At 59.5% G+C, this 113,706-nt stretch carries 106 protein-coding genes and 1 other RNA gene (2 of these 107 only partly in view); 72 read left to right on the top strand and 35 right to left on the bottom strand.

The features are described 5' to 3' along the window. Nucleotides 1-305 carry the 3' end of a ferritin-like domain-containing protein gene (locus tag IEX57_RS05875; protein ID WP_188703267.1) on the top strand. 478 nt of this gene lie to the left of the window's left edge, so the window shows 305 of its 783 coding nt (coding positions 479-783); its start codon lies off the left edge, out of view; its stop codon occupies nt 303-305. Between the two features lie 9 nt (nt 306-314). On the opposite strand, the gene IEX57_RS05870 is transcribed toward IEX57_RS05875, so the two are convergent. From IEX57_RS05870 to IEX57_RS05860, 3 genes are read right to left on the bottom strand one after another with little or no spacing between them, the layout of a single operon-like run. Continuing rightward, a complete protein-coding gene (locus IEX57_RS05870) occupies nt 315-599 on the bottom strand; it encodes a barstar family protein (protein WP_188703265.1) in 285 nt (94 codons plus the stop codon). Next, nucleotides 590-1,024, bottom strand: coding sequence for a ribonuclease domain-containing protein (locus tag IEX57_RS05865; RefSeq protein ID WP_229708773.1), 435 nt, complete (start codon nt 1,022-1,024; stop codon nt 590-592). The genes IEX57_RS05870 and IEX57_RS05865 overlap by 10 nt, the downstream gene beginning before the upstream one ends. A gap of 58 nt (nt 1,025-1,082) precedes the next feature. Then, nucleotides 1,083-1,868 carry a helix-turn-helix transcriptional regulator gene (locus IEX57_RS05860; protein WP_188703263.1) on the bottom strand — a complete coding sequence of 262 codons (786 nt, stop codon included), beginning with the start codon at nt 1,866-1,868 and terminating at the stop codon, nt 1,083-1,085. A gap of 181 nt (nt 1,869-2,049) precedes the next feature. Between IEX57_RS05860 and leuC the strand changes: the two genes are divergently transcribed. The 7 genes from leuC to IEX57_RS05825 all read left to right on the top strand — a co-directional run bounded on the left by leuC (nt 2,050) and on the right by IEX57_RS05825 (nt 10,248). Next, complete coding sequence (gene leuC, locus IEX57_RS05855) at nt 2,050-3,456, top strand: 3-isopropylmalate dehydratase large subunit (protein WP_188703261.1); 1,407 nt, start codon at nt 2,050-2,052, stop codon at nt 3,454-3,456. Between the two features lie 51 nt (nt 3,457-3,507). Next, nucleotides 3,508-3,627 (top strand): entericidin A/B family lipoprotein, encoded by a 120-nt coding sequence (locus IEX57_RS05850; RefSeq protein WP_188703259.1) that lies wholly within the window; start codon nt 3,508-3,510, stop codon nt 3,625-3,627. 72 nt (nt 3,628-3,699) lie between these two features. Then, on the top strand, nt 3,700-4,341 hold the full coding sequence (gene leuD / locus IEX57_RS05845; protein ID WP_188703257.1) for a 3-isopropylmalate dehydratase small subunit: 642 nt from the start codon (nt 3,700-3,702) through the stop codon (nt 4,339-4,341). A 221-nt stretch (nt 4,342-4,562) separates the two neighbouring features. Then, a complete protein-coding gene (gene nagB / locus IEX57_RS05840; protein WP_188703255.1) occupies nt 4,563-5,297 on the top strand; it encodes a glucosamine-6-phosphate deaminase in 735 nt (244 codons plus the stop codon). Nucleotides 5,298-5,389: 92 nt separating this feature from the next. Continuing rightward, on the top strand, nt 5,390-6,457 hold the full coding sequence (leuB, locus tag IEX57_RS05835; RefSeq protein WP_188703253.1) for a 3-isopropylmalate dehydrogenase: 1,068 nt from the start codon (nt 5,390-5,392) through the stop codon (nt 6,455-6,457). Nucleotides 6,458-6,642: 185 nt separating this feature from the next. Then, the gene (locus tag IEX57_RS05830; protein ID WP_188703251.1) at nt 6,643-7,515 is read left to right on the top strand and encodes an Asd/ArgC dimerization domain-containing protein; all 873 of its coding nucleotides are present in this window, start codon (nt 6,643-6,645) and stop codon (nt 7,513-7,515) included. Nucleotides 7,516-7,932: 417 nt separating this feature from the next. Next, on the top strand, nt 7,933-10,248 hold the full coding sequence (locus tag IEX57_RS05825) for a Tex family protein (RefSeq protein WP_229708769.1): 2,316 nt from the start codon (nt 7,933-7,935) through the stop codon (nt 10,246-10,248). A gap of 53 nt (nt 10,249-10,301) precedes the next feature. Here the strand turns inward: IEX57_RS05825 and IEX57_RS05820 are convergent, their stop codons facing one another. After that, nucleotides 10,302-10,535, bottom strand: coding sequence for a hypothetical protein (locus IEX57_RS05820; RefSeq protein WP_188703249.1), 234 nt, complete (start codon nt 10,533-10,535; stop codon nt 10,302-10,304). A 66-nt stretch (nt 10,536-10,601) separates the two neighbouring features. Beyond that, on the bottom strand, nt 10,602-11,918 hold the full coding sequence (locus tag IEX57_RS05815) for an anaerobic C4-dicarboxylate transporter family protein (RefSeq protein WP_188703247.1): 1,317 nt from the start codon (nt 11,916-11,918) through the stop codon (nt 10,602-10,604). A 264-nt stretch (nt 11,919-12,182) separates the two neighbouring features. Between IEX57_RS05815 and IEX57_RS05810 the strand changes: the two genes are divergently transcribed. Together IEX57_RS05810 and IEX57_RS05805 are read left to right on the top strand one after the other, a co-directional pair. Next, entirely contained in the window at nt 12,183-14,420 is a 2,238-nt protein-coding gene (locus tag IEX57_RS05810; RefSeq protein WP_188703245.1) for a patatin-like phospholipase family protein, read from the top strand. 162 nt (nt 14,421-14,582) lie between these two features. Next, complete coding sequence (locus IEX57_RS05805) at nt 14,583-14,885, top strand: PsiF family protein (protein WP_188703243.1); 303 nt, start codon at nt 14,583-14,585, stop codon at nt 14,883-14,885. A gap of 68 nt (nt 14,886-14,953) precedes the next feature. On the opposite strand, the gene IEX57_RS05800 is transcribed toward IEX57_RS05805, so the two are convergent. Further along, the gene (locus IEX57_RS05800) at nt 14,954-16,237 is read right to left on the bottom strand and encodes a ClcB-like voltage-gated chloride channel protein (protein WP_188703241.1); all 1,284 of its coding nucleotides are present in this window, start codon (nt 16,235-16,237) and stop codon (nt 14,954-14,956) included. Nucleotides 16,238-16,343: 106 nt separating this feature from the next. Here IEX57_RS05800 and IEX57_RS05795 point away from each other — a divergent pair, with 106 nt between their 5' ends. The 3 genes from IEX57_RS05795 to IEX57_RS05785 all read left to right on the top strand — a co-directional run bounded on the left by IEX57_RS05795 (nt 16,344) and on the right by IEX57_RS05785 (nt 19,897). After that, entirely contained in the window at nt 16,344-17,009 is a 666-nt protein-coding gene (locus IEX57_RS05795) for a response regulator (protein ID WP_188703239.1), read from the top strand. Further along, entirely contained in the window at nt 17,006-18,325 is a 1,320-nt protein-coding gene (locus tag IEX57_RS05790) for an ATP-binding protein (protein WP_188703237.1), read from the top strand. Before IEX57_RS05795 ends, IEX57_RS05790 begins: the two co-directional genes overlap by 4 nt. 93 nt (nt 18,326-18,418) lie before the next feature. Continuing rightward, nucleotides 18,419-19,897: a DegQ family serine endoprotease gene (locus IEX57_RS05785; protein WP_188703235.1), complete on the top strand. Its 1,479-nt coding sequence runs from the start codon at nt 18,419-18,421 to the stop codon at nt 19,895-19,897. A gap of 182 nt (nt 19,898-20,079) precedes the next feature. Here IEX57_RS05785 and IEX57_RS05780 read toward each other — a convergent pair whose 3' ends face one another. Continuing rightward, nucleotides 20,080-21,276: a class I SAM-dependent methyltransferase gene (locus IEX57_RS05780; RefSeq protein ID WP_188703233.1), complete on the bottom strand. Its 1,197-nt coding sequence runs from the start codon at nt 21,274-21,276 to the stop codon at nt 20,080-20,082. Nucleotides 21,277-21,532: 256 nt separating this feature from the next. Between IEX57_RS05780 and IEX57_RS05775 the strand changes: the two genes are divergently transcribed. Next, nucleotides 21,533-22,030, top strand: coding sequence for a C40 family peptidase (locus IEX57_RS05775; RefSeq protein ID WP_229708767.1), 498 nt, complete (start codon nt 21,533-21,535; stop codon nt 22,028-22,030). 71 nt (nt 22,031-22,101) lie between these two features. Here the strand turns inward: IEX57_RS05775 and IEX57_RS05770 are convergent, their stop codons facing one another. Both IEX57_RS05770 and flgM read right to left on the bottom strand, forming a co-directional pair. Beyond that, nucleotides 22,102-22,572 carry a flagella synthesis protein FlgN gene (locus IEX57_RS05770; RefSeq protein WP_188703229.1) on the bottom strand — a complete coding sequence of 157 codons (471 nt, stop codon included), beginning with the start codon at nt 22,570-22,572 and terminating at the stop codon, nt 22,102-22,104. A 95-nt stretch (nt 22,573-22,667) separates the two neighbouring features. After that, nucleotides 22,668-22,979 carry a flagellar biosynthesis anti-sigma factor FlgM gene (flgM, locus tag IEX57_RS05765; RefSeq protein ID WP_188703228.1) on the bottom strand — a complete coding sequence of 104 codons (312 nt, stop codon included), beginning with the start codon at nt 22,977-22,979 and terminating at the stop codon, nt 22,668-22,670. Nucleotides 22,980-23,483: 504 nt separating this feature from the next. On the opposite strand from flgM, the gene IEX57_RS05760 reads away from it, so the two are divergent. After that, nucleotides 23,484-24,452 (top strand): acetyl-CoA carboxylase carboxyltransferase subunit alpha, encoded by a 969-nt coding sequence (locus tag IEX57_RS05760; RefSeq protein WP_188703226.1) that lies wholly within the window; start codon nt 23,484-23,486, stop codon nt 24,450-24,452. Continuing rightward, nucleotides 24,421-25,770, top strand: coding sequence for a tRNA lysidine(34) synthetase TilS (tilS, locus tag IEX57_RS05755; RefSeq protein ID WP_268238308.1), 1,350 nt, complete (start codon nt 24,421-24,423; stop codon nt 25,768-25,770). Before IEX57_RS05760 ends, tilS begins: the two co-directional genes overlap by 32 nt. Nucleotides 25,771-25,789: 19 nt before the next feature. Here the strand turns inward: tilS and IEX57_RS05750 are convergent, their stop codons facing one another. Together IEX57_RS05750 and adh are read right to left on the bottom strand one after the other, a co-directional pair. Next, nucleotides 25,790-26,176, bottom strand: a complete 387-nt coding sequence (locus tag IEX57_RS05750; protein ID WP_188703216.1) for a DUF779 domain-containing protein — start codon at nt 26,174-26,176, stop codon at nt 25,790-25,792. A gap of 55 nt (nt 26,177-26,231) precedes the next feature. Beyond that, nucleotides 26,232-27,752: an aldehyde dehydrogenase gene (adh, locus tag IEX57_RS05745; protein ID WP_188703214.1), complete on the bottom strand. Its 1,521-nt coding sequence runs from the start codon at nt 27,750-27,752 to the stop codon at nt 26,232-26,234. Nucleotides 27,753-28,036: 284 nt separating this feature from the next. Between adh and IEX57_RS05740 the strand changes: the two genes are divergently transcribed. Continuing rightward, nucleotides 28,037-29,899, top strand: coding sequence for a sigma-54-dependent Fis family transcriptional regulator (locus IEX57_RS05740; RefSeq protein WP_229708765.1), 1,863 nt, complete (start codon nt 28,037-28,039; stop codon nt 29,897-29,899). 77 nt (nt 29,900-29,976) lie between these two features. Here the strand turns inward: IEX57_RS05740 and dapE are convergent, their stop codons facing one another. The 4 genes from dapE to fadD all read right to left on the bottom strand — a co-directional run bounded on the left by dapE (nt 29,977) and on the right by fadD (nt 34,443). Next, complete coding sequence (gene dapE / locus IEX57_RS05735; RefSeq protein ID WP_188703212.1) at nt 29,977-31,107, bottom strand: succinyl-diaminopimelate desuccinylase; 1,131 nt, start codon at nt 31,105-31,107, stop codon at nt 29,977-29,979. 58 nt (nt 31,108-31,165) lie between these two features. Further along, complete coding sequence (locus tag IEX57_RS05730) at nt 31,166-31,528, bottom strand: ArsC family reductase (protein ID WP_229708762.1); 363 nt, start codon at nt 31,526-31,528, stop codon at nt 31,166-31,168. Nucleotides 31,529-31,608: 80 nt separating this feature from the next. Continuing rightward, nucleotides 31,609-32,751 carry a PilT/PilU family type 4a pilus ATPase gene (locus IEX57_RS05725; RefSeq protein WP_188703210.1) on the bottom strand — a complete coding sequence of 381 codons (1,143 nt, stop codon included), beginning with the start codon at nt 32,749-32,751 and terminating at the stop codon, nt 31,609-31,611. A gap of 30 nt (nt 32,752-32,781) precedes the next feature. Next, nucleotides 32,782-34,443, bottom strand: a complete 1,662-nt coding sequence (fadD, locus tag IEX57_RS05720; RefSeq protein WP_188703208.1) for a long-chain-fatty-acid--CoA ligase FadD — start codon at nt 34,441-34,443, stop codon at nt 32,782-32,784. A 278-nt stretch (nt 34,444-34,721) separates the two neighbouring features. Between fadD and rimP the strand changes: the two genes are divergently transcribed. From rimP to IEX57_RS05675, 9 genes are all read left to right on the top strand, one after another. After that, nucleotides 34,722-35,150: a ribosome maturation factor RimP gene (gene rimP / locus IEX57_RS05715; protein WP_188696900.1), complete on the top strand. Its 429-nt coding sequence runs from the start codon at nt 34,722-34,724 to the stop codon at nt 35,148-35,150. A gap of 62 nt (nt 35,151-35,212) precedes the next feature. Then, nucleotides 35,213-36,685 (top strand): transcription termination factor NusA, encoded by a 1,473-nt coding sequence (gene nusA, locus IEX57_RS05710; protein WP_188703206.1) that lies wholly within the window; start codon nt 35,213-35,215, stop codon nt 36,683-36,685. A gap of 15 nt (nt 36,686-36,700) precedes the next feature. Beyond that, nucleotides 36,701-39,499: a translation initiation factor IF-2 gene (gene infB / locus IEX57_RS05705; protein ID WP_188703204.1), complete on the top strand. Its 2,799-nt coding sequence runs from the start codon at nt 36,701-36,703 to the stop codon at nt 39,497-39,499. Nucleotides 39,500-39,641: 142 nt separating this feature from the next. After that, on the top strand, nt 39,642-40,031 hold the full coding sequence (gene rbfA / locus IEX57_RS05700) for a 30S ribosome-binding factor RbfA (RefSeq protein ID WP_188703202.1): 390 nt from the start codon (nt 39,642-39,644) through the stop codon (nt 40,029-40,031). A gap of 9 nt (nt 40,032-40,040) precedes the next feature. Further along, on the top strand, nt 40,041-40,952 hold the full coding sequence (gene truB, locus IEX57_RS05695; RefSeq protein WP_188703200.1) for a tRNA pseudouridine(55) synthase TruB: 912 nt from the start codon (nt 40,041-40,043) through the stop codon (nt 40,950-40,952). Between the two features lie 108 nt (nt 40,953-41,060). Next, on the top strand, nt 41,061-41,330 hold the full coding sequence (gene rpsO, locus IEX57_RS05690) for a 30S ribosomal protein S15 (protein ID WP_188696546.1): 270 nt from the start codon (nt 41,061-41,063) through the stop codon (nt 41,328-41,330). A 459-nt stretch (nt 41,331-41,789) separates the two neighbouring features. After that, entirely contained in the window at nt 41,790-43,919 is a 2,130-nt protein-coding gene (gene pnp, locus IEX57_RS05685) for a polyribonucleotide nucleotidyltransferase (RefSeq protein WP_188703198.1), read from the top strand. 180 nt (nt 43,920-44,099) lie between these two features. Next, nucleotides 44,100-45,080, top strand: a complete 981-nt coding sequence (locus tag IEX57_RS05680) for an NAD(P)H-quinone oxidoreductase (RefSeq protein WP_188703195.1) — start codon at nt 44,100-44,102, stop codon at nt 45,078-45,080. A 172-nt stretch (nt 45,081-45,252) separates the two neighbouring features. Then, on the top strand, nt 45,253-45,576 hold the full coding sequence (locus tag IEX57_RS05675; RefSeq protein WP_188703193.1) for a DUF2325 domain-containing protein: 324 nt from the start codon (nt 45,253-45,255) through the stop codon (nt 45,574-45,576). Nucleotides 45,577-45,618: 42 nt separating this feature from the next. Here IEX57_RS05675 and IEX57_RS05670 read toward each other — a convergent pair whose 3' ends face one another. Both IEX57_RS05670 and IEX57_RS05665 read right to left on the bottom strand, forming a co-directional pair. Continuing rightward, nucleotides 45,619-47,943, bottom strand: coding sequence for a sensor domain-containing diguanylate cyclase (locus IEX57_RS05670; RefSeq protein WP_188703191.1), 2,325 nt, complete (start codon nt 47,941-47,943; stop codon nt 45,619-45,621). 193 nt (nt 47,944-48,136) lie between these two features. Next, a complete protein-coding gene (locus IEX57_RS05665; RefSeq protein ID WP_188703183.1) occupies nt 48,137-49,021 on the bottom strand; it encodes a LysR family transcriptional regulator in 885 nt (294 codons plus the stop codon). A gap of 129 nt (nt 49,022-49,150) precedes the next feature. On the opposite strand from IEX57_RS05665, the gene IEX57_RS05660 reads away from it, so the two are divergent. Then, complete coding sequence (locus IEX57_RS05660; RefSeq protein WP_188703180.1) at nt 49,151-49,441, top strand: YciI family protein; 291 nt, start codon at nt 49,151-49,153, stop codon at nt 49,439-49,441. 61 nt (nt 49,442-49,502) lie between these two features. Here IEX57_RS05660 and IEX57_RS05655 read toward each other — a convergent pair whose 3' ends face one another. The 4 genes from IEX57_RS05655 to IEX57_RS05640 form a co-directional block, all read right to left on the bottom strand. Next, nucleotides 49,503-50,171, bottom strand: a complete 669-nt coding sequence (locus IEX57_RS05655; protein WP_184098289.1) for a Crp/Fnr family transcriptional regulator — start codon at nt 50,169-50,171, stop codon at nt 49,503-49,505. A gap of 20 nt (nt 50,172-50,191) precedes the next feature. Next, on the bottom strand, nt 50,192-50,545 hold the full coding sequence (locus IEX57_RS05650; protein ID WP_188703179.1) for a hypothetical protein: 354 nt from the start codon (nt 50,543-50,545) through the stop codon (nt 50,192-50,194). 251 nt (nt 50,546-50,796) lie between these two features. Continuing rightward, nucleotides 50,797-51,654, bottom strand: a complete 858-nt coding sequence (locus IEX57_RS05645) for a Tim44 domain-containing protein (protein ID WP_188703176.1) — start codon at nt 51,652-51,654, stop codon at nt 50,797-50,799. Nucleotides 51,655-52,105: 451 nt separating this feature from the next. Further along, nucleotides 52,106-52,462, bottom strand: a complete 357-nt coding sequence (locus tag IEX57_RS05640) for a dihydroneopterin aldolase (protein ID WP_188703174.1) — start codon at nt 52,460-52,462, stop codon at nt 52,106-52,108. An 84-nt stretch (nt 52,463-52,546) separates the two neighbouring features. Between IEX57_RS05640 and plsY the strand changes: the two genes are divergently transcribed. Next, nucleotides 52,547-53,167, top strand: coding sequence for a glycerol-3-phosphate 1-O-acyltransferase PlsY (plsY, locus tag IEX57_RS05635; RefSeq protein WP_188703172.1), 621 nt, complete (start codon nt 52,547-52,549; stop codon nt 53,165-53,167). Between the two features lie 82 nt (nt 53,168-53,249). Here the strand turns inward: plsY and smpB are convergent, their stop codons facing one another. Then, entirely contained in the window at nt 53,250-53,705 is a 456-nt protein-coding gene (gene smpB, locus IEX57_RS05630; protein ID WP_188703170.1) for an SsrA-binding protein SmpB, read from the bottom strand. 68 nt (nt 53,706-53,773) lie between these two features. On the opposite strand from smpB, the gene IEX57_RS05625 reads away from it, so the two are divergent. The 6 genes from IEX57_RS05625 (at nt 53,774) to IEX57_RS05600 (ending at nt 57,372) form a co-directional block, all read left to right on the top strand. Next, nucleotides 53,774-54,760 (top strand): asparaginase, encoded by a 987-nt coding sequence (locus IEX57_RS05625; RefSeq protein WP_188703160.1) that lies wholly within the window; start codon nt 53,774-53,776, stop codon nt 54,758-54,760. Nucleotides 54,761-54,820: 60 nt separating this feature from the next. Continuing rightward, an RNA gene (gene ffs / locus IEX57_RS05620) (signal recognition particle sRNA small type) lies at nt 54,821-54,918 on the top strand. A gap of 141 nt (nt 54,919-55,059) precedes the next feature. After that, nucleotides 55,060-55,932, top strand: a complete 873-nt coding sequence (locus IEX57_RS05615; RefSeq protein ID WP_229708759.1) for a septation protein A — start codon at nt 55,060-55,062, stop codon at nt 55,930-55,932. 5 nt (nt 55,933-55,937) lie between these two features. Then, nucleotides 55,938-56,237, top strand: coding sequence for a YciI family protein (locus tag IEX57_RS05610; RefSeq protein ID WP_188703158.1), 300 nt, complete (start codon nt 55,938-55,940; stop codon nt 56,235-56,237). A gap of 8 nt (nt 56,238-56,245) precedes the next feature. Beyond that, nucleotides 56,246-56,512, top strand: coding sequence for a BolA family protein (locus IEX57_RS05605; RefSeq protein WP_229708756.1), 267 nt, complete (start codon nt 56,246-56,248; stop codon nt 56,510-56,512). A gap of 74 nt (nt 56,513-56,586) precedes the next feature. After that, nucleotides 56,587-57,372, top strand: coding sequence for a peptidylprolyl isomerase (locus tag IEX57_RS05600; RefSeq protein WP_188703156.1), 786 nt, complete (start codon nt 56,587-56,589; stop codon nt 57,370-57,372). Between the two features lie 100 nt (nt 57,373-57,472). Here the strand turns inward: IEX57_RS05600 and IEX57_RS05595 are convergent, their stop codons facing one another. The 3 genes from IEX57_RS05595 to IEX57_RS05585 are packed head-to-tail and all read right to left on the bottom strand — an operon-like array spanning nt 57,473 to nt 59,961. After that, nucleotides 57,473-58,414, bottom strand: coding sequence for an electron transfer flavoprotein subunit alpha/FixB family protein (locus IEX57_RS05595; protein ID WP_188703154.1), 942 nt, complete (start codon nt 58,412-58,414; stop codon nt 57,473-57,475). Next, complete coding sequence (locus IEX57_RS05590) at nt 58,411-59,163, bottom strand: electron transfer flavoprotein subunit beta/FixA family protein (RefSeq protein WP_188703152.1); 753 nt, start codon at nt 59,161-59,163, stop codon at nt 58,411-58,413. Before IEX57_RS05590 ends, IEX57_RS05595 begins: the two co-directional genes overlap by 4 nt. A 27-nt stretch (nt 59,164-59,190) precedes the next feature. Beyond that, nucleotides 59,191-59,961, bottom strand: coding sequence for a ferredoxin--NADP reductase (locus tag IEX57_RS05585; RefSeq protein ID WP_188703150.1), 771 nt, complete (start codon nt 59,959-59,961; stop codon nt 59,191-59,193). Between the two features lie 99 nt (nt 59,962-60,060). Between IEX57_RS05585 and IEX57_RS05580 the strand changes: the two genes are divergently transcribed. The 4 genes from IEX57_RS05580 to IEX57_RS05565 all read left to right on the top strand — a co-directional run bounded on the left by IEX57_RS05580 (nt 60,061) and on the right by IEX57_RS05565 (nt 67,873). Continuing rightward, a complete protein-coding gene (locus tag IEX57_RS05580) occupies nt 60,061-61,008 on the top strand; it encodes a LysR family transcriptional regulator (protein ID WP_188703148.1) in 948 nt (315 codons plus the stop codon). Nucleotides 61,009-61,053: 45 nt separating this feature from the next. After that, nucleotides 61,054-62,703: an electron transfer flavoprotein-ubiquinone oxidoreductase gene (locus IEX57_RS05575; RefSeq protein ID WP_188703146.1), complete on the top strand. Its 1,650-nt coding sequence runs from the start codon at nt 61,054-61,056 to the stop codon at nt 62,701-62,703. Between the two features lie 233 nt (nt 62,704-62,936). Continuing rightward, entirely contained in the window at nt 62,937-65,351 is a 2,415-nt protein-coding gene (locus IEX57_RS05570; RefSeq protein ID WP_188703143.1) for an EAL domain-containing protein, read from the top strand. Between the two features lie 194 nt (nt 65,352-65,545). Further along, nucleotides 65,546-67,873, top strand: coding sequence for an extracellular solute-binding protein (locus IEX57_RS05565; protein ID WP_188703142.1), 2,328 nt, complete (start codon nt 65,546-65,548; stop codon nt 67,871-67,873). A gap of 110 nt (nt 67,874-67,983) precedes the next feature. On the opposite strand, the gene guaB is transcribed toward IEX57_RS05565, so the two are convergent. Further along, a complete protein-coding gene (gene guaB, locus IEX57_RS05560) occupies nt 67,984-69,450 on the bottom strand; it encodes an IMP dehydrogenase (protein ID WP_188703140.1) in 1,467 nt (488 codons plus the stop codon). A gap of 273 nt (nt 69,451-69,723) precedes the next feature. Here guaB and IEX57_RS05555 point away from each other — a divergent pair, with 273 nt between their 5' ends. From IEX57_RS05555 to IEX57_RS05545, 3 genes are all read left to right on the top strand, one after another. Beyond that, nucleotides 69,724-70,890, top strand: coding sequence for a patatin-like phospholipase family protein (locus IEX57_RS05555; RefSeq protein ID WP_188703139.1), 1,167 nt, complete (start codon nt 69,724-69,726; stop codon nt 70,888-70,890). Nucleotides 70,891-71,130: 240 nt separating this feature from the next. Further along, complete coding sequence (locus IEX57_RS05550) at nt 71,131-72,078, top strand: hydrogen peroxide-inducible genes activator (RefSeq protein ID WP_188703137.1); 948 nt, start codon at nt 71,131-71,133, stop codon at nt 72,076-72,078. Between the two features lie 145 nt (nt 72,079-72,223). Beyond that, complete coding sequence (locus tag IEX57_RS05545) at nt 72,224-73,375, top strand: NAD(P)/FAD-dependent oxidoreductase (protein WP_188703135.1); 1,152 nt, start codon at nt 72,224-72,226, stop codon at nt 73,373-73,375. 149 nt (nt 73,376-73,524) lie between these two features. Here IEX57_RS05545 and IEX57_RS21290 read toward each other — a convergent pair whose 3' ends face one another. Continuing rightward, nucleotides 73,525-74,292 (bottom strand): SPOR domain-containing protein, encoded by a 768-nt coding sequence (locus tag IEX57_RS21290; protein ID WP_188703133.1) that lies wholly within the window; start codon nt 74,290-74,292, stop codon nt 73,525-73,527. A gap of 164 nt (nt 74,293-74,456) precedes the next feature. Here IEX57_RS21290 and ndk point away from each other — a divergent pair, with 164 nt between their 5' ends. The 16 genes from ndk (at nt 74,457) to IEX57_RS05460 (ending at nt 90,389) form a co-directional block, all read left to right on the top strand. After that, nucleotides 74,457-74,882, top strand: a complete 426-nt coding sequence (ndk, locus tag IEX57_RS05535) for a nucleoside-diphosphate kinase (RefSeq protein WP_188703131.1) — start codon at nt 74,457-74,459, stop codon at nt 74,880-74,882. A gap of 26 nt (nt 74,883-74,908) precedes the next feature. Next, nucleotides 74,909-76,033, top strand: a complete 1,125-nt coding sequence (gene rlmN / locus IEX57_RS05530) for a dual-specificity RNA methyltransferase RlmN (protein ID WP_188703129.1) — start codon at nt 74,909-74,911, stop codon at nt 76,031-76,033. Nucleotides 76,034-76,096: 63 nt separating this feature from the next. Continuing rightward, complete coding sequence (pilW, locus tag IEX57_RS05525; protein WP_188703127.1) at nt 76,097-76,825, top strand: type IV pilus biogenesis/stability protein PilW; 729 nt, start codon at nt 76,097-76,099, stop codon at nt 76,823-76,825. 64 nt (nt 76,826-76,889) lie between these two features. Beyond that, nucleotides 76,890-77,795 carry a RodZ domain-containing protein gene (locus tag IEX57_RS05520; RefSeq protein ID WP_188703126.1) on the top strand — a complete coding sequence of 302 codons (906 nt, stop codon included), beginning with the start codon at nt 76,890-76,892 and terminating at the stop codon, nt 77,793-77,795. A gap of 57 nt (nt 77,796-77,852) precedes the next feature. Continuing rightward, nucleotides 77,853-79,133 (top strand): flavodoxin-dependent (E)-4-hydroxy-3-methylbut-2-enyl-diphosphate synthase, encoded by a 1,281-nt coding sequence (gene ispG, locus IEX57_RS05515; protein WP_188703124.1) that lies wholly within the window; start codon nt 77,853-77,855, stop codon nt 79,131-79,133. Nucleotides 79,134-79,191: 58 nt separating this feature from the next. Further along, on the top strand, nt 79,192-80,478 hold the full coding sequence (hisS, locus tag IEX57_RS05510; RefSeq protein WP_188703122.1) for a histidine--tRNA ligase: 1,287 nt from the start codon (nt 79,192-79,194) through the stop codon (nt 80,476-80,478). Between the two features lie 89 nt (nt 80,479-80,567). Next, a complete protein-coding gene (locus tag IEX57_RS05505) occupies nt 80,568-81,203 on the top strand; it encodes a YfgM family protein (protein WP_188703120.1) in 636 nt (211 codons plus the stop codon). Between the two features lies 1 nt (nt 81,204). After that, on the top strand, nt 81,205-82,347 hold the full coding sequence (gene bamB, locus IEX57_RS05500) for an outer membrane protein assembly factor BamB (protein ID WP_188703118.1): 1,143 nt from the start codon (nt 81,205-81,207) through the stop codon (nt 82,345-82,347). A gap of 5 nt (nt 82,348-82,352) precedes the next feature. Continuing rightward, entirely contained in the window at nt 82,353-83,789 is a 1,437-nt protein-coding gene (gene der / locus IEX57_RS05495) for a ribosome biogenesis GTPase Der (protein ID WP_188703116.1), read from the top strand. A gap of 144 nt (nt 83,790-83,933) precedes the next feature. Further along, nucleotides 83,934-84,200 carry an RNA chaperone Hfq gene (hfq, locus tag IEX57_RS05490; protein ID WP_184098342.1) on the top strand — a complete coding sequence of 89 codons (267 nt, stop codon included), beginning with the start codon at nt 83,934-83,936 and terminating at the stop codon, nt 84,198-84,200. 147 nt (nt 84,201-84,347) lie between these two features. Continuing rightward, nucleotides 84,348-85,448, top strand: a complete 1,101-nt coding sequence (hflX, locus tag IEX57_RS05485; protein WP_188703113.1) for a GTPase HflX — start codon at nt 84,348-84,350, stop codon at nt 85,446-85,448. A 9-nt stretch (nt 85,449-85,457) separates the two neighbouring features. Beyond that, nucleotides 85,458-86,642 (top strand): FtsH protease activity modulator HflK, encoded by a 1,185-nt coding sequence (gene hflK / locus IEX57_RS05480; protein ID WP_188703111.1) that lies wholly within the window; start codon nt 85,458-85,460, stop codon nt 86,640-86,642. 12 nt (nt 86,643-86,654) lie between these two features. Further along, on the top strand, nt 86,655-87,545 hold the full coding sequence (hflC, locus tag IEX57_RS05475; RefSeq protein ID WP_188703109.1) for a protease modulator HflC: 891 nt from the start codon (nt 86,655-86,657) through the stop codon (nt 87,543-87,545). Further along, nucleotides 87,546-87,731 carry a DUF2065 domain-containing protein gene (locus tag IEX57_RS05470; protein WP_268238306.1) on the top strand — a complete coding sequence of 62 codons (186 nt, stop codon included), beginning with the start codon at nt 87,546-87,548 and terminating at the stop codon, nt 87,729-87,731. A 129-nt stretch (nt 87,732-87,860) separates the two neighbouring features. Then, entirely contained in the window at nt 87,861-89,006 is a 1,146-nt protein-coding gene (locus IEX57_RS05465) for an ATP phosphoribosyltransferase regulatory subunit (RefSeq protein ID WP_188703105.1), read from the top strand. An 87-nt stretch (nt 89,007-89,093) separates the two neighbouring features. Beyond that, nucleotides 89,094-90,389, top strand: a complete 1,296-nt coding sequence (locus IEX57_RS05460) for an adenylosuccinate synthase (protein WP_188703103.1) — start codon at nt 89,094-89,096, stop codon at nt 90,387-90,389. 67 nt (nt 90,390-90,456) lie between these two features. Here the strand turns inward: IEX57_RS05460 and IEX57_RS05455 are convergent, their stop codons facing one another. Continuing rightward, complete coding sequence (locus tag IEX57_RS05455; RefSeq protein WP_188703101.1) at nt 90,457-94,572, bottom strand: response regulator; 4,116 nt, start codon at nt 94,570-94,572, stop codon at nt 90,457-90,459. A gap of 241 nt (nt 94,573-94,813) precedes the next feature. On the opposite strand from IEX57_RS05455, the gene IEX57_RS05450 reads away from it, so the two are divergent. Then, nucleotides 94,814-97,297, top strand: coding sequence for a two-component system response regulator (locus IEX57_RS05450; RefSeq protein WP_229708753.1), 2,484 nt, complete (start codon nt 94,814-94,816; stop codon nt 97,295-97,297). A gap of 134 nt (nt 97,298-97,431) precedes the next feature. Continuing rightward, the gene (locus tag IEX57_RS05445; protein ID WP_188703099.1) at nt 97,432-97,641 is read left to right on the top strand and encodes a (2Fe-2S)-binding protein; all 210 of its coding nucleotides are present in this window, start codon (nt 97,432-97,434) and stop codon (nt 97,639-97,641) included. A gap of 92 nt (nt 97,642-97,733) precedes the next feature. On the opposite strand, the gene bfr (IEX57_RS05440) is transcribed toward IEX57_RS05445, so the two are convergent. Next, a complete protein-coding gene (gene bfr, locus IEX57_RS05440; protein ID WP_188703097.1) occupies nt 97,734-98,219 on the bottom strand; it encodes a bacterioferritin in 486 nt (161 codons plus the stop codon). Nucleotides 98,220-98,230: 11 nt separating this feature from the next. Continuing rightward, nucleotides 98,231-98,701, bottom strand: a complete 471-nt coding sequence (bfr, locus tag IEX57_RS05435; RefSeq protein ID WP_188703095.1) for a bacterioferritin — start codon at nt 98,699-98,701, stop codon at nt 98,231-98,233. A 190-nt stretch (nt 98,702-98,891) separates the two neighbouring features. Between bfr (IEX57_RS05435) and IEX57_RS05430 the strand changes: the two genes are divergently transcribed. The 4 genes from IEX57_RS05430 (at nt 98,892) to IEX57_RS05415 (ending at nt 101,677) form a co-directional block, all read left to right on the top strand. Continuing rightward, nucleotides 98,892-99,680 carry an inositol monophosphatase family protein gene (locus IEX57_RS05430; RefSeq protein ID WP_188703093.1) on the top strand — a complete coding sequence of 263 codons (789 nt, stop codon included), beginning with the start codon at nt 98,892-98,894 and terminating at the stop codon, nt 99,678-99,680. 40 nt (nt 99,681-99,720) lie between these two features. Continuing rightward, on the top strand, nt 99,721-99,918 hold the full coding sequence (locus IEX57_RS05425) for a DUF3460 family protein (RefSeq protein ID WP_188703091.1): 198 nt from the start codon (nt 99,721-99,723) through the stop codon (nt 99,916-99,918). A 170-nt stretch (nt 99,919-100,088) separates the two neighbouring features. Then, entirely contained in the window at nt 100,089-101,285 is a 1,197-nt protein-coding gene (gene purT / locus IEX57_RS05420) for a formate-dependent phosphoribosylglycinamide formyltransferase (RefSeq protein ID WP_188703089.1), read from the top strand. Nucleotides 101,286-101,287: 2 nt separating this feature from the next. Beyond that, nucleotides 101,288-101,677 (top strand): group II truncated hemoglobin, encoded by a 390-nt coding sequence (locus IEX57_RS05415; protein WP_229708750.1) that lies wholly within the window; start codon nt 101,288-101,290, stop codon nt 101,675-101,677. Between the two features lie 624 nt (nt 101,678-102,301). On the opposite strand, the gene trmL is transcribed toward IEX57_RS05415, so the two are convergent. Further along, nucleotides 102,302-102,769, bottom strand: a complete 468-nt coding sequence (gene trmL, locus IEX57_RS05410) for a tRNA (uridine(34)/cytosine(34)/5-carboxymethylaminomethyluridine(34)-2'-O)-methyltransferase TrmL (RefSeq protein WP_188703086.1) — start codon at nt 102,767-102,769, stop codon at nt 102,302-102,304. Nucleotides 102,770-102,911: 142 nt separating this feature from the next. Between trmL and purU the strand changes: the two genes are divergently transcribed. From purU to gspK, 8 genes are read left to right on the top strand one after another with little or no spacing between them, the layout of a single operon-like run. Then, nucleotides 102,912-103,763: a formyltetrahydrofolate deformylase gene (gene purU / locus IEX57_RS05405; RefSeq protein WP_188703084.1), complete on the top strand. Its 852-nt coding sequence runs from the start codon at nt 102,912-102,914 to the stop codon at nt 103,761-103,763. A gap of 12 nt (nt 103,764-103,775) precedes the next feature. Further along, nucleotides 103,776-104,345 (top strand): hypothetical protein, encoded by a 570-nt coding sequence (locus tag IEX57_RS05400; protein ID WP_188703082.1) that lies wholly within the window; start codon nt 103,776-103,778, stop codon nt 104,343-104,345. After that, a complete protein-coding gene (gene gspF, locus IEX57_RS05395; protein ID WP_188703080.1) occupies nt 104,342-105,544 on the top strand; it encodes a type II secretion system inner membrane protein GspF in 1,203 nt (400 codons plus the stop codon). The genes IEX57_RS05400 and gspF overlap by 4 nt, the downstream gene beginning before the upstream one ends. A gap of 8 nt (nt 105,545-105,552) precedes the next feature. Then, nucleotides 105,553-106,005: a type II secretion system major pseudopilin GspG gene (gene gspG, locus IEX57_RS05390; RefSeq protein WP_188703078.1), complete on the top strand. Its 453-nt coding sequence runs from the start codon at nt 105,553-105,555 to the stop codon at nt 106,003-106,005. A gap of 18 nt (nt 106,006-106,023) precedes the next feature. Further along, nucleotides 106,024-106,518, top strand: coding sequence for a type II secretion system minor pseudopilin GspH (gspH, locus tag IEX57_RS05385; RefSeq protein WP_188703076.1), 495 nt, complete (start codon nt 106,024-106,026; stop codon nt 106,516-106,518). Further along, on the top strand, nt 106,511-106,882 hold the full coding sequence (gene gspI / locus IEX57_RS05380; protein WP_188703074.1) for a type II secretion system minor pseudopilin GspI: 372 nt from the start codon (nt 106,511-106,513) through the stop codon (nt 106,880-106,882). The genes gspH and gspI overlap by 8 nt, the downstream gene beginning before the upstream one ends. After that, nucleotides 106,866-107,471: a type II secretion system minor pseudopilin GspJ gene (gene gspJ / locus IEX57_RS05375; RefSeq protein ID WP_188703071.1), complete on the top strand. Its 606-nt coding sequence runs from the start codon at nt 106,866-106,868 to the stop codon at nt 107,469-107,471. The genes gspI and gspJ overlap by 17 nt, the downstream gene beginning before the upstream one ends. Then, entirely contained in the window at nt 107,468-108,412 is a 945-nt protein-coding gene (gene gspK, locus IEX57_RS05370; RefSeq protein WP_188703069.1) for a type II secretion system minor pseudopilin GspK, read from the top strand. The genes gspJ and gspK overlap by 4 nt, the downstream gene beginning before the upstream one ends. 44 nt (nt 108,413-108,456) lie before the next feature. On the opposite strand, the gene IEX57_RS05365 is transcribed toward gspK, so the two are convergent. The 3 genes from IEX57_RS05365 to hemH form a co-directional block, all read right to left on the bottom strand. Further along, a complete protein-coding gene (locus IEX57_RS05365; protein WP_188703067.1) occupies nt 108,457-109,848 on the bottom strand; it encodes a sensor histidine kinase in 1,392 nt (463 codons plus the stop codon). Further along, nucleotides 109,838-110,536: a response regulator transcription factor gene (locus IEX57_RS05360; RefSeq protein WP_188696724.1), complete on the bottom strand. Its 699-nt coding sequence runs from the start codon at nt 110,534-110,536 to the stop codon at nt 109,838-109,840. Before IEX57_RS05360 ends, IEX57_RS05365 begins: the two co-directional genes overlap by 11 nt. A gap of 82 nt (nt 110,537-110,618) precedes the next feature. Next, nucleotides 110,619-111,737 (bottom strand): ferrochelatase, encoded by a 1,119-nt coding sequence (gene hemH, locus IEX57_RS05355; RefSeq protein ID WP_188703065.1) that lies wholly within the window; start codon nt 111,735-111,737, stop codon nt 110,619-110,621. Nucleotides 111,738-111,936: 199 nt separating this feature from the next. Here hemH and IEX57_RS05350 point away from each other — a divergent pair, with 199 nt between their 5' ends. Beyond that, the gene (locus tag IEX57_RS05350; protein WP_188703064.1) at nt 111,937-112,506 is read left to right on the top strand and encodes a GNAT family N-acetyltransferase; all 570 of its coding nucleotides are present in this window, start codon (nt 111,937-111,939) and stop codon (nt 112,504-112,506) included. Here the strand turns inward: IEX57_RS05350 and IEX57_RS05345 are convergent. Further along, nucleotides 112,503-113,706, bottom strand: the 3' portion of a protein-coding gene (locus IEX57_RS05345) for a transglutaminase TgpA family protein (RefSeq protein ID WP_188703062.1). The gene runs 761 nt beyond the window's last position; 1,204 of the gene's 1,965 nt are visible here — the last part of the coding sequence; the start codon falls outside the window, past its right edge; it ends in the stop codon at nt 112,503-112,505. The genes IEX57_RS05350 and IEX57_RS05345 overlap by 4 nt on opposite strands.

Raw genomic sequence — 113,706 nt, 5'->3', positions numbered from 1 at the left:
GCGTACTGGAAGCGCGCGGGCTGGATGTCACGCCGGGGATTCAGGCACGCCTGAAAGAGGTGGGCGATACGCGCGCCATGGAGATCCTCGCCATTATCCTGCGCGATGAAATCGGTCATGTGCAGATCGGCAATCGCTGGTATCGCTGGTGCTGTGAGCAACGCGGGATCGACCCCGTGCCCCATTTCATTACCCTGTACCGCGAGTACGTGACGCCGTTTGGTGGCCCGATGAACCACGACGCACGCCTGGCCGCCGGGTTCACGCAGGAAGAACTGGACTTGCTGGCGACGCTGAACACCTGAGCGGCGGGCTCAGGCAATCACGACTTCCAGATCGTCGCGTTCCTCGCCGACATCATTGAATACCTCAAGCACCGCGGCGTAGTGCTTTTTACCCATGGCGCTGGCGGCGGCGCCGGCGTCTTGCCAGACTATCTTCAAGGGGCCCTGAACCTCTGCGCTCAGTACGTCATACAGTGCATCCAGATTGCGGCCAAAGTAATCAGGCAGGGCGAGCTGGGCGGCAAACTGGTCGTACACGTCATCCAGGCTCTGGACGTGGCTCAGCGTGACTTGCCGGGCTTTTTTCACTGGCATGGCGGCACCTCGGTAAAGGTTTGATAGTGATCGACGGTGACATAGCGGTGGCCATCCGTGCCAAAAATCAGCCGCTTGGCACCGCGCTTGCCGCCACGGTAATCCAGATCGGCTTCCTTGTACTGGCCTTTGGGCAAACGATTCTCATAATTGCCAAAACGATCGCCGCCAATGGATTTACCCGGGAGCGTGCGCCAAAGATCCTGGCCGGGCTCCCAGCCTGCGTTCTGGGCGCTGCGCTTGGTCAGGTAACTATCCGGTAGCCGCCCGGTCTGGTTAAGGCTGGTCAAGGTCTGCGCCAGTTGGGTGGCATCGACCTGGGGTTTGATGCGCTGGTTCAGTTCCTGCGCGACTTGCTTGCAGGCCGGGGCGGCCAGTGCGGGCAGGGCGACAATACCAAGACAAAGCATGACAAGGCAGCGCATGGGCATATCCACAGGGGAGACGTGCTGATTATGTGCATGCAACGCGCGCCGGTCAAAATCAAGCGGAGGCGGTGGTGCGGGTAAGCAGCACCAGTTTGAGATCGGCCTGGTCGACCAGCTGGAAAGTCACCTGACTCAGATTCATATGTCCGTGTCTGGGGTGGTTAAAGCCGCGCAAGCCACCGTGTCGTTCCAGCACGTCATAGCGTTTCCAGAACGCAGCAAATTCCGGGCTGGATTGATGCAGGCTGTCCACCAGTTGTATCAGCGCCGGGTCATCCACCTGGTCCCGGCTATCGGCGCGGAACTCGGCCACAATGCGCTGGGCCCGGGTTTCCCAGTCTTCTACCAGGGTGCGCGCATACGGATCAGCAAACACAAAACGCAGCATGTTGGGCGTTGTGTCCGTGGCTAACCAGTCGCCAAACAGGTCTGCCGCAGCGGTATTCCAGGCCAGCACGTCCCAGTAACGGCCCATGACATAGGCGGGCATGGCGAAATCATCGACAATCTGCTGTAAAAAGGGCGGGGCGATTTCCTGCTCTGGCGCGACGGGTTGCAGGTCCCGCTGGCCTGCCAGTTCAAACAGATAGGCGCGCTGGGTTTTGTCCAGCCGCAGCGCCACGGCCAGGCGGTGCAGCGCCTTGCCAGACACGCTGATTTCGCGGCCTTGTTCAATCCAGGTGTACCAGGTGGGGCTGATGTCGGCCAGCTGGGCGACTTCTTCGCGGCGCAGGCCTTGCGTGCGGCGGCGTTGTCCAACCGGAAAACCGAATGCGGCGGGTTCGCATTTCTGGCGCAGCGCGGAGAGAAACTCGCCCAGTTCCTTGCGGCGGATAGACATGGCTGATCCTGTTACCAGTTAGTATTTATACCAGTATAAACGCCTGCCTTGTTAGTACAAAATCTTGCGCATAAGCTGTACCCCGTAAACCAGTTAAAGCGGCAACGGGCCTGACTCTGCGGCCCCTTGCCACAACCAGCCACACCGGCAAAAACGGTGTGATCCAACCGGGATGAAACACATGGCACAGACGCTTTACGACAAACTCTGGCAGTCCCACGTGGTGCATGAGTCAGAAGACGGCACCTGTCTGATCTATATCGACCGCCATCTGGTGCATGAAGTCACCAGCCCGCAGGCCTTTGAAGGCCTGAATCTGGCCGGTCGCAAGCCCTGGCGCGTGGATTCGGTGGTGGCCACGGCCGACCACAATACGCCGACAGATCATTGGGATGAGGGCATCAAGGACCCGATCTCGCGCCTGCAGGTAGAGACGCTGGATGCCAACATCAAGCATTTTGGCGCGCTGGCGTATTTCCCGTTCAAGGATCTGCGTCAAGGCATCGTGCACGTGGTGGGCCCGGAAAACGGTGCCACGCTGCCCGGCATGACCGTGGTATGCGGCGATAGCCATACCTCTACCCACGGCGCGTTTGGCGCGCTGGCGCATGGTATCGGCACGTCTGAAGTTGAACACGTACTTGCCACCCAGACGCTCACCGCCAAGAAATCCAGAGCCATGCTGGTCAAGGTGGAAGGCGAACTGGGCCGTGGCGTGACCGGCAAGGACGTCGCGCTGGCCATCATCGGCAAGATCGGTACTGCCGGCGGTACTGGTTATGCCGTGGAATTTGGCGGCTCGGCCATCCGTAGCCTGTCGATGGAAGGCCGCATGACGCTGTGCAATATGGCGATCGAAGCAGGCGCCCGCGCCGGTATGGTTGCGGTCGACCAGAAAACCGTTGATTACCTCAAGGGCCGCACCTATGCGCCCAAGGGTGAGCAATGGCAGCAGGCCGTTGATTACTGGAAGACGCTGGTGTCCGATGAAGGCGCGCAGTTTGACAAGGTGGTTGAACTGAACGCCGCCGAGATCGAACCGCAAGTGACCTGGGGTACTTCGCCCGAGCAAGTTACCAACGTGCGCGGCGCCGTGCCCAACCCGGCCAACGAAGCTGATCCGGTCAAGCGCGGCAGCCTGGAACGGGCGCTGCATTACATGGGCCTGCAAGCCGATACCCCGATCGAGCAAATCCAGATCGACAAGGTGTTTATTGGCTCCTGTACCAATTCGCGCATCGAAGATTTGCGCGCCGCTGCCGCTGTGGCCCGAGGCCACAAAAAGGCCGCGAATGTGAAGCTCGCTATGGTCGTGCCAGGCTCTGGTCTGGTAAAACAACAGGCGGAAGCCGAAGGCCTCGACAAGATTTTCATCGAGGCAGGCTTTGAATGGCGTGAACCAGGTTGCTCCATGTGCCTGGCAATGAACGCGGATCGTCTGGAACCGGGTGAGCGTTGTGCCTCTACCTCTAACCGCAACTTTGAAGGGCGGCAGGGGCAGGGTGGCCGTACTCACCTCGTGAGCCCCGAAATGGCAGCTGCGGCCGCCATTGCCGGACATTTTGTCGACATCCGCAACTTTGCCTGAGCCCTGCGCCTGGCTTGTTGAATTTATGAAACTTGCGGAGTCTTTGAACCCATGAAATCACTGTTTGCCTTGTTGATGATGCTGTCCGTATTGATGCTGGCCGGTTGCAATACCGTGCACGGCTTTGGTCAGGATGTGCAAAAAGTGGGTGAAAAGATTCAGGGCAAGTAATGAATTGCCGGACAAGCCCTGCTGCCGTGCAGCCGGACTTGCTGGCGGTTCTGGTCTTTTAAAGGACACGCCATGAAAGCTTTTACGCAATTGAATGGCCTCGTTTGCCCGCTTGATCGGGCCAACGTGGATACCGACGCCATTATTCCGAAGCAATTCCTCAAGTCGATCAAGCGTTCCGGCTTTGGCCCGAACCTGTTTGACGAGTGGCGCTATCTGGATCACGGCGAACCGGGCATGGATAACAGCACCCGTCCGGTGAACCCGGAGTTCGTGCTGAATTTCCCGCGCTATGCCGGCGCGCAAGTGCTGCTGGCACGCGATAACTTCGGTTGCGGCTCCTCCCGCGAGCATGCGCCGTGGGCGCTGGACGACTACGGTTTCCGAGCCGTGATCGCCCCCAGCTTTGCCGATATTTTCTTTAACAACTGCTACAAGAACGGCGTATTGCCGATCGTGTTGCCGGCCGAAGTAGTCGAAGAGTTGTTCAAGGAAACCGAGGCGACAGAAGGCTACCGCCTGAACGTTGATCTGGCCGCGCAAACCGTGACCACGCCGTCGGGCAAGTCGTACAGCTTTGATATCACCGGCCACCGCAAGCATTGCCTGCTTGAAGGGCTGGATGAAATCGGCCTGACGCTGCAGCACGCCGACGATATCAAGGCGTTTGAAGCGCGCCATCGCCGGACCCAGCCCTGGCTGTTTGCCGACTGACTGGCGCAGTAGCGGTAAAAATTGCGTTTCCCCAGGACAATCCGGGCAAGGAAATTTACCCGGGTTGTCCCAAACGCTATATGGCGGCTTGTTGTGGCCGCCGTATAACGCAGAATGGCGGTATTATTGGGCCGACCGCAGCACCACGCGCTGGTAGTTGCTATAGTTCGTGCTTCAGGTCTTACATTCTGATTAAAAAATAAGTACGGGGAAACGAAATCATGATTCTTCACAAGTTCAAGAACCAGGCTGAGCTCGATCGCGTTGCAGCTGATTTGATGATGTCCGTTGTCCGTGGCCGCCCGAATGCGGTGCTGGGCATGGCTACCGGTGGTTCGCCGGTGGGCCTGTATCAGGAGATGGTCAAGAGCTACAAGCAAGGCCTGATCAGTTTCAAGGAAGTGCGCACGTTTAACCTGGATGAATACGTCGGCCTGCCGGTGACGCATCCGGAGTCTTACCGCAGTTTCATGCAGCGCAACCTGTTCGACCATATTGATATCGACCCGAAAAACACGCATGTGCCCAACGGCAATGCGGCCGATATCGAAGCCGAATGCCGTCGTTACGACGAAGCGCTGTATCAGCAAGGCCCGGTGGATATGCAACTGCTGGGTATTGGCCACAACGGCCACATTGGTTTTAACGAGCCGGATACCACGCTTTCGCGCTTTACCCACAAGGTAACGCTCAAGGAAGACACCCGCGAAGCCAACAAGCGCTTCTTTAACTCGATTGACGAAGTACCGACACACGCCGTGACCATGGGTATGGGTTCCATCCTGCATGCCAAGTCCATCTTGCTGGTGGTCAAGGGGCAGGAAAAGGCCGAGATCCTCGATCGCACCGTCAATGGTCCGATCACGACGCAAGTGCCGGCAACGTTGCTGCAAACCCATCCGCGCGTGATTGTGCTGACGGATTGCGATGTGAACTACAAGCTCTCGCACAGCTGAGATTTTTCAAAATCGAGCCCGGCGTGAGCGCGACAGGTCAGGACATGACCGGTCGGGCAGCCGGGCTTTTTTATTTCTGGTGAAAACAAAGCATGAAGAAGATCCTGATTCTGCCCGGTGATGGCATTGGTCCTGAAATCGTCGCCCAGGCGAAACGTGTGCTCGACGTACTGCGCAACGATGGCCTGGCAGTCGAAACCGCCGAAGCCCCGCTGGGTGGTGCCGCGTATGACCAGTACGGCTCGCCGTATCCGGAATTCACCCAGAAGCTGGCGCGCGAAGCGGATGCCGTGCTGCTGGGCGCCGTGGGCGGCCCGCAATACGACACGCTGGATCGCCCGCTGCGCCCGGAGCGCGGTCTGCTGGCCATCCGCAAGGATCTGAATCTGTTTGCCAACCTGCGTCCGGCCATTCTGTACCCGGAACTGGCCAATGCCTCCACGCTCAAGCCTGAAGTGGTTTCCGGTCTGGATATCCTGATCGTGCGTGAACTGACCGGCGACATCTATTTTGGTCAGCCGCGCGGCGTGCACGTGAACGAAGCCGGCGAGCGCGAAGGCTTCAACACCATGCGTTATGCCGAGAGCGAAATCCGCCGGATCGCCCACGTGGCTTTCCAGGCTGCGCAAAAGCGCAACAAGAAGCTGTGCTCGGTCGACAAGGCCAACGTGCTGGAAACCACCGAGTTCTGGAAAGAAATCGTCACCGATGTGGCGAAGGAATATCCGGATGTGCAGTTGAGCCACATGTACGTGGATAACGCGGCCATGCAACTGGTGCGCAACCCCAAGCAGTTTGACGTGATGGTGACCGGCAATATCTTCGGTGACATCCTGTCTGACGAAGCCTCGATGCTGACGGGTTCCATCGGCATGCTGCCGTCGGCCTCGCTGGACCAGAACAACAAGGGCCTGTACGAGCCCAGCCATGGTTCGGCACCGGATATCGCCGGCAAGAACCTGGCCAACCCGCTGGCAACGATTCTCTCGCTGGCCATGTTGCTGCGTTACAGCCTGGCGAACGAAGCCGCGGCAGTGCGCGTGGAAAACGCCGTGAAGAAGGTGCTGGCCGATGGTCTGCGCACGGCGGATATCTACGAAGAAGGCACGCGCAAAGTGTCTTGCTCTGAAATGGGCGACGCCGTGGTTGGCGCGTTGTAAAATACGCGATTGCTCGCACAAACAGGGCGCCTTGGCGTCCTGTTTTGTTTTGTGCTGGCGCGTTCTACATATTCATCTATTGGCAGACACAGTACTGCCCGGGCCACACGGAAAGGGCGTGTAGTCTGGTCGAAGTGTCTTTATGCACCGCTCGTGTGTCTGCCTGCCGCCCTGGAGAAATCATCATGTCCGCACCGTTGTCGATTGCCATTCTTGGCGCTCATGGCCCTTTTGGTACCACCTTGCTGGAAGTGCTGGCAGAAAGCACTGTGCCGGTGAAAGAACTGTATGCCCTGGCCGTGGCCGACGAAGGCTCGCTGGTGTCGTTTCGCGGCGAAGATTATCCGGTGCTGGAAGTCGAAGAGTTTGACTGGTCCGTTGCGCAAGTGGCCGTGTTCGCCGGCAGCCGCGAAGAACTGAAGAAATATGCCCCGGCTGCCAAAGCAGCCGGTTGCCGCCTGCTGGATGCCACGGCACCGCTGGCGGCATTTGCCGTGCTGTCGCGCCCGCTCTCGGCGCTGACCGGCCTGTCGATTGCCCGTGCCCACGCCACGCTGCTGGAATCGGCCTCTGCACAGGGCCAGACCGGCGTGGAAACGCTCTCGAAACAGACCCGCGCGCTGTACGCCAATGAAGAGATTGAAAACGGCGCTTTCCCCAAGCGTCTGGCATTCAACCTGTTCCCGCTGCCGCACGCGCAGTCTGAAAGCATCCGCAACGTGGTGAACCAGCAACTGGGCGCGCCGTTGCTCGATAGCGTGCAACGCGTGCAGGCGCCGTTGTTCTTTGGCCATGGCGCCACGTTGTCGATCCGTCTGATCCAGGATACCACCCGTGAAGCCGTGATTGCCGCATTGCGCGCCAGCGCCGGCCTGTTTGTGCTGGACGTGGAAGGCCCGAGCGGCGTGGCGACGCCGCAGGACGTGATCGGTGCCGATCTGGTGTGGGTCAGCAATATTGATGTGAGCGAAGACGGCAAGACGGTGACGCTGTGGGCGGTGGTGGATAACGCTCGTCTGGGCGCACTGGCAGTCGTCGCAGAGTTGTTGTCGGCGTAAAATCGTCTGTTTGGCCGGTGTCGTTTGGTGTGCTGGCATCATTGCTGATGTTAGCGCCCTGCGATAGCGCCCACTGCGTGGGTTCCCTGCGCTTCTCATGAAGTCCGGCTGGCTCCGGGGAACTCGGCTTTGGGCCTCAAACACCCCTGCGCCGAAACTCCGGACTCTGCTGCGATGCCCGGCGCTGCCGATGGGGAAGCAAGTCAAAGACAACGGCAACCCCAACGACGCTGCGTCGGTGGGCAAAAATGAATTGTTATCGCTTCACTGCTGCGTCATTCCCGCGAAGGCGGGAATCCAGTGCGGCCGCCACAGGCGGCCTTGGCCGGCAAGAATGGCCTGCTGCGATGAACAGGTCTGTTACAACCAGCCCTATGAACCAGTTTTCCACTCAACGTATTCAGGATTCCCCGCTGCATGCTGCCCAGTATTCATTCCCGCCTTGCAACTGAACTTGTCTGCCGCGAGGCGCAAGTGGCGTCTGCCGTCCAGTTGCTGGATGAAGGCGCGACCGTGCCGTTTATTGCCCGTTATCGTAAAGAAGTGACAGGGGGTCTGGATGACACCCAGTTGCGTAATCTGGAAGTACGCCTGCGCTATCTGCGTGAACTGGAAGAGCGCCGCGGTGCGGTGATTGCCAGTGTGGATGAACAAGGCAAACTGACGCCGGAACTGAAAGCGCAATTGCTGGATGCCGATAACAAACAGCGGCTGGAAGACTTGTACCTGCCGTACAAGCCCAAGCGCCGCACACGGGCGCAGATTGCCAAAGAGGCAGGGCTGGAGCCGCTCGCGCAGGGCTTGCTGGGTGATCCGGCGCAAGATCCGGAAAGCGTCGCCGCCGGGTTTGTCGATGCAGACAAGGGCGTGGCGGATACCAAAGCGGCACTCGATGGCGCACGCGCGATCCTGATGGAGCAATTTGCCGAAGACCCGGAGCTGGTGGGTCAATTGCGTGAACACGTTGCAGGCAAGGCGCATATCAAAACCCGCATTGTCGAAGGCAAGGAAGAAGAGGGCGCCAAGTTCTCTGATTACTTTGAATACGATGAACCGTGGCGTGATGTGCCGTCGCACCGGGCGCTGGCGGTGCTGCGCGGCCGTAACGAAGGCATTCTGACGCTGGCGTTGCCGCTGCCCGAAGAACTGGATGAAACCGCCAAACCGGCAGGCCCCGGCGTGTGCGAGCTGAAAATTGCCCGCCGTTATGGCATCGAGAACCTGGGGCGCCCGGCAGACAAATGGCTGCAAGACACCGTGCGCCTGACCTGGCGCGCCCGGATTGCGCTGAATCTGGAATCAGAACTGATCAACCAGTTGCGCGAGAAAGCCGAGGCAGAGGCGATCAAGGTGTTCGCCACCAACCTCAAGGACTTGCTGCTGGCAGCCCCGGCCGGCCCGCGCGCTACCATGGGCCTGGACCCGGGTTTGCGTACCGGTTGTAAAGTGGCGGTGGTCGATGCCACCGGCAAATTGCTGGATACCGCGACCATTTACCCGCATGAGCCGCGCAATCAGTGGGATCAGTCGATCGCGATTTGCGCGGCGCTGGCGGCCAAGCACAAGGTTCAGCTCATCGCCATTGGAAATGGCACGGCAAGCCGTGAAACCGACAAACTGGCGATCGAATTGATCAAGAAGTATCCGGAACTGCAGATGACCAAGCTGGTGGTGTCTGAAGCCGGCGCATCGGTGTACTCGGCCTCTGAACTGGCGGCCAAAGAGTTTCCGGAACTGGATGTCTCGCTGCGCGGTGCGGTGTCGATTGCGCGCCGTCTGCAAGACCCGCTGGCCGAACTGGTCAAGATTGACCCGAAATCCATCGGCGTGGGCCAGTACCAGCATGACGTGAACCAGCTTGATCTGATGCGCTCGCTGGACGCCGTGGTAGAAGACTGCGTGAACGCGGTGGGTGTGGATGTGAATACGGCGTCCGCCGCGCTGCTGACGCGTATTTCCGGCCTGAACAGCACGCTGGCAACGCAGATCGTCAATTACCGTGATGCCAACGGCGCGTTCCAGAACCGCAAGCAGTTGCTGAAAGTGCCGCGGCTGGGCGACAAGACCTTTGAGCAAGCTGCCGGCTTCTTGCGGGTGATGGACGGCGACAACGCGCTTGATCGCTCCGCGGTTCACCCGGAAGCCTACCCGGTGGTGGAAAAAATCATTGCGAAGGTGCAGAAGGACGTGACCAGCCTGATTGGCGATGGCGCATTCCTGAAAAAACTGAATGCCGCCGAGTTCACCGATGAGCGCTTTGGTCTGCCAACGGTAAAAGACATTCTGGCCGAACTGGAAAAACCCGGCCGCGATCCGCGCCCGGAGTTCAAGACCGCCAGCTTTGCCGAAGGCGTGGAAGAAATTGCCGATCTGAAAGTGGACATGGTGCTGGAAGGCGTAGTCACCAACGTCACCGCTTTTGGCGCGTTTGTGGATATCGGCGTACACCAGGACGGCCTTGTCCATATCTCTGCCATGAGCCACAAGTTCATCAAGGACCCGCGTGAAGTGGTGAAGGCCGGCGATGTGGTCAAGGTGAAGGTGCAAGAGGTGGATGTGAAGCGCAAACGTATCGCGCTGACCATGCGACTTGACGATGACGTGCGCCAGAAGCCGGATAGCGGCGTATCTGCACAGAACATGAGCAAGGGCGAGCGCAAGGTGATGCAGCGTCAGCCAGAGGCACAAGGCGCCATGGCGGCGGCATTGGCCGGTCTGAAACTGCGCAAGTAAGGGCGGGATGGACCTATCAACAACAACGCCGGCATACTGCCGGCGTTGTTGTTTCAGGCGCGTTCATCAATGCGTTGCAAGGGTGGCGCGCTGCTGGTCGCGTAATCGACCTTGTTGCTGACAGGCTGCGCGGCAGGGCGAGTGAGCTGCCAGAGCGGGGTGCGCCAGCCCTGGCCAAAAGCGGTCAGCAACACGTCCTGAGACGGCGCTTGCTTGCTGTCCTGGCGTGGCGGGACCGGCGCGACGGGCAGCAAGTGGGCATTCAGGGTGTGGGCGAAGGCGGTCATCCGCCCACAATGCCGCCATCATGATTGAAGCTGAATCAGGCGTGTCTGAAAGCGCCCCGCTGCCCATTAGAACACCAGTCGTACCAGACCAAACCCGGCCGCCACGCTGACCACGGAACAAGCCAGCCCCGGCAGCATGAAGCTGTGGTTCAACAACCAGCGGCCGATCCGCGTGGTGCCGGTCTGGTCAAAGTTGATCGCCGCAATCACGGTGGGGTAGTTGGGGATGAAGAAATAGCCGTTTACGCTGGGGAACATGGCAATCAGCGTCGGTGCCGACAAGCCCAGCGCCATGCCCAGGGGCATCAGCGCGCGGATGGTGGCCGCTTGCGAGTACAACAGGATCGACATCACGAACAGGGCCAGCGCAAACAGCCATGGCACTTCGGTAATGATGGTTTTGATCTCGGCCGAGAAGAACGACATATTGGCCTGAATGAAGGTGTCACCCATCCAGGCAATGCCGAAAATGCCGATCACCGCCGCGGCACCGGCCTGGAATACGCTGCCGCGCACCACTTTGTTGGCATCAACCCGGCCCAGCAGCAGGATCAGCGCGGCGGCAGACAGCATGATGACTTCAATGGCGGTCGGCATATCCAGCTTGATGGCCTGGGCGCCGACATCCCATTGCGGCCGCAGGCTGTCGACCGAACCCAGCACCACCACAGACAGCGCCGCCAGCAGGAATACGATGACCGAAATGAACGCCGAGCGCGGCAGCGCCGGTTTGTCTTCATGCGGTTGTGCCGGGGTGATCTCGCCCGACGCCAGCCGTGCCTGGTAGACCGGATCATCCTTGAGTTCCACGCCCAGGCGGCCGGCAACCAGCACGCCGGCAAAAACTCCCAGCAAGGTCGCCGGAATGGCCACCAGCAAAATCTGGCTCAGGCTCACGCCGGAGGGCGCCAGCATGGCCAGCAGCGTGACGGTGGCCGCAGAGATCGGGCTGGCGGTAATGCCCACTTGCGAGGCGATGACGGCAATCGAGAGCGGGCGTTCCGGGCGCACGCCAGAGTCCCGGGCTACTTCGGCAATCACCGGCAATACTGAATATGCAACATGGCCGGTGCCGGCAAACAGGGTGAAGGTGTAGGTGACCAGCGGAGCAAAAAACGTAATGCGCCTGGGGTTGCGCCGCAGCAGGCGTTCTGCCACGCGCACCAGCCAGTCCATGCCGCCAGCGGCTTGCAGGCAGCCGGCGGCGGTAATCACGGACAGAATCATCAACAGCACGTCGATGGGGGCCGTTGTCGGGCGCAGATGAAACACAAAGGTGAGCAAGGCAAGGCCAAGGCCGCCCATGACCCCCAGACCTACACCGCCCAGGCGGGCTCCGATCAGGATGGCGGCCAGTACCACGGCCAGTTGCAAGGCAATCATTATTGGTTATCCGTTAATACGCAGGGTTTGTTCATTATTGGCAATGAACGGGAAACTGCCGATTTTCTCAGTGTTCCCCATGCGGGCGCAGTCGTTCATGTCTGAAAAAACAGTGGCGAATCCGGACAATACTGATTGTGAACGTGTATTTCCTTATGCGTGTTTTTAAACGCACTCAGTTAGAATCGCGCCCGAATATCGAATAACGTAAATACATCGGGCAATGCCGGATAAAAACAGATGGTAAATATGCAGATCGGGCAAATGACAAAGTGGTTCTGGCTGGCGGTGGGCCTGGTTGCGGCCCTGCCTGCCGTGGCGCAAGACGCGCCTGCAGCCAGCGACGCCTCCATGCCGGCGCACCGTCCGCGGATCGGCCTTGTGCTGGGCGGCGGTGGCGCGCGCGGCCTGGCGCATATCGGCGTGCTCAAGGTGCTGGCCGAAAACCACATCCCCGTCGATTGCGTGGTCGGGACCAGCATTGGCGCCCTCGTGGGGGGCAGTTATGCCGCTGGCCAGACGGCCGACACCATGATTGATCGTTCCGGCAAAACCGACTGGGACACGCTGTTTCAGTCCGGCCTGCCGCGTCAGCAGATGTCATACCGCCAGAAGCAGGATGACAACATGCATCTGGCCCCGATCGATGTGGGGGTGAGGGATGATGGCTCGCTGGCGCTGCCCAAGTCGGCCATTGATACCCAGAAAATCGAAACCCTGCTGCGTGACCTGACCTATAGCGGCACGGCCAGGAATTTTGACGAACTCTCCGTACCGTTCCGGGCGATTGCTACCGATCTGGAAACCGGCGAGATGGTGGTCATGGGCGATGGCGATCTGGTGACCGCCATGCGTGCCAGTATGGCAGTGCCAGGCGTGTTTCCGCCGGTGGCGCGCAGTGAACACTTGCTGGTGGATGGCGGTTTGTCACGCAATCTGGCGGTGGATGTCGCCCGCAAGATGTGCGCTGATGTGGTGATCGCCGTCGATGTGGCCTCGCCGCCGCTCAAACGCGACGGGATCAACACCATTTTTGATGTCGCCGCACAGTACACGCGGCTGATGATCGTGCAGAACCAGCGCCCGCAAATTGCCAGCCTGAAGCAGGACGATGTGCTGATTACGCCATCGCTGGGCAATCTGGAAAGCACCGACTTTGCCAAAGCCAAAGACTTTATCCTTGCCGGCGAAAAAGCCACGCGCCAGCAATTGGTGAACCTGCAGCGTTACGCCTTGCCCACCGCCGCGTACGAGCAATGGGAACAAGCGCGTGAAGACCGGCGTTTGCAACCCAAGCCCATCGACAGCATTCAGGTTGAGCGCATGAACCGGGTGAATCCGGATGTCCTCAGCCGCAATGTCGACGTTGAGCTGGGCAAGAATCTGGATAGCACCGAGTTTCATGATCAATTGTCGCGCCTGTATGCGCGCGGTGATTTCTCGCAACTGGATTACGAACTGCTTGATGATGGCGCCGGCCAGAAACTGCGGCTGATTCCGGTCGAAAAAGACTGGGGCCCGAATTACCTCAATTTCGGTATCGCATTGGGTACCGACTTTGAAAACGCGTCGCCGTATGCCTTGCTGGCGCGGTATCGCCGTACCTGGCTCAATTCGCTGGGTGCCGAGGCCTCGCTGTCGTTGCGGGCGGGCGATACCATGGCGCTGGCGGGCGAGTTCTATCAGCCCTTGCAGATTGACGGTTACGCGTTCATTGCGCCCAATTTCTCGATCCAGTCCAGCCCGCTGGCGGTCTATGAGGGCGATAACGAAATTGGCCAGTTCCGCTTGTACAAGCAACAAGGCGGCATTGATCTTGGCTCCGGTTTCTCGCGCTATGGCGAGGCCCGCGTCGGGATCATGGCTGAACACGCACATGCCAGCGGCGTAGTAGGCGGCATCTGGACCGGTGACGGCGTGGTGGCGCTGCCTGATCTGTATCAGTCCGATTATGGTCTGCGGGTCAGCCTTACCTTTGATCAACTGGATAACGCCGATTTCCCCACCAGTGGCACCCAGGTGCATTTCAGCGCGTATCAGGCGGTGAGTGGGTCGTCTGATACTGCCAGCTATGGCCGCGCGTCCTTGAATGCGCGGCAGGGTTTCTCGCTGGGTGAAACCAGCGGGTATTTGCTGGTGAAAGCGCAGGCCACGCGCAATGGTGATGACGCGTTTATTGATACCAGCTGGCTGGGTGGTTTCCTGAATTTGTCCAGTTATCCTTATCAAGGGCTGATTGGTGACAAGTTCATTTACGGTCGTGTAGCGCTGTACCGGCCATTGCCCTTTTTGAATACGGAAAGCAAACGCACCATGATCGGCATGGCAGCGGAAAGCGGCAAAGTGTATTCGTCCGCACTGGATACCGGTGATGAAAAATGGCATTACTCCGGCGTCGGGTTTATTGCGGTCGATTCATTCCTTGGGCCGCTTTATCTGGGCGCGGCGTATGGCGATAACCGCCAGTGGCGCTATTACCTCACGCTGGGAAATCCGTTCTGATCTGTTTTGATCTGACAGGACGGCTAATAGCGCATATCCAGTCGCAGGCGGCCAGGCATTGTGATGCTGAAAACAATGTTACAGAGCCGCTTGCGATAATCCGGGCTGATTTGACTACACTGGCAATCACTGCCCCGCTGCAGTCCAACAAGGAGAATCTCCATGACGATCGTTCGTGTTTCGCTGCTGGCTGTTGCGCTGTTGCTGTCCACGCAAGTGATGGCTGCCAATTCGCAACAAGACAAGATGAAGTCGTGTAATGCCGATGCCACTGCCAAATCGCTCAAGGGCGATGCCCGCAATACCTTCATGAGCACATGTCTGAAGGCAACGGCGAGCGCCCCGGCCGCATCGATGCCGGCCACCCAGCAAGACAAGATGAAGTCCTGCAATGCCGATGCTTCTGCCCAGAGCCTGAAGGGCGACGCCCGCAAGGCCTTTATGAGCACCTGCCTGAAGAAATAAGTCCGGCACGATCACCATCAAAAAGGCAGCGCATTGCGCTGCCTTTTTTCATGTCTGCGTGGTCACCGCTACGCCGAGGGTGGCGGGTTTTCCCGGCCAGAGTGGTACATGGTCGGCGCGCCCATCCAGCGCGATACAAACCAGGCCAGAGCGCAGGCCACCATCAGCGGCGCCACCACCTCGTAATCCCGGGTCATTTCAAAAATCATGACAATGGCCATGAGCGGCGCCTGGGTTGCGGAAGCCAGGAAGGCGCCCATGCCCAGCACTGCGTAGACGGTAGGGCTGGCCACGTGATGCGGAAACAGTGTTTGTGAGGCCATGCCAAACAACACGCCAATGGCTGCACCCATAAAAAGCGTCGGCGTGAACACCCCACCCACGGCGCCGGAACCGATGCTGGCGCTGGTCGAGAGCGCTTTGCACAGCAACAGCACCAGAACCATCTGCCAGGGCCACGCGCCGCGTAACAGATCGCTGACCACGCTGTAGCCATTTCCCCAGACTTCCGGCCGCCACAGCGAAATCACGCCGACAATCAGGCCGCCCAGCGCCAGGGTAACGGGCAAGGGTAGCGGCAGTAGGGCAAAGCCTTTGCGCGCACCATTGAGCAAACCCAGAAAGCATGGCGCCAGCGCGCCACACAACAAACCCAGCGTGATGTAGCCCGGCATTTCCCACGGCGAGACAAAACCCAGCGGCGGTATCTCGAAAATCGGCGCGGCATTCCACAGATGATGAAACAACTGGTTGCCGATCACCGCGGCGATCAGCAACGGCCCCAGGCTGGGCATGGCGATCGACCCCAGTACGATCTCTGCCACAAACAAGGTGCCGGCCAGCGGTGCGTTATAGGCACATGCCATGCCGGAGGCTGCACCGCAGGCCACCAGCAGCCGGCGTTCGCCAGTGGGCATGCGCGTCAACTGGCCCAGCAAGGAGCCGCCCAGCGCCGCCAGTTGCACCATCGAGCCTTCACGGCCCAGCGAACCGCCCGACACAATGCTGAGCAGCGAGGAGAGGCTGCGCACCAGACTGCCACGAATACTGACGCTGCCATCGCCGACGGTGACGGCTTCCATATAGTCAACGCGGGCGCGTCGTTGCGCGTCAGTCAGCAGATATTGCAAGACCAGCCCGGCACAGAGGCCGCCCGCCATGGGCAAGGCTACCCGCAACCAGCCAGGCAGGGCGCGTGCGGTCTCGACCAGGCCAAAGCCTTGGGCGCCGTTGATCCAGAACAGACAGAGCGAGATGATCTCGCGAAACAGCCACGTCGCCAGCGCACCGCCCACGCCCGCAAGCGCGGACCAGAGCAGCAGCATGGCAACATGGCGGGAAGAAGTCGGCATTCGGGTTATGATCGGGTGAGGCTTGCGCCAATCGTAAAGGTGCTCGCTACAATACAGGTCATTCAGACGCGCGTCACAGGCGTCATGGTGCAACGGGAGAATAGCAGTGCGGGTTTTGCTGGTAGAAGACGACGCAATGATCGGCGAGGCAGTACAGCAGGGCCTCAAGCCGCTGGGCATGACGGTGGACTGGGCGCGTGATGGCGGCGAGGGCGAGACTGCGCTCAATTGTGGCGAGCATGAACTGGTGCTGCTGGATCTCTCATTGCCGCGCAAGTCCGGCCTGCAACTCTTGCAAGGCATGCGGCGGCGCCAGGATGGCCGTCCGGTGTTGATCCTGACCGCGCGTGATACCGTGGAAAACCGCATTGAAGGCCTGGATGCCGGCGCGGATGACTACGTGGTCAAACCGTTTGACCTGCATGAACTGGCGGCCCGGATCCGCGCGGTGTTGCGCCGGCATGCCGGCCGGGTTGATCCGGTGATTGATCTGGGTGAGTTGCGCATTAACCCTGCCACGCGGGAAGTGTCGCTCAAAGGCGAGCCGGTGACCTTGTCAGCGCGCGAATACGCCTTGCTGGCGGCGCTGGCGGAACGCCCGGGTGTGCCGCTGTCGCGCTCGCAACTGGAAGAGCGTTTGTATGGCTGGGGCGAAGAGATCGGCTCCAACACGGTGGAAGTCTATATCCACGCCTTGCGGCGCAAACTGGGGCCGGACTGGATCAAGAACCTGCGCGGCGTGGGTTATTTTGTGCCCAAGGCCGCCGCATGATTTCAATCCGCAGACAACTGGTCGCCTCCTTGCTGGCGGTGCTGTGTGGCGCCATCGCGCTGGGTGCGGGCATTACGTTTTATCGTTCCCGGCAAGAAGCCAATACGCTGTTTGATTATCAACTGCGCCAAATGGCGCTGGCGCTGCGGGATCAGAGTTTCGCCCGCGCTTTGCCGGCGCCCACCAATGATCGCAGTGATTTCGACTTTGTGATCCAGGTCTGGAACGAACGCGGCATGCGCATTTACATGTCGCACCCCAACCGTGTCTTGCCGGATCAGGCGCAACTGGGTTTTTCTACGGTAGAAACGCGTGACGGCACCTGGCGGGCGTTTTCGATCCCGTTGGGCGAGGAAGTAATCCAGGTGGCGCAACCCATGCGAATCCGCAACCAGCTGGCGCTGATGGCCGCGATCCGAACATCCATGCCGTTCCTGGCCATGCTGCCCTTGCTGGCCGTGATCGGCTGGCTGGCGGTGGGGCGCGGACTCAAGCCACTGGAAGACCTGGCCGGCATGGTCGCCGCGCGCACGCCGGCCACGCTGGAACCCATTGAGGACAAGCGCGTGCCGGTAGAGGCGGGCGTGCTGGTCAACGCCATCAACTCGTTGATGGCGCGGCTGGGCCGCACGCTGGACGCGCAGCGCACCTTTACTGCCGACGCCGCGCATGAACTGCGCACGCCGCTGACCGCGCTGCAACTGCAACTGCAATTGCTGGAGCGGGCAGGGAGCGATGAGGAACGCCACGCGGCGCTGAACTCGCTGCAATCGGGCCTGAACCGGGCGACCCACGTGCTGCAACAACTGCTGACGCTGGCCCGCGCCGAGCCAGACAACCACAACCAGAACCTGAGCGATATTGATCTGGCCGAACTGGCCGGAGAAGTGCTGGCCGACCACCTGCCGCTGGCCGAGGCCAATGCGCTGGATATCGGCCTTGAACCCGCCGCCGGTGCCGCCCACGTGGTGGCCGACCGGGAAGCCGTGCGCACCATGTTTGCCAATCTGATCGGCAACGCCATCCGCTACACCCCGCAAGGCGGGCAGGTGGATGTCTCGACCGGGCTGAATGCGGAGGGTCAGCCGGTGTTCAGGGTGTGCGACAGCGGGCCGGGCATTCCTGCCGAAGAACAAGAACGGGTGTTCGACCGGTTCTACCGCCGGCCAGGCGAGACCGCTGCCGGCAGCGGCCTGGGGCTGGCCATTGTGAAAACACTGGCCCACAAAGAATCTGCGCGCGTGGTGCTGGGAAGTTCACCGCTGGGTGGACTGGCGGTAGAGGTAATATTTACCCCCAAAAACCAGCCTGCCTGAACATTCGTTCTGCGACTTTAAGGCTTGTTTAAGCCAGGCGGTTTTAATCTCCAATGCAACGGTCCACCAAGATGACTGCAAAGGAGCAATACCATGAAGACACCTCGATCCTGGAAAACCTCTGCCATTGCACTGGCACTGGCTGGGGTACTGGGCTTCTCCGTGGCAAAGATGAACCCGCACCTGCTGCCCGAAGCGGCCGCCAGTGCGCAACCGGTCGCTGCGCAAGCAGTGACCGGCGTGGCCTCGCCGCAGATGGCTTTGCCCAATTTCAGCGAAATCGTCAGCCGTTACGGCCCGGCGGTTGTGAACATCAGCGTGACCGGTCAAGTCAAAACGGCCAACCGCGCGCAACAATCGCCCGGTGTTGATCCGGACGATCCTTTCTATGATTTCTTCCGTCGCTTTGGTATTCCCGGCCCGCAAGGCGGGGGCGGCGAGCAGGCCCAACCGCTGCATGCGCTGGGTTCGGGCTTCATCATCAGCCCGGACGGGTTGATCCTGACCAATGCCCACGTGGTGGCAGACGCCAGCGAAGTAACGGTCAAGCTCACCGACAAGCGTGAATTCACCGCCAAAGTGCTGGGGGCAGACAAAGCCACCGACATTGCCGTGCTGCGGATCAAGGCGGATAACCTGCCAACCGTGAAGCTGGGCGAACCGGCCAGCTCGCACGTGGGCGACTGGGTGCTGGCGATCGGCTCACCGTTCGGCTTTGAAAACTCGGTTACCGCCGGGATTATCTCCGCCAAGTCGCGCTCTTTGCCCGATGAAGGCTACACCCCGTTTATCCAGACCGATGCCCCGATCAATCCGGGTAATTCGGGCGGCCCGCTGTTCAATCTGAATGGCGAAGTCATTGGCATCAACTCGCAGATTTACTCGCGCAGCGGCGGCTTCCAGGGCTTGTCGTTCTCTATTCCGATCGACATTGCCCGGAATGTGGAACAGCAGATTGTGGCGCACGGCAAGGTCACGCGTGGCCGCCTGGGCATCACCATTCAGGACGTCAACCAGGCGCTGGCACAGTCATTCGGGTTGAAGACGCCGTCCGGTGCGCTGGTCAGCGGGGTCGAACCCGATAGCCCGGGCGCCAGGGCGGGTCTGAAAGCGGGCGATATTGTGCTCAAGCTCAATGGCAAAACGGTCGATAACTCGAGTGAGTTGCCGCCCGCCATTGCGGCCATGGCGCCTGGGGCTGATGCGGCCATGCAGGTATGGCGCAATGGCAAGACGCTGGATATCACCGCCAAAGTAGGCGAGGCGCAGGATACCAGGGTTGCTGCGGCCAACCCGACGCAAGATCATGGCCGGCTGGGCTTGTCGGTACGCCCCTTGTCGCCGGATGAAAAACAGGAATCGGGCATTGCCGGTGGTCTGGTGGTCGAGCAGGTTGCAGGCCCGGCCGCTCAGGCAGGAATTGAACCGGGCGATGTTGTTTTAGCCATTAATGGCACCAACATTAACAGTGCAGATCAATTGAAGTCTCTGGTATCCAAAGCAGGTGACCATGTTGCGTTGCTGGTGCAGCGTGGGGATGCCAGGATTTTTGTACCGATCAATCTGGGCTGATTGCCGGCGGCATCCGGCAGGCGGTCTGGTTGATTGCAGGTTCGGCAGACCCTGCAAGCGGTAGTTGTACTGAAGTACGAAGTTTGATGTACCTGAAGTGTTATTGACTCTCCCTGATAAGCTCGGGGGCGTACCGCAAGGTCCGCCCCCTTCTTTTTTGCCGGTATGACAAGGCCAGGAAACTAGCGGCCCGCGTACATGTACTCACGGGTCAGTGGCAGCCGGTTCATGCCCGGGCCGCCCGCCTTGACGGCGACAATCTGGTTCAGCGAGATCCAGTCGTGCGTGAACCCGTAAGCGCAGCCGGCCAGATACACCCGCCAGATCCGGTATCTTTGTTCACCCGCCAGTTTGCGCATGTGTTCGCTATGCTCCTCGAACCGCTCGGCCCAGTGCTTGAGCGTCAGCGCGTAATGGCGGCGCAGGTTTTCCACATCCATGGGTTCCAGTCCGGCGGCACACATTTCCTTGAGCGTGAGGGCAATGTGCGGCAGTTCGCCATCGGGGAAAACATAGCGGTCAATAAAATCGCCGCCACCAAACGGCGTGTCGCCGGAATTGACGTCAGTGCTGGTAATACCGTGATTCATGACCACGCCGCCGTCGGCCAGCAGCGTATGAATGCGCCGGAAATACGATTCCAGATTCTTCAGACCCACGTGTTCAAACATGCCCACGCTGGTGATGCGGTCAAACTGGCCGGTCACGTCGCGGTAGTCTTGCAGACGCACTTCGCAGCGGTCGGCAATGCCTTCGCGGGCAATGCGTTCTTTGGCGTATTCATACTGGTTTTCTGACAACGTGACGCCGACCGCACGCGCGCCGTATTGCTTGACCGCACGGATCATCAGCGCACCCCAGCCGCAACCAATGTCCAGCAAGGTCTGGCCCGGCTGGATATTGATCTTGTTCAGGATGTGATCCAGTTTCTGGAGCTGTGCCTGATCCAGCGTGTCGTTTTCCGTGCGGAAATACCCGCAGGAATACACCATTTCCTTGTCCAGCCAGGCGCTGTAGAACTCGTTGGAGACATCGTAGTGGTAGGCGATCGCGTTCTTGTCAGTCTCCCGCGAGTGACGGCCGGTCCGCGCGGCCGGGCGGCCGTCGTCACCTTCGGCCGCAGCCAGCCGGGTGGCGATGTCCACCACGTCCAGCACATGACCTTCCAGATCGATTTCGCCTTCCACATAGGCTTTGCCCAGCGTATCCAGCGTCGGGTTGATGACATGACGCAGACTACCGGCGGTATTGGCAATCAGGGTCACGCGGGGTTCCGGGTGCAAGTCAAAGTGCTTGCCGTTCCAGAGCTGCAAACGCAGGGGGATGCCATGACTGCGCATACGACCCAAAAAATCCTCAAAAAGATTATTCCAGGGCATGTTGACCTCAGTTCAAGGTTGCAAATCATCATCACGGGCTTTCTAACGCCAGCCTTGAATTAAAAGTAGAACATCAAGCCCAAATGACCAGAAACTGATTAGACAAGAAACAGTTTCTGTTGCAATGAACTGTTGCCAGGCGCGCTTTTTGCCTGTCAGGGCCTGGCTTTTGGCTGGCAGCCAGTTACAATCGCAAACATCTGTATTGTGCGGGTTTGCCATGAAGTCAGTTTGCCGACCAGAACATGTGCTGTTGATGGCGCTGCTGCTGTTGGCCGGGTGTTCTTCCACGCCCCCTGTCAGCCGGCCGGCCCAGAGCAGTGTCAGTCGTCCGGTTGACCGCAGCGTCAGTACCATTCAGGTGCCGTCTGAAGATCGGCAAGAGGTTGTGCTTTATGCACTCAGCCTGCTGGATGTGAACTATCAGTTTGGTGGCGCCAACCCGGAAGCCGGGCTGGATTGCTCCGGTCTTGTGTATTTCATCTACAAAAACGCGCTGGGCGTGAAGCTGCCGCATAACGCCGCAGAAATTGCGCGCTTGTCACGACCGGTTGATCGCCAGAGCCTGCAGGCCGGTGATCTGGTGTTCTTCAATACCCTGGGCCGGCCGTATTCGCATGTGGGCGTTTATATTGGCGATAACAAGTTTGTCCACGCGCCCTCCAGCAAAGGCCATATCAAGGTGGAGTCGCTGAACTCGCCGTGGTTTGCCGCACGGTTTGAGGGCGGGCGCACGCTGATGGCGACCAATTAGCCGTTGCCGCGCCCCAAACAAAAAAGCACGTCAATGACGTGCTTTTTTGTTTGGCTGCAGATTTCTGGCGATCAGGCTTTGTCGCGGGTAATGGACCCGGGCCGGCCGCTGATCTGGCCCGTACCGGAATACACTTGCGAGCCATCGTCACGCTCTTGCACCAGATCGGCAACAAAACCGTCTACCAGCTGGCGGCGGGTGTCGATCAACTGGCCATTGCTGCGGTTGATGGCTGCGGCCTGACGGGCTTGTTCCCGCAGATTGTTCCAGGCGGCGACGCCAGCGGGCTGGTTGGCCTCGAACCAGCGTTGCACATCGGCTTGTTGCGTGGCGATGCCGTTGGCGGTAAACCAGGCTTCAACCAGGCCGGTGGCCTGTTCGGTGGCGTTGGCCGCTTGCTGTTTGGCTTGCAGCAGCCCGCCCAGCTCATCAATGCGATTGTTGACGAGACAATCCTGTTCCTGATGCAACAGTTTGAGCAGCGCGTCCAGGGCAGTGGAGGCGTTCTGGATCAGATCGGTGACGGATTGGGCTTGAACCACAGGCGTAGTCGCTACGAAGAAGAGAATTCAAAAACGCGGGCGTTGGAGTGAGTCCGCAAGCTGGTTTTACACCGCCGCCGCGGACATCACAAGTATTACTGGCTCAGCAGGTCTTGCACGCTGGAAAGCAGCTTGTCGGCAATGTTGTCAGCGCGCACGGTGAATTTGCCTTCGCTGATGGCCTGACGCAAGGAAGCAACGCGATCGCTGTCGAACACGCTGTTGTCGCTGCCTGTCTGGTCAGTCTGGCCCAGTTGTGCTGCGGCCGGATTGAGCGTGACGTTTTCCTGGGCGGCGCCAGCAGTGGTTTGTGTCGATGCGGACTGACTGGCAGTCGAAGACGAACGACTGGCGTCGGAACGCGAAGGCGTCGGCAGGGATACTTTGCCAGATTGGTCTATTTTCATGGTTACCTTTCCCGCCCGCCGGTACGGCAGGCTGCGCATTAACGTTTATTATGCCAATTATCGGCAGCGCACGTGGGAACTTTAGGGCTGATTTGCGTGTTTGGTAGCATCAGCGGGCCAAAAAGCCGCAAACCGCTTTGAGCCGCGTTCAGCCTGAACCAGAGCATGCCTGAGTACCCCGGTGGATGCCGGGTCGGGCAGACAAATGGCAGATGCTGCGGCAAAGGGGACAGTACAGACAGTCCGCCACCTGCCGCAAAGCCTTGGCGCACAAGGGTTGCGCCAGTTGTCATGGCTGTCAGGGCCGGCGCCGGGCCGTTTCTCCGACGTGCCGTGCTTGGGGAGGGCAGAACGTTGCTGTATAGTTGCGTGATTTTTGGGTTCCACCCCAGACCAAAAGAGCCGCCAAAGCCGCTAGAACAGGCGCGGTACAACAGTGGAACTCGACGCAATCTTACGCAATACCCAAAGCCCTGGCGGCTTCTCAGGGAAACATAAAACAGCATGAAGACCACTTTTCTGGATTTTGAACAACCGATCGCTGAACTCGAGAACAAGATCGAGGAACTGCGCTATGTGCAGGACGATTCGGCAGTCGACATCTCTGTGGAAATCGGTCACCTGGAAAAGAAAAGCCAGGAACTGACCAAAACCATTTACGGCAAGATCACCGCGGCCCAGATCGGCCAGGTGGCCCGCCATCCGCAGCGCCCCTATACGCTTGATTACATCAAGGCGCTGTTTACTGATTTCGAAGAACTGCACGGCGACCGTCACTACGCTGATGATGCGGCCATTGTGGGTGGTGTCGCCCGCTTTAATGGTCAGAGCGTCGTGGTGATGGGCCATCAGAAGGGCCGTGATACCAAGGATCGCCAGTACCGCAATTTCGGCATGCCGCGTCCTGAGGGGTATCGCAAGGCGCTGCGCTTGATGAAGCTGGCAGAGAAATTCAACCTGCCCATCCTGACCTTTGTCGACACCCCGGGTGCCTATCCGGGTATCGGCGCAGAAGAGCGCGGTCAGTCTGAGGCCATTGGCCGCAACCTGTTTGAAATGACCACGCTGCGTGTGCCGGTGGTCTGCACCGTGATCGGTGAGGGCGGTTCTGGTGGCGCGCTGGCGATCGCCGTGGCTGACCAGGTCATGATGCTGCAGTACTCCACGTACTCTGTCATTTCGCCGGAAGGTTGTGCTTCCATTCTGTGGAAAACGGCCGAAAAAGCGGCCGATGCCGCTGAAGCCATGGGCATTACCTCTGGCCGTCTGAAAACCCTGGGTCTGATCGACAAGATCATCAATGAGCCGGTGGGCGGTGCGCATCGCAATCACCAGCAAATGATGGTTGCCATGAAAAAGGCACTGACCGACGCGCTCAAGTCGGTGCAGGACAAGTCGATCGACGATCTGCTGGAAACCCGCTTTGAACGCCTGATGGCTTATGGCAAGTTCAAGGAAGTTGATCCTGGCTGATCGTTTGTCGGGCGAGCTTATCGTCGCCCGCCTGGCGCCTTTTTGCGCAGAAACAAGCCCGCCCGCCCGCGTTTGCGTGGGACTTTCCGGCGGGCTTGATTCTGTCGTGCTATTGCATCTTCTGGCTGCCGCCCGCAGCGCATTCCCGTTCCAGCTTGCCGCCATTCACGTGCATCACGGCCTGTCTGCACATGCAGATGACTGGGCCGCGTTTGCGCACGGCTATGCCGCCAGCCTCGGCGTGGACTGCCAGGTAGAACGGGTCACCCTCACGCAGCGGCGCAGTCACGGCATTGAGGCCGCAGCCCGCAGTGCGCGGTACGCCGCATTTGCCGCCACCGGAGCCGATGTGGTGGTCACGGCGCATCACCAGGGCGACCAGGTAGAGACCGTGCTGCTCAATCTGCTGCGTGGCAGCGGTTTGCCAGGCCTTGCGGCCATGCCGCTGGCGCGCGCGCTTGATGATCACGCAACCTTGCTGCGCCCTTTGCTGGATGTGCCGCGCAGCGCATTGCTGGACTACGCCCAGGCGCACGCGCTGAGTTGGGTTGAAGACGAAAGCAATCAGCAGACGGATTTTGATCGCAATTTCCTGCGGCTCAAGGTGATTCCGGTCGCGCAAGAAGCGTTTCCTGCTCTGGCAACCAGCATCACGCGCAGTGCCCGGCATATTGCTGAGGCGCAAGCCTTGCTGGATGAACTGGCGCAAAGTGATTTGCCGCAATGCGTGGCAGATGATGCCTTTGTGCTGGCCGCGCCGCTCAGCCCGCTCCGACTGCGTCACGCCTTGCGCCACTGGCTGGCCGGCAAGGGGTTGGTGCTGGATACGCGCGCGTTTGACGAGCTTTGGCGCACGGCCACTGAGGCCGCCAGCGATAGCCAGCCCGCGCTGATCTGGCGCAAGCACGCGGTGCGACGTTATCGCGATCGTCTCTCTGTCACGCCGGCCAATGTGCAACCGGGGCCGGTCACCACTGTGGCCTGGAGTGACGCCGCGCCGACGGCAGTTGCCGCATGGCATGGCCAATTGACCTGGCAAACAGTGGAAAAGGGCGGCATTGCGGCCCGCCACTTGGCGGTTCCGCTGACGCTGGCGCCCTGGCAGGGCGCTCGTACCCTGCGCCTGCGTGCTGATGGCCCGGCACAACAACTCAAAACACTGGCCCAGAGCCGCGGCATCGCGCCGTGGGTGCGCAGCATGACGCCCTTGCTGCTGGCGGGCGATCAACTGCTGGCCTGGCCCGGTGTGGGCGTCGCCGCAGCGTTTCAGGCCGCCGAGGGTGAAACCGGCTGGTGGCCGGTCTGGCAACCGGATTAATCCGGCCTGGCGCTATCATTCAGGCCGCCAATGGCGCTGGGTGTTGCGCCAGCCATGCCCACTCTTCGTCTGAGTACAGCCGTGAGCGGGTGAGAAAGCGCAGCCCGGTCGGGCGTTCCAGAGAAAACATGCCGCCGTTGCCGGGGATGGCGTCGATGTTGAGCTGCGTGTGTTCCCAGTAAGAAAACTGGGATTCGCTCATGTAAAACGGCACGCCGCCAATGTCGCCCAGATAGACATCTGACGAGCCCACCATGAATTCGCCTTTGGGAAAACACATCGGCGCGCTGCCATCACAGCAGCCACCGGACTGGTGAAACAGCAAATCGCCGTGTTGTGCCTTGAGTTGTTCAATCAGCTTGAGTGCATCGGGTGTGGCTGTTACCCGTTCAACAGTGTCGGTCATGCCGCCTCCCTGATTGCGGGCAGCCGCTGGCCGCCCGCATACCGGTTTATGTCGATCAGAAGAAACCCAGCGCCTTGTCGGAGTAGCTCACCAGCAGGTTTTTGGTCTGCTGATAGTGATCGAGCATCATCTTGTGGTTCTCGCGACCAATGCCCGATTGCTTGTAGCCGCCAAACGCGGCGTGTGCCGGGTAGGCGTGGTAGCAATTGGTCCAGACGCGGCCGGCCTGGATTTCCCGGCCAAAGTGATACGCCCGGTTCACATCACGCGTCCATACGCCGGCACCCAGGCCGTAGAGTGTGTCATTGGCAATCTCCAGCGCTTCGGCTTCATCTTTGAAGGTGGTCACCGAGACCACCGGGCCAAAGATTTCTTCCTGGAAGATGCGCATCTTGTTATTGCCTTCAAACACCGTGGGCTTGATGTAGTAACCCTTGGTCAGTTCGCCGTCAAAACGGGCGGGCTCGCCACCAGTCAGGCAGCGCGCGCCTTCTTGTTTGCCCAGATCCAGATACGACACGATCTTCTCGAACTGCTCTTGCGAGGCCTGGGCGCCGATCATGGTATTGCCATCCAGCGGATGCCCCTGACGGATGGCCTCAACGCGTTTGACGGCCCGTTCCATAAAGCGCTCGTAGATCGATTCCTGCACCAGCGCGCGTGAGGGGCAGGTACACACTTCACCCTGATTGAGCGCAAACATGGCAAAGCCTTCCAGTGCTTTGTCAAAGAAGGCGTCGTCCGCCCGCATCACATCGTCAAAAAAGATGTTCGGGCTCTTGCCGCCCAGTTCCAGCGTGACCGGAATCAGGTTCTGGCTGGCGTATTGCATGATCAGGCGGCCGGTGGTGGTTTCCCCGGTAAAGGCAATCTTGGCAATGCGCTTGTTGCTGGCCAGCGGCTTGCCAGCTTCCAGCCCGAACCCGCTTACGACATTGAGCACGCCCGGCGGCAGCAGATCACCAATCAGGTCCAGCAAGACCATGATCGAGGCCGGTGTCTGTTCCGCCGGCTTGAGCACCACGCAGTTGCCTGCCGCCAGCGCCGGCGCCAGTTTCCATGTCGCCATCAGGATCGGGAAATTCCACGGAATGATCTGCCCGACCACGCCCAGGGGCTCATGAAAATGGTAAGCAATGGTGGTGTGGTCGATCTCGGAGATGCCGCCTTCCTGCGCCCGCACGGCGCCGGCAAAGTAGCGGAAATGATCAATCGCCAGCGGGATATCTGCTGCGCGGGTTTCGCGGATGGGCTTGCCGTTGTCGATGGTCTCTGCCACGGCCAGCAGTTCCAGATTGGCTTCCATGCGGTCCGCGATCTTGTTCAGGATATTGGCGCGTTCGGCCGGCGAGGTCTTGCCCCAGCTGCCTTTGGCGGCGTGGGCGGCATCCAGCGCCAGTTCAATGTCGGCCGCTTGCGAGCGCGGCACCTGGCAGAACGGTTCGCCGGTGATCGGGGAGACATTGTCGAAATACGCGCCATCGACCGGGGCAACCCACTTCCCGCCAATGTAGTTGTCGTACTGTTTGCGGTACGGAAACGGCAAGTTCAGAAACTTCATCTCAGCGTGGTTCATTTGACCGGTTCTCCTCTTTGAGTGGGTCAGGTGCGATACCTGTGCCAGCCCGGGCGGGCTAACCGGTTTATTGCAAGGTGCATGCCATGGGCCGATTCGTGCTCAGAAAACAGGCAAGACGCTGATATTTATGGGGTTTTTTGTGAGTGGCCGCGCTGTACAACGCGGCTTTTGCGCCATTGTGCAACAGGTGTTACATTGATCCGTGAACACTCAAGGCTTTGATTCGAAAGAAAAATCTGGTTGCACTGCAACATGGATTCATCAACTTGAGGAACGCGCTGGTGCCTCACTCTGCTTCCCCGTTTCCCGGCGTGGGCGATCCGCTGGCCTATGCCTTGCCGCTGGATGTCACCACGCTGCAAAGCGCCCACGCCCGCTCGCGCGGGTTTGGCCTGACCGAGAACATCCGCCCTGATTACGCCTTGCTCACCCCCAATGCGCTGGCGCAAGAGGTCGATCGCCACCGCCTGTTTTACCAGCACGCGCTGCCGCTGGTAGAGACGCTATATCAGCAGATCGCCAACACCCACAGCATGATTGTGCTGACGGATGCCTCCGGTCTTGTGCTGCACTCGCTGGGTGATGATGATTTCCTCGCCAAAGCGCAAAAGGTGGCCTTGCAGCCCGGGGCGGTCTGGACCGAGCAAAACCAGGGCACCAATGCCATTGGTACAGCGCTGGCAGAATTGCGGCCGGCCACGGTGCATGGTGATCAGCATTTCCTGAAGGCGAACCAGTTTCTGACCTGCGCCAGCGTGCCCATTCTTGACCCGCAAGGCGGGCTGTCTGGCGTGATTGACGTGACAGGGGACTACCGCGGCTATCACCGGCACACCATGGCGCTGGTGCGCATGTCGGCGCAGACGCTGGAAAATCAGCTGCTGCGTGATGCGTTTACCGACGTGCTGTATCTGGGATTTCACGGCCGGCGCGAGTTCGTCGGCACCTTGATGGAAGGTATCGCCGCGTTCTCGCTGGATGGTCGCCTGCTGGCCATGAACGCCAGCGCGCGCTTTCAGTTGGGGCTGGATGACGAAATCACCGGCATGCGGTTTGACCAGTTGTTCGACCCCGGTATGGAACAAGTGCTGGCGCGGTGTCAGGCGGCGGGCGAGGGCTGGGTGCAACTGTGTCTGCACAACGGCGTGCTGGTGCAGGCGCGGGCGCAGTTGCGCATGCGGACTTTACCGGTGCCCAGTCGTCCGGCGCCACGCTTGTCGCGGCTGGGGTATCTGAATACCGGGGATGCGCAACTGGCGCGCGTGCTGGAGCGGGTCGGCAAAGTGCTGGGGCGCGACGTACCCGTGCTGGTCACCGGTGAAACCGGCACCGGCAAGGAAATGCTGGCGCAGGCCATGCACGCAGACTCGCCCCGCTCGGACAAACCCTTTGTGGCGGTCAATTGCGCGTCGATCCCTGAAACGCTGATTGAATCGGAGTTATTCGGCTACGCCGATGGTGCCTTCACTGGCGCCCGGCAAAAAGGGCATCGTGGCAAGATTGTGCAGGCCCATGGTGGCACCTTGTTTCTGGATGAAATCGGCGATATGCCACTGGCCTTGCAGGCGCGACTACTGCGCGTGTTGCAGCAGCGGGAAGTCATGCCACTGGGCAGTGCCCAGGCGATTCCGGTCGATATCGCGCTGATCTGCGCCACGCATTGCGACTTGCCGACCATGGTGCAGGCGGGCGGGTTCAGGGCTGATCTGTACTACCGCATTCAGGGGCTGACGGTGCGTTTGCCGCCCGCGCGGGAACGGACCGATCTGGCCGCCGTGATCCGCAAGATGCTCAATGCCGAAAGCACGCCAGCCGTGCGCTATACGCTGTCTGCGCAGGTGATGGATTTGTTCCTGGCGTATGCCTGGCCGGGCAATTTCCGCCAGTTGTACAACGTGCTGCACACCGCCTGCGTGCTGGCAGGCGACGAGACGGAGATCACGCTGGCGCATCTGCCCGATGATTTTGTAATGCTGGCCGAAGCGGGCGATGTGCTGGACGGCGCGGTCAACAGCGGGCGGCTGGCGAGTGTTACCCAGGCGGCGATTCAGGCTGCGCTGGCCGAGCACGACGGCAATGTGTCTGCCGCCGCCCGCGCGCTGGGGGTGTCGCGTAACACCATCTACCGCAAGCAACGGCACTGATGCGGCCTCAAGGAGCATGACGATGATGGACAAAAAAGCCGCGATATTCGCGGCTTTTTTGTCACATGGCGTCCTGATCAGGCAATCAGTTTTTCCAGCACGCGGCGGTATACGCCAGAGAGCCTGGGTAGGTCGGCCACGGCCACGCACTCATTCAGCTTGTGGATAGTGGCATTCAGAGGGCCGAATTCGACCACTTGCGGGCAGAATTTGGCAATAAAACGCCCGTCCGATGTACCGCCCGTGGTCGACAATTCCGGCGTGATGCCGGTTTCTTCCTGAATGGCAGACTGCATGCTACTCACCAGTTCGCCCTGGCCTGTCAGATACGGCTCGCCAGAGAGCGTCCAGCTGATCTCGTGCTCCACGCCGTGCTTGTCCAGGATGCTTTCCAGTCGGGCTTTGAGCGTATCGGCGGTGTTTTCGGTCGAGAAGCGGAAGTTGAACAGCACTTCGACCGTACCCGGAATGACGTTGGTCGCGCCGGTGCCGCTGTGCATATTGGAAATCTGCCAGGTGGTCGGCGGGAAATACTCGTTGCCCTTGTCCCACTCGGTGATCGTCAGCTCCGCCAGCGCCGGCGCAAAGCTGTGAATCGGGTTCCTGGCCAGGTGCGGGTAGGCGATGTGGCCCTGCACGCCATGCACGATCAGATGACCAGACAGCGAGCCGCGGCGGCCGTTCTTGATCATGTCGCCAAATTGTTGCGAGCTGGTCGGTTCACCGACAATGCAAAAGTCGATCTGCTCATTCCGCGCGGCCAGGGTCTCGATCACTTTGACGGTGCCATCGTGCGCCGGGCCTTCTTCATCGGACGTAATCAGATAAGCGATCGAGCCTTTGTGGTTGGGGTGATCCTGCAAAAAGGCTTCGGTTGCGGTAATGAACGCCGCCAGCGATGCCTTCATATCGGCAGCGCCACGGCCGTACAGCATGCCGTCGCGGATGTCCGGCGCAAACGGGTCAGAGTGCCAGCGATCCACCGGGCCGGTGGGCACCACGTCGGTATGACCGGCGAACACCAGCACCGGGCCGCTATCGCCCTTGCGTGCCCACAGGTTGTCTACCTCGCCAAAACGCAGGTGCTCGATACGAAAGCCCAGATCAGACAGCCGCCGCGCCATGATGGTCTGGCAGTCGGCGTCATCGGGGGTGACAGAGGCACGGCGCATCAGCGCTTCGGTCAGTTCCAGGGTGGGATCGCTCATTGTCTTCGGTTTTTCTCGTGGTTCGTTCAATAAACTGGTTTAACGCGCCAGACGGGTTTCAGGCCTGGCGAAAAAGGTTTTCATACAACTCGGGTTTATAGCCCACCGTGATCTGGCCATTGCGCTCCAGTACCGGGCGCTTGATGACAGACGGCTGGGCCAGCATGACGGCGATGGCCGATTCGGCATCGACCACGCCCGCTTTGGTGGCGTCATCGAGCTTGCGCCAGGTGGTACCCTGACGGTTCACCAGCGGCTCCCAGCCGGTTTGCGCAATCCAGCCCGCCAGCAATTCATGGCTGACGCCATTTTTTTTGAAATCGTGCCACGCATAGTCGTGGCCTTGTTCGCTGAGCCAGGTGCGGGCTTTTTTGACGGTGTCGCAATTGGGAATGCCGTAAAGCTTCATGGGAATACTCATTCAAAAATGAACCGGCGCGCTGCCGGCCAATTGAAAAGGGCCGCTTTTTGAGCGGCCCTGATTATGCGGCTTAACGCGGATCAATGCAGAGAAATGTTGAAGTTCAGATCCGGGGCTTCGGCTTCGCCGGTTTTTTTGCCGGACGAGGCATCTTGTTCTTCTACGGTCTGCGCGTTGTTCACCATCCAGGACAGGTTGGTGGCGGAATCCGCATTGCGCAACGCTTCGTCCAGTTCGACTTCGCCGGCACGGTAGAGGCGGTACAGCGATTGCTCGAAGGTTTGCGAGCCTTCGGCCAGACTTTGCTCCATCGCTTCCTTGATGTCAGACAACTGGCCATCGCGGATCAGTTCGGAAATCCGCGCGGTATTGAGCAGGATTTCTACGGCCGGGATCAGCTTGCCTTGCTTGTTGCGGATCAAGCGCTGCGAAATGATGGCCTTGAGCGAGGTCGACAGGTCATACAGCAAGCTTTCACGCGCTTCTTGCGGAAAGAAGTTCACCATCCGCGCCAGCGAGTGATAACTGTTGTTGGCGTGCAGCGTGCTGATACACAAGTGGCCGGCCTGCGCGTACTGCATGGCGTAGGTCACGGTTTCGCGGTCGCGCATCTCGCCAATCATCAGCACATCCGGCGCTTCGCGCATGGCGTTTTTCAGTGCGTCATTAAAGCTGTGCGTATCGACACCCACCTCGCGCTGGTTCACAAGGCTCTTTTTGTGGGTGTACAGATACTCGATCGGGTCTTCCATGGTCAGGATGTGCCCGGGGTGATTCTGGTTGCGGTGTTCCAGCATGGCCGACACGGTGGACGACTTGCCGCTGCCGGTCGCGCCCACCACCAGAATGATCCCACGCTTTTCCATCACCAGGTCTTTCAACAGGCCCGGCATGCGCAATTCTTCCAGCGTGGCGGCGTTGGGCTTGATAAAGCGCACCACCATGGCCACGCTGCCGCGGCTTTTGAAAACGTTGATCCGGAAACTGCCGATGCCTTCCAGCGCCATGCCCATGTTCAGTTCCAGATCTTTTTCGAACTTCGCAATCTGCTGCGGGTTCATGATCTGGTAGACCAGTTGCTTGACGTGGTCGGCACCCAGAACCTGATTGTTGACCGGATAGCACACGCCCTGGATCTTGATTGTGATCGGCGCATTGGCCGACAAAAACAGGTCAGAGGCCTGGCGTTCCGACATCAGTTTGAAAAACGGCATCAGGTTCACGGCAATTCCCTCCCGATCTTTGCTTTTGATTTATCCCTGACGCAGTTCTCTTCGCAGAATCTTGCCCACATTGGATTTGGGCAGTTGATCGCGGAATTCAACCTGGCGCGGGACTTTGTAATTAGTCAGTTGCTCACGGCAATACGCAATGATTTGCGCTTCCGTGAGGGTTGGATCTTTCTTTACCACGAAAATCTTCACGGCTTCGCCGGACTTGTCATCCGGCACACCGATGCAGGCTACTTCCAGCACGCCCGGATGTTTGGCCACCACGTCTTCCACTTCATTGGGATACACGTTAAAGCCCGACACCAGCACCATGTCTTTCTTGCGGTCGGCAATGCGGAAAAAACCGGTGGGGGACATGATGGCCACATCGCCCGTGCCCAGGAAGCCATCGGCACCCAGCACCTTGTCGGTTTCATCCTTGCGCTGCCAGTAGCCTTTCATCACCTGCGGGCCCTTGATAAAGAGCTCGCCAGCTTCACCCGGCGGCAATACCTGACCTTGATCATTGCGGATCTGGGCATCGGTCGACGAAATCGGCAGGCCAATCATGCCATTGTATTCGCGCAGCGTCATCGGGTTGATCATGGCCGCAGGGGAGGTTTCAGTCAGGCCATAAGCCTCTACCAGCGTGACGCCAGTGACTTTTTTCCATTTGTCAGCGACGGACTGCTGTACCGCCATACCGCCGCCCAGCGTCAGGCGCCAGGTGGAAAAATCCAGCTTGTTGAAATCTTCGTTGTTCACCAGCGCACCAAACAGCGTGTTCACGCCGGTAATGGCGGTCACCGGATATTTGCCCAGTTCTTTGACAAAGCCCGGAATATCACGCGGGTTGGTAATCAGCAAGTTGGTGGCGCCCAGCTTGGTGAAAATCATGCCGTTCGCGGTGAGCGAGAAGATGTGATAGAGCGGCAGGGCGGTGACGATCAGTTCCTTGCCATCACGCACCGCGCCGGAAATCCACGCGTGGGCCTGCTGCATGTTGGCCACAATATTGCCGTGCGTCAGCATGGCGCCTTTGGCCACGCCGGTGGTGCCACCGGTGTATTGCAAAAAGGCCAGATCATCATGCGTCAGGCGTACCGGGCTGAAATGCAGGCCCTTGCCGATCTTGAGCGTGGTGTTGAACGGCACGGCGCCGGGCAGCGAATATGCCGGAACCATCTTCTTTACATATTTGACGACGCTGTTGACCAGCATGCGCTTGGGGAAATCAAGCATGTCGGCAATTTCGGTCACGATCACGTGCTTGACGTTCGTGTTGCCAATGGCTTTTTCCAGCGTGTGGGCAAAGTTGGCGACGATGACAATGGCTTCGGCACCCGAGTCTTTCAACTGGTGTTCCAGTTCGCGCGGGGTGTAGAGCGGGTTGACGTTCACCACTACCATGCCGGCCTTCAGAATGCCGAACAGCGCCACCGGATATTGCAACAGGTTAGGCATCATGATGGCCACGCGCGCACCGCGCGCCAGCTTCAGATCCTGTTGCAGGTAAGCTGCAAATGCCGTGGTCAGCTCATCGAGCTCGTGATAGCTGATGGACTTGCCCATATTGATGAACGCAGTCCGGTCAGCGTATTTCACCAGCGTTTGCGTGATCACGTCTGGGATCGACGAGAACTCGTTCATGTTGATCTCGCGCGGGATACCGGCGGGATAACTGGAAAACCAGGGGCGGTCCATGTTTGTCTTCTCCATGTTGAACCTGCAGATGGGTTCTTGTTTTGGCGATACTCTAGTGCCGGAACGTATAACCAACAAGCAGGTTATCCAGTCAGGCGTCCGGGTTTACGGCAGAGTTTCGCCAAAGTCTTGTTTCTGATAGAATCGGGTTTATCCCCTGGTGAGGCGTTTTACGATCAAGTGATCGGGACCCGCACGCAGCAGGGAGTGCTTGAGAATGGGCGCTGTTGTAGCAGCCCATTTTTTGTTTGCGAAAAGGATTTTGCGTTTTTATGGCAGTGAGTCTGCAAAGCGTGCTTGAACTGACCGTCCCGGGGCTCGGATACGAGCTGGTGGATGTGGAACTGGCCCAGAACGGGCTGGTCCGCATTTTCATCGACAAACCGGGCGGCATTACCGTGGAAGATTGCGCCACGGTCAGCAACCACCTCCAGCGTTTGTTCGAGGTGGAAAACATTGGCTACGAGCGACTGGAAGTCTCGTCGCCCGGGCTTGATCGCGCGTTGAAAACGCCTGCTGATTTCGAGCGCTTTGCCGGCCAGATGGTGCGGGCAAAACTGCGCCTGCCGCTGCCGGACAAACGCAAGCGTCTTCTGGGCAAACTGATTGGCTATGAAGACGGCCGCGTTGTGATTGAAGCCGATGGCGAACGCATCAGCCTTGAAATGGCACAGATCGATAAAGTGCGTCTGGAACCGCAGTTCTGATTCCAGACGGTGAGTGAATACCGACAATACAGCTGGCCGGGCTTTGCCGGGGGAAATAGACAATGAGCCGTGAAATTCTGTTGCTGGTCGACGCACTGGCGCGTGAAAAGAATGTAGAAAAAGACGTCGTGTTTACCGCGCTGGAACTGGCGTTGGCTTCGGCCACGAAAAAGCGGTATGACGACGAAGTGGATGTGCGTGTCTCTATCGACCGTGAGTCGGGCGACTATCGCAGCTTCCGCGTCTGGACCGTGGTGGAAGACAACGACCACGAAGAGCCGTCGCGCCAGATCGCCATTACCGATGCGCCGGATTACGACAAGAATCTGAAGCTGGGCGACACCTGGGAAGAAGAACTCGAACCGATCGAGTTCGGCCGTATTGGCGCACAAACCGCCAAGCAGGTCATTCTGCAGAAAATCCGCGACGCTGAGCGCGAGCAGAACCTGAACGACTTCCTGGAACGTCGTGAGCACGTTGTCAACGGCACCATCAAGCGCATTGAACGCGGCAACGCGATCATTGAACTGGGCAAGCTCGAAGCCGTGCTGCCGCGTGACCAGATGATCCCCAAGGAAAACCTGCGCGTGGGCGACCGTGTGCGTGCTTTCCTGTTGCGTATCGACCGCCTCGGTCGCGGTCCGCAACTGGTGTTGAGCCGCATTGCGCCGGATTTCATGGGCAAGCTGTTTGAAATGGAAGTGCCGGAAATCGAAAACGGCCTGATCGAACTGAAGGGCATCGCCCGTGACCCTGGCATGCGCGCCAAGATCGCGGTCAAGTCCAACGATCAGCGTGTAGATCCGCAAGGTACATGTATCGGCGTGCGCGGTACCCGCGTGAATGCCGTGACCAACGAACTGGCTGGTGAACGTGTCGACATCGTGCTGTGGTCTGCTGACCCGGCGCAATTTGTCATCGGCGCCCTGAGCCCGGCCGACGTGAGCTCCATTGTGGTGGATGAAGAAAGCCACGCCATGGATGTGATCGTTGACGAAGAAAACCTCGCCATGGCCATTGGCCGCGGCGGCCAGAACGTGAAGCTTGCTTCTGAACTCACGGGCTGGAAACTGAACATCATGACCGTGAACCAGGCCGAAGAGAAAAACGAAGCCGAATTCACCAAAGTCCGCGAGCTGTTCGTCAAAGCGCTGGATGTGGACGAAGATGTGGCCGACGTGCTGGTGCAAGAAGGCTTTAACACGCTGGAAGAAGTGGCCTACGTGCCGCTGAACGAAATGCTCGAGATCGAGGCGTTTGATGAGGATACCGTGAACGAGCTGCGCGCCCGTGCCCGTGATGCCTTGCTGACCCAGGCCATCGTGCATGAAGAGCAACTGGAGCACCAGACTGAAGATCTGAAGAGTCTGGAAGGCATGACGGCAGAACTGGCCGGCAAGCTGGCAGAACACGATATCCATACGCGAGACGACCTGGCCGAACTGGCTGTCGACGAACTGGTGGAAATGACCGGTATCGCCGACGACGATGCCAAACAGCTGATTATGAAGGCCCGCGAGCATTGGTTCGCATAAGGCGGGAGGAATTGCATGAGTGAACTGAAAGTCAGTCAATTCGCGGCAGAGCTGAAAATGCCGTCGCAAGAATTGCTGGAGCAACTGCGGGCGGCTGGTGTCGCCAAGCAAAGTGAATCGGACTCTGTTACGGCCGAGGACAAGTCGCGCCTGCTGGACCATTTGCAAAAGAAGCATGGTGCAGGCGGCGACAAACCGCGCATTACCCTGCAACGCAAGCAAACCAGTGAAATCCGCAAGACCGATGCGACCGGCAAGGCCAAGACCATTCAGGTTGAAGTGCGCAAAAAGCGCGTGGTGATCACTCCGGAAACGGGTGGTCAGCAAGCGGCTCAGGTCGAAGCGCCGGTGGCGGCTTCGTCCGCAGCGGCAGCCCATGTGGTCGATGCCGGCCAACTGGCCGCACGTGAAGCAGAAGCCCAGCGCCAGAACGAACTGTTTGCCCGTCAGGCAGCCGAAATGCGTGCCAAGCACAATCGCGACCAGCGTCACGAGCCTGCGGCTGAAGTTGCTGCAGCGGCTGAAGCTGCACCGGTAGAAACCGTGGTGGCCGAGGCCGCTCCGGCGCCGGCACCGGCTCCTGTTGTTGCCGAGCCGGTGGTTGAGGCTGTGGCTGCACCGGCCCCGGCACCCGTGCCTGCGCCGCAACCGGCGCCTGCGCCGGCTGCACAAGCGCCTGCACCCGCACCGGCCCGTGCCCCGGCCCATGCATCGACCCGCTCTGATGATTCGCGTCCGCGTATCGGCATGCGTGTAGAACTGCGCAAGCCGCGTAACGAACCGTTGCGTGCTCCGGAACCGGCCAAGGCCGCTCCGGCCCCGGCACCGGCCCGTCCTGCTGACAAGAAAAAGGGTGAGAAGGGTAGCTGGGAAGAAGATCGTCAGGCCCGTAGTGGTCCTGGTGGTGGCGGCGGTGGCGGCAAGAAGGGCGGCGGTTTGCGTACCAAGGGCGGCGATGCCGGTAATAACGACTGGAAATCCCGCAAGGGCGGTCGTAACAAGAACCAGCAACAGCACGACGCCAACGCACACGCCTTCCAGGCGCCGACTGAACCGATCGTGCACAACGTTGAAGTGCCGGAAACCATCAGCGTGGCCGATCTGGCCCACAAGATGGCGGTGAAGGGTGTCGAGGTCGTCAAGGCGCTCATGAAGATGGGCATGATGGTGACCATCAACCAGGTGCTGGACCAGGAAACCGCGATGATCGTCGTGGAAGAAATGGGCCATACCCCGGTTGCCGCCAAGCTGGACGATCCGGAAACCTATCTGGGTGACGAGGACAAGGGCGAACACGAACTGCTGCCGCGCGCACCGGTTGTGACCGTCATGGGCCACGTTGACCATGGCAAGACCTCGCTGCTGGACTACATCCGTCGCGCCAAAGTGGCTGCGGGCGAAGCCGGTGGCATTACGCAGCACATTGGTGCGTACCACGTTGAAACCGACAAGGGCGTGATCACCTTCCTGGATACCCCGGGTCACGAGGCGTTTACCGCCATGCGTGCTCGCGGTGCATCCGCCACGGATATCGTGGTGCTGGTGGTGGCTGCTGATGACGGCGTGATGCCGCAAACCATTGAAGCGATTCACCACGCCAAGGCGGCCGGTGTACCGATGGTGGTTGCGGTCAACAAGATCGACAAGCAAGGCGCCAACCCGGAACGCATCCGTCAGGAACTGGTAGCCCAGGAAGTCGTGCCGGAAGACTGGGGCGGCGATACGCAATTTATCGAAGTTTCGGCCAAGCAAGGCACGGGCATCGACAACCTGCTGGACGCCATCTTGCTGCAAGCCGAAGTGCTGGAACTGCAAGCACCGGTTGACGCACCGGCCAAGGGCATCATCATTGAAGCCCGTCTGGACAAGGGTCGCGGTGCTGTGGCGACCATGCTGGTTCAGTCCGGTACCCTGAAGAAGGGTGACGTGCTGCTGGCTGGCGGCGTGTTCGGTCGTATCCGCGCCATGCTGGACGAAAACGGCAAGCCGATTACCTCTGCAGGTCCGTCGATCCCGGTAGAAATTCTGGGTCTGTCGGAAGTGCCGAGCGCCGGTGAAGATGCCATGGTGCTGGCTGACGAAAAGAAAGCGCGCGAAATCGCACTGTTCCGTCAAGGCAAGTTCCGCGACGTCAAGTTTGCCAAGCAACAGGCTTCCAAGCTGGAAAACATGTTTGCCCAGATGGCCGAAGGTGGCGAAGTTCAACGCCTGCCGATCATCATCAAGAGCGACGTGCAAGGTTCGCTGGAAGCGCTGGCCGGCTCGCTGCAAAAGCTGTCGACCGACGAAGTCCGCGTGCAGATCTTGCACTCCGCCGTGGGTGGTATCAGCGAGTCTGACATCAACCTGGCACTGGCTTCCAAGGCCGTGGTGGTGGGCTTTAACGTGCGTGCCGATGCGGCCGCCCGCAAGCTGGCCGAACACGAAGGCGTGGATATCCGTTACTACAACATCATTTACGATGCGGTAGACGACGTGAGAGCAGCGCTCTCGGGCATGCTGGCGCCAGAGAAGAAGGAACAGGTGATCGGTCTGGTGGAAATCCGCCAGGTGTTCGTGATCTCCAAGGTGGGCTCCATTGCGGGTTGTTACGTGCTGGACGGCATGGTCAAGCGTGGCGCGGGTGTCCGCGTACTGCGCAACAACGTGGTGATCCATCAAGGCGAACTCGAAACGCTCAAGCGCTTCAAGGACGATGTCAAGGAAGTCAGAGCCGGCTACGAATGTGGTCTGCAGCTCAAGAACTACAACGACATCCAGGAAGGCGATCAGCTGGAAGTCTTCGAAATCGTCGAAATCGCTCGTACACTGTAATGTGTGAGGCGTAAGGGGCAAGGCGTGAGGTGTAAAAACCTTGCCCCTTTCGCTGGCGGCGCAGGCATAGCCTGCGCCTTTTCCTTTTGTACCGACGTTTGGGGTTACACCTCACTCCTCACGCCTCACTCCTCACACTCAAATGCCTAGACAAACAAAGAATTACTCGCGCGCTGATCGCTTGTCGCAACAGCTGCAACGCGATACCGCCGAGCTGATCCGTGCTGAACTGGATCACCCCAAGGCGTCGTTGATCACCATCACTGACGTTGAAGTCACGCGTGATTACTCGCACGCCAAAATTTTCTACACCTTCCTCGGTACGCCGGAAGACGCGGCAGATATCGCGGAAAAGCTGGAAGCGGCCAAGGGCTTCATCCGCAGCCAGCTGGCCAAGGGTTTGTCCCTTTTCAAAATGCCGGAACTGCATTTTGAATACGACCACTCGGTGGAACGTGGCATGGCGCTCGATAGCCTGATCCAGAAAGCCGCCAGCCTCTCGAAGGCGCCGGACGACGAGCAAGAAGGTTGATTCGCACGGATGGCGAAACGAAAGATTGACGGTGTTCTGTTGCTGGACAAGCCATTTGGCGTATCCAGCAATAACGCGCTGCAAAAAGCGCGCTGGTTGCTGCAGGCAGAAAAAGCCGGTCACACCGGCGTGCTTGATCCGTTTGCCACCGGCTTGTTGCCGCTGTGTTTTGGCGAGGCCACCAAGTTTGCCCAGCGCATGCTTGATGCCGACAAGGGTTATCGCGCCACGCTGCAACTGGGGCAGGTATCGACCACGCTGGACGGCGAGGGCGGTATTTCGCGCAGTGGTGAAGTCACCTGTGATCGCGCCCAGCTCGAAACCGTGCTCAAGGCCTTTACCGGCGATATCGAACAGGTGCCGCCGATGCATTCGGCGCTCAAATACCAGGGCAAATCGCTGTACGAATATGCCCGTCAGGGTGTCGAGATTGAACGGGCCGCCCGCGCGGTGACGATCTACGCACTCGATATCGTCAGTTTTGAAGGCGACGTGCTGGTGCTGGATGTGTCCTGTTCCAAAGGCACTTATGTGCGCACCCTCGCTGACGACATTGGTCGTGCGCTGGGTTGTGGCGCGTATTTGTCAGGTTTGCGGCGCACACGCACTGCCGGTTTCTCGCTGGACGAGGCCATTGGTCTTGATGATTTTGGCCAGCTGGAGATGCCGCAGCGCGAAGCACTGTTGATGGCGCCAGAAACACTGGTGACCGATCTGCCGCAGATTGAGCTCGATACCGAGGATACGGACCGTATCCTGCACGGCATGACTGTGCGCCGCAGATCGGGCTGGCCCGACGGAGCGGGACTCTTCCAGCTTTACGGCACGCCCCAAAACGGGCATAATCGCGCGTTCCTTGGTTTGGGCGAAGTGGCATCCGATGATGTGCTGCGGCCCAAACGTCTGCTGGCAACTGCGTAAGCGGGGGCCGGTTAATGGAGCAAACCCGGGTTAGTCGCTCGGATTTGCTTGTCTGATCTGATAATCCACCGCTGTTGGTGGTTTGAGATCATTTATCGGAGTAACAACATGACTGTTTCCGTTGCCCAGAAGGCTGAAATCGTAGGTCAATTCCAGCGCGCCGCCGGTGATACCGGTAGCCCGGAAGTGCAAATTGCGCTGCTGACCGCACGTATCAACGACCTGACCCCTCACTTCAAGGCTAACGCCAAGGATCACCACTCCCGTCGTGGTCTGCTGAAGATGGTTTCCCGTCGTCGCCGTCTGCTGGACTACCTCAAGCGCACTGATGCTGACACCTATCGCGATGTGATCGCGAAGCTGGGTCTGCGCAAGTAATGGTCCGCGAAAAAGTCGCAGTGAAAACTGCGACTTTTTTGTTTGTGGCACGCCGCTTTGCCATGATGGCAAGGCGGGCAGAGGGCACTTGCCCATTCGTTCTGGTTCAATAGTCAGCCAGAACGAATAGGCAGGTGCCTTTTCGTTTTCCGGGATACCGGATTGAAAAGGCAGCCTGGTTGTACCGCATGTTTGTCAAATCGCAGTTCCGGCGGCAAACAAACGGATGTTGGACTGTGCTGGAACTGGCGGTTACGGACAAGGTCTTGTGAATGCGAAGCGGTACGCCGGCTGTGCAATCTGTGCACGGCAGCATGCCTTGAGGCTTCGCTCTTTTGTCCCGGATGGTACTGGCTTGCGCCGAACACAACGCGACCAGCATCGTCTCCCGGCCTGACCGCAGCGGCAATCGCACGCGCTTGTGGCCGAAAAGCGCATCACTGAAAAGGATAGCAATCCGTGTTCAATAAAATTTCGAAGTCTTTCCAGTATGGCCGTCATACCGTGACCCTGGAAACGGGCGAAATCGCTCGCCAGGCATCCGGTGCGGTTCTGGTCTCCATGGATGACACCGTTGTTCTGGTCACTGTTGTGGCTGCAAGCGGCGTCAAACCCGGTCAGGATTTCTTCCCGCTGACCGTTGATTATCAGGAACGGACCTACGCTGCAGGCAAGATTCCTGGCGGTTTCTTCAAGCGTGAAGGCCGTCCTTCCGAAAAAGAAATCCTCACCAGCCGCCTGATCGATCGTCCGATCCGTCCGCTGTTCCCGGAAGGTTTCTTCAACGAAATCCAGATCATCGCCACCGTGGTGTCGCTTGATCCGCAAATCGACTCTGACATTCCGGCCATGATCGGCGCCTCCGCTGCGCTGGCCATCTCCGGCGTGCCGTTCCAGGGCCCGATCGGCGCAGCCCGCGTGGGTTACGCCAACGGCCAGTACATCCTGAACCCGAGCAAGGAAGAGCTGGTCACCAGCCAGCTGGACCTCGTGGTTGCCGGCACTGAAAAAGCCGTGCTGATGGTGGAATCGGAAGCGCAAGAACTGTCCGAAGAAATCATGCTGGGCGCTGTGGTGTTTGGCCACGACGAAATGCAAAAGGCCATCAACGCCATCAACGAACTGGCTGACGAAGTCAATCCGGAGCTGCTGGAGTGGGACGAACCCACCGCTGACAGCGCACTGGAAGCCCAGATCAATGACATCGCTGGTGCCGATATCGGTGCTGCGTTCCGCATTGCCCAGAAGCAAGCCCGTACCGGCAAGCTGGGCGAAGCCTGGGACAAGGTGAAGACTGCGCTGATCAACGAAGAAACCGATACCCTGCAAGCGAACAAGATCCGCGGCATTTTCCATAACATGGAAGCCAAGATCGTTCGTAACCAGATTCTGGACGGTTTCCCGCGTATTGACGGTCGCGACACCCGCACCGTGCGCCCGATTACCGTGCGCACCGGCGTACTGCCGCGCACCCACGGTTCCGCACTGTTTACCCGTGGCGAAACGCAAGGTCTGGTTGTGGCCACGCTGGGTACCAAGCTGGACGAGCAGAAGATTGATGCACTGGCCGGCGAGTACTCCGACCGCTTCATGCTGCATTACAACTTCCCGCCGTACTCCACCGGTGAAACCGGCCGCGTGGGTACGCCCAAGCGCCGCGAAATCGGCCACGGCCGTCTGGCCAAGCGCGCGCTGATCGCCGTGCTGCCGACCCCGGAAGAGTTTGCCTACTCCATGCGCGTCGTGTCTGAAATCACCGAATCCAACGGCTCGTCTTCCATGGCGTCCGTGTGCGGTGGTTGCCTGGCGCTGATGGATGCCGGCGTGCCGCTGAAAAAGCACGTGGCCGGTATCGCCATGGGCCTGATCAAGGAAGGCAACCGCTTTGCCGTGCTGACCGACATCCTGGGTGATGAAGATCACCTGGGCGACATGGACTTCAAGGTAGCGGGTACCGACTCTGGCGTGACCGCGCTGCAGATGGACATCAAGATTGACGGCATCACCAAGGAAATCATGAAGGTGGCGCTGGATCAGGCGAAGTCTGGCCGTCTGCATATCCTGGGCATCATGAAGGAAGCCGTTGCCGGCGCTTCGGCTGAAGTGTCGCAACACGCTCCGCGTCTGTACACCATGAAGATCAACCCGGAAAAGATCCGTGACGTGATCGGCAAGGGCGGTTCCGTGATCCGCGCGCTGACCGAAGAAACCGGCACGCAGATCGACATCCAGGAAGATGGCACCATCACCATCGCTTCGATCAGCGCTGAAGGCGCCGATGAAGCCAAGCGCCGCATCAGCGAAATCACCGCTGAAGTGGAAATCGGCAAGATCTACGAAGGCCCGGTTGTCAAGATTCTGGACAACAACGTCGGCGCCATCGTCTCGATCATGCCGGGTCGTGATGGCCTGGTGCACATCAGCCAGATCGCCAACGAGCGCATCAAGAACGTCTCTGACTACCTCAAGGAAGGTCAGGTCGTGCGCGTGAAGGCGCTGGAACAAGACGAGAAGGGCCGTGTGCGTCTGTCGATCAAGGCTGTACTGAACGACGAAGCCGGCACCGCTCAGGTCGCCCCGGAGGCCTAAGCCTCACGCAGGCAGCAGGCGGCACCGTCCGCCTGCACCCGCACCATGAAAAACCACGGCTTGCCGTGGTTTTTTCTTGCCCGTTGATCCGCTCTGGCGGGGTGGGCGAGTGCGAACTTTCATGCAGGCGCGCCATCCCATATGCTGATGCCCTGACAACAATACCCTGGAGAACCCCTCATGCTGGCCATTGTGCAAACCGCGCCGGGCGGCCCTGAAACCCTGCACCTGGGCGAGGTCGACACACCGCGTCCCGGCCCGGGCCAGTTGCTGGTCAAGGTCAAAGCCGCTGGGATCAATCGTGCCGATCTGATGCAGCGTGAAGGCAAGTATCCGCCGCCGCCCGGAGACTCTGCCATTCTGGGGCTGGAGATTGCCGGTGAAGTCGCCGCGCTGGGCGAGGACGTGTCTGGCTTTGTCATTGGCGACCGGGTGGCCGGGCTTGTCGGCGGCGGCGGTTATGCGCAGTACTGTGTGCTCGATGCCGGCACCGCAATCACCATTCCGGAAGCGCTGGATGACGTTGCCGCCGCCAGCTTGCCGGAGGCCTGGATGACGGCCTGGTTCAACCTGGTGGAACTGGGCGGCCTGCGTGAAGACCTGCGCGTGCTGGTGCATGCCGGCGCATCAGGCGTGGGCAGTGCGGCGATCCAGTTGTGCAAAGCCTATGGCGCATGGGTTGCCGTGACGGCTGGCGGGCCGGAGAAGGGCGAATACTGCAAGCGTCTGGGCGCCGATATGGTCATCGATTACAAAACCCGGGATTTTGCGGCAGAGGTCAAACAGGCGGGCGGCGTTGACCTGATTCTGGATGGCGTGGGTGGCGACTATCTGCCCCACAATCAAGCGTGCCTGAACCCGGACGGCCAGATCATCGTGATTGGCATGCTGCGTGGCCCCCAGGCAGAAGCCAATATGGGCCTGCTGCTGGTGAAACGGCAGACCGTACGCGGTTCAACCCTGCGCCCGCAGGCATTGCCGGTGAAACGGCGGCTGGCGCAGCAAGTGCGTGATTTTGTGATGCCGCGGCTGGCGACCGGGGCACTGCAGGTGACGGTGGACAAGGTCTTTGACTGGGAGCAGGTCGCTGCAGCGCATCACTATGTGGCGGCCGGCAAGAACCTTGGCAAAGTCATGCTGCGGCTGGGCAGTGCGGACTGAGGCGCTGTTTGTGGTGGTCAAGCGCTTGCAGAAGTTCCCTTTGATCGCTGACAAGATTGTAATATATATTTGTTGATAACAATTCTCATTTAGATTAGAGTGCATTCCACAGCCTCGCCGGGGCAGCGTGTCCCGGCGTTTCACCACCAGCCACCTGGCGATGGAGTGCTTCATGAATGCTTTTATTGTTGGCGCAGATACCCTTGGCAATATTCCGGACGTGCTGAACCAGTACGGGATTGCGATTCACAAACACGTGTCAGGCCGCAACGCTGCCCACCAGCGCAAACCGGCTACGCTCAAGGGTGTTGATCTGATCATCCTGTTCACGGATTTCCTGGGCCACAACGTCATGCGCCACTATCGCGAAATGGCGCACGAAGAAAACATCCGTTTCGTGGCCTGCCGCCGCTCGGTGTGTGCGCTGTCGCAAAGCCTGGACAAAGTGTGTTCGCCCAAACAGTGCGACGACTGTCCGGCCCGCAAAAAACACTGAGTATCAGCCGAGCGGCCGCATAAGCCGCCCGTTCTGCCAGATTCAGGCGGTTTTGCCATCCGCCGTACCGGCGGCAGGGGCGAAGCGGTAGCCGTTCTTCGTGCTCTGTTTAACTGCATACATGGCGGCGTCGGCGGCAGTGAGCAACGCTTCGGCATTGACGGGTTCGCCCGGCAAATGCAGGGCAATCCCGATACTGGTAGAGAGCGTGATCTGGTGCTCGCCCAGATCAAACGGCTGCTGCATGGCCTGCACGATCTTCTGGGCCACGCGCGTGGCGTCAAGCTGCGGGTTTTGCAGGTCTTCCAGCAAAATGGTGAATTCATCGCCCGCCAGCCGGGCCACCGCATCGGTCTTGCGCACGCAGGCCTGCAGCCGGCGGCCAAACGTGGTCAGTACGTCGTCACCGGCATCGTGGCCAAAGCGGTCATTCACGGCTTTGAAGCCATCCAGATCCAGGAAAAACACCGCCAGCGCCTGCGGGTGCCGTGCCTGGCGTTCACACGCTTGTTCAATCAGCTGCAAAATGGCGCGGCGATTGGGCAAACCGGTCAGCGGGTCTTCCATGGCCTCACGCCGCAGCGTTTCTTCCAGCCGTTTGCGGTCAGTCAGATCAACGCCCAGCGCGTAGCAGCCGCGCACGTGCCCGTCAGCCGCCCGGTCAGGCACCATGCTCAGCCGCACGTCCCGCGGCTGGTTGCCCATATCCAGGTGAATGTCTGCCGAGCATTTCTTGCCGGCCAGCGCACTGCGGATCGGGCCTTCCACCAGTTGCCATTCTTGCGCCGAGGCCACGTCTGGTATCGGCTGATCAAGAATGAGCTGCGGGTCGCGGCCAAACCAGTCTTCATACGTAGCGTTCATGTAGCGGCAGCGCAGGGTGGATTCGATATAGCCAATCAGCACCGGCACGTTATCCATGATGGTCTGCAGCTGTTCCTGGCTTTCCCGCAATTGGGCCTCGGCGTGTTTGCGGGCGGTGATGTCGTGCAGGAAAATATTGAACAGATAGCGGCCATTGTCCCAGATGGGCGAAACGGTTTTCTCTACCTCAACCGGGTGGCCGTCCTTGTGCCGGGCGTGCATTTCGCCGCGCTCGAACAACTGCGGCAGATCGGCAAACTCGATATAAGCACGGACGGCGGCGCGTACTTCGTCGCGGTGCTCCGGCATGATGATCAGATCGGCAAAATTGCTGCCGAGCGCTTCATCACGCGTCCAGCCAAAAATCTCCGATGCCTGCTGGTTCCATTCCAGAATCGTGCCTTCTTGCGTGGCGCCGACAAAGGCTTCCAGCGCGGTATCCAGGGTATCGCTTAACCGGCGTTTTTTGATCAGCGTTTGGTCCTGAATGATCCGCAATTCGCCCAGCGCCCGTGCCAGTTGCACGTTGGCGGACGACAGTTGCTGCGTGCGCGCCGTGACTTCAGCCTGCAGGCTGGACTGCAGCGCCTGCAAACCCGCCTCGGCAGCCTTGCGGGCGGAAATATCCTGGGCAACCAGCACAAGGAACCAGGGTTGCCCGGTCTCGCCACGGAACAGTGAATAGGTGAATTCCACCCAAACAGGGTGGCCGTCGCGGTGCAAAACCTCTTCTTCACTGCGCTCAACATCGCCACCATTGATCAGTCGCTCGCGCCGGGTGGCCATTCTGGCAGCGGCTTCGCTGCTCAACAGATCGTTGAGCGGTACCGCCAGCAGCGAATCAACGGTGTGGCCCAGCAAACTGGCAAAGCGCTCGTTCACGCGCAGCCAGTCGCCATCCAGACTGCGGTGCGCCAGCCCGACAGCGGCTTGGTCAAACGTGCTGCGGAACAGGCTTTCCTGGTGGATGATTTCTTCGCTGACGCGCGCCTGCGACAGCGAGGCGCGAATGGCAAACTCGCGCGCGTGCAATTCCTTTTGCACCAGCGTTGCGACATCAAGCAACAGATGCACGCCCGCTTCATCCAGCTTGCGTGGTCTGGAATCAAATACACACAGTGAGCCGATGCGGTAGCCGCTGAGGGTTTTGAGCGCCTTGCCGGCATAAAAGCGGATATAAGGCGGGCCGACGACCGACGGATTATCGTGAAACCGCGGGTCTTCGCTGGCATCTTCCAGTACCAGCAAGTCATCTTCAATGATGGTGTGGCCGCAGAACGAAACATCGCGCGCGGTGCGCTTGCCGGTAAAACCGTAGCAGGATTTGAAAAACTGGAAATCCGCAGCGACCAGTGAAATCAGCGAATTCTCGACGCCAAACACCTTTGCTGCCAGCCGCGTGAGCCGGTCCAGTGCGGGGTCGGGGTCGCTGTTCAGCAGGTTAAGCTGGTTCAGCGCTTGCAGGCGCGCTTCCTCGTCTGGCGGGATCGGCGGAACAATCATGTCGCACCTGCCTTGCAGGTGGCCTTGCGGGTCGGCGCGTGGGAGCGGGTTTGATGCAAGTTGCCTGTCCTCCGTGTTTTGCCCAAAACCGGGTGGCGATCTGTTCTTCCTGGATCATAGGCTGTTTTGCGCCTGAATTCGCTGTCGTATTGACGCGCTTGCCCGGCATTGCGGGCGGAACCGCAGACCGTATTCAAGGACCAAATCGCGTCAGCATGAAGGTGATGAACTCACTAAGCTTGGGCGTGGGCTGGCGATCCGCCTGGTAGATCAGATGCATGGGGCGGGCCGGCGGGGTGAACTCCGGCAAGAGCTGTACCAGTCGGCCTGCAGCCAGATCATCGGCCAGTACGGCCTCAGACTGCATGACGATGCCAAAACCGGCCAGCGCCGCATTGCGCAGGGCCTGTCCGTTATTGATAGTCAGCCGGGCCGGGACTTGCACCTGGATTTCCCCTGAATCTCCAAACATGCGCCAGGTGTGTTCGGTTTCCCAGCGCAAAAAATCCATGCATTCATGCTGCGCAAGGTCTTCCGGGCGCTCAGGCGTGCCACGGCGGGAGAGATAATCCGGGCTGGCACACAGCAACATGCGGTAAGGGCGCAGGGGCCGGGCGATCAGGCCCGAATCATTGAGCTTGCCAATGCGGATGACCGCGTCGTAACCGTCTTCGACCAGATCAACCACCCGGTCATTCAGATGCAGGGCCACGCTGATTTCAGGAAAAGTCTGCAAAAAGCCGGTGAGGGCGGGTGACAGCTGGTTGGCGCCAAAAGAGACCGGCGCACTGACGCGCAATTCGCCACGCGGCGCATTGCGCAGGATGTCGACACTGGCGTCGGCCGCTTCTACTTCTGCCAGGGCCTGCCGGCACCGCTGGTAATACATGCGCCCGGCTTCGGTCAGCCCTTGCCGGCGGGTGGTGCGGTTCAGCAAACGCACACCCAGGCGCTGTTCCAGTGCCTGAACATGTTTGCCCACCATAGTGGCGGAAATATCAAACTCCTTGGCCGCAGCGGTAAACCCGCCCAGATCAACCACACGCACAAAAATCTGCATGCTTTGCAAACGATCCATAGCGCTATTTCAAACTTTGAGTTGCAGGTGTTTAAAAAAATAGCATATTTATCGTTTTTTGTTTGGCAATGACAATGAGCTCGTGCCTGCAAAACGATCAGCGTTTTGCCACAACAAGGAGAACGGATCATGTTTGTGCTTACCGCCAGCTATTCCCAAAGCCCCGCCGCAGTTGAACCGCATATCGCCAGCCATGCTGCCTGGGTCAAGCGTCACCTTGAAGCCGGTGTGTTCCTGGCTGCTGGCCCCAAGCGCAGCGGGCTGGGCGGGGTGATCCTGGCGCAAGTGCCCTCGCGTGAGGCTTTGCGGCAAATCCTGGCCGAAGACAGCTATGTGATTGCAGACGTGGTGAACTACACCATTGATGAGATCGAATTCAAGGCCACGGTGCCTGATCTGGCCGCGCTCAAGGGCATGTGAGCGGTTCTGGCGCAAAAAAAGCCGACCACAAGGTCGGCTTTTTATTTGGGGTCAGCGCAGATCAGAAGCGTTCCGGCATGCGCTGCAGCAAGATGATGCGCTTGTTTTCCAGGCGCACATAACCACCAAAGACCAGTTCCTTGAGGATTCTGGCGATCATTTCACGCGAAGAACCCACGCGATCGGCAATGGCTTGCTGGGTCAGCGGCTCGTTGATGATCATGGTGCCGTCGGCCTGTTCATGCACCATGCCTTCAAACAAGGCGCGGACGCGGCCGTAGACATCCAGCAGGGCCAGATTTTTCATGGTGGCAGAAAGACGGCGCACCATGCGGGCCAGCGACAGGATCAGTTTGTCCTTGATTTGCGGATAGGCATCCAGCGCGGTGCGGAAATCCTGCTTGGTGAACATCAGGAAGGTCGAGTCTTCCTCGCACTGGGTGGACCAGCTGCGCGGCTCGTCATCGATCATTGAGGTTTCGCCAAATACATCGCCGGCTTCACCGATCAGGAACACGAATTCCTTGCCCTGATTGTCGCTGGTGAAAGAGCGGGTGCGGCCTTCAACCAGCAGGTACATGGCTTCGCCCGGGTCGCCTTCACGGAACAGAAAGGTGCCTTTGGGCAGGTGACGGCGTACCGCGGCCTGAAGGACCACTTCCAGGTCTTCGTCTGAAAATCCTTCAAATGCGGGAATCTGGCTGAGAAAGTTTTTCAAAGTAGTATCCATCTATGAAACATCTCCTGTGCTCATTCGCCGTCCTTGGCCGGCTCAGAGGCTGCTGATGTGTTGTGTTGTTCAGGTGCTGCCTTTTTCTTGTCGTCCGGATCGGGGCCGCAGTCTTCAGAACTGCTGGGTACCACGTCCATTTTTTTGGCAAGCATATATTCGTTCATTTCTTTCCAGCCGGCAAAGATATCCGATTTGGCTACTTTCGGATTCCGGCTGAAGCAATCTTCCAGTGCTCTGCCGCTATGGCGGCAGGCCGCTCCAATCGCCTTGCCGTTGGCTTGTTGCTTGTTCAGCATGGTATTGACCTGATCACAGCCGCTGAGTGCCGTAACGACAAAAAAAAGACCTGCAAGTGAGCGGAGTCTGGACATGAGGTTTGTAACCCGTAGTTGATCGGTTAACGGCTATATCGGGTTAAACCATACTTTACTTTAGTTGTTGTAAAGCAATTTGCCCGCTCGCAGACAATATGCAAGAGCACGTCCGAAAAAAGAATGAGGAAAAATCAGATAAAAAGCCGGAGTGGCCAGGGAATGGATAAACGGCAAGGGCCTGCAAAGCGGTTTGCAGGCCCTTGTAGATCAAACGGCAATGGGGCGTCGGGGTTTACCGCCAGGCAAAATCAGCGCGGTTGTTCAATCCCGGCCAGCAGCCAGCGGGAAGAGGGGGCTTTTTGCTTGGTGAAATGCCAGATCTCTTCAAATGGCTCAACCGGCGCATTCACGTATTCACTGACATGGCCTTTGAAGCGCACGCTGGCCACGACATGGCCCGGTTCATCAGTGATATCCAGCAGATCAATATTGAGCGACGGGAAATCGGCGATCTCGCGATTGGCCTGAATCTGGGTCTGCAGTTCGGTAAACAGCTCCGGCGTCAGGTATTTGCGCAATTCATCCAGTTGTTCTGGCGAATTCATGGCCTGCAGATGCTGGAAACTTGCTTTGGCATGGCGCAGAAATGCCTGCGTATCCGTGCCATCCGGCAAGCTGGCCGGCGCATTCAGGCCGTTTTGCATCAGCCCTTCGCCAATGCGGTATACCTTCTGGTTGCCCTGGGTATTCAGGCGCGAATCATTCCAGCCCGGTACCGGACGGGTCTCAGGATACGGGTCAACGACCGGGCGTTCACGCCGGCGCAAAAACATGAAGCCGGCCAGGGTCAAACCGCCCAGCAAGATCAACCAGCCCCAGGGCAGGCTGCTGCCCTGATCTGCGGCGCTGGCGCCAGAAGCATGCTCGCCATTGCGTGCCAGCGCATAGCCTGCGGCGGCACCCACTGCAGCACCCGCCAGTGCCGGCACTACGATAGAGCGCTGGGGTTGCGGCTGCTGTTGGGGCTGTGCCGGCGCCGGAGCGGGCTGGGCAGGCGCGGGGCGCGTAATCTGATTGCGTTGCATGCCGGCAGAACGGCCGCTACCCAGCCGGGCGGCCTGGGCCGGCCCGGTCATTGCAATGGCCAGTGCCAGAATTACGAACAAGAAACGTGGTCCGGTGGTACGACTACGCATTAACGACAGTCCCTGGTCAATCGATTGTCAGGTTGTGTATGGGTGAACCATGAATCGTACATTAGTAAGGGCTTAAACTGCTAATTTCAAGTGCGATAAAACGACGATTTTTGTGTATACGATACAGCCCGTCTACGCACCCTGGCGCCGTACGGGCGGTATTATTGAGCTAACAGGCTGCCGGATTGGCTTTTTACCGGCCGGGCAAGATGCGAGGCCGGCAAGAACCCGGGTGTATCCAGGTTGGGCTGGCGATTGTTGATCCGGAAAGAATACTTTCCGTCACGCAATTAGTTTTCTTACAGCTTGCGGCGTGTCGCGCGCCATTGTGGGGCGCGCGAACAGTCTGGATGTGCTATCAGGGTCGGGCATCCGGTGTGATGCCGCAAGCAGAAAAAGCCGAAAGGCGATCAGGAGAAGATCAACTGCGCTGGCCACGCTCGATGGTGACGCCGACACGGCCCACTTCGTGCAGTATGCCCAGTTTGGTGACCGAGACGCGGGTCCAGGGGGCAGAGAAATCCTGCATGATCAGATGTGCAATATGTTCGGCCAGGGCTTCAAGCAGCAAGAAATGCTGTTCTGCCATGGACTGGCGCAGCTGCTGCACGACCTTGTCGTAGTCGATGGTGTCGGTGAGGTTGTCAGAGACACAGGCCTGGGTAGAAGGCAGCCCGATTTCAAGGTCAAGCTCGACGACCTGGGGGGCAACGCGCTCCCAGTCATACCAGCCGATCAGGGTTTTGGCGCGCACGCCGTGCAAAAAAATGATATCCATACCACTCCTGGCGCGGGTTCAGTTTGACGTTCCCGGCTGCGGATCGCTTACAATCGAAAACTCGCTATTGTAGTGGATTTCCAAATGCAGTCGTTAATCGTCGTGCTGGCCGCTTATCTGATCGGTTCTCTCTCGTTTGCCGTGATCGTCTCTCGCGCAATGGGTATGGCCGACCCGCGTACTTATGGTTCGGGCAATCCCGGTGCGACCAACGTCTTGCGCTCCGGCAACAAAAAAGCCGCGTTGCTGACGCTGGTGGGCGATGCCGCCAAGGGCCTGATTGCGGTGCTGTTCGCCGGCTTGCTGGTCGGCCTGTGGCGTTTGCCCGAGGCCGATGCGGTCATTGCCGCGGCAGCGCTGGCCGTCGCAGTGGGCCATATGTGGCCGGTGTTCTTTCGCTTCAAGGGCGGCAAAGGTGTGGCGACAGCGGGGGGCATCTTGCTGGCGCTGGACTGGCGCGTTGGCCTGGTCACGCTGGGCGTGTGGCTGATTCTGGCCAAGGGCTTCAAGATTTCGTCGCTGGCGGCGCTGATCGCCGCAGTGCTCGCCCCGATCCTGACCTGGTATTTCATCCCGCAGCGCGAATATCTTTACGCTGTGCTGGTGATTTCAGTGTTGCTGATCGTGCGCCACCACGAAAACATCCGCAAACTGCTGCAAGGCAGCGAGAGCCGGATCACGGGCAAGGACGAATCCGGTTCCTGAGTCGTGCTCTGCCAACTTCGCTGCCAACAAAAAAGCCCGGAACAGACCGGGCTTTTTTGTTGCATGGTGACGATGAAACGGGTCAGCCTTGCTTGGTGTGTTGCCGCACAATGCGGGCCTTTTCGCGCACCCATTCGCGCTCTTTCTGGCTTTCGCGCTTGTCGTGCTGCTTTTTACCCTTGGCCAGACCGATATCCAGTTTGATATAGCCGTTCTTGAAATGCATGTTCAGCGCGGCCACGGTATAGCCGGAACGCTCTACTTTCTCGGCCCACTTGATGATCTCGTGGCGCTTGAGCAGCAGTTTGCGCAGACGAACAGGGTCTGCATAAACATGCGTTGAGGCCGAGCTGAGCGGCGTAATATGCGAACCCATCAGCCAGAAGTCACCCTTGGAAAAGATCACATAGGATTCTTTCAGCGCCACGCGGCCGGCGCGGATGGATTTGACTTCCCAGCCTTCCAGTTGCAGTCCGGCTTCAAGCCGGTCTTCGATAAAATAGTCGTGAAACGCTTTGCGGTTATCAACAATCGTCATTTCTTTTGCCATCGGGCTCATCGTCTGAATAAAGATTGTACCGGCTGGCGCCTTTTCGAGGTATCACTGTGCGAATTTGTATTCTTTACACTGGCGGCACGCTGGGCATGCGGCCCGGTCCGGATGGTCTGGCGCCGGTATCCGGCTTTCTGACCAGCACGCTGCAAGCGCAATACCCGATGGTCGAAGTCGTTGAATATGCGCCATTACTTGATTCCAGCGACATGACGCCAGTGGACTGGAACCGTATTGCCGGGGACATCGCCAGCCGTGCCGCGCACTACGACGGCTTTGTGGTGTTGCATGGGACAGATACGCTGGCCTGGACTGCCTCTGCGCTTTCTTTTGCGCTGGCTGGCCTGAACAAGCCGGTTGTGGTGACTGGCGCCCAGCATCCGTGGGAGGCCCCGGACAGCGATGCGCCTGGCAATGTGGCCGATGCCATCAGCCTGGCTGCCAGCGCGGCCCTGACCGAAGTCGCGGTCGTGTTCGCCGGGCTGGCTTATCGCGGCAACCGCGTCCGCAAGCTCGATTGCGAACGCGATGCGGCGTTTGATAGCCCTAATTGTCCGCCGCTGGCAAAACGTTTCGGTCACGGCTGGGCGTTCAATAATCTGCCCTTGCCAGAGGTGGCGCACACCGGCGCGCATCAGGTTGATGCCCATGCGCGCATTGTCCGGCTCACGCTGGCGCCGGGTTTCAGTGCGGCATGGCTGGCGCAAGTGCTTGATACGGCCACGCTTGATGGCGTGGTGCTGGAAACCTATGGCAGCGGCAATGTACCGGGACAGGCTGATCTGACCCAGGCCATTGCCCGGTTGGCGCAGCGCGCGCTGGTGGTCAATTGCACGCAGTGCGTTGCTGGCGCGGTGCAGATGGGCTTGTATGCATCCAGCAAAAGCCTGCTGGATGCTGGCGTGCTCAACGCGCACGACATGACGCCAGAGGCCGCCATCGCCAAGCTGCACTGGGTTTGCGCGCAACATGCCAACCTTGCCGCTCGCCGCCAGTTGTTCAGCAAGAACCGGGCAGGGGAGTTCACCGCGCCGGTTTGATTTTCAGAATGAGTAGCGACGACGTGGCGCCCTGTGCTATAGTCGCCGTCTGTTCTCGATGGCGGGTCTCCCCGCATGGCTAAAAGGTGAACCTGGTCAGGTCCGGAAGGAAGCAGCCACAGCTTTTGATGCCAGTGCCGGGGGTCGGGCTCGCCACCCCTCCCTTTTCTTCGTTGTTCCCCGTTCTACTACTGATTGCCCGCGCCTGCTGATCTGCAATGCATTGCGTCGTCGGCCAATACTGTGGCCATCTCTGGTTCAATCCCGGTTTTTCCCTTGTTTTCCTTCCTGGTTGTGATTTGTACCTGGAAATCCTTGACTCGTATCAACACGTCATACCCGGCGTGAGCGCAATATCCACTTCGCAAGCTGATGCTTCGTGTATCTCCAGTGGAATTTCCGCCGCGCTAGTCGCGGCGTTTTTTTTGCCTGTTATCTGCCGCCTTGTCAGTGCCAGGAGCCAAATGCATAATGCGCCATCTAATGCATGGTTTGGCTCAATGAAGGCATTCTTCGACCTGTTTCCGGTCATCTTCTTTTTTCTGGCGTTTTTCCTCAGCTCTCACGATCCTGCTCACGCTGCAGCGCTGGCCAGCCATGTACCTGTTTTGTCGCAAGTGATTCTGGCGGCACAAAATTCCACTCCGCCCAAAACGCCTGAGCAGATTGCCATGTTGATCGCCACTGCGGTGACCATGGTCGCCAGCGTGATCCAGCTGGTTTATGCCTTGGTCAAATGGCGCAAGGTGGACGCCATGCTGATCGTCAGCTTTGTGCTCATCATGGTCATGGGCGGCGCCACGCTGTATCTGGATGATCCGGATATCATCAAATACAAGCCCACCGGTCTTTACTGGATTTTCGCGGCAGTGCTGCTGTTTTCGCAGTGGGTACGCGGCCAGAACCTGATGAAACTGATGATGGGCAAGCAGATGTCTTTGCCCGAACCCGTCTGGAATAGTGTCAATTACGCCTGGGCCGGCTTTTTTACGGTGATGGGTGCGCTGAATATCTGCATTGCCCGATTGTTCAGTTACAGTGCCTGGGTCAACTTCAAGCTGTTTGGAACGTTGGGATTGACGGTGGTGTTTCTGGTCGTCCAGGGGCTCTTTCTAAGTAAACACATTGCCGATGAACCCGTCCATGGCGACAATCCGTCGGACAAGGACTGAAAAACATGCCTCTTTACGCAATTATCGGTACACACTTGCCCGATACACTGGTGCAGCGCAATGCAGTGCGCCCGGCACATCTGGCGCGTCTGGAAACACTCAAGGCGCAAGGGCGTCTGGTGCTGGCCGGCCCGTTTCCGGCCGTGGATGCACCGGACCCGGGTCCGGCCGGTTTTACCGGCAGCCTGATCGTGGCTGAATTTGAATCGCTGGCCGAAGCACAAAAGTGGGATAGCGAAGACCCGTATCACCAGGGTGTATACGGGCAAACCAGCGTGAAACCCTTCAAACAGGTGCTTCCCTGAACTCTGGTATGATGAATACGCTTCAAGACGAGCTGCAGCAAAGACTGGCGGCTCTTGAACCTGAAACCCTGATCGTGCACGATGACAGCGCCGCGCATGCCGGACACGCCGGTAGCGGCGGTGGTGGTCATTTCGAAGTCACGATCGTGGCGCAGGCCTTTGCAGGTCTGGGCAAAGTGGCCCGACACCGCAAAGTGTATGCATTGGTGGCAGATTTGATGCCTGCGCGCGTGCATGCGCTCAGCATCAAGGCGCTGACGCCAGATGAGCTCTGAGAACGCCGTCGGTGTTCCAGACATAAATTTGATATGTATGCAGCATTGAACCGACAACATTCAAAGGAATCGTAATGCGTTCTACCAAGCTTCTTGTTGGCGCCCTTGTTGGTGCCGTGATTTCCGCTTCGGTCATGGCCGATGCCAGCGTTGCCACCGTGAACGGCGTGGCCATTCCGCAAAGCAAGGTGGACCTGATCGTCAAGCAACTGGCTGACCGTGGCCAGAAAGATTCGCCGGAACTGCGTGACCGTATCAAGCAACAACTGGTCACCAACGAAGTGCTGTATCAAGATGCCGTGAAGAAGGGCGTGGACAAGTCTGCTGACGTGCAAGCCCAGCTGGATGCCGCCAAGCAACAGATCGTTGTTTCCACCTACGTGAACAACTTCGTCAAGGCCAACCCGGTCAGCGACGCAGATGTCCAGAAAGAATACGATCGCGTGATCAAGGCCAACTTTGCTGGCAAGGAATACCACGCTCGTCACATCCTGGTGAAGACCGAAGCTGAAGCCAACGACATCCTGGCCCAACTGAAGAAGGGCAAGAAGTTTGAAGATCTGGCCAAGGCCAAGTCCATCGATACCCAGAGCGGCGCTCAAGGTGGCGATCTGGGCTGGTCCAGCCCGAACAACTTCGTGCCGGAATTCTCCGCTGCCATGACCAAGCTGACCAAGGGTCAGATTTCGGCTGCTCCGGTGAAGACCCAGTTCGGCTACCACATCATCAAGCTGGACGACGTGCGCGATGCCAAGGCTCCGCCGCTGGATCAAGTGAAGGGTGAAATCTCTCAACAACTGGAACGTGCCAAGGTTGAGAAGATGATCAGCGATCTGCGCGCCAAGGCAACCGTGCAGTAATTGCCGGTTGCTGTCAGGCCTGGGTTTCAGGCCGGCGCAGAAAAACAAAAACGCCATGCAATGCATGGCGTTTTTGTTTTTGGCGCGGCGCTGCTGTTGATCAAAGCTTGCTGGTCAGTTCCGGCAGCAGGGTAAAGAGATCGCCCACCAGCCCGTAATCGGCGTGCTGGAAGATCGGTGCGTCCGGGTCCTGGTTGATGGCGACCACGGTGCCGCTGTCTTTCATGCCGGCCAGGTGCTGAACCGCGCCGGAGATGCCGACCGCCAGGTAAAGCTCGGGCGCAACAACCACACCGGTCTGGCCCACTTGCCAGTCATTCGGGGCAAAGCCTTCATCGACTGCCGCCCGCGACGCACCGATGGCTGCGCCCAGTTTGCCAGCCAGCGGTGCCAGCAGCTTCTGGAATTGCTCCGCGCTACCCAGCGCCCGGCCGCCGGATACGACGGTGCGTGCCGTCGCCAGTTCCGGGCCGTCGCTGACGGTTTGCTCGGCGCTCACCCACTCGGCGAGCCGGGCGTCGGTTGCGGCGACTTGCCAGTTCAATGTTTCCAGCGGTGCGGTGTTGGCCTGGGTGCCGGCGTCGGCAAACGCGGTCGGGCGCACGCTCAAGACGCGTTTGGCATCGGTAGTCTGGATTGTGGCGTGCACATTGCCCGCATAAATGCCGCGGACAAAGGTATCGCTGCTGACGATCTGCAAGACGTCAGAGATCATATTGGCATCCAGCAGCGCGGCGACACGTGGCAGCACGTTACGGGCAAAGGTGCCCGAGGCGGCGATGACGTTGTCGTAATTCGCGGTGATGCTCGTGACCAGCGGTGCAAGGCGTTCGGCCAACTGGTGCGCCAGGTCGGCCTGATCGGCCACCAGCACGCGGCTGACCCCGGCAATCTGTGCCGCTTGTGCTGCGACCCCGGCTACCGCGTGACCGGCAACCAGCACATGGATATCCCCGCCCAGCTGCGCGGCGGCGGTGGCGGCATGGCGGGTAATGGCGCGTAACTGGCCGTGCTGGTGTTCAGCAATGATAAGTGTGCTCATGGCAAAACCTTTGCCTCGGTACGCAGGCGTTCAATCAGTTCATCAACACTACCGACACGGATGCCGGCTTTGCGGGCAGGGGGCTCGGCCACTTTGAGCAAGCTGGTGCGTGAAGTGGCCGCAACGCCAAGGCTGTCGGGGGTGACGGTTTCGATCGGCTTTTTGCGGGCCTGCATCAGGTTGGGCAGCTTCACATAGCGCGGTTCGTTCAGGCGCAAATTGCTGGTGACCAGTGCGGGCAGCGGCAGGCGCAGCGTTTCCTGGCCGCCATCCACTTCGCGGGTGACAGAAACAAAGCCGTCAACCGGCTCAATGCGCGAGGCCGCAATGCCCTGGCCGATACCCAGCAGGGCGGCCAGCATCGGGCCGGCCTGGGCTGAGTCGTCATCAATGGCCTGTTTGCCCAGCAGCAAGAGATCCGGGTTTTCCTTGCGGGCCACGGCGGCCAGCAGTTTGGCGACGGCGAGTGAATCGATTGCGGCGGCATGCTCGACCAGAATGGCGCGATCAGCGCCCATGGCCAGGGCGTGGCGCAATGTGTCTTGCGTCGGCGCGCCGCCAATCGACACGGCAACAATCTCGGTTGCGATGCCTTTTTCTTTCAGGCGCACGGCTTCTTCCACCGCGATTTCATCGAAGGGATTCATGCTCATTTTGGCGGCGGCGATCTCGACATCAGAATTGTCCGCCTTGATCCGCACCTTGATGTTCGGATCAACGGTGCGTTTGACAGCAACCAGTATCTTCATGGGGTTGTCCTTGTTGTGTGCTGCGGCTTACCAGAGTTGTTCCACGGCCAGATGGCCCGGTGCGCTGCGGCGGGCCAGGGTAAAGCCCTTGTCGCCCAGCAGCTTGCGGGTTTCATCCACCATATCCGGGTTGCCGCAGATCATGATGCGTGAGCGCTCATGGTCCAGCGCAATGCCGGTGTGTTCTTCCAGCCCGCCATTGGCCAGCAGCGTGGTAATGCGTTCTTTCAAGGCGCCGGGGACTTCTTCGCGGGTCACGATCGGCACGTAGTGCAGCTTGTGGGCGAATTCACTGTAGTACTCGTGCGTGGCGAAGCTGCGGATGGTTTCTTCATAGGCCAGTTCAGCCTTTTCCCGCACGCTCTGCACCAGGATCAGCCGGTCGTATTCTTCCCAGGCCGAAAAGTCGTACAGGATCGACAGGAACGGCGCCAGACCGGTGCCGGTTGCCAGCATCCACAAGTCCTTGCCCTGTTCAAAGCGATCGCGCGTCAAAAAGCCGTAGGCCGTTTTGTCGACATAGAGCGTATCGCCCACCTGCAGCCGCGACAGCTCGCTGGTGAACTCGCCGCCGGGCACGACAATGGAGAGAAACTCCAGGTGCTCGTCGTAATCGGCGGACAGAATGGAATACGCCCGCCAGACGATCTTGCCGTTTTTCTCTACACCCAGGCGGGCAAACTGGCCGGGCACAAACTTGAATGCGTCGCTGCGCGTGGTGCGCAAAGTAAACAGGCTGGGCGTCCACGTGTGCAGATGCGTGATCGTCTCTGCCGTATATTTTTCGCTAGCCGTCATGATTTCATATTCCTGCTGGTTATCTAGCTTCGAATCTTAAACACGGGTAGAATATCTGTAAATTTGAATTATTAAATAAAATATATCCAAGGATTAGATATGAGATACACGCTCAGACAGCTGGAGGTCTTCGTTGCCGTGGCGCGTTCAGAAAGCGTTTCACGCGCGGCAGAAGCGTTGTCGCTGTCGCAGTCTGCAACCAGCACGGCACTGGCCGAGCTGGAAAAACAGTTCGATACCCGCCTGTTTGATCGCTACGGCAAACGCCTGCAGCTGAATGAACTGAGCCGGCAACTACTGCCGCGCGCCATCGAGCTGCTGGACCGGGCCAACGAGATTGAATCCACCCTTGCGGGCGAGGCGGGCATCGGCCCTTTGCGCATTGGCGCCACGCTGACCATCGGCAATTATCTGGCGACCTTGCTGGTGGGCGAGTTCATGCGCCAGCACCCGGGCAGCCGCGTGAATATCTCTGTGCACAACACGGCCACGGTTGTACGCGATGTCGCTCACTTTGAACTTGATCTGGGGTTGATTGAGGGAGAAATCCAGCACCCGGACCTGGATATGTTCCCCTGGGTGGCCGACGAGATGGTCATTTTTGCGGCGCCAGAGCACCCGCTGGCCAGGAAAGAGTCGGTCACGCTGGAAGACATCCTTGCTGTGCCCTGGATCTTGCGCGAACCAGGCTCGGGCACGCGCCAGACCTTTGAATTTGCCATGCGCCATGTGCTGGGCCGGCTGGATGTGCGGCTGGAGCTGGAACACACCGAAGCCATCAAGCGGGCGGTGGAATCCGGGCTGGGGATCGGGTGCATTTCCCGGCTCACGCTCAAGGAAGCGTTCCGGCGCGGCAGCCTGGTTCCGCTGGAAGTGCCCGGGCTGGATTTTCGCCGCATGTTCCACTTTGTGCTGCACAAGCAGAAATTTCGCACCGCCGGCATCGAGGCGTTTATCGACCTGTGCCGTGACGCGGCCCGTGATGTAGAGCGCAGCGATGAAATCGTGCTGCGCCGTCCGGATGGCCAGCCCGTGGAATACCGCTAAAGCACGGCCCCGTTAATACATACCTTCTTTTTATTCAGGTGTTTCATGCAGCGCGATGTAATGGAATATGACGTAGTAATCGTCGGTGCCGGCCCGGCCGGTTTGTCCGCAGCGATCCGTCTCAAGCAACTGGCCCTGGCCGCCGGGCAGGATCTGGGCGTGTGCGTACTTGAAAAGGGCGCGCAGGTTGGCGCGCATCTATTGTCTGGCGCCGTGCTGGACCCGGTCGCACTCAATGAACTGATCCCGGACTGGCAAGAACGCGGCGCGCCATTGCATACCCCCGTGACACACGACCGCTTTATGGTGCTGGATGAAGACCTGGCGTGGACCATTCCGCACCTGATGATCCCGCGCATCATGCGCAACGACGGCAACTACATTATCAGCCTGGGCGAGTTTGGTGCCTGGCTGGCAACAGAAGCCGAAGCGCTGGGCGTGGAAATCTACCCGGGCTTTGCCGTGGCCGATGCAGTTTATGGCGATGATGGCGCGGTGATTGGCGTGGTCTGTGGCGATATGGGCATCGGCAAAGACGGTCAGCCTAAAGCTGACTACACGCCTGGCATTGAAATTCATGCCCGCTACACGCTGGTGGCAGAGGGCGCGCGCGGCTCTCTGACTGGCAAGCTGGAACAACAATTTGGACTGCGCGACGCTGCTCAGACCCAGAAATACGGCCTTGGCATCAAGGAACTGTGGCGGGTGCCGGCCGGCCAGCACGACGCCGGTCTTGTGCTGCATACGCTGGGCTGGCCTTTGGGCGGCCGCGCTGGCGGGGGCGCGTTTATCTATCATATGGGCGAGGATCTGGTTGCCATCGGCCTTGTGACGCATCTGGATTACGCCAACCCCACGCTGGCGCCGTATGAAGAGTTCCAGCGTTTGAAACGACACCCGGCTATTGCCGCCATGCTGCGGGGCGGGGAACGTATTGGCTATGGCGCGCGCGCAATTACTGAAGGCGGCTGGCAATCCCTGCCTGAGCTGGCATTCCCCGGCGGGGTATTGCTGGGCTGTGCGGCCGGTATGGTCAACGTGCCGCGGATCAAGGGTAACCACAACGCCATGAAGAGCGGCATGCTGGCGGCAGAAGCGGTATTTGACGCGATCTCGGCCGGCAGGGCGCACGACACGCTGGCAGATTATGGCCAGCGCGTGGCTCAAAGCTCGATTGGCCGTGAACTGCGCCAGGTGCGCAACATCAAGCCGGCGTTGTCCCGCTTTGGCAGCTTGCTGGGTACCTTGTATGCCGGCGCGGATTTGTGGCTGGATCAATTCGGCGTGAAGCTGCCATGGACACTGAAACATGGCGAGGCGGACTATTCCACCCTCAAGAACGCGCGGGAAATGCCGAAACTGGACTATGCGTTGCCGGATGGCGTGCTGACCTTTGACAAGGCCTCGTCGTTGCAGCTTTCCAACACCTGGCATGAGGCGGATCAGCCCTCGCATCTGCTGATCAGGCAGCCGGAGGTCTATATCACCGAGAATCTGGATGTCTATAACGCGCCTGAGGCGCATTATTGTCCGGCCGGTGTGTACGAGATTGTGCAGCGGCAGGGCAAGCGGGCGCTGCAGATCAACGCGCAGAACTGCCTGCACTGCAAAACCTGTGATATCAAGGACCCGGCGCGTAACATCGTGTGGCTGGTGCCGGAAGGCGGCGGCGGTCCGGGCTATCAGGGAATGTAGTTGTAAGACTGCCTCTACAAAAAGTGTTTGTTTTTGGCTGCGAATACGGTGTTTTGCTGATCGGTTGCGAACAATCTATGGTTTAATGGGTTTATAAGAAATCAAATACTTTCATTGAAAGTAAGAATTGGATGGTTGCGGGTGCAAATGTATTACGATGATTTGTACCGGCGAAGGGCGTCGTTAATGCTCCGCAACAGTCATTGGACTCTCAGAACGAAGCCCCAATAGAGATGCAACAACTGCTCGCGCGGCTGCGCGTTTTTTCCCGGGAAAACCGGCTTGCCTTGCGTCTGGTTCTGGCCGTCATGGTCACCAGCGTTCTGGTGGCCGCGTCGCTGGCCTTTTTCCTGGCCCGTCAGGAATATCAACGCAGCCTGACCCAGATTCGCACCGACCTGGAAACACTGTCGCGCAGTGTGCGTCCGCAGCTGGCCGTCAACCTGTGGCTGGTGAACACCGAGGCCGTGCGCACGCAACTTAACTCCTTGCTGCAAACCAAGGTGGTGGGTTACGCCGAGCTGGTCGAAACCGATGGTTCGCGTTACCAGGCCGGCGAGTTGCCCTCTGACCAGCGCTCTGTGGTTAGCATGACTTTCCCGGTGGAGTACCTGCATCCGCTCACCAACAAGTCTGTGCGGCTGGGTCAGTTGACCCTTGTGAACACGCTCGACGGGCTTGAATCTGAAATCACCGATCAACTCAAACGTATCTTGCTGTTGCTGGTCACCGGCATGGGTGCGGCGGCGCTGGCGTTTATCTGGTTGTATCACCGGCTGATTGCCCGTCATCTGCGCTATATCGCTGATTACACAAGACATTTCAATTACGAGCGTTTGTCCGCGCCGCTGGTGCTGGCACGTCCGCCCGGCACGGCAGATGAACTGCAAACGCTGACCGACGCCTTTAATGCCATGCGTCGCAACCTGCTGCAGGGCCTGAACGAACGTGATTCCGCCCAGCATGAATTGCTGCGCGAAAAAGAACTGGCCGAGGCCACGCTCAGTTCGGTAGCGGACGCCATTGTGACAACGACGGCGGATGGCAAGGTCAAATTGCTGAACCCGGCAGCGGAAACCCTCACTGGCTGGCCGTTTGCCGAGGCCTCTGGCCGCCCGATTACCGATATCGTCATGACGGTCGATGAAGCCAGCGGCACGCGGTTGTCGCGTTTGCTGGCAGAAGCGCTGGAGGGCGGCCACACCGCCACCCGCGAAGTGGCTACGCTCGTGAACCGCTTGGGGCAGCGCTATCGTGTCGAGATGGCGATTGCCGCGGTGCCGGATGAACACGGCATTGGTCTTGTCGTGGCGCTGCACGATATCAGCGAGGCTGAAGCGCTGACCGAGCGCCTGGCTTATCAGGCCACGCATGATGAACTGACCGGCCTGACCAACCGCCGCGGCTTTATGGGCGCACTGGTGCAAGCCAGCGAAATCGTGCGCGAAACCGCCAAGCCGTGCGTGTTGATGCAACTGGATCTGGATCAGTTCAAGCTGGTGAACGATACCTGCGGTCACCTGGCGGGTGACGAATTGCTGCGGCAACTGGCGCGCCAGTTGCTCGAAATTGTGCCAGTCGGCGTGCAGGTAGGGCGCCTGGGTGGGGATGAGTTCGGCTTTTTGATGCATGACGCCTCGACTGAACAGGCCCAGCAACTGGCCGACCGTATCCTGCAGGCGCTGGAGCAATACCGCTTTGTCTGGCAAGACCGTCCGTTTACCGTTACCGGCAGTATGGGTCTGGTGCTGATGGATACCGAGGCGCGCAACCTGCAGGAAGTGATCAGCCGCGCCGACGTGGCCTGTTTTGCCGCCAAGGAAGCCGGCCGTAACCGCTTGTCCTGGTATCGCGGCGGCGAAGTTAACCTGGAGCAGCGCCACAACGAATTGCAACTGCTGGCCACCTTGCGTCAGGCCGCTGAACTGAACTGGTTCCAGTTGTACTTCCAGCCCATCGTGTCATCGGTGGATGCGGATGAACTGCATTACGAAGTGCTGCTGCGCCTTGTGGGTGAAAACGGCAAGGTGATCTCGCCGGGGGCGTTTATCCCTGCGGCTGAGCGTTATGACCTGATGGCTACCATCGACCGCTGGGTAGTCTCGCACGCGATCAGCTATCTGGCCGCACAAGAACGCCAGGGGCGTCCGGTGCCGATGCTGTCGGTCAACCTGTCGGGCAAATCACTGAACCGCCAGACACTGGCCTTTGTGCTGGAGCGGCTGGATGAATCCGGCGTACCGCCGGAAAACCTGTGTTTCGAGATTACCGAAACCAGCGCAATCGCCAATATCAAGGAATCCACGCTGTTCATTGAGGCCCTGCGCACGCGCGGCTGCCGCTTTGCGCTGGATGACTTTGGTAGCGGGTTCTCGTCGTTTACCTATCTGAAAACGCTGCCGGTGCATTACCTCAAGATCGACGGCAGCCTGGTGCGCGACATTGTGGACGATCACGTCAGTCTGCAAATGGTGATTGCGGTGAACCACATTGCCCACGCCATGGGTCGCCAGACCATTGCCGAGTACGTTGAATCGGCCGAGATCGCGGACAAGCTGCGCGAGATTGGCGTCGATTATTTGCAGGGATACCACATCGGCATTCCATCACCGAATATGGTGCTGGAGCCCGCCAGATATAGCGCCTGAGGGAACGTAAGTAATCTTCCCGATTGGTGAAAAAACCCGTCCGCCGCACAGTGTGCCGGGCGGGTTTGTTTTATGTAGAGGGTGGCGCGGGGGCGCGTTGCCGTCGGCATGAGCAGCAGTACCCGGTTCAAGAAATAAACAGATACACAGATACACAGAAACAATAAAGCTATAAGCGGTTTGGGGAGGTACATATGACAATGCGCATGCGCTTGCTGCTGCCGGTACTGGTAGTGGCTTTGCTTGGGTTTGGGGTTACGCTGGGTTATGTCCTGTTCGGGCAGAATCTGGCGCTGGACGCCGTGGCTTATACGCTGGCACTGGCCAGCCTGATTGCACTGGCCGTGGCCGCCTGGCTGGCGGCTGGATTCGCACTGCGGCCGCTGGATGCGTTGCAGCGCGGCTTGCACGACATGGGCGGCAGCGCCGGTTTGTCGGTGCGCTTTGCCGAAGAAGGCGAGTTGGGCTCGCTCGGGCGCCCGCTTAACCAGTTTGTCGGCACGCAGCAATCCGTGCTGCGCGAAATCCAGCGCGAGATGGAAGCGTTGGCACTGAGCCTGCACGAACTGACGGCCGTCACCACGCAGATTTCCAACGATACCCGCATGCAATCGGACCACGCCTCGGCCTCTGCCGCGACCGTGGGCCAGATCACGCAGAGCATTTCCAGCATTGCGTCACGCGCGCGTGATGTGGATGTCGCGGTGCTTGATACCCAGTCGATTTCCAGCGAGAGCGCGCAAGCGGTCATGGGCGTGTCCTCCGAGGTGGGCGAGGTGGCGACCGCCATTCAGTCCTTGGGTACGGCCATGGACAACCTGAGCCAGCGTGCGCGCGAGATCAGCGGCATTGTGGTGGTGATCAAGGAAATTGCGGACCAGACCAATCTGCTGGCTCTGAATGCGGCCATTGAAGCGGCACGCGCCGGCGAGCAAGGCCGCGGCTTTGCAGTGGTGGCAGATGAAGTGCGCAAACTGGCCGAGCGCAGTTCTTCGGCCACGGTTGATATCGCGCGCCGGATTGAACTCGTCAACGCCGAGACCAATGCCGTGCTGGCCGATATGAACCGGACCTCCAGTGGTGTGGCACAAAGTGTCGACAAGGCCGAACACGCGCGCAAACACATGCTGACCATTTCTGGCCGCATGGATGAAGTCGCCCAGGTGGTACGGCAGATTGCCGACGCCACCGCAGAGCAATCGTCTGCGACCGAATCCATGGCCCGTTCGACCGAACGCGTCAGCGGCATGACACGCGCTACCGATTCTGCGCTGCATCAGGCGCGCCAGACTCTGCAAAGTGTGGATGAGCGCGCCAAGACGCTGCTCGGTGCCGTTGGCAAGTTCCATCTGGCTGACGTGGAAGTGCTGCACTGGTGGCTGTCGCGCAGTGAAGCCCGTGCCGTGTTCGAGCTGAAAACCCGTCTGAACGCCCAGGGTCACCACTGGATGGATACCCGTACCAGTGGCGGCGATCCGATGGCCACGCTCAACTCGCGCGTGCAATCGGGTAACGCGCCGACTGCGGCGGCAAACCGCATTATCAATATCGGTAAATGGTCGAGAATGGGCGTGCTGGCCGATCTGAACGAGATCGCCCAGCGTCAGCGCTGGTCCAGTGTGCTGCCGGCCGTGCTGGACAAAATGATTCAGGTGGATGGCAAATACGTAGCGGTGCCGCTGGGTGCCGCGCGGGTCAACACCTTGTGGGTGAACTTGCCGCTGATGCGCAAAGTAGGTGGTCAGCAACCGCGCAACTGGGATGAATTCTTTGCCCTGTGCGAGACGCTGAAGGCCGCCGGCATTACGCCGCTGGCCGTGGGCGAGCAAGACTGGCAGATTGCCACCATGCTTGAAACGGTGATTCTGGCCGAAGGCGCCGAGTTCCATCGCAGCTGCTTTGTGAAGCTGGACGCCACCGCGCTGGGCGGCGCCACCATGGCGCGGGCGCTGGAGCGTTTCCGTCGTCTCAAGCCGTATTGCACTGAAGACGCCGCAGGTCGTGACTGGAACCTGGCGACGGTGGACGTCATCAACGGGCGTGCCGCCATGCAGATCATGGGCGACTGGGCCAAGCCTGAATTCATGCAGGCCGGGCAAGCCCAGGGCAAAGACTATATGGGCTGGGCTGCGCCGGCCGCCGCGGGCGAGTTCTCTTTTGCGTGTGACTCACTGATCATGTTCAAGCAAAAAGAGGGCGCCATGCACGATGCCCAGCGCGATCTGGTGGAAATGCTGATGAGCCAGGAAGGTCAGGAAGCGTTCAACTTCTTCAAGGGTAACGTCCCGGCACGCTCGGATACGCCGATGAGCCGTTACGATGGTTATTCGCAAGAGACGGCGCGTTCGTTCGCGCAAGCGGCCAACGCCAACGTGCTGGTCCCGTCGTGGGCGCATAGCCAGTGTCTGCCGGAAGAAGTGCGCTCGGGTATTTTCGAAGCCACCATGAAGTTCTGGCGCAATGGCAACATGAGTGCGGCCGAAGCCGCGCGCATGATGGCCGAGGCCGCCCGGCGCGTTTGATCAGCCAGGTAGTGCGGTGAATGCAATTGCCTTGCCATTCACCGCAATTACCGGCCCCAATAAAAAAGCCCTGCATATGCAGGGCTTTTTCATGGAACCACCAGTGCGGATTACTCCACGCGGTAGTTCGGGGCTTCCTTGGTGATCTGCACGTCATGCACGTGAGATTCGCGGATACCTGCAGAAGTGATCTGCACGAATTCGGCTTTCTCATGCATTTGCGCGATGGTGGCGCAGCCCAGGTAGCCCATGGAAGAACGCAGACCGCCCACCAGCTGGTGAACAATCGCAGTCACCGGGCCCTTGTACGGGACGCGGCCTTCAATGCCTTCCGGTACCAGCTTGTCGGCGTTGGCTGTGTTTTCTTCCTGGAAGTAACGATCGCTGGAGCCTTGCTGCATGGCGCCCAGAGAACCCATGCCACGGTAGCTCTTGTAAGAACGGCCCTGGTACAGTTCGACTTCACCCGGCGCTTCTTCGGTACCGGCCAGCAAGCCACCCAGCATGACGGTGTGGGCACCGGCAGCAATGGCCTTGGCGATATCGCCAGAGAAGCGGATGCCACCGTCAGCAATCAGCGGCACGCCGGTGCCTGCCAGTGCATCGGCCACATTGGCCACGGCGGAGATTTGCGGCACGCCAACACCCGCCACGATACGCGTGGTGCAGATGGAGCCCGGGCCGATACCGACCTTGACCGCATCAGCGCCAGCATCCACAAGGGCGCGGGCGGCAGCAGCGGTGGCGATGTTGCCGCCAATCACTTGTACGTTCGGGAAATTGCGCTTGACCCAGTTCACGCGGTTCAGCACGCCAGCGCTGTGGCCGTGTGCGGTATCCACCACGATGACGTCCACGCCGGCTTCAGCCAGCAGGGCAACGCGTTCTTCGGTGCCGTCACCGGTACCGACCGCAGCGCCAACGCGCAGACGGCCCAGTTCATCCTTGGAGGCCAGCGGGTGTTCGCTGGTCTTGATGATGTCCTTGACGGTAATCAGGCCGCGCAGCTGGAAGCCTTCGTTCACCACCAGCACACGTTCCAGCTTGTGGTCGTGCATCAGGTGACGGGCTTCGTCGATCGAGGTGCCTTCACGCACAACAATCAGCTTGTCTTTTTGCGTCATCACGCTGGAGACGGGCACATCAAGGCGGGTTTCAAAACGCAGGTCACGGTTGGTGATGATGCCGACCAGCTGGCCTTTGGCATCAATAACCGGGAAACCGGAAATACGGTGCTGACGGGAGAGGTTCAAGACATCGCGAACCAGCATCTCGGGCGAGACGACCAGCGGGTCTTTCACCACGCCGGATTCATGACGTTTGACTTTGGAGACTTCAGCGGCCTGCAGCTTGCCAGACATGTTCTTGTGAACGATACCAATGCCGCCTTCCTGGGCGATGGCAATCGCCAGTGGGGCTTCGGTCACGGTATCCATCGCTGCGGAGATCAGCGGCAGGTTAAGCCGGATGTCACGAGTGAATTGGGTACCAAGGCTGACATCGCGGGGCAGGACGTCAGAGTGGGCCGGGACGAGCAGAACGTCGTCGAAGGTCAGTGCTTGTTGCACGATGCGCATTTGCGAATCCTTTCACGCCAAAAGTCGATTATACCGGGTTTGGCACGGTAAGACTATGCCGACGTAATCACGTTTTGCCGGGGAGCGTGTTGCAATTTGTACAAACCAGGCCGGTTTTACGCCGGCAAAGTCGCGGCGGGGCGAGTGGCGCGGCAATATGTAAAGTAATAGACAAAGAGATAAAGCGGTGCGTGGCGTCGCCCGGCAAGACGGTGACGAACGCAACCGGCGCATGCGGCTACAGACCGCAAATCCACAAGAAGGGAGGGCGGCATGGCACATGCCGAAGCGACACTGCATCAGGATGACAAGGGCCCGTGCGCGCTGATTTTGTCTGGCGGCGGGGCGCGTGCGGCGTATCAGGTGGGTGTGCTGCTGGCGGTGGCGCGCATCTGGCGGCACGGTGAAGCCAACCCGTTTCCGATTATCTGTGGTGCCTCAGCGGGCGCCATCAATGCCGCCGGGCTGGCGTCCCGCGCCAGTGATTTTCAGTCTTCGGTGCGGCATCTGGCCAGATCATGGCTATTGCTCTCGCCAGAGCGGGTGTACCGGGCCAGCGTGCCGGCACTGCTCAAAAGTGCCGGGCATTGGGTGATCTCTGTGCTGGCCGGTGGTCTGGGCGAGCGTAATCCCAAATCCTTGCTGGATAACGCACCCCTGCGCGATCTGCTCAGTGAACTGGTCGATTTCGAAGGCATTGGCCGCGCGGTGGATGATGGCTCGCTGCTGGCCTTATCGATTACCGCCTCCGGTTATACCTCGGGCCAGTCAGTCAGTTTCTATCAGGGTGCCCCGACACTGCCGGATACCTGGCAGCGTGCCTCACGCATTGGCTTGCGGGCAGAGATCTCGGTGGATCACTTGATGGCGTCCAGTGCGATTCCGCTGGTGTTTCCCGCCGCGCGCATCAATCGCGAGTATTTTGGCGATGGTTCCGTGCGCCAGATCGCCCCGTTAAGCCCGGCGATCCATCTGGGCGCCAGCAAATTGCTGGTGATCGGTGTGGCACCGCACGCCGAGCCGCCCGGGCGGGAGAAAGTCAACGAATACCCCTCGCTGGCCCAGGTGGCCGGACATCTGCTTAATAGTGTGTTTCTTGATTCGCTGGAGGCAGATCTGGAGCGTGTTCAGCGCGTCAACAACACCATCTCTTTGCTCAGTGAAGAAGTCCGCGCCGCGCACCGTACCGCCTTGCGCCCGCTACAGGTGCTGACCATTGCGCCGTCACGCCCGCTGGAGCGGCTGGTGATGCCGCACCGTAAACGCTTTCCGCCTGGTTTGCGTTTCTTGCTGGGCGGCCTGGGCGCGTTCCGTCGCCAGGGGTCGGTGCTGTCCAGTTATCTGCTATTTCATGGTGATTACGTGCGCCAGCTGGTGAAGCTGGGTTACCGCGATGCCATGAAACGCCGCAAGGAACTGGAGTGTTTTCTGGCTGACTGAGTCTGCACGTCCGGACTGCTTGTCATCAACATAATCTTTGCTGATAGAATGTTGATTGATAAAATCAATCGGTTAGATCAACCAGATACCGCTTACCGCAACGCCAGACTGGCGCGACGGGCAGGGTAAATTTGTGCCGATTGACTGGACATTCCCGGCTGCTTGCCGCCGTATCAACAGGGCCGACCTGGCTCTGGTCGCAGTGGCGTGGCTTATTCGTGCATGGCAAGGAGGGCGCAAGTGACCCTGACAGAATTACGTTATATCGTGGCCGTGGCGCGTGAACGCCATTTTGGCCGTGCTGCCAATAGCTGTTTTGTCTCGCAGCCGACCTTGTCGGTGGCGGTGAAAAAGCTGGAAGACGAACTGGGCGTGACGCTGTTTGAGCGCGCGGCCGGTGAAGTCACGCTGACGCCGATTGGTGAGCGCGTGGTCGAACAAGCCCAGCGCGTGCTGGAAGAAGTGCAGGTGGTCAAGCAACTGGCCGAGCAAGGTAAAGACCCGCTGGCGGGCGCTTTGCGGCTGGGCATTATTTATACGATCAGTCCGTATTTGCTGCCGCATTTGATCCCGCACCTGCGTGAGGCGGCGCCGCAAATGCAGATTCTGCTGGAAGAAAACTACACCGGCCGTCTTGCCGAAATGCTCAAGCAGGGCGAGATCGATGTGGCCATTCTGGCCGAGCCGTTTCATGAGCCGGGCATTGCCACCCAGCCGGTTTATGACGAGCCGTTTGTGGTTGCCACGCCCAAAGGGCATCACTGGGAAAAGCAGAAAGCCATTGATGCCTCCATGCTGGCAGAAGAGAACGTCTTGTTGCTCTCGCCGGGCAACTGTTTCCGTGATCACGTCTTGCAGACCTGCCCGGACCTGAACCGCGAAAGCCTGCCGACCGGCAGCTTGCAGCGCACCTTGCAGGGCTCGTCGCTGACCACGATCCGTCACATGGTGGCGGGCGGGATCGGGGTAACGGTTTTGCCAGCGACATCGGTGACTGCTGCCGATGAATCTTTGCTGAGCATCCGCCCGTTTTCCGAGCCAGTGCCGACGCGCCGGGTGGTGCTGGCCTGGCGCCGCAATTTCCCGCGGCTGGCTGCTGTCGAAGCGGTCCGCAACGCCATGCTGGCCAGTGATTTGCCGGAAGTGACCTTCATTGGCGCGCAAGACGCTGTAGCCGTGGCGGCCTGAGCGTCTGCGGCTTGAATGCATCAAATAACTGCTTGATAACTGATTGATATCTGGCGCGCCCTGACCGGGGCGCGCCTGTTTTCTGTAAACCTGTTTGCAGCGTGATGAGGTCCAGAATGGTCTGATCACGCCGGAGTGATTTTTCATGGCATTGCCCGTAGTCATCGTCGGGGCCGGACTGGCCGGTTACAACCTCGCGCGCGAATTTCGCAAACTTGATGCCGAAGCCGAACTGGTCATCATTGCCGGTGATGGCGCTGATTTTTATTCCAAGCCGATGCTCTCCAACGCGCTGGCTGGCAACAAGACCGTCGCGACGCTGGTCATGAAACCGGCCGAAAAGATGGAAGCAGAACTGAATGCCACTATCTTTGCCCGCACGGAAGTGGTCGGCATTGATCGTGAAAAACAGATGCTGATGCTGTCGGATGGCCAGGTGCAGGCGTATCGCGATCTGGTGCTGGCTGTCGGCGCCGAGCCGGTTCGCCTGCGTCTGGGTGGCGAGGCTGCTGATGAAGTCCTGTCCGTCAATCATATTGATGATTTCGCGCATTTCTCCAGCAAGCTGGAAGGCGTGAAACGGGTGGTGATTCTGGGTGGCGGTTTGATTGGCTGCGAATTTGCCAACGACTTGCTGGCGCGCGGCATTGAACCGGTGGTGGTCGAATCTGCCGCGACGCCGTTGCCGCGCCTGTTGCCGCCCCAGTCGGGCGAGTGGTTTGCCGCCAGATTACAAGCCGCCGGCGTGCGCTTTGTGTTTGGCGCGCTGGCCGGCGCGGTCCATCATGCCGGCAGCGGTTTTGAAGTTGAACTGAGTTCGGGCGAGCGCCTGCAGGCGGACCTGGTGCTGTCGGCCGTGGGTTTGCACCCCAACAACACGCTGGCCGAGGCCGCGGGCCTGCGGGTAGAGCGGGGTACGGTCATCAATCGTCAATTGCAAACCAGTGATGCGCATATTTACGCGCTGGGCGATTGCGCTGAGGTTGAAGGTCTGTTTTTGCCTTTTGTAATGCCGATCATGCATGCAGCGCGCACCTTGGCGCAGGTGCTGGCTGGCAACACGGCCAGCCTGACTTACCCGGCCATGCCGGTGCTGGTCAAAACACCGGCTTGCCCCACGGTGGTGTCATCGCCGGCCGCAGGTGCGCAGGGCGAGTGGCAAGTGAATGTGAGCGAAGAGGGCGTCGATGCCCGCTTTGTGAATGCGCAGGGGCAGTTGCTGGGCTTTGCGCTGTGTGGCGCGGCCACCAAAGAGCGCCAGGCGCTACTGCCGCAGTTGCCGCCAGTCCTGGCCTGATCGGCGGGTGCCACATAAAAAAACGGGCATTTGCCCGTTTTTTTATGTCCAGTGTGTTGCATCCAGTGCACCAGGACCCCATTTCAAGTGTCTGAAAAGCTTTTGAAAAGTGGCTGGTGCAGGATCAGGTTCAGGATTATCGCCAGGCTTTACTGGTTTTCCCGGACAACCGGTTCTATACCCAATTTGCGCAATTTGCGAATAGCCGCTTCAGCATCGGCCTTGTTTTTGAAAGGGCCGATCTGCACCCGGGTTTCCAGCCAGGCAGGTACACCGGCAGATTGCAGCTGGGTCAGCAGTTTGTCGGCGTTGGATGCATGCAGGAACACGCCGGCCTGAATGGTGTAACCGTTGCTGCCGGCGTGGACTTCAAACTTGCCCGGCGCGGCGGGTGTCTCGGCCGTTTTTTCGGGCGGCGGCAGGTTCAGCGCGGGCTCGGCGGCTTTCGGGGTGGGTGCGGGTGTTGCTACAGGCGTCGGTGCCGGCGTGCTGCGGGCTGGCGCAATGGCAGGGGCCGGGGCGGCGCGGCCGGGTGCCTTGATCGGCGCCTGTGTGGTCACGGCTTGCTGGGGCGTGGGTTCCGGCGTTTCGGTGACCGGCGCAGGTGTCGGCGTGGCCGGTTCCGGAGTTGATGCGGCAACGGGTTCCGAGGCGACGGCGCTGGCGGCGACAGGCGCTGACGCAATGGCTGAAGCCACGGCGCTCGCGGGCTGCGTGGCAATGGCGCTGGCCGCTGAGGCGATGCGCGGAACGCTGATTGTGGGTTCGGGTTCGCCGTTCTGGCTATGGTCCAGCAGCCAGATGGCAGCAAGGACGACGATGATGAGGCCGGCAGCGATGCCAAGGCGCCACGCCAGCTGTTGTTTAAGCCGGGATTGCTCGGCTTGATGCAAGATGGGGTCGAGTTGGTCGCTCATCTGCCGCAATGTTGTTGAATTTGTTATAATGTTTGGCTATTTGGCTGAAGAGTGCCGTTTTCAGCCCCCGTTTCAGCAGTGATGCCTTGTTGCAAATGGCATTGCCGCATGAAGTAAACACGTAGAAACAAGTTAAGTCAAATCAACCTGGAGTAGGAAAACAAATGGCTATTGAACGTACCCTCTCGATCGTCAAACCCGATGCTGTTGCCAAGAACGTTGTTGGCAAGATTGTCGATCGCTTCGAGTCCGCCGGCCTGAAAGTCGTTGCTGCCAAGATGAAGCAACTGTCCCGCGCTGAAGCTGAAGGCTTCTACGCTGTGCACGCAGCACGTCCTTTCTTCAAGGATCTGGTTGACTTCATGGTTTCCGGCCCGGTGTTCGTCCAGGTGCTGGAAGGCGAAGGCGCAATCCTGAAGAACCGCGACCTGATGGGCGCAACCGATCCGAAGAAGGCAGACAAGGGCACCATCCGCGCTGACTTCGCTGAATCGATCGATGCAAACGCCGTTCACGGTTCCGATAGCGCTGAAAACGCTGCCATCGAAATCGCTTACTTCTTCCCGGCCAGCGAAGTTTACAGCCGCTAAGGCGTAAACCCGCAGGAGCTATTGGCATGTCGGTTAATTTGCTGGATTACGATGCGGAAGGTCTTGCCGAGCTGATGATCAGCTACGGGGAGAAGCCGTTCCGCGCCAAACAGTTGATGAAGTGGATTCACCAGCACGGTGAGGCTGACTTCAACAACATGACCGATATTGCCAAAGGCTTTCGGGAAAAACTGGCGGCGGGCGCACTGGTGCGCTCGCCCGCCATGCTGGCCGAGCATGTGGCCAGCGACGGCACCACCAAGTGGTTGCTGGACGTGAATGTCGGCAACGGCATCGAGACCGTGTTCATCCCTGAAGATGACCGCGGCACCCTGTGTATTTCGTCGCAAGTGGGTTGCGCGCTGGAGTGCTCGTTCTGTTCAACCGGCGCCCAGGGCTTTAACCGTAACCTCTCTGTGGGCGAGATCATTGGTCAGTTGTGGTGGGCCAACCGCCGTCTGAGCGCCGAACAGGCCCGGGTCGGTGTGCCTGTCAATGAAGATACCCGCATCGTCACCAACGTGGTGATGATGGGCATGGGCGAACCCCTTGCCAACTTTGACAATGTCGTCAAAGCACTCAGATTGATGCTGGACGACAATGCCTATGGCTTGTCGCGTCGGCGCGTCACGCTGTCGACCTCAGGGATCGTGCCGGCCATGGATCGTTTGCGTGATGCGGTGCCGGTGGCGCTCGCCGTCAGTCTGCATGCCTCCAACGATCGTCTGCGCGATGAAATCGTGCCGATCAACAAGAAATACCCGCTGGCCCAGTTGCTGGCCGCCTGTAATCGCTATCTGGAAAAAGCGCCGCGGGACTTCATTACCTTTGAATATGTGATGCTTGCGGGTGTGAACGACCAGCCCGAGCATGCCCGTGAGCTGATTGCGCTGTTGCGTGATACGCCCTGTAAGCTGAATCTCATTCCATTCAATCCCTTCCCGAATTCGGGCTACAACCGTTCCGGCCGTGATGCTATCCTCGCGTTCCGGGATATCCTGATGAACGCAGGCTATATCGTCACCGTCCGCAAAACGCGTGGCGACGATATTGATGCAGCGTGTGGCCAGCTGGCCGGTCAGGTACAGGACAAGACGCGTCGTACAGCCAACCGCAAGGCACAAGAGACGCGCCCGATCCAGTTCAGATAAAAATATCGATACAGGGGAAGTGGAATGATCCGGCGGTACATGGTTTCTTTGATTTGCTTTGCCATGACAAGCCTTGCAGCGCCCTGGGCGCTGGCTGCATCTTCCGGCGACGATATGTCGCAAGCCGACCGCCGCGCACTGCTGCACACGCAGCTGGCGGCGGAATACCTCAAGCGCGCGCAGTACACCGTGGCCGTGCAAGAGATCAAAGAGGCGCTGTCGTCCAATAGCCGCTACGCCCCGGCGTATGGCGTGCTTGGCCTGATCTACGCGGAACTGCACGACGACACCAAAGCCGTTGCCAATTTTCAGCAAGCGCTGAACATTGCCCCGGATGACTCCGATATCAACAACAACTTTGGCTGGTACCTGTGCAATCATTCGCGCCAGGCCGACGGCATCCAGCACTACATGACGGCGGTGAAGAACCCGCTGTACGCCAGCGCTGACAAGACCTATGTGAATGCGGGTCAGTGCGCGGTGAGCATGAAAGACGAGAAAGCCGCCAATACCTATTTCCTGCAAGCACTGCGCCTGCGCCCGGACAACGTCGTTGCCCGCCAGGAACTGGTTGAGCAGGGTCTGCGCACCAAGGATTACGTGCAGTCGCGCCAGTATTACAACGAGTTGCAACACATGGTCCAGCCGAGCGCCGCGCTGACATGGATGGGCCTGCGACTGGAGCACGCGCTGGGCAATACGGACGCCGAAGCCCGTCTGGCCAACCAGCTCAAGTCGCAATACCCTGACTCTGTTGAAACCACCCGTTTGTTGAGCGGTCAGCTCAACTGAAGCCGGACTGGACCTGTATATAACTGGTTATCCGGTCCCAATCTGACCGGTGGAAATATCCGTGATGAGCGAACAAGAACAAACCAACGCGCCAGCATACGGGCCTGGGGCCCGCCTGAAAGCCCAGCGTGAAGCGCTGGGGCTTAGCCTTGATCACGTCGCCGCCCAACTGAAGTTGTCGTCGCGGCAGATCGAATCCATTGAATCGGATCACTTTGACCAGTTGCCGGGCAACACGTTTGCCCGCGGTTTTGTGCGCAATTACGCCAAACTGCTGCAACTGGACCCGGCGCCTTTGCTGGCCCAACTCGAAAGCCTGCTGCCGCGTGAGCGCGTGCAAGTCGCTTTGCCGCATCTGGTAGAAGAGAACAATTCGTTCTCGGTTGGCAATGGCGGTGGCGGCGGTGGTCGCGTGCTGGGTCTGGCCGGTTTCGTGCTGGCGTTTTGCGGCGCGGTAGGGGCCATTTTCTGGTATCTGCAACAGCCACCGTCGCCGGAACTGAACGCGACCCAGGTCGCGTCGGAACCGCAGGCTTCCGAGCCTGAACTGGCGATCGCCAGTGCGCCCGCGGCCTCGGTCGTGGCAGATGCTGCTGCTTCTGCGCCGGTTGTTGTGGCTTCGGCCGTGCAGGCTGCACCTGCGGCCGTGGTGCCGGCCAGTGCGCCGGCCGTAACAGCCCAGGCCGCTACGCCGACGCCGGTGCCCGCATCGGCCGCTCAGGCGGTGATCGGCAATGGCGAATTGCGCATCGTGGCGAACGAAGATACCTGGGTCCAGGTGATTGATGCCAATGGCACGCGCCTTGTCAGTAATATTCTGGTCGCTGGTACCGATCGCAGTCTCGGTGGCGTGCCACCGTACCGTATCAAGATTGGCAATGCGCCAAATACGCGTGTCTGGCTGCGTGGCCAGACCGTGGATCTGACGCAGTACACGAAAACACAAGTCGCAAACTTTGAACTGAAATAATAGTCGTCAGCAGTCATATCCAGTTTCAGTGCGGCAAAGAGATACAGAAGCAAACACATGATCACCGACAACATTCCGCGCCGGGCCACCCGGCAGGTGCGTATCGGCAACGTCTGGGTTGGCAGTGACCACCCGATTGTTGTCCAGTCCATGACCAACACCGATACCGCCGATGCCAAAGCCACCGCGGACCAGATCTATGATCTGTGGCGTGCTGGTTCAGAAATGGTGCGTATCACCGTCAATAGTCCGGAGGCTGCCTCGCAAGTGGCCCGCATCCGCGACATGCTGGCCGCGCGTGATTGCCACGTGCCGATCGTGGGTGACTTTCACTTCAACGGTGATCGTCTGCTGCGTGATTACCCGGACTGCGCCGAAGCGCTGGCCAAGTACCGCATCAACCCGGGCAACGTCGGCAAGGGCTCGAAAAAGGACGAGAAGTTTGCGTTCATGATCGAGAAGGCGGTCGAGTACGACAAGCCGGTCCGGATTGGCGTGAACTGGGGCTCGCTGGACCAGGCGCTGGCAGTGCGGCTGATGGACGAGAACGCAAAGCTCTCAAAACCGCTGCCCGCTGAAGCCGTCATGCGTGAAGCGTTGATCCGCTCTGCGCTGGATTCCGCCGACCAGGCTGTGTCCTGGGGGCTGTCCAAAGACAAGATCATTCTGTCGTGCAAGGTTTCGCACGTACAGGATCTGATCGCGGTTTACCGTGATTTGTCCGGCCGTTGTGATTACCCGCTGCATCTGGGCCTGACCGAAGCCGGCATGGGCTCCAAGGGTATCGTGGCTTCCAGCGCGGCGCTGGCTGTGCTGTTGCAAGAAGGGGTGGGCGATACGGTTCGTATTTCGCTCACACCAGAGCCGGGCGGCGATCGCACCAAAGAAGTGGTGGTGGCGCAAGAACTGCTGCAAACCATGGGTTTGCGCTCGTTCACCCCGCTGGTTACCGCTTGCCCGGGTTGCGGCCGTACGACTTCGACTGTGTTCCAGGAGCTGGCGCAAGGCATTCAGCAATTCCTGCGTGACCAGATGCCGGTCTGGCGCTTGCAGTATCCGGGTGTGGAAGACCTCAAGGTTGCGGTGATGGGCTGTGTGGTGAACGGCCCGGGTGAATCCAAGCTGGCCGACATCGGTATCAGCCTGCCAGGCACGGGTGAAGTCCCGGTCTGCCCGGTTTACGTTGACGGCGAAAAGACCGTGACGCTCAAGGGCGAGCGTGTTACCGAGGAATTCCTCGCCATCGTGCAGGATTACGTCGTCACCCGTTACCAGGAAGGCGGTGCCAAACGACGGGAAACCGCCGCGCCGCGCACGATTCCGCTTAAACAAATCTGACCGCTGCGCGCCGCCCCGAATGGGCGGCGCGTGTCTTTACCCGTACCGGATTGATCAAATGAGTAAAAACATCGAGGGCGTTCGCGGCATGAACGATGCGCTGCCCACCGTGACCAAGGGCGCGCCGATTGCCACACCTGCCTGGCTGTACCTGGAGGCCGTCGCACGCGAATGGCTGAACGCCTATGGCTACAAGCAGATTCGTACCCCGATCGTGGAATCGACCGACCTGTTTGTGCGTGGCGTCGGTGAGCACACGGATATCGTTGAAAAAGAAATGTACTCGTTTGAGGACAAGCTCAATGGCGAGCGCCTGACCCTGCGCCCGGAAGGGACCGCGGGCACCGTGCGCGCGTGTATCGAGCATGGTCTGCTGTATAACCAGACCCAGCGTTTGTGGTACATCGGCCAGATGTATCGTCACGAGCGCCCGCAAAAGGGGCGCTATCGCCAGTTCCATCAGATCGGGGCGGAAGCCTTCGGTTTTGAAGGGCCGGATGTCGATGCCGAGCAGATTGTGATGCTGGCCGACCTGTTCAAGCGCCTTGGTCTGACTGGCCTGACGCTGGAACTCAATACCCTGGGTGAAGCCAGCGAGCGTGCTGCGCACCGCGCCGAGCTGATCAAGTATCTGGAAGGCTTCAAGGCGCAGCTGGATGAAGATGGTCAGCGCCGCTTGTATACCAACCCGCTGCGCGTGCTGGACACCAAGAACCCGGCGCTGCAGGAGATGGCCAACAACGCGCCGCGTTTGCTTGATTTCCTTGGCGAAAAATCCCGTGCCCACTTCGAGACCTTGAAGTCGTTGCTGGATGCCACCGGCGTGGCCTACGTGATCAACCCGCGTCTGGTGCGTGGCCTGGATTATTACAATCTGACCGTGTTTGAGTGGACGACCACTGAACTGGGTACGCAAGCGACCGTTGGCGGTGGTGGTCGCTATGACGGTCTGGTTGAGCAACTGGGCGGCAAACCCTGCCCGGGCGTGGGCTTTGGTCTGGGCATTGAGCGTCTGCTGTTGTTGCTGGAAGCACAAGGGATCGTGCCGCCGGCGCAAGACCCGGATGTCTATCTGGTGCATACGGGTGAAACCACCGGCACGACCGCGTTCAAGCTTGCCAACACCTTGCGCGGTGAAGGTCTGGCGGTAGTCCTGCATTGCGGCGGTGGCAGTTTCAAATCGCAATTCAAGAAGGCAGATGCCTCTGGCGCCCGTTTTGCAGTGGTGCTGGGTGATGAGGAAGTCGCCAACGGTACCGCCAACCTCAAAACGCTCAAAGGCGACGGTGCTGGCGAACAAGTCACATTGCCTTTGGCAGACCTTGCCGCGCAAATTCGGGCATAATCCGAAACCTGATCTCATATGCAGCCTCGCCAGGCGGGGCTGCATTTATCCACATAACAAGCAGCAAGGGGCTGCAACGGGAAATCAGCATGGCTTTTGATTTGCAAGAACAGGAACAGATTGCCGAACTGAAGGCTGCCTGGGAGAGCTGGGGTAAATACATCGCCGGCCTGGTTGTGATTGGTCTTGTTGGCTATCTGGGCTGGACTGGCTGGAACGCATGGGCCGGCAAGCAGGCGCAAGCCGCTGCTGACCAGTACGCCGTATTCCAGTCTGCCTACGCGGCTGATCCCGCCAAGGCCGTGACCCAGGCTGACCAGCTCAAGAAAGACTACCCGGACAGCCCGTACACCACCCGTGCAGCCTTGTTGTCTGCCAAGGGCGCTGCAACTGCCAACGATAGCAAAGGCGCGCAAACCCAGCTTGAATGGGTGGTTGCCCATTCGTCTGAAGCCGCCATGCGCGACGCAGCCCGTCTGAGCCTGGCAGCGGTGGAACTCGACCAGAAACAATACGACGCCGCACTGAAAGCACTGGGTGCCCGCGAGAGCGCCTCTTACACCACGCTGTTTGCAGAAATGCGCGGCGATGTGCTGGCCGCCAAGGGTGATGCCGCCGGCGCCCGGGATGCCTACAAGGATGTGCTGGCCAAACTCAAGCAAGAAAAGAACACACCCAATGCGGTTCTGGTTGAAGTAAAACTCGCTGCTCTCGGAAATTCCTGATATGTCTTTGCAACGTCAGTTTGTTCGTGGTTTGTGCCTCTCCGCTGTGGCTGCGGTGCTGGCAGCTTGTGCCGCACCCAGCAATGCGCCGACACCGTCGCCGCTGCCCAAAGTCAAGAACACCGTCAATGCGGCGGTGGAGTGGCGTGCTTCGGCGGGCAGCAAGGCCGAATTCCTGCGTTTCCTGCCGGCCAGCCTGGGTGATCTTGTTGTTGTTGCCGGCGCACCGGACAACCTGACTGCATACAAACTGGCAGGCGGCGGCGTGCAATGGCGCGTGCGCCTTGAAAAACCCGTGGCCGGTGGTGTTGGTGCCGGTAATGGCATCGTGGCCGTCGGTACGCTCAAGGGTGTGGTTTACGCTTTTGATGCCAATGGCAAACCGCTGTGGAACAGCCAGACCACCAGTGAGATCGTCGCACCGCCGGCCGTGGCCGATGATGTAGTGCTGGTCCGTACCGGTGACGGCAAGATTTCTGCGCTGGCAATCAGCGATGGTTCGGTGAAGTGGCAATACTCGCGCCAGCTGCCGTCGCTGACGCTGCGTAACTACGCACCGTTCACCGTGGCGAACGGCGTGGTCTACGCCGGTCTGCCGGCCGGTCATCTGGCCGCACTGTCGGCAGAAGATGGCCGCGTGCTGTGGGATACCGTGGTATCGCAACCCAAGGGCGCAACCGAAGTCGAGCGTGTGGCTGATATTGTCTCCGCGCCGGTACTGACCGGCGGCTCCGTCTGCACTGCCAGCTATCAAGGCCGCGTAGCCTGCTTTGATCCGCGCAACGGTTCGACCGTCTGGTCGCGTGAAGCATCCAGCTATTCGGGTGTGGCGTTTGACGGCAACAAGGTATTCCTGACCGACGATCAGGGTCACGTGCGTGCTTACGAGCGGGAAACCGGTCGTAGCGTATGGGACCAGGACAAACTGGCTGCGCGCATCGTCAGTGCGCCGGCCGTGGTGGGTGGTTATGTGGCTGTTGCTGATTTTGAAGGCTACGTCCATCTGCTGAATGAAGACGACGGCAGTTTCGTCGCACAACTCGCAACCGACGGTAGCCGCATCGCTGCGGCACCGCAAACCTTCTCTGACCATCTGATTTTGCAGTCCCAAAAGGGCGATGTGTATTCGGTTGGTATAAAGTAAAACGCATGAAGCCAACGATTGCCCTGGTAGGGCGCCCCAATGTGGGCAAATCCACTCTGTTTAACCGGTTGACCAAAACGCGTGATGCGCTGGTCGCCGATATGCCCGGCTTGACCCGTGATCGCCACTACGGTCACGGCAAGGTGGGCGATCGTCCTTACTTTGTCGTCGATACCGGCGGTTTCGAGCCAGTCGTCGATGAAGGCATCCTGCATGAAATGGCCCGCCAGACCTTGCAGGCCGTGGATGAGGCCGATGCGGTGATTTTCATTGTGGATGGCCGTACCGGCATTACCCCGCAAGACAAGATCATTGCCCAGCGTCTGCGTGAAAGCCAGCGCCCGGTGTGGGTTGCCGTCAACAAGGCCGAAGGCATGAGCCGCGGCGTGGTGACGGCCGACTTTTTCGAACTGGGTCTGGATGAGCCCGCCGCTATTTCCGCCTCGCATGGCGAAGGCGTGCGTGACCTCATCAACGAAGTGCTGGAGCGCTTCCCGGTTGATGAAGAATCCGCCGAAGCCGATCACCCCAAATTTGCCGTGATTGGCCGCCCCAACGTGGGTAAATCCACGCTGGTGAACGCCGTGCTGGGTGAAGAGCGCGTCATTGCGTTCGATCAGCCGGGTACCACGCGTGATTCGGTTTATATCGATTTTGAACGCAACGATCGTCACTACACCATTATCGATACCGCCGGCATGCGCCGCCGCGGCAAGATTGATGATGTGATCGAGAAGTTCTCTGTCATCAAGACCATGCAGGCCGTCACCGACGCCAACGTTGCGGTGCTGGTGCTTGATGCCACGCAGGAAGTCTCTGACCAGGATGCCCGTCTGGCCAGCTTTGTGCTGGAAAGCGGCCGTGCGCTGGTCGTGGCCATCAATAAATGGGAAGCCGCTGACGAAGAGCAGCGTGATCGCATCAAGCGCGAGATTGACCGCAAGCTCACGTTCCTTGATTTCGCCAAGTTCCACTACATCTCTGCCTTGCGCGGGCAGGGCGTGGGCGATCTGTTCAAATCCATCGACCAGGCGTATCACGCCGCGATGATCAAGATCGCCACTCCGAAACTGACCCGTGCGCTGCAACTGATGGTGGAGCGTCAGCAACCGCCGCTGTCCGGCAAGATTCGTCCGAAACTGCGTTACGCCCACCAGGGCGGCACCAATCCGCCGGTGGTGATTGTGCACGGCAACGCGCTGGAGCAAATCCCCGCGGTGTACTGGCGTTACCTTGAACGCAGCTTCATGACCATGTTCAAGCTGCAAGGTACACCCTTGCGCGTGCAGTTCAAGAAGGGTGACAACCCGTTCCAGGAAAAACTGGAAGAGCCCAAAAAACAAAGTTTGATGGAGCGCCGCCGCAAGGTGGTGGCAGCCAAGAAGGAAGAGAGTCGCAAGAAGCTGGCGGCTCACAAGGCCAAACGACCGGTCCGGCCGTAGCTCATTTTGTAGTTACGCAATGGTAACTTGCCTATTGGCAGCTAACGGCTTTTGTACTATAAGCGTAAGACAGGTTGTAAAAAGCAAAGCAAATTAGAAGATTTGCGATTCACCACCAACAATAACGCATCGGAGAATTAAAACATGAGTACCAAGGGGCAAATGCTACAAGACCCGTTTCTGAACATCCTGCGTAAAGAACATGTGCCGGTTTACATCTATCTGGTGAATGGCATCAAGCTGCAAGGCCAGATCGAATCGTTCGATCAGTATGTTGTGCTGCTGCGCAACAACGTGACGCAAATGGTGTACAAGCACGCCATTTCCACCGTTGTCCCGTCGCGCCCGGTCAACATCCCGCATGAGCACCCGCAATCGGCTACCGTAGCCGCTGCGACGCCGGAAGCGTAAAGCGCCAGACCGGCAGAAAAAACCCCGGTGGTTTGGGCCCCGGGGTTTTTTTCTGGCCAGGTGCTGCCATATTGCAAAGTACGGCCGCGCTGTTGCAGTGTCTTCAGCGTCTGTTTCTCATCTTCGTTCCAGTTATCCAGAAAATTTATGTTTGAACGCCACAAGGGCGGGGACCGTGCGGTTCTGGTCTGTCTTGATTTCAATGAACCGGACTATCGTGATGGTCAGGAAGAATTCGTCCAGCTGGTTGAATCGGCTGGTGTAACGCCGGTTGCCATGGTGGAAGGCAGCCGCCGCAAGCCTGATCCCGCTTTCTTTGCCGGTACCGGCAAGGTTGAAGAAATTGCCGAGGCGGTGCGCGCCAATCAGGCTGAGGTGGTGATTTTCAATCATCAGCTCTCGCCCGCGCAGGAGCGCAACCTGGAAAAAGCCATGCAGTGTCGGGTGGTCGATCGCACCACGCTGATTCTGGATATCTTTGCCCAGCGCGCCCGTACGGCAGAAGGCAAGTTGCAGGTTGAACTGGCCCAGTTGTCGCATATGTCCACGCGCCTTGTGCGCGGCTGGACTCACCTTGAGCGGCAAAAGGGCGGGGTGGGTTTGCGTGGTCCGGGTGAAACGCAGCTGGAAACCGACCGGCGTTTGCTGGGGATTCGCGTCAAGCGGCTCAAGTCGCAGCTGGAAACGGTGCAAAAGCAGCGCAAGACCCAGCGCCGGGCGCGTGAGCGACGCAATGAGTTCTCGGTGTCGATTGTGGGCTATACCAATGCGGGCAAGTCGACGCTGTTCAATGCGCTGACCAAGGCCAATATTTATGCGGCCAACCAGTTGTTCGCCACGCTGGACACCACGTCGCGCAAGTTGTTTCTGGATCAGGAGCACTCGGTGGTCATCTCTGACACCGTCGGGTTTATCCGCCAGTTGCCGCATACGCTGGTTGCCGCGTTTCGCGCCACGCTGGAAGAAACACTGCACGCGGACCTCTTGTTGCACGTGGTTGACGTGAATCACCCGCTGCGCGATATGCAGGTCGAAGAAGTCAACAAAGTTTTAAATGAAGTCGGTGCGGAACACATTGAGCAGTTGATGGTCTGGAACAAGATCGATCTGAAAGGGCTTGCGCCAGCGGTCGAGCATGACGAGTATGATAAAATCCGTGCGGTTCGTGTAAGCGCCGCGCAGGGGGAAGGGCTCGATTTGCTGCGGGGCGCGCTGGTCGATGCAATGAGTCAACCCGTCGAGGAATAACAAGATCCCATGAGTCAAAACGATCCGCAGTGGGGTGGTGGCCGCAAGGACGGCCCGCCCGATCTGGACGAAATCATCCGCAACTTCACCAACAAGCTGGCCCGCTTTTTCGGGGGCGGCAACCGGCCACCTTCCCAGCCGGGCGGGCGCAGCGGCATTCCGGGTGGTAGCACCGGGGTGGTTGCCATCATCGGCATTGTCATCGTGCTATGGCTGGCCTCCGGCTTTTACGTGGTTGATGAGCGCGAGAACGCGCTGATCCTGCGTTTTGGCCGCTATGTCGAAACGGTCAACAAGTCCGGTCTGAAGTGGCACTATCCGTGGCCGATCGAGACCCGCGAACTGATCAATGTCACTGAAATCCGCAGCCTGGAAGTCGGCGGCCGCGGTGACAATGGCAATGATGAATCCATCATGCTGACCGGTGACCAGAACATCCTGCAGGTGCAACTTGAAGTGCAATACACGCTCAAGTCGGCCCAGGATTTCGCTTTCGACAACCGCTTTGTTGATCGCGACGGCAAGGACATGGTCAAGCAGGCCGCTGAAACGGCCATCCGCGAAGTGGTCGGCCAGAACAAGGTGGATTACGTCCTGAACGAAGGCCGCGGCAAGATTGCTGAAGATACGCGTGACCTGATCCAGAACCTGCTGGACCGCTATGGCACCGGTATTGCCGTGGCCCGGGTGAACATCTCTGACGTGCAGCCGCCTGAACAAGTGCAGACCGCCTTTGCCGATGCCGTGAAGGCCCGGCAGGATCGGGCGCGCCTGATCAACGAAGGTACGGCGTACGCCAACGACGTGGTGCCCAAGGCCAGCGGTACGGCCGCGCGCTTGCTGGAAGAAGCGCAGGGTTATCGTCAGCGTGTGGTTTCGCAAGCAGAAGGTGATGCCTCGCGCTTCAAGCAGGTGGCCACCGAGTACGCCAAGGCGCCGCAAGTGACGCGTGAGCGGATGTATCTGGACACCATGCAGCAGATGTTCCAGAACACCACCAAGATTCTGGTGGATCAGAAGAGCAACGGCAGCCTGTTGTACCTGCCGCTGGATAAACTGATCCAGTCGACCAATCCCGCTCCGTCTGCGGATGTGACCAGGCCGGCAGCAACGCCTGACACCACGGCAGACGCTACTCCGGCCGCAGCGCCGGCCACTACGGCATCAGACCGTAGCGGGCGTGACGGACGATAAAGGGGAGAGGTCATGAATCGAATTATTCCGACCCTCGCGGTCATTCTTGTGGTGCTGTTCGTGCTGAGCCTGGCGCTCTTCACGGTAGACCAGCGCCAGTATGCGGTGGTGTTCCAGTTCTCTGAGTTCAAGCGTGTGCTCAAGGAACCGGGCATTTTCTTCAAGGTGCCGCTGCTGCAGGACGTGCGCTACTTTGATCGCCGCATCCAGAGCATTGATGAAGCTGAACCGGCCCGGATCCAGACCATCGAGAAGATGAACGTCAAGGTCGACAGCTATATCAAGTGGCAGATCGTGGATGTCGAGCGCTACTACCGCGCGGTGGGTCTTGATGAAAGCAAGGCGCGTGATCGTCTGCGCAATACCGTGAACAACATGCTGCGCGACGAGTTCGGCAAGCGCACGGTGCAGGATGTGATCTCTGGCCAGCGCGATGCCGTGATGGCGCGTGTACAGCAGGTTGCAGATGCTGATGCCGCCCGTATCGGCGTGCGCGTGGTCGATGTCCGGATCAAGCGGGTCGAGCTGGAAGACAGCACGCTCAATTCGGTTTACGAGCGCATGCAGTCCGAGCGCAAGGCCGTGGCCAACCAGTTGCGTGCTGAAGGTGCGGCACAAGCTGAACAGATCAAGGCCGATGCGGATCGTCAGCGCGAAGTGGTGCTGGCCGATGCCTACAGCAAGGCGCAAACGTTGAAGGGTGAGGGCGACGCCAGGGCGGCAGCCATTTACTCTGATGCCTACGGCAAGAACCCTGAGTTCTACTCGTTCTACCGCAGCCTTGAAGCCTACAAGCAAAGCTTCAGCAAAAAGTCTGACATGATGGTGGTTGACCCCAGCTCTGACTTCTTCAAGTACATGAAGAATCCGGGTGCAGGTGCCGCCGGCAAGGCCGGCAAATAAGTGGGTTCGACCCTCTGGCAGGCACTGGTCATGGTGCTGGTTCTGGAGGGTCTGATGCCTTTCGCGTTTCCGGGTGCATGGCGAAAAACCATGGCCCGGATCGCGCAAATGCATGACTTGCAAATCCGTTTGTTTGGCCTTGCACTGCTGTTGGGCGCCGCCCTTGTGGCGGTTCTTGCCCGCTAACAGCGGCATTCATGAGATAATGCGATACGAAAATCACGGCCCCGGTGCGTTCTGCGCGCCAGGGCCTTGATTTGTCTGGATTTTCTGTTAAGCGGATTTTTGAGAGTCCGTAACTATCCTGGTTTGAAAATGCGTAACTGGATTCTGCCGGAATATATTTCCGATGTGCTGCCCCGCGAGGCTCGCCAGATTGAGGCGATGCGCCGTGGCTTGCTCGATCTTTTTTCCCGCTACGGCTACGAGCTGGTCATGCCGCCGCTGGTCGAATATGTTGAATCCCTGTTCTTGCAAGATGATCCGGCACTGGACCTGAAAACCTTCAAGCTGGTCGACGAGATGACCGGCCGGCAGATGGGCCTGCGGGCTGACATCACGCCGCAGGTGGCCCGGATCGATGCTCATATCCTCAACCGTCAGGGCGTCGCGCGTCTGTGTTATTCCGGCTCCGTCGTCAGCACGCGCCCGGATGGCATTCTGTCCACGCGTGAGCCGCGCCAGATTGGCGCTGAAATCTACGGTTGCGCGGATGTCGCCGCAGACGTGGAAGTCATTGAACTGATGTTTGAAAGCCTGGCGTTTGCCGGCCTGAAAACAGCACGCCTTGATGTGGGGCACATTGGTTTGTTCCACGCGCTGGCAGATGCAGCGGGTTTGAAGGGTGATCTGCGCGATCAGACTTTCCTCGCGCTGCAGCAAAAAGACCTGCCGACCCTGCGCGAATTGTCGGCCACGCTGGATGTTGAACTTGCCGCGGGCCTGCAAGCCCTGCCGACGCTGTATGGCGGCTACGATGTGCTGGCGCGTGCCCGCGCCGCATTGCCGGCGCTGCCGGGCGTGACCGCTGCGCTGGCCGCGCTGGAAACCCTGTTCGCCGCGCTCAAGGCGCGGGGTATCGCCGTGCGCTTTGATCTGGCTGAAGTGCGCAGCAGCGACTACCACACCGGTCTGGTGTTCGCCGCCTATGCCGATGGCTTTGCCAACGCGGTGGCGCGTGGTGGCCGTTATGACAGCGTGGGCGAGCGTTTTGGCCGCTCGCGCCCGGCAACCGGCTTCAGTCTGGACATGCGTGAACTGAGCCGTCTGCCGTTCCCGGAGCAGGGCGCCGCCATTCTGGCCCCCGCAGGTGACGATGCCGAGCTGATTGCCGCCGTCCGCCGCCTGCGTGACGCCGGTGAAACCGTGATTGTTGATCTGGGCGTCAAGCCCGAAGAAGTTGCCGTCAACCGCCGCCTCGTCCTCAAGGATGGGCAATGGCAGGTTGTTCCGCTTGTCTGATACGCGGGCTTTTCGCACGGCAGTCTGCTAAAAAGCGGGCTGCCTGAATGTAAACGGTTGTTCTATCTGGTTAAATCGAGGTTCTGAATGAGCAGAAACGTAGTCGTGGTCGGTACCCAATGGGGTGACGAGGGCAAGGGCAAGATCGTCGACTGGCTGACCGATCACGCCCAGGGCGTTGTCCGCTTCCAGGGCGGCCACAATGCGGGCCATACGCTGGTGGTGGGCGGCAAAAAGACGGTGTTGCGTCTGATCCCGTCCGGCATTCTGCATCCGGGCAAGGATTGCTTCATTGGCAATGGCGTGGTGATCTCGCCGGAAGCCTTGCTCAAGGAAATCGACGAACTGGACGCCGCCGGCATTGATGTTGCCAGCCGTCTGCGCATTTCCGAAGCCTGCCCGCTGATCCTGCCGTACCACGTGGCACTGGATCAAGCGCGTGAAGCGGCCAAGGGCGAAGCCAAGATCGGTACGACCGGCCGCGGTATCGGCCCGGCCTACGAAGACAAGGTAGCCCGTCGCGCCATTCGCGTGCAAGACCTGTTCCACCCGGAACGTTTCGCCGCCAAGCTCAAGGAAAACCTGGAGTACTACAACTTCCTGTTGACCCAGTACTTCAAGGCCCCGGCGCTGGATTTCCAGACCGTTTACGACCAGACCCTGGCTTTTGTCGAGCGCATTCGCCCGATGGTGGCCGATGTGTCGCGCACCTTGTACGACCTGAACAAGGAAGGCAAGTCGCTGCTGTTTGAAGGCGCACAAGGTACGCTGCTGGATGTGGACCACGGTACTTATCCGTTCGTGACGTCCTCCAACTGTGTGGCGGGTGCTGCGGCACCGGGCGCCGGCGTGGCACCGCAAATGCTGCACTACGTGCTGGGTATCGTGAAGGCGTACACCACCCGCGTGGGTTCCGGCCCGTTCCCGACCGAACTGTTTGACGAAGTGGGCGCTGGCCTGGCCAAACGCGGCAACGAGTTCGGCTCTGTGACTGGTCGTCCTCGTCGCTGCGGCTGGTTTGATGCGGCTGCGCTCAAGCGCTCCATCCAGATCAACGGTGTTTCCGGTCTGTGCGTGACCAAGCTGGACGTGATGGACGGCATCGAGACCATCAATCTGTGTACCGGTTACAAGATTGACGGCAAGATCGTCGATATTCTGCCGATCGGCGCCGAAGAAATCGCCCGTTGCGAGCCGGTGTACGAAGAGATGCCGGGCTGGAGCGAATCCACCTTCGGTATCAAGCGTTTCGAAGACCTGCCGGCCAACGCCCGCGCTTACCTCAAGCGTGTGGAAGAAGTCTGCGAAGCACCGGTCGATATCATTTCGACTGGTCCGGATCGTGAAGAAACCATCGTGATGCGTCATCCGTTCGGCGCCTGATCGCCAGACGGTTCGCGAAAAAGCCCCGCAATGCGGGGCTTTTTTCATGGTCGGGTGGATGACGTGATCAGTTGCGCAATTGCGCCAGCAGCTCCTCGCACTGCGCCCGCGCGCGCTGGAAATCCAGCTGGTTGATGGCGTCGCTGATTTTTGCACCATGATCAGGATAGGCCGCAGTCAGCCCGGCCTTGATCTGGTCGAACACGCGCATGGCTTCCATATTGGCGGACGCCAGCAGTTGCGACAGGGTTTCCAGATCGCTGGCCAGGGCAGAGTCCGGCGCGGCTTCGGCGTGGGTGCCGGTACCGCTGGCCTCCTGCAAGATGGCCTGCAGGGCTTTGACGTTGCTGCAGGTTTCTTCCAGCGCGGCGTTGATCTGGGCCAGCTTTTCACCCAGCACCTTGTCATCCAGCCCGTCTCGCACATCGCCCTCTACCTGACGCACTTGCAGGGCCAGATCAGTCGCACCGACCGTGCCGGCGGTACCCTTGAGCGTGTGCAGCAGCCGCGCCAGCGCGTCTTGCGGGCTGCCGGGCCACCATTGCGCCAGTTGTTCGCTCATTTGCGCGCTGGTGCTCACAAAGCTGCCCAGCGCCCATTCAAACAGCGGTAGATCGCCACCCAGCCGGGCCAGCGCGGCGGCGATATCCAGCCCGCGTTCACCGGCCAGTTTGAGCGCTGCCGGCGGGATGACACCGCCCGTGCGAACCTGGGCGGGCGGCGGCTGCAGGGCGGGCTCTGCGACTGCGTGCCGGGTGAACTGGCGAATCACCGCCACCAGCTGGTTCAGATCAAACGGTTTGCCGACGTGATCGTTCATGCCCGCATCCAGGCAGGCCTGGCGATCGCTGGCCATGGCGTTGGCGGTCATGGCAATGATGGGCAGCTCGCGCAGGCCCAGTTTGTGACGGATCTCGCGGGTGGCGGCGTAGCCATCCATATCCGGCATCTGGATATCCATCAGCACGGCGTCGTATTGCGGCTGCGCGTTCTGCACAGCGGTCACGCCTTCAATCCCGCCACCAGCGACATCCACTTGTGCGCCTTCGTTCTTCAGCAACTCGCGCGCCACTTGCTGGTTGGTCGGGTTGTCTTCCACCAGTAGCAGGCGCAAACCGGTCAGACGCGGGCCGGCGCCGGACTTGCGCGCCGGAATGCTGGCCGGGTTCTGGTTGGCGCGCGCATCGGCCACGGCATCAAACAGGGTAGAGATGGTGATGGGTTTGACGAGGAAACCATCAAGCAGCGCCTGTTCGCTGGCCAGCCGCTGCGCCAGCATTTCCCGGCCATGGGCGGTCACCATGACAATCAGCGGGCTGGTGCCCGGCGGTGCAATGGCGCGGATGCGCTCTGCGGTTTGCCAGCCATCCATTTCCGGCATGGCCCAGTCGACAAAGATCACGTCGTAGGTGCGGCCGCGTTCAATGCTTTGCTTGAGCAGATCAAGCGCTTCGACGCCGGAGGCCGCCAGGTCAGCGCGCCAGCCCAGAGAATCGACCATGCGCGAGATCACCTCCCGCGCGCTGGCGTTGTCATCAATGATCAGCGCGCGTACGCCGCGCAGATTGGCCAGCGCCGGCAAGCTTTCCTCCAGCGAGGTTTCCTCGCCGGTGGCTTCCAGCACGATCTCGAAATGAAAATCGCTGCCTTTGCCCGAGACGCTTTCCACCGCCAGTTGGCCGCCCATCAAGCGCACCAGACGCTGACTGATGGCAAGACCCAGACCCGTGCCACCAAAGCGCCGCGTGGTCGAGACTTCGGCCTGGGAGAACCCCTCGAAAATATGAATCAGTTGCTCTGGCGTCATGCCAATGCCGGTATCGCGGACAGAGAACTCCAGGTTCAGCGTGTCTTCGCGGCGGCGTTTGAGGCGCACAGACAGCACCACCTCGCCGTGTTCAGTGAACTTGATGGCATTGCCGGACAAATTGATCAGCACCTGTTGCAGGCGCAGCGCATCGCCAATCACCAGTTCCGGAATCGCCGGGTCGATATCAAACAGGATTTCAATGTTCTTGCGGCCCACACTGGCGGACAAAATGACGCCGATATCCTTCAACAGCTTGTCCAGCATGAACGGGTGCGGGTCCAGTTCCAGCTTGCCGGCTTCGACCTTGGAGAAATCCAGAATATCGTTCAGCAAGCCCAGCAAGGCCTTGGCGGACGACTCGGCTTTCTCGGTGTAGTCATGCTGGCGATTGGTCAGGTCGGTCTGCTGTAACAGTTGCAGCATGCCCAGGATGGCGTTCATCGGGGTGCGGATTTCATGGCTCATGTTGGCGAGGAAATCCGATTTGGCGCGGGTGGCCGATTCCGCGCTTTCCTTGGCCTGGCGTAACACCGCCTCGTCGTGCTTGTGCAGGGTCAGGTCCATGGCAATGCCAAGGAAACCAAAGATGCGGCCTTCGGAATCGCGCAGGCTGCTGACGGTCAGCAGCACCGGCACCTGGCTTTTGTCCTTGCGCACATACCGCCACTCGTTGGAATCCGGTTTGCCCAGCCGCGATTTGGCAACAAAGGTCTCAAAGCCAGGTTCGACCAGATAGCCCAGTTCCGCGCTCAGTTCGCGTGCGTGGCGCTCTACCTCAAGCGGGTCATGCAAGATGCCTGGTGTTTGTAGGTCGATCATTTCATCGGCCCGGTAACCCAGCAAACGCTCCGCCGCCGGGTTGAACAGTTTGATCATGCCTTCTGAATCGGTGGCGATGATGGAATACCCGGCGCTTTCCAGAATGGCCGCCTGCAGGGCAGAGAACGCCTGGATTTGCCCGGTCCGCTCCTGCACTTGCTGCTCCAGCGTGGCATTGAGTTTGAGGATCTCGGCCTCGGCCTCTTTTTGCTGGCTGATGTCGCGTACGGTCTTGGCCGCGCCATCAATTTGCCCGTTGGGCCCGCGAATGGGCGACACAGTGACGGAGACCGCCACATTGGTGCCGTCCTTGCGCCGGCGCACGGTCTCGAAATGGGGGACGATCTCGCCATGGCCCACGCGTCGCAGGATCTCGGTTTCTTCGGCGACGCGGTCTTCCGGAATCACCAGTTCACGGATGGTGTGGCCCACGGCCTCGGCCGCGCTGTAGCCAAACATGCGCTCGGCGGCCGGGTTCCACGTCATGACAACGCCTTCCAGCGTCTTGCCGACAATGGCGTCATTGGAGCCCTCGACGATGGCCGCCAGCCGTGCCTGATCGGCCATGGCGTGCAGGCGCCGGTCCACGTTCAGCGAATACAGGTAGATCACGCCGGCCAGCAGCAGCGCGCATGCCAGCACAATCAGTGCCGGCTCCAGCGGCGACAGCAGGTTGAGGTCATCCACAAACTTGGGCAAGGCCGCGATCTGCGCGTGCCACACCTGCCCGTAGCGATGAATGTCGGCCTCGTAGACATAGCCTTCTTCCGGCTTGCGATCGCTCAGCGGCGAGGCGAAGAAAGTCGCATTCTTGTCGTCATTATCCAGGGCCGACAACCGGACGGTGATCTCGCCATCGCGGTAGTCAAAATGCTTCATCACCTCGCTGGCGACCAGCGGCGTGTACACCCAGCCCAACGTGGCGTCTTCACGGTCTGCCGGGTCGGCTGGCATGGCGCCTTCGCGGTAGACCGGCATCACCAGCAAAAAACCCAGGTTGGGCTGGCCTTTGGGCAGCGTCAGCCCGATGGGACGGGTCAGCGTGGCCTGGCCGGTAGTGACGGATTCCTGCAAGGCACGCAACCGACTGGGTTCAGAGGCCAGATCCAGCCCGACAACCCGGCGGGCCACCACTTCTGGCACAAAAAACTCCACCACATATTTGTCGCCCTTATGCGGCAGCAATTGCTCAATCCGGAAATCAGGCTGGCCATTGGCGCGCTGATTGATCACAAATATGGCTTCCTGATCTGCTTTGACCCGCCGGACAAAACCATATCCGCGCGAGCCGGGAAACTCGGTATCCAGATCAAGTGAATTGCCGTATTGCCTGAAACGCTGCTGGGCCTGGTCTTCGCCCAGACTGCCAAATACCGCGCCACGCGCACCGCGCAGGCCGTATTCATAAATACGCAGTTGCGTATTGATTTGTTCTACCGCGCGTTTTGAACGCGATAAAAACCGCTGATGTGCGGCAGCGTCATTTTCTGCTTGTTGATGATGGGCGAGCAGGGCAGACAACACGAGACCCAGCGCAATGATGATCGCGGGCATCCACCTTGGGCTATTGATTTGCAAACGCTTTCACTCCCGGTTGAGCGCATCCTGGTGAAGCTGACAGGAGCGGTGTTATGTCCTGTAGACCACCATAAAAGCGGCTCGGTGAAAATGCTGTACTTCCTTGTAATCGGTGCTATCCAGTAATTAATAAGAAATCGCTACCAAAAAAATTGCATTAGTAAGTGCCTGTATAGCAAAACAAGAACCGGACTGCCGCACTGGAGAGAAAACTTACGTGTTTGCTGTCGAAGAGCAGTGGCCCCGACCAACCATCCTGATCGTTGACGACGCAATCGAGAATATCAAGCTGATAAGTCATGCACTGTACGGTATGGCTGATCTGCTGTTCGCCACCAACGGGCCGGACGCATTGCGTATTGCTGATTCCAGCCGACCTGATCTGGTCATTCTTGATATCGAAATGCCGGGAATGGATGGGTACGAAGTTTGTAATGCGTTGAAGGCCAACCCCTATACCAGCGAGTGCGCGGTGATCTTTATCACGGCGCATGAGGGGACGTCGTACGAAACGCAATCGCTTGCTGCCGGCGGGATTGATTTTCTGACCAAGCCGATCAATGTCCCTATTTGCCGGTTGCGCGTCCAGAACCAGCTCACCCTTAAACGCCAGAAAGACGAACTGGCGCAAACCCGGCGCGATCTGGCCGACCTGGTTCACCACTTGCCCTCGTTTGTTGCGTTCTGGGGCGCCGATACCGTTAACCGCTATTGCAACGATCAGCTGGGCCACTGGTTTGGCATCTCTGCCGCGCGCATGCTGGGCATGTCGCTCGATAGCGTGCTCAACGAAGAAACCATGGCGCAATTGCGGCCCCACTGGGTTGGCGCAATGGAAGGGCGCACGATTTCGGTGGAAGTGACGCTGTTCCCGTCCTCGGCGCGGCGCCGTATCGCGCAGACCACGCTGGTGCCCAACTGGCAGATGGGCGTGGTGGCCGGGGTGCTGATGGTGCTGACCGACATCACCGACCGCATCACCGCCGAGCGCGCCTTGTGGGAAGAAAAAGAGCGCATGCGCATTACGCTCAATTCCATTGGCGATGCGGTGATTGCCACCGACCAGCAAGGTCTGGTGACGTTCATGAACCCGATTGCCGAGGAAATGACCGGCTGGTATTCGTCTGACGCCATCGGCAAACCGATCGACAACGTGATGGAGCTGCGCGACGCCAACAACGGCCATGTGCTGCGCAACCCGATTTACCTGGCACTCAAGGAAGAACGCATTGTCGGCATGGCGCTGAACTGCAATCTGGTGGCGCTCAGCGGCCAGCAATCGGCAGTGGAAGACTCTGCCGCACCGATTCGCAACCAGTCTGGCGAAATCTCTGGCGCCATCATTGTGTTCCGCGATGCCAGCGAGGCGCGGGCCATGGCGATCAAGATGAGCTATCTGGCCAGTCATGATCCGCTTACGGGCCTGCCCAACCGCTTGCTGCTGCAAGACCGGATTTCACATGGTTTGCAGGTGGCGCGCTGGAGCCAGACCCACGTTGCCATGCTGTTGCTGGATCTGGACTACTTCAAGTTCGTGAATGATTCGATCGGCTATACCGCCGGGGATGATCTGCTGCGGCAAGTGGCGCACCGGCTGGAAAACGAACTCTCTGCCACCGGTACCATCGGCCGGCTGGGGGGCGATGAGTTTGTGGTGCTGCTGCCCGAATTGCGTTCGATTACCGAGGCCGATGAAGTGGCCACCAGCTTACTGGCTGCCATGGCCGAGCCGTTTGAACTGGACGGAAACCGCTTTGATCTGTCGATCAGTGTCGGGATCAGCCTGTTCCCCGACGATAGCTCGGACGAAGAAACGCTGATGCGCCATGCGGACGTGGCCATGCACCGCGCCAAGCAGGATGGGCGCAATCGCTACCGGTTTTTTTCCACCGAACTGGAAGACCTGGTCCTCAGCCGGCATTTGCTGGAACGCCACCTGCGTGAGGCGCTGCAAGAGAACCGCTTTGAAGTGTTTTACCAGAGCAAGGTCAACGCCCGGGAAGGGCGGGTGATCGGGGCAGAAGCGCTGGTGCGCATGTACAGCACGGAAGGCGAACTGCTCTCGCCGGGGCGGTTTATCCCGCTGGCTGAAGAAACCGGGCTGATTGTGCCGCTGGGCAAAATGGTGCTGGAGATCGCCTGTCGGCAGGCCGCCAGCTGGCATGAACAAGGACACGCGCTGAAGATGTCGGTGAACATTGCCGCCGCGCAGTTTGCCGCGGGTAATTTCCCGGAAGTAGTGGCAGAGGTACTGGATCACACCGGCCTGAACCCGGACATGCTGGAACTGGAAATCACCGAAGGCACGCTGATGAGCGAAGCCGACGCCGCGCGGGAGACGCTGATCGAACTCAAGGCGCTGGGCGTGCATGTGTCGCTGGATGACTTTGGCACGGGTTATTCCAGCCTTGCGTATCTGAAGCGGTTTCCGCTTGATACGCTCAAGATCGATCAGTCATTCGTGCGTGACATGCTCAACGACAAGAGCGATATGGCGATCATCCAGACCATTATCGCGCTGGGTCAGACGCTGGGCATGGAACTGGTGGCCGAAGGCGTAGAACAACGCGAACAAGCCGAGATTCTGGCCAGCATGGGCTGCCACATCATGCAGGGCTATCTGTACGACAAACCCAAACCGGCCAGCGACTGGAGCTTTATCGAGCCGACTGGCGTGGCGCGGTCTATTTCCGGCAACTGACGCGCGTCCAGGTCGCAAACCCCTTGTTATGCCATGGTTATTTGCCGTTTGTCGGTGCTTCACTTTTGTTACTGGATTGAGAATTGTTCTTGTTAGATAATGAGAACAGTTATCAGTAACAGGATTGGGCATCGATGTACGTCTGTATCTGCAACGCAGTCACCGAAAAAGATATCCACCAGGCCGTCGAGCAGGGCATGCGCACGTTTACGCAAGTGCAAATGGCAACCGGCGCCGGTACGTGCTGCGGTCAGTGCACGGGTTGCGCCAAAGACACCATGCTTGATGCCATAGAGGCAGAAGCCATTCGCGGCTGGGAAGAAATGGACGCCATGGCGGCCTGAGCGCGCACCGAGAGATTACAAAAGAAACGGCCGAGGTTATCCCGGCCGTTTCTTTTTGTGCCTCGTCAACACAACACTGAACCCGAAACGGCTCAGGTGGGGCTGCCGCTACCCATCTGCGATTGCAGGTAGTTGTGCGTGCCCACGGTGCCCAGTAAGAACAGTTGCTGTTCCAGCCAGTGCGCGTGATCCACTTCCGTATCATCAAGCAGGCTGACCAGCATTTCACGGGTCACATAATCCTGCTCGCGTTCGGCCATGGCGATGGTGTCTTTCAATGCCTTGGCGACTTCGTACTCGGTATCAAGGTCGTTCTTGAGCATGGAAGGCACATCGGTGCCGATACGCAAACGGGTGCGCGTAGCCACATTGGGCATGCCTTCCAGGAACAGAATGCGTTCCATCAGGCGCGTGGCATGGCCGATCTCGTCCTGGCGCTCGTGGTCAATGCGTTCAAACAGGCGGTGATAACCCCAGTTCTTGTACATCTGGCTGTGCAGGAAATACTGGTCAATCGAAGTCAGTTCCGCAGCCAGCAGGTGGTTCAGTGCATCAATAACGTTTGTCTTGCCTTGCATGGTGCCTCCACTCAATCGCCAATTTGCGATTGCAGATAGTTGGCCAGACCCACTTCCGGGATCAGACCCAGCTGGGTTTCCACCCAGTCGACGTACTCTTCTTCTTCTTCCAGCAATTCGGTCAGCATGTCGCGGCTGACGTAGTCCTGAGCCTGTTCTGCGTTTTCAATCGCGCCGCGCAGGGTGGTCAGGTAGCCAGTCACCAGCTTGAGATCACAGGAAAGCATTTCCTGTGGATTCTCGCCGATCAGCAATTTGCCCAGTTGTTGCAGATTGGGCAGGCCTTCCAGAAACAGAATGCGTTCAATCAGTTCATCGGCACGCTTCATGGCGTGGATCGACTCGTGATACACATGGTCGTTGAGCCGCTTGTAACCCCAGTTCTTGTACATGCGCGCATGCAGGAAAAACTGGTTAATGGCGGTCAGTTCGTTGGTGAGCACACTGTTCAGCGCTTTCACCACATCAGGATTACCCTGCATGATGCTTTCCTCTTGTTGTCGGGCTGACCGTCTATTTTAGAGCAGCCAGCCAGACTCTGCCGACTGCAATGCGCGCGTCTGGCGGCTACAGGCAGGCGCAAATCGCGGATCATTGCGATAATTCATCCGTTTCGCGTGGCCGGTAGAACGTGTTAGGCTGCGCGCCGACGCCAAAAAGGTATAGATCACCATGAGTCAACCCACGATTTCGCAAGACCTGATTGCCCTGGCCCACGAACTGGCTGACCTTTCTGGCCAGACCATCCGCAGCTATTACCGCCAGGATGTCTCTATTGTTTCCAAGGCCGATGACAGCCCCGTCACCGTGGCTGACCGCGAAGCCGAACGTGTCATGCGTGAGCGCATTCGTGCCGCGCGCCCCAATGACGGCATCATTGGCGAAGAACACGGCGAGGAAAACACCGAGGCCGAATGGGTGTGGGTGCTCGACCCGATTGATGGCACCAAATCGTTCACCGTGGGCCGTCCCTTGTTTGTCACCCTGATTGGCCTGCTGCACTTTGGCAAGCCGGTGCTGGGCGTGATCAACCAGCCCATTGTGAATGACCGCTGGATTGGCGGCGTCGGCGTGCCGTCCACCCTGAATGGCAAATCCATTGCGGCCAGCCGCGTCGAAAACCTGGCCGAGGCAAAGATCGGCACCACCGGCCCGGAACATCTAGAAGCCTGCGCCGATGCCTTCAAGGATCTGGTCAAGGCCAGCCGTTACCCGGTTTACGGGGGCGATGGCTATCTGTATGGCCAGGTGGCCGCCGGCTGGCTGGATCTGGTGGTGGAAGAGGGCCTCAAGCTGCACGACTACGCCGCGCTGGCGCCTGTGATCATTGGCGCCGGTGGCGTCATGACCGACTGGCAGGGCGAGTCGCTGCGTCTGGGCAGTGCCGGCCGGGTGCTGGCCGCTGGCAATGCCGCACTGCATGCACAAGTGCTCCCCGCTTTGCGCAGCTTGCCGGTATAATCGGCAGATCGCAGAAAAACAAACACGGTGTTTTGCATCCATGGCTCAAGATATCAACTACGTTTCTGAATTCACCCAGTTCATGCGCGGCTACCTGGCCGAGCACAATGACGTTGCCAAGGGCCAGGTCGAAGGCCGTTCCCTGCTGTGGGACAAGGCCCCGATCAATCTGGACGAAAAAGCCCGCAACGATGCCTCGCGCGTGGCGCAAAAGTCGTATCCGTACCAGGCTGACTGATCGTCGCCTAACAAGTACGTGAATGAAAAAAGGCCGGTTTCCCCGGCCTTTTTTCTTGCCTGCAATATGGCCAGAACCGCCGGGCAAGTGTGCCGCCGCACGGGCGGCATGCGTGGTAAGATTCGCCCCTTCCAAATTCATGCCCAGTCTGATTGATCCAGGAGTTTGTCATGCGTATCGGAACACCGCTTTCTACCTCTGCCACCCGTGTCATGCTGCTTGGCTGCGGCGAACTGGGCAAAGAAGTCATCATTGCCCTGCAACGTCTTGGCGTTGAAGTGATTGGTGTCGACCGTTATCCGGATGCGCCTGGCATGCAAGTGGCGCATCGCAGCCACGTGATCAACATGGCTGATCCCAAGGCCCTGCGCGCCCTGGTAGAACAAGAGCGTCCGCACCTGATCGTGCCGGAAATCGAGGCCATTGCCACTGAAGAATTGCTGCGGATCGAAGCCGATGGCGTGGCTGAAGTGATCCCGACCGCCCGCGCGACCAACCTGACCATGAACCGCGAAGGCATCCGTCGTCTGGCCGCAGAAGAACTGGGCCTGCCGACCTCGCCGTACCGCTTTGCATCGTCGCTGGAAGAAATGCAGGCCGCCATCAAGGAAATCGGCTTTCCGTGTCTGGTGAAGCCGGTCATGTCTTCGTCCGGCAAGGGTCAATCCACCCTGCGTTCTGAAGCGGATGTCGTTCCGGCCTGGGAATACGCCGCCAGCGGTAGCCGCGTGAACCAGGGCAAGGTGATCGTCGAAGGGTTCATTGATTTTGAATACGAAATCACCCAGCTGACCGTCCGCGCCGTGGGCGAATCGGGCGACGTGGAAACCTTCTTCTGCGACCCCATCGGCCACGTGCAAGTGAAGGGCGATTATGTGGAAAGCTGGCAGCCGCAGCGCATGAACCCGCTGGCGCTGGAACGCTCGCGCGAGATTGCGCAAAAGATCACCGCCAACCTCGGCGGCCGTGGCTTGTTCGGCGTTGAGCTGTTTGTGAAGGGCGACGAAGTCTGGTTCTCTGAAGTCAGCCCGCGCCCGCACGATACTGGCCTTGTCACGTTGACCAGCCAGCGTTTCTCTGAGTTTGAACTGCACGCCCGCGCCATCCTGAAGCTGCCGGTGGACGTGGCCCTGCGTGAACCGGGTGCCAGCGCCGTGGTTTACGGCGGCATGGAAGAAAAGGGCATTGCCTTTGAAGGCGTCGAAAAAGCCCTGGCCGTACCGCGCGCGGACGTGCGCCTGTTTGGTAAACCGGAAGCGTTTGAACGCCGCCGCATGGGCGTTGCTGTCGCCGCTGGTGACAACACCGATCAAGCCCGTGAGCGCGCCAAGCTGGCGGCCAGCCTCGTCAAACCGGTCAAGGGTTGAGTGTGGAAGAAGTCACCCAACTGACGCCGTACGAGATGCTGGGCGGCGCTGCGCCGCTGCGGCAACTCGTGGACCGTTTCTACGACATCATGGATACCGACCCGCGCGTGGTGCCCTTGCGGCAAATGCACGGGCCGGACCTGACCCCGATCCGCCAGAAACTGTTCGAGTTTCTGTCGGGCTGGCTGGGTGGCCCGTCGCTCTTTATCGAGAAATACGGCCACCCGATGTTGCGTGCGCGGCACATGCCGTTTGCGGTGGATGAGGACGCGCGTGATCAGTGGCTGCTGTGCATGTACACGGCCATGGATGAAATCCCGATGGAGCAGACGTTGCGGGATCATCTGGAAGATGCGTTTTTCCGCACTGCGGATTTCATGCGGAACCGTTGATTGTGGTGTGGTTCTGGTGTGAATCAGCAAAAAAAGCCCCGCGTTGAGCGGGGTTTTTTGTTTTGGGGGTGTGGTGCGCGCGGCTGGTGTTGGGTTTGCTTTGGTGGGGGCTTTTGCGGACACAGGTGGATTGTTTGCGTTCCTGTGTCTCGTCATTCCGGCCTTGGGGCGGAGTCCGACTGGGATTCATGCCTGGCACCGCTACAAAACTTTTAACCACTGTTAGCGCCTGATGGCGCGGTGATTTACATACCGGCGGTGGCCGGAGCACGTTACTTTCTTTGCTTCGCCAAAGAAAGTAACCAAAGAAAGGCGACCCCAGCCTGGCGGCCCTCCGGGCTTCCCTCAGTCGGTCGGGAGCCTAAGGTCTCCCTCCGCTCCTTCGGCGCTTGGCTTTAATGGGGGAAGAAAGGCAACTGCAACGACAACTGCCAACAGCAACGGCAAGTGTTGTAGGGTGGATTCGGAGCAGAGCGACAATCCACCATGGTATTGGTGGATTGCTTCGCAAATTCATCCAGCGCCACTGTCTATACGACTGGTGGGTTCACCCACCATTTCGCGCTTCCCGGTCTTGGCGGTGCGACTCTCACTGCGATGTCCGCCAACACCACGAAGCCGGCCTTAACTCCCGCCGGCGTACCCTGACTGCCGCCATGCTTCAAACACGGTCACAGCCACGGCGTTAGACAGATTCAAGCTGCGGTTCTGCGGAAACATCGGTAGCCGTATGCGGTGTTCCGGGGTGAATTTGTCCAGGATATCTGCGGGTAGTCCGCGGGTTTCCGGGCCGAATACAAAGACGTCGCCTGGTTGGTAGCTGAGGGTCTGGAACAGCGCGCTACCTTTGGTGGTCATGGCAAAAATACGGGCGTCGGCGGGCAGGGCGCTGATCAGGGCTTCCCAGTTTTCATGCACCTGCATTTCGGCAAATTCGTGGTAATCCAGACCGGCGCGGCGCATGCGGGCGTCATCCAGTTCAAAACCCATGGGTTTGACCAGGTGCAAAGTGCAGCCCGTGTTGGCAGCAAGCCGGATTACATTGCCGGTGTTGGGGGGGATCTCAGGCTGGAACAGGACGATATGAAACATGTTTTGCTTTTTGAAATAGGAAAAAACGCAATGTGTGAGGCGAAAATCCTGTCAGATTGCAGGCTGTCATGATTGCGCGATGCCATGGCGATAAGGTTGCTGCTAGAATCACCGGCTGACAAAGTTTTAACCGGATTGCTGCATGAATACCGCCACGCTGTTGATCAGTTGCCCGGACCGCAAGGGTCTGTCTGCTGCCATCGCCAATTTTCTGTACACCTACAACGCCAACATCGTTCACTCCGATCAGCACCAGGACGTAACGGACGATTTGTTCCTGATGCGGGTGGAATGGGATCTGGCCGATTTTACGCTGGATATGGCCGCTTTTGCGCCGGCATTTCAGCCCATTGCGGATCGCTTCAACATGCAATGGAAAGTCGCGCTGACTTCGCGCCGTCCGCGTATGGCGATTTTTGTCTCAAAATACGATCACTGCCTGGTGGATTTGCTGCATCGCCATCAAAGCGGCGAGCTGGAATGCGATATCCCGCTGGTGATCTCCAATCACGAAGATTGCCGCGCGATCACCGAGTTTTACGGCGTGCCGTACCACGTGATCCCGGTAACCAAAGAAAACAAGGTCGAGGCCGAAGAAGCCCAGCGCAAGCTGCTGGAAGACAACGGCGTAGACCTGATTGTGCTGGCGCGTTACATGCAGGTGCTGTCGCATGACTTCACCGCACGCTACCCGCAACGCGTGATCAATATTCACCACAGTTTCCTGCCGGCGTTTGATGGCGCCAAGCCGTATCACCGCGCCTTTGCCCGCGGCGTGAAGCTGATTGGTGCTACCAGCCATTACGTGACCGAAATCCTGGACGACGGCCCGATCATTGAGCAGGACGTGATCCGTATTTCGCACCGCGACGATATCGAAGAACTGGTGCGCAAAGGCCGCGATCTGGAAAAGATCGTGCTCTCGCGCGCGGTGAAGTGGCATCTGGAAAACCGTGTGCTGGTGTTTGCCAACAAGACCGTGATCTTCGCCTGAGCCTGACGCCAAGTGCTTGCACGTTTTCTGCGGGACGCGCTCGATATCTGCCTGATGCGCGTCAAATCGCTGGAAGAATACAGCTACGCTGCCTGGATGCCGGCCGCGTGGCTGTGCCTGATCGGCATTGCCGATGCAGCGTCAAGCACGGATCTGGATGCCAGTCTGGGCGCGCGCCTGTTGTTTTTCGTGTCGCTCAACTGGCTGGAAACGGTCTTGCTGGCCGTGTGGTTGATGCTCTGGTACCGCATTACCGAGCGCAAGGCGCTTGAAGGCAGTCTGTTTCCGCTGATGGTGCTGTGTGCCACGCCGGATTTGATCGCGCCGGCACTGGCGCAGGTGCCGGGGGATATTGGCAACCTGCTGAAATTTGCATTGATGGTCTACGGCATGACGGTTTCTGTACGCGCGCTGATGATTGCCACACGGCAGAAACTTGCCGGTGCCATGATCGCCGTCTTGTCCTTTTTGCCCGTAGCACTGTTGCTGGTGTCAGGCGCAACCAGTGTCGCCGCCCAGATGGGCTGGATTCACGACGAACCCCCAACCAGCGCCCCCACCGCCGAGGAGATCGGGTTGTGACCGCTTTTCGCTATGTAGCGACCAGCCAGGATGGCACCAGCAAACGCGGCATGATTGAAGCCGATACCCAGCGCCATGCCCGCAGCATATTGCGGGAGCAGGGTTTGTGGGTCAGTGAACTGGGCGAGATCAACGCCGGTCACGGCAAGTCTGGCCGGCATAAAGGGCTGGGCGGTCAGCGTCTGGCGGTGTGGACACGCCAATTGGCCACATTGCTGGATGCCAGTCTGACGGTGGAACAAGCGCTGGCGGTATTGATCGAACAAAGCGAAGACGAACGCGAGAAGCAACTGGCTGGCGCGCTGCGCAGCGAGATTCTGGGCGGGGCATCGCTCTCTCAGGCCCTGTCGCGGCAAGGCAAGGCGTTCCCGGAGTTGTACCGGACCATTGTGGCGGCAGGCGAGGAATCCGGCCGCGCTGCCACGGTGATGCAGCGCCTGGCCGACTATCTGGAAGCACGCGCCGCGCTGGCCTCCAAGGTGGCGCTGGCCTTTGTCTACCCGGCCGTGGTCATGGCGGTATCGATCATCGTTGTGGTCGGTTTGCTGACCTGGGTGGTGCCGCAGATGGTGACGGTGTTCCAGAGCGCCAAGACAGAACTGCCGTTTCTGACGCGCGCCATGCTGTGGGCTTCTGCCGCCGTGCGTGGCTGGGGCTGGCTGATTTTGCTGGTGCTCATTGGCCTGGGTGTGGGCGGCTGGCAGGCGCTCAAGCAAGAGTCGGTGCGCCGGCGGTTTGATGCCTGGCGCCTGCGTGTGCCCTTGTTTGGCCGCTTTGAGCGCGCCGGCAATACCGCGCGGCTGGCTTCCACCCTGGCGATTCTGGTCGGCAGCGGCGTGCCGCTACTCAAGGCGTTGCAGGCTGCGGTCGGCGTGATTGACAACTTGCCGCTCAGAGAAGCGGTGCAAGAGGCGGCCCGCCAGGTGCGGGAAGGGGTGCCGTTGTCACGCGCCCTGGCGCAAAGCAATCTGTTTCCGCCGGTGCTGATTCACCTGATCGGCAGCGGCGAAGCCACGGGGCGGCTGGAATACATGCTGGACAAAGCCGCCGCGCAGCAAAGTCTGGAGCTGGAAAACAGGGTTGCGACCTTTACCAGCTTGCTGGGGCCGATCATGGTCCTGGCGATGGGGATTGTGGTGTTGTTGATTGTGCTGGCGATTTTGCTTCCTGTTTTTGAAATGAACCAATTGGTCAAATGAGGATTTCCATGTTTGCAGCAGCATCCCGGCGTGCCGCCGGCGCCGCCCAGCGCGGTTTTACCCTGATTGAAATTCTGGTGGTGATCACCATTCTGGCCATTCTGGGCGCGCTGATTGTTCCCAAGATCATGGATCGCCCCAACGATGCGCGTGTGGTCGCGGCCAAGCAGGACATCCGTTCGGTCGTCCAGGCGCTCAAACTGTACAAGCTCGATAACGGCCGTTACCCGACCACCGAACAAGGCCTGAAAGCCCTGGTTGAAAAGCCCACGGCTACCCCGGCACCGACCAACTGGAAAACCGGTGGTTACCTGGAAAAGCTGCCCAAAGACCCATGGGGCAATGACTACGTGTACCTCAATCCGGGTCTGCACGGCGAAATCGACGTGATGAGCTACGGTGCGGATGGCCAGTCGGGCGGCGAAGGTTACGACGCCGACATTGGTTCCTGGCAACAGTAAGCGCCTGCGGTCCGTTGCATGTCTGCTTCCAGGCGCGCCACGCGCGGCTTCACGCTGATCGAGATTCTGGTCGCGCTGGCGCTGATCGGCATCATTCTGGGCCTGGCGGTGGTCAAGCTGGGCCAGTCTGATGGTCAGATGGCCGAGCGCGAAGCCAGCCGGCTTGCCGCCGTGCTGGAAGACGCGCGCGATGAGGCCATTGCCGGCGGGCGCACGGTAGGCTGGTCAACCGACGGCCATGGCTACCAGTTCTGGGTGCAGGACGACCAGAACAACTGGCAGGCCATTCCCAATCATGAAGTGCTCAAGCCCTATGAACTGCCGGGCGATCTGCGCATTACCCGGCAGACGGCCAACCTGCGCGAATTGCGCCTGGGTGAGCGCATTGTGTTTGAGGCTTCCGGCGTGAACCAGCCGTTTACGGTCGAGATGGACATCGGCAGCAACCAGTGGCTGCTGGAAGGCGACGTCATGGGGCGGGTGAATGCGCATAAGGTGGAGCCCAATGCCTGAGCGCCAGCGCGGTTTTACCCTGATTGAAGTGATGGTCGCACTGGCGGTTGTCGCCATCGCCCTTGTGGCCGCGCTCAAGGCCACCAGTTTTGCCACTGATTCTGCCATGGACTTTCGTACCCGCATGCTGGCGGGCTGGGTGGCGGAAAACCGTCTGGCCGAGCTGACGGCGCGGCGGGATTTCCCCGAGACCGGCCAGTCCAGCGGGACCGAAGACCAGGCCGGTGAGACCTTTACCTGGCGCATCAATGTGGGCCCTTCGCCCAACCGGTCTTTCCGCCGGCTGGAAATCACGGTTTACGAACAGAAAGACCCGCAGCATGCCGCTGCCACTCTGGTGAGCTATCTTGCCCGCGTTCAATAGCCCCGCATCCCGCACCAGCCGCGCCGGTTTCACGCTGATTGAAATCCTGATTGCACTGGCGATTTTTGCCGTGATGTCGCTGATCGCCTTTCGCGGCCTGTCCACCATGGTCGATACCAAGATCAGGCTGGATGGCGAAACCACGCACTGGCGCGATATGACGCTGGTGCTGGGGCGCTTTGACGATGACCTGACCCAGGTACTGAACCGCAGCTGGCGCGACAGCAGCGGCGTGACGCAACCGCCGATTGAAGGCAACGCCCAGCCGGATAATCCGGACTGGCCCTTGTTGCAACTGGTGCGCGCCAACCGTGACCAGGAACCGATCCACGTCGGCTACCGGCTCAAGGGCGGGCGGCTGGAAATGATGCAATGGGACACGCTGGACCAGGCGCCCAGAGCCACGCCGCAAGTGCACGTCATGTTCGATCAGGTAGAGCGCTTTGAAGTGACGTTCATGGATAGCGCCAGCAACTGGCAAAACAAGTGGCCGGTGCCCGGCAGTGCGGATGTCTTGCCGCGCGCGGTACGCATCATCGTGCAACAAACCGGGCAGGGCCCGGTGACCCGGATTTTTGCCCTGCCATGAGACAGCCCCGTGTGACTTCCGCCGTGCGCCAGCGTGGCATTGCCATTCTTACCGCCGTGGGCCTGGCGGCACTGGTCGCCGCACTGGCGGCGTGGATCGCCTGGCGGCAGGGCTTGTGGTTTCGCCAACTGGAAAACCAGATGGATCAGGCCGAAGCCATGGGTGTGGTGCGCGCGTCGATCAACCTGGCGCGGCTGACCCTGAAAGACGATTACCGCCTGAATCAGATCGACCACATGCTGGAGCCCTGGAATATCCCGATTCCATCCATTCCGGTCGAAAACGGCCGCGCGGGCGGCCGCGTGACCGAGCAGAACGGGCTGTTCAACCTGAACAATCTGGTGAGTGATACCGGCCAGGCGAATGATGTCGAAATCACCGCCTGCAAGAAACTGTTTACGTCGTTATCCATCTCGCCAGATCTGGTCAACGCACTGGTGGACTGGGAAGACGCCGATTCGGATACCCGCAACCCGGGCGGTGCAGAAGACAACGAATACCTGCAGGCAACGCCGCCTTATCGCGCGGCAAACCAGCGGCTGGCTGACTTTGGCTCGTTGAACCGGGTGCGCGGCTTTACGCCGGACGTGATCAACCTGCTGCGGCCATTTGTCACGGTATTGCCGGCGCAGACCGCGGTGAACGTCAACTTTGCCAGCGCAGAAGTGCTGGCGGCCATCGTGCCAGGTTTGAGCGTGACCCAGGCGCAAGCCGTCGTGGCCAAACGGGCCGGCTCTTATTACGCCAATACCACAGACTTCATCAATGCCTTGCCCGACAGCGCCAAAACCACGGTGGTGGCGGCCGATATCGCGGTGCAAAGCACGTATTTCGTCAATGAGGTCGATGTCCATTTCGGACGGGTAAGTTTGCGTTACGCCGCCTTGCTGGAGCGTAAATCCACTGATATTCCGCGGATTGTCTGGCTGCGCCGGGAGTAATAAACCACGCGCCAGGCAAGGTGCGGGCAGGGTAGGCGGACGAATCAGACGGCAGGGCGCCGTTGTTCCTTGGGCAATTCCACGTGCACGATCAGGCCGTGCGGTTTGGCATCCAGCAGGCTGACCGAACCACCATGGCGCTCGGCAATTTCCTTGACGATGGCCATACCCAGGCCACAACCGTTGCCGGTCTGCTCGCGCCGGTAAAACCGCTCAAATACCCGTGGTTTGTCGTCATCCGGAATACCAGTGCCGTTGTCTTCTACTTCCACCACATAGCGCATGTCATCTTCGGTCAGGCGGACCGTGATATTGCCGCCGCGCGGTATGTATTTGATGGCGTTCTCGACCAGATTCACAAACAACTCGCGCAACAGGGCAGAGTTGCCTTCAATCACCGCTTCGTTCAGCGCGGTATCGCAACCCAGATCCATGCCGGCCGCCAGCGCGCGGGGGACGGATTCTGCGGTCAGATCACGGATCAGACGCGCCAGATCGACTTTCACGCGCGGCATGCCACTTTGCGTACCTGGCTCAGAACGGGCCAGGGTCAGCAACTGGTTGACGAGGTGAATGCTGCGCGTGGCGCTGGTGTGCACCATGTGCAAGCGGGCGCGCAGTTGTTCGGGTTCGGTTTCGCGCATGGCCAGTTCGGTCTGCGACTTCAGACCGGCCAGCGGCGTACGCAACTGGTGGGCTGCATCGGCAATAAAGCGGCGCTGACGGGCCACGCTTTCATGCGTGGTGGAAAGCAGTTGTGTCAGGGCCTTGGCCAGCGCGTGCAATTCCTGCGGCGCATGGCTCAGTTCAAACGGCGCCTGATCTTGCGGTGAGCGTTTTTCTACCAGGCGCTGCAAACCATTGAGCGGGCGCAGGCCACGGTTGATGCCCAGCCAGACCAGAAAGCTCATTACCACCAGCAAACCGCCCAGTGGCAGGGCGATCGTCAACATGATCTGGCGCGACAAATGATTGCGGCTGGCCAGGCTTTTGGCGGCCTCGATGTGAATCCAGCCGTTTTTGTCGAGCGGGTAATAGACCGACACCATGCGAACCGGCGAGGCCAGCTGCATCAGATTACTGAATACAGGCTCACTGCCAGGGTTTTGCTTGAGTTCTGGTGCGGACGGGAAACTGAAATTGCCAAGGATTTTCTGGCCATCAGGGCCGGAAACGGCATAAAGAAGCGGATCGTCTGGCGACGAATCCAGCATCAGGTGAGTGGCTTCAGGAAAGCGGGGAACAGCTTTGCCACCCTCTACATGCATCTGCCGGGCCAGGGCATTGGCCAGCTGTAGAAGGCTGTTATCGGTCACTTCATTGGCGAAGTGGCTGGCAACCTGGAAACTAAGTAACGCCCCAGCCAGCCACAGGACCAGCTGGGGTATCAAAAGCCAGAGTAACAGCTGGCGTTTGAGCGAATACTTAGCCTGCATCGAACGCCGAGTGGGGTTGCTGTTTTTCCAGCAAATAACCCAGACCGCGGATGGTCCGGATCACAACACCACATGGCTCAAGCTTCTTGCGCAGACGGTGTACGTACACTTCAATCGCGTTCAGGCCCACTTCGGCGTTGTCAGAACCCAGTTCAGAAACGATCTGTTCCTTGGTCACGACGCGGTCGATGTTGGACATCAGGATTTCCAGCACGGTCAGTTCACGTGCGGAGAGATCCAGCGGGGTGTCGTTGCACCAGGCGCGCTGACCTGCACGGTCCAGACGCAGATTACCCAGTTGCTGTACCGATTGCGGTAGGATCTGGCTGCGACGCAAGAGGGCGCGCAGACGGGCTTCCAGTTCGGCAAATTCGAACGGCTTGGCCAGGTAATCGTCGGCACCGGCATCCAGGCCCGCGACACGGTCTTCCAGGCCGTCCAGTGCCGTCAGGATCAGAATCGGCAGGGAAGGCTTGTGCTGACGAATGTTGCGCAGCACTGTCAGGCCGTCCATGTTCGGCAGGCCGATATCCAGCACGACAACATCGTAATCGTTGTGAAGAAGAATCTGCAGCGCCAGAGAGCCGTCATTGACACAGTCGACCTGGAAGTCAGCCTGCGACAAACTGGTTTTCAGGGCATCCGCAAGGATGAGATCGTCTTCGGCGAGAAAGAGCCGAGTGCTCATGAGGGGATTCCTTCCGGTTGTAAGATTAAGCTTACCGTTGAGTGTAACTGGAATTGGCTAATTGCCCAAGAATTATTTTGCATTATTGTTTCGCGCCAAGTTTTTGCGCACGTAGATTGGCTATTTTCGCGGCTTCCAGCGGTGGTTCGGTGGTTTGACCTGTCGTCGGCCAGTTTGTAAGTTGAATGGCTACAAAGTCAGCTAAAGCGGCAATCCACCCGGAATTATCGTTGAGGCAAGGAATGTGGTTGAGGGCCTTGCCACCGGCAGCAAGGAAGGTCTGTTTGCCTTCCATGGCGATTTCTTCCAGCGTTTCCAGGCAATCGGCCACAAAACCCGGGCAGAACACATCAACGGTCTTGACGCCGCCGCGCGCCAGTTGGGTCAGCGCCACGCTGGTATACGGTTCCAGCCAGCGGGTGCGGCCAAAGCGTGACTGAAACGCCACCGTGTATTCGCTTTCTTCCAGTTGCAGTGCAGCGGCCAGCAAGCGGGCAGTTTTCTGGCAGTGGCAGTAATACGGATCGCCCTGGTCCAGCGTGTAACGTGGCAGGCCGTGAAAACTCAGCACCAGATGTTCGCCACGGCCGTTTTCATCCCAGCTTTTGCGTACACGTGCGGCCAGCGCGGTGATATACCCGGGAAAGTCATGCCAGGATTTCACCAGCCGCAACTCGGGCGTGTTGCGATAGCGGGCCATCTGCGCGAACACCGCGTCATAGGCGCTGGCGGTAGTGCTGGCGGCGTATTGCGGGTACATGGGCATCACCAGGATCCGATCGCAGCCGGCGGCCTTGAGTTCATCCATGGCGCTGGCTACGGACGGATTGCCATAACGCATGCCCAGCGCAACGGCCGGGGCTGGCGCGCCGTAGCGCGCGGCGCGTTCGCCCAGGAGGCCCTTGAGCAATTTGGCCTGTTTGATGCTCCATACCAGCAGCGGCGAGCCCTCTCTTGTCCAGATCAGAGCGTATTTGGCGGCAGATCTGGCGGGGCGGGTGGTCAACACAAACAGGTTAAGGATGATCAGCCAGATCAGGCGCGGAATTTCCACCACGCGCGGGTCAGACAAAAACTGGCGCAGATAGCGGCGCACCGCAGCGGGCGTGGCTGCGTCGGGTGTACCCAGGTTAATCAAGAGGATGCCGGTTCTGGCAATGCTGCCATGACGGTATTCGGGCTCTTTGGCAAAACGAGGCATGCACGGTGTCCCTGGTTGGCGTTGGCGGGTGGGGCCTGCGGCCCTCTGCGGGGCGTGGCGGACAGGCGGCATATCATAACAGCCGCACCGGGTCAGGACGAAGGCCCGGTTAACCGCGCCGCGCATTCTTTTGTCTGTTGCGCTTTAACGCGCACGGCCGGGTTAAAGTAGACCACCAGATCCGGTCAAAGTGAGTCATATGGCGTCCCCCTTGCTGCAGCACATCCCCGCTTTTATTGAAACCGAACGCCTGTTGTTGCGCGTGCCCCGGGCAGGTGACGGCGCCGATGTCCACGCTGCCGTGCTTGAAACGCTGCCCTCGTTGCGTGCGTTTCCGGCGTCTTTGCCCTGGGCCATGTTTGAACCGTCGGTAGCGGCTTCTGAAACCTGGTGCATTGAAAGTGCGGCAGCCTTTTTGTTGCGCAAAGACTTGCCCTACCTGGCTTTTGACAACAAAACCGGCGATCTCGTTGCCGCGCTGGGCTTGCATCGGCCGGACTGGCGTATTCCCAGGCTGGAACTGGGTTACTGGTGCCGGGCATCACGCCATGGTCAGGGCTATGTGACAGAGGCCGCCCGGGCGCTCTTGTGGATGGCCTTCGACACGCTGGCCGCGCGCCGGGTAGAGGTGCATTGTGATGCGGACAACCTGGCCAGCCGCCGTGTGTGCGAACGCCTGGGAATGACCCTGGAGGGCATTTTGCGCAACCAGCGCGTCACCCCGGCGGGCGTGGTGGGGGATGGCTGTATCTACGCCATCATCCGCTAGCGCTTGCCACCGCGCACCTGAAAGCGGCGGATGGCGCGCGCCAGACCGGGCAGGGCATCGGAGGCCTGGCCGTAGCGGATGGTCAGATACTGGCTGGCAATGGCCAGGATCTCGGCTTGTTGCCGTGGCAGGCGGGCGGCGGCGCGGCGAGCATAGTTAAGCGGGCCTTCGCCTGCGGCAGGGATGACGCCAGCACGCCCCAGCTTGCGCTCGAATTGCAGCCAGTGCCGTTGCGCCGCGTCAGCGTAGCGTTTGCGCTGCCAGTCCTGGCTGAGGAGCAGATAGATGAGCAGCACGATGCCGAAGGCACCGCCCAGCCACCCGATAAACTGCGTCGAGACGACGTTGTCGATGCCCAGTCGGCTCAGTACACGCATCTGGCGTTCGGCGTCATAACCCACCACCCATTTATCCCAGCCGTGCATGACGGCGTCCCAGCGCAGGCGCAGATCGCCCAGCCAGCCGTCTTCGTTGCGCAACAGATAAGGCAGCGGATCAGTGGCCGGTACGGCGCCTTGCAGGCCACGGAAAATGCGTTCTGGCGCGATGGCCGCAGTGGGGTCAACGCGTTGCCAGCCCTGGCCATCCAGCCAGACTTCGGTCCAGGCGTGGGCAGAGGACTGGCGCACGATCCAGTAGTTGCCGGTGCGGTTGTATTCGCCCCCCAGATAGCCGCCCACGACGCGCGTCGGCACACCGGCCGCGCGCATCAGGAAAGCAAAGGCACCGGCATAGTGTTCACAAAAGCCGGCGCGGGTCTGGAACAAGAGTTCATCCACCCGGTCCCGCCCGGTCAGTAGCGGCGGGCCCAGCGTGTATTGAAAGTGTCCCTTGCGCAGAAAATCCAGCGCTGCGTCTATCCGTTGGGCTGGCGGCAAGCCGGCCCACTGCGCGGCCAGGGCGCGCGCTTGCGGGTTGATGTCTTTGGGCAGCGCCAGATCACGCTTCAGGCGCAACGGATCTTCTTCCTTGATCTGCCAGTGGGCGGCGCTGGTAAAGGCAAAGCGCTGCCGCTGGATCAGGGTATTGCGTGACAAAGCCTGCAGGCTGTTGGAAAACCGGGTGTCCGAAGGGATTTGCACCGGCATGTCCATGGCCATGACCCAGTTGCGCTGGGTGGGTTCCAGCGTCATGGTGTAGCGGTATTGCAGGCCGTGGGTGATGACTTGCGGCTGCTTGCTGCCGGGTATACCGGTGCGC

It is taken from the genome of Silvimonas iriomotensis, from assembly GCF_014645535.1.
Taxonomy (GTDB): Bacteria; Pseudomonadota; Gammaproteobacteria; order Burkholderiales; family Chitinibacteraceae; genus Silvimonas; species Silvimonas iriomotensis.
The sequence above is the reverse complement of the archived record's forward strand: the minus strand, read 5'-3'. Positions and strand labels throughout refer to the sequence as shown.

Bases quoted from the DNA above. Each gene is read 5' to 3' on its own strand.
- IEX57_RS05870 (WP_188703265.1), bottom strand. From the start codon at position 599: ATGCCAGTGAAAAAAGCCCGGCAAGTCACGCTGAGCCACGTCCAGAGC.
- IEX57_RS05865 (WP_229708773.1), bottom strand. From the start codon at position 1,024: ATGCGCTGCCTTGTCATGCTTTGTCTTGGTATTGTCGCCCTGCCCGCA.
- IEX57_RS05860 (WP_188703263.1), bottom strand. From the start codon at position 1,868: ATGTCTATCCGCCGCAAGGAACTGGGCGAGTTTCTCTCCGCGCTGCGC.
- leuC (WP_188703261.1), top strand. From the start codon at position 2,050: ATGGCACAGACGCTTTACGACAAACTCTGGCAGTCCCACGTGGTGCAT.
- IEX57_RS05850 (WP_188703259.1), top strand. From the start codon at position 3,508: ATGAAATCACTGTTTGCCTTGTTGATGATGCTGTCCGTATTGATGCTG.
- leuD (WP_188703257.1), top strand. From the start codon at position 3,700: ATGAAAGCTTTTACGCAATTGAATGGCCTCGTTTGCCCGCTTGATCGG.
- nagB (WP_188703255.1), top strand. From the start codon at position 4,563: ATGATTCTTCACAAGTTCAAGAACCAGGCTGAGCTCGATCGCGTTGCA.
- leuB (WP_188703253.1), top strand. From the start codon at position 5,390: ATGAAGAAGATCCTGATTCTGCCCGGTGATGGCATTGGTCCTGAAATC.
- IEX57_RS05830 (WP_188703251.1), top strand. From the start codon at position 6,643: ATGTCCGCACCGTTGTCGATTGCCATTCTTGGCGCTCATGGCCCTTTT.
- IEX57_RS05825 (WP_229708769.1), top strand. From the start codon at position 7,933: ATGCTGCCCAGTATTCATTCCCGCCTTGCAACTGAACTTGTCTGCCGC.
- IEX57_RS05820 (WP_188703249.1), bottom strand. From the start codon at position 10,535: ATGACCGCCTTCGCCCACACCCTGAATGCCCACTTGCTGCCCGTCGCG.
- IEX57_RS05815 (WP_188703247.1), bottom strand. From the start codon at position 11,918: ATGATTGCCTTGCAACTGGCCGTGGTACTGGCCGCCATCCTGATCGGA.
- IEX57_RS05810 (WP_188703245.1), top strand. From the start codon at position 12,183: ATGACAAAGTGGTTCTGGCTGGCGGTGGGCCTGGTTGCGGCCCTGCCT.
- IEX57_RS05805 (WP_188703243.1), top strand. From the start codon at position 14,583: ATGACGATCGTTCGTGTTTCGCTGCTGGCTGTTGCGCTGTTGCTGTCC.
- IEX57_RS05800 (WP_188703241.1), bottom strand. From the start codon at position 16,237: ATGCCGACTTCTTCCCGCCATGTTGCCATGCTGCTGCTCTGGTCCGCG.
- IEX57_RS05790 (WP_188703237.1), top strand. From the start codon at position 17,006: ATGATTTCAATCCGCAGACAACTGGTCGCCTCCTTGCTGGCGGTGCTG.
- IEX57_RS05785 (WP_188703235.1), top strand. From the start codon at position 18,419: ATGAAGACACCTCGATCCTGGAAAACCTCTGCCATTGCACTGGCACTG.
- IEX57_RS05780 (WP_188703233.1), bottom strand. From the start codon at position 21,276: ATGCCCTGGAATAATCTTTTTGAGGATTTTTTGGGTCGTATGCGCAGT.
- IEX57_RS05775 (WP_229708767.1), top strand. From the start codon at position 21,533: ATGGCGCTGCTGCTGTTGGCCGGGTGTTCTTCCACGCCCCCTGTCAGC.
- flgM (WP_188703228.1), bottom strand. From the start codon at position 22,979: ATGAAAATAGACCAATCTGGCAAAGTATCCCTGCCGACGCCTTCGCGT.
- IEX57_RS05760 (WP_188703226.1), top strand. From the start codon at position 23,484: ATGAAGACCACTTTTCTGGATTTTGAACAACCGATCGCTGAACTCGAG.
- tilS (WP_268238308.1), top strand. From the start codon at position 24,421: ATGGCAAGTTCAAGGAAGTTGATCCTGGCTGATCGTTTGTCGGGCGAG.
- IEX57_RS05750 (WP_188703216.1), bottom strand. From the start codon at position 26,176: ATGACCGACACTGTTGAACGGGTAACAGCCACACCCGATGCACTCAAG.
- adh (WP_188703214.1), bottom strand. From the start codon at position 27,752: ATGAACCACGCTGAGATGAAGTTTCTGAACTTGCCGTTTCCGTACCGC.
- dapE (WP_188703212.1), bottom strand. From the start codon at position 31,107: ATGAGCGATCCCACCCTGGAACTGACCGAAGCGCTGATGCGCCGTGCC.
- IEX57_RS05730 (WP_229708762.1), bottom strand. From the start codon at position 31,528: ATGAGTATTCCCATGAAGCTTTACGGCATTCCCAATTGCGACACCGTC.
- fadD (WP_188703208.1), bottom strand. From the start codon at position 34,443: ATGGACCGCCCCTGGTTTTCCAGTTATCCCGCCGGTATCCCGCGCGAG.
- nusA (WP_188703206.1), top strand. From the start codon at position 35,213: ATGAGCCGTGAAATTCTGTTGCTGGTCGACGCACTGGCGCGTGAAAAG.
- infB (WP_188703204.1), top strand. From the start codon at position 36,701: ATGAGTGAACTGAAAGTCAGTCAATTCGCGGCAGAGCTGAAAATGCCG.
- rbfA (WP_188703202.1), top strand. From the start codon at position 39,642: ATGCCTAGACAAACAAAGAATTACTCGCGCGCTGATCGCTTGTCGCAA.
- truB (WP_188703200.1), top strand. From the start codon at position 40,041: ATGGCGAAACGAAAGATTGACGGTGTTCTGTTGCTGGACAAGCCATTT.
- rpsO (WP_188696546.1), top strand. From the start codon at position 41,061: ATGACTGTTTCCGTTGCCCAGAAGGCTGAAATCGTAGGTCAATTCCAG.
- IEX57_RS05680 (WP_188703195.1), top strand. From the start codon at position 44,100: ATGCTGGCCATTGTGCAAACCGCGCCGGGCGGCCCTGAAACCCTGCAC.
- IEX57_RS05675 (WP_188703193.1), top strand. From the start codon at position 45,253: ATGAATGCTTTTATTGTTGGCGCAGATACCCTTGGCAATATTCCGGAC.
- IEX57_RS05670 (WP_188703191.1), bottom strand. From the start codon at position 47,943: ATGATTGTTCCGCCGATCCCGCCAGACGAGGAAGCGCGCCTGCAAGCG.
- IEX57_RS05665 (WP_188703183.1), bottom strand. From the start codon at position 49,021: ATGGATCGTTTGCAAAGCATGCAGATTTTTGTGCGTGTGGTTGATCTG.
- IEX57_RS05660 (WP_188703180.1), top strand. From the start codon at position 49,151: ATGTTTGTGCTTACCGCCAGCTATTCCCAAAGCCCCGCCGCAGTTGAA.
- IEX57_RS05655 (WP_184098289.1), bottom strand. From the start codon at position 50,171: ATGGATACTACTTTGAAAAACTTTCTCAGCCAGATTCCCGCATTTGAA.
- IEX57_RS05650 (WP_188703179.1), bottom strand. From the start codon at position 50,545: ATGTCCAGACTCCGCTCACTTGCAGGTCTTTTTTTTGTCGTTACGGCA.
- IEX57_RS05640 (WP_188703174.1), bottom strand. From the start codon at position 52,462: ATGGATATCATTTTTTTGCACGGCGTGCGCGCCAAAACCCTGATCGGC.
- plsY (WP_188703172.1), top strand. From the start codon at position 52,547: ATGCAGTCGTTAATCGTCGTGCTGGCCGCTTATCTGATCGGTTCTCTC.
- smpB (WP_188703170.1), bottom strand. From the start codon at position 53,705: ATGACGATTGTTGATAACCGCAAAGCGTTTCACGACTATTTTATCGAA.
- IEX57_RS05610 (WP_188703158.1), top strand. From the start codon at position 55,938: ATGCCTCTTTACGCAATTATCGGTACACACTTGCCCGATACACTGGTG.
- IEX57_RS05605 (WP_229708756.1), top strand. From the start codon at position 56,246: ATGATGAATACGCTTCAAGACGAGCTGCAGCAAAGACTGGCGGCTCTT.
- IEX57_RS05600 (WP_188703156.1), top strand. From the start codon at position 56,587: ATGCGTTCTACCAAGCTTCTTGTTGGCGCCCTTGTTGGTGCCGTGATT.
- IEX57_RS05595 (WP_188703154.1), bottom strand. From the start codon at position 58,414: ATGAGCACACTTATCATTGCTGAACACCAGCACGGCCAGTTACGCGCC.
- IEX57_RS05590 (WP_188703152.1), bottom strand. From the start codon at position 59,163: ATGAAGATACTGGTTGCTGTCAAACGCACCGTTGATCCGAACATCAAG.
- IEX57_RS05585 (WP_188703150.1), bottom strand. From the start codon at position 59,961: ATGACGGCTAGCGAAAAATATACGGCAGAGACGATCACGCATCTGCAC.
- IEX57_RS05580 (WP_188703148.1), top strand. From the start codon at position 60,061: ATGAGATACACGCTCAGACAGCTGGAGGTCTTCGTTGCCGTGGCGCGT.
- IEX57_RS05575 (WP_188703146.1), top strand. From the start codon at position 61,054: ATGCAGCGCGATGTAATGGAATATGACGTAGTAATCGTCGGTGCCGGC.
- IEX57_RS05570 (WP_188703143.1), top strand. From the start codon at position 62,937: ATGCAACAACTGCTCGCGCGGCTGCGCGTTTTTTCCCGGGAAAACCGG.
- IEX57_RS05565 (WP_188703142.1), top strand. From the start codon at position 65,546: ATGACAATGCGCATGCGCTTGCTGCTGCCGGTACTGGTAGTGGCTTTG.
- guaB (WP_188703140.1), bottom strand. From the start codon at position 69,450: ATGCGCATCGTGCAACAAGCACTGACCTTCGACGACGTTCTGCTCGTC.
- IEX57_RS05555 (WP_188703139.1), top strand. From the start codon at position 69,724: ATGGCACATGCCGAAGCGACACTGCATCAGGATGACAAGGGCCCGTGC.
- IEX57_RS05545 (WP_188703135.1), top strand. From the start codon at position 72,224: ATGGCATTGCCCGTAGTCATCGTCGGGGCCGGACTGGCCGGTTACAAC.
- IEX57_RS21290 (WP_188703133.1), bottom strand. From the start codon at position 74,292: ATGAGCGACCAACTCGACCCCATCTTGCATCAAGCCGAGCAATCCCGG.
- ndk (WP_188703131.1), top strand. From the start codon at position 74,457: ATGGCTATTGAACGTACCCTCTCGATCGTCAAACCCGATGCTGTTGCC.
- rlmN (WP_188703129.1), top strand. From the start codon at position 74,909: ATGTCGGTTAATTTGCTGGATTACGATGCGGAAGGTCTTGCCGAGCTG.
- pilW (WP_188703127.1), top strand. From the start codon at position 76,097: ATGACAAGCCTTGCAGCGCCCTGGGCGCTGGCTGCATCTTCCGGCGAC.
- IEX57_RS05520 (WP_188703126.1), top strand. From the start codon at position 76,890: ATGAGCGAACAAGAACAAACCAACGCGCCAGCATACGGGCCTGGGGCC.
- ispG (WP_188703124.1), top strand. From the start codon at position 77,853: ATGATCACCGACAACATTCCGCGCCGGGCCACCCGGCAGGTGCGTATC.
- hisS (WP_188703122.1), top strand. From the start codon at position 79,192: ATGAGTAAAAACATCGAGGGCGTTCGCGGCATGAACGATGCGCTGCCC.
- IEX57_RS05505 (WP_188703120.1), top strand. From the start codon at position 80,568: ATGGCTTTTGATTTGCAAGAACAGGAACAGATTGCCGAACTGAAGGCT.
- bamB (WP_188703118.1), top strand. From the start codon at position 81,205: ATGTCTTTGCAACGTCAGTTTGTTCGTGGTTTGTGCCTCTCCGCTGTG.
- der (WP_188703116.1), top strand. From the start codon at position 82,353: ATGAAGCCAACGATTGCCCTGGTAGGGCGCCCCAATGTGGGCAAATCC.
- hfq (WP_184098342.1), top strand. From the start codon at position 83,934: ATGAGTACCAAGGGGCAAATGCTACAAGACCCGTTTCTGAACATCCTG.
- hflX (WP_188703113.1), top strand. From the start codon at position 84,348: ATGTTTGAACGCCACAAGGGCGGGGACCGTGCGGTTCTGGTCTGTCTT.
- hflK (WP_188703111.1), top strand. From the start codon at position 85,458: ATGAGTCAAAACGATCCGCAGTGGGGTGGTGGCCGCAAGGACGGCCCG.
- hflC (WP_188703109.1), top strand. From the start codon at position 86,655: ATGAATCGAATTATTCCGACCCTCGCGGTCATTCTTGTGGTGCTGTTC.
- IEX57_RS05465 (WP_188703105.1), top strand. From the start codon at position 87,861: ATGCGTAACTGGATTCTGCCGGAATATATTTCCGATGTGCTGCCCCGC.
- IEX57_RS05460 (WP_188703103.1), top strand. From the start codon at position 89,094: ATGAGCAGAAACGTAGTCGTGGTCGGTACCCAATGGGGTGACGAGGGC.
- IEX57_RS05455 (WP_188703101.1), bottom strand. From the start codon at position 94,572: ATGCCCGCGATCATCATTGCGCTGGGTCTCGTGTTGTCTGCCCTGCTC.
- IEX57_RS05445 (WP_188703099.1), top strand. From the start codon at position 97,432: ATGTACGTCTGTATCTGCAACGCAGTCACCGAAAAAGATATCCACCAG.
- bfr (WP_188703097.1), bottom strand. From the start codon at position 98,219: ATGCAAGGCAAGACAAACGTTATTGATGCACTGAACCACCTGCTGGCT.
- bfr (WP_188703095.1), bottom strand. From the start codon at position 98,701: ATGCAGGGTAATCCTGATGTGGTGAAAGCGCTGAACAGTGTGCTCACC.
- IEX57_RS05430 (WP_188703093.1), top strand. From the start codon at position 98,892: ATGAGTCAACCCACGATTTCGCAAGACCTGATTGCCCTGGCCCACGAA.
- IEX57_RS05425 (WP_188703091.1), top strand. From the start codon at position 99,721: ATGGCTCAAGATATCAACTACGTTTCTGAATTCACCCAGTTCATGCGC.
- purT (WP_188703089.1), top strand. From the start codon at position 100,089: ATGCGTATCGGAACACCGCTTTCTACCTCTGCCACCCGTGTCATGCTG.
- trmL (WP_188703086.1), bottom strand. From the start codon at position 102,769: ATGTTTCATATCGTCCTGTTCCAGCCTGAGATCCCCCCCAACACCGGC.
- purU (WP_188703084.1), top strand. From the start codon at position 102,912: ATGAATACCGCCACGCTGTTGATCAGTTGCCCGGACCGCAAGGGTCTG.
- gspG (WP_188703078.1), top strand. From the start codon at position 105,553: ATGTTTGCAGCAGCATCCCGGCGTGCCGCCGGCGCCGCCCAGCGCGGT.
- gspH (WP_188703076.1), top strand. From the start codon at position 106,024: ATGTCTGCTTCCAGGCGCGCCACGCGCGGCTTCACGCTGATCGAGATT.
- gspI (WP_188703074.1), top strand. From the start codon at position 106,511: ATGCCTGAGCGCCAGCGCGGTTTTACCCTGATTGAAGTGATGGTCGCA.
- gspK (WP_188703069.1), top strand. From the start codon at position 107,468: ATGAGACAGCCCCGTGTGACTTCCGCCGTGCGCCAGCGTGGCATTGCC.
- IEX57_RS05365 (WP_188703067.1), bottom strand. From the start codon at position 109,848: ATGCAGGCTAAGTATTCGCTCAAACGCCAGCTGTTACTCTGGCTTTTG.
- IEX57_RS05360 (WP_188696724.1), bottom strand. From the start codon at position 110,536: ATGAGCACTCGGCTCTTTCTCGCCGAAGACGATCTCATCCTTGCGGAT.
- hemH (WP_188703065.1), bottom strand. From the start codon at position 111,737: ATGCCTCGTTTTGCCAAAGAGCCCGAATACCGTCATGGCAGCATTGCC.
- IEX57_RS05350 (WP_188703064.1), top strand. From the start codon at position 111,937: ATGGCGTCCCCCTTGCTGCAGCACATCCCCGCTTTTATTGAAACCGAA.